Raw genomic sequence first — 115,343 nt, forward strand, 5'->3', positions numbered from 1 at the left:
GCGATATTGGGAGCTTTTTGGCAGCGATGTGCTTCACCCTGCCAGTTTATTACTTCTTTAAGCGCAAAACACCAAATGGGTTACCAAGCTTAAAGAACCGGCTATTAGGTTTCACAACTGGGATTTTATTGATGATCGTCTTCATGTCATTGGCCAATGTCTTTGTGTTATTACCAATGTACCTGAAATTCTCCGGTTTCCAAATTAATGGAACGGTTTTGAAAATGGTCTTCACCATGATCGTGCCCTTTAACTTGATCAAAGGGATTCTCGTCAGTATTGTGTTCTCGATTGCTTACGCGAAGTTACTGCCATGGTTATCGCGCAAGGTACTCCCTAAGCAAACCAAGCACGTTTATTAATTAAAAACAAATCGTTAGCCGTCGCAATGCCCAGTGCATGCGGCGGTTTTTATCTGATTTGATGTCATAAAAACATGACACGAAAGTGAAACCGCGGTAAGATAGTCGCAGTTGTTTGACTTTTTTGGCGTCGAAATGAGGGGTATTTTGCATTCACTTACAACCGGGAGTCCAATTAAACGGGTGGTTTTGTTTACCATCCCGTTATTGATTGGTAATCTTTTTCAGCAACTTTATAGTTTCATGGATGCTTTGATCGTTGGCCGAACCATTGGTAAGAATGCGTTGGCAGCTGTTGGGGCAACGGGGAGTATTAATTTCTTGATTATTGGATTTGCGCAAGGAATTACCACAGGCTTATCTGTTTTAACGGCACAGGCATATGGTGCACGAGATGAACGTGGGGTGCGTAAAAGTTTTGGGACCAGTGTCTGGATCAGTTTAGGCCTAACCGTGGTTTTAACAGTGGTTTCTGTTGCCATGACGCGACCGTTATTAACGTTGATGCAAACACCACCAGCAATCATTGATCAGTCTGTGGCATTTGTTCGTGTGATTTTTATTGGGGTTGCTGCTGCAATGGCTTTTAATTTGTTAAGCAATATGATGCGGGCCTTGGGGGATTCGCGCACGCCTTTATTCTTTTTGATCATTGCAACGATTTTAAATATTATTTTGGAATTGATTTTTATTCTTGTTTTTCATTGGGGCGTTGCCGGCGCTGGTTGGGCGACTGTAACCGCACAATTTTGTTCGGCCATTTTATGTTGGCTTTATATTAAGCGGCATATTCCGATGCTGGTCTTACGCCGGCAGGATATGGGTCTGGATTGGGCGGCGATTCGGCGCCATATCAATGTTGGGCTGCCAATGGGGTTTTCAATGTCGATTATTGCTATTGGTGCTGTGATTTTACAGGTGATGTTAAATACACTAGGCACCAATGCAGTGGCGGCCTATACAGCGGCTGGGCGCATTGATCAGTTGGCCACCTTGCCGGCCAGTTCATTTGGATTAGCCATGGCCACCTTTGCCGCGCAAAATTTGGGTGCACGCCAGTTTGGCCGGATTCGTAAAGGTGTCCATCAAACGTTAGTCTTAAATGTGACTGTTTCAGCAATACTTGGCCTTTTGATTATTACGTTTGGCCAACCGTTGGTGAACTTATTTTTAGGGCCTAAACAACCTGCGGTAACGGCCTTGGCACAAACCTATTTTCATTTTAATGCCAGTATGTACTGGCTATTAGCGATTCTGTTTACCATGCGAAACCTGTTGCAAGGATTAGGTAAAACCATGGTGCCAACGGTGGCGGGCTTGTTTGAACTGTTGATGCGGGCCTTTGCAGGCTTAGTCTTAGTGACGCATTTTGGGTTTGCAGGTGCCTCGATGGCGAACCCATTAGCCTGGCTGGGCTCGGTTTTTGTTTTGATCAACGTGTATTTTCATACGATGAAACAGATTCGTCAGCGTGAAGCTGCGCAGCAACAGCGGTCCGATTGATTAAAAAAGGGGTACTGCTGGGCCAATAGGCTACTGAAAAATAAAATAATCGCATTTTAAAGCAGGATAGCAACTGTAAAATAACCATCAAAGTGGGCTTATTTCACCACTTTGATGGTTATTTTTTGTGACTTATTGGAAATTGTTGCTAAGTTTGTCCGCAATTCATGCCGTGATGCCAATCAATGCCCTTTTTTGCAGTTTAAAATGGTTGTAATGCTTGGGCCAATTGTTGGATTTCTGTAGCGGTGGTCGTCGCACCTAACGAAATTCGAATGAAATGTTGTGCTTGGGCTTTGGTAAAGCCTAGGGCCAATAAACTGGGATCCACCTCACCTTGACTATTGCAGGCTGAGGTGGTGGCAATACAAATCGCTTGTGCCGCTAAAGCTGCTAATACAGTTGTCCCAAGTGCATGCGGGGCTAACAGGCCGATAATACCAGGATAGGTCGTGTTGGTCACTGCTGGTTGCCAGTGCGGTAGTGCTTGTTGTAATTGTTGTTTCAGGTTTTCAAATTGTGACCATTGTACCGTTTGGTGCGCTAGGCTGGCGAGGGCCGCTGTGGTAAAGCTAGCAATCCCTGGCACATCAACGGTTCCTGGACGGAAACCATGTTCCTGGCTAACGTGGGGTAATAAGGGGGTAAAAGGAACGGTTGGCGCCAAATATAAAAGACCACAGCTTTTAGGCCCGCCTAATTTATGGCCAGCACAACTCCAACTGGTGACCTGTTGGGGGAGCGGGACCTTGCCGAAGCTTTGTACACAGTCACAATGAAAATAGCTACCATTTGCGCGGGCCAACTGGGCTAGTGGCGTAATGGGTTGAATGAGTCCAGTAATCGAATGGACTTGCTGAATAATGACGAGACCTGTGGCAGGTGTTAAGGCGCGGGCTAAAATGGCTGGCGTTACTTGGCCGTGATTCAGTGGCAAGGTTTTGATAGTCAGTTCTGGGTAGGTTGCTAGCTCGTGGGCAAAGCTACTATGTTCTAAAGGGCTAATCAGCACGTCACGGCGGTTTGGCGGCAGTTGGCGAACCGTTAATGCAATTGCCAAATGGTTCGCTTCAGTGCCGCCAGAGGTGAAAATCAGGCTTTCGGCAGGCACTGCTAATTGTGTGGCTAATTGTTGACGGCAATGAGCTAATAAGGCAGCCGCTTTCTCACCGATTGGATGTGGGCTGTTAGGATTCCCAAAAAATTGTTGGGCGGTTTGTAAGTATGTTTTAAGGGCTGCCGGCGTCATCGGTGTCGTTGCAGCAAAGTCAAAATAGGGCATTTGTTTTTCTCCTGGATATGTCTTGACACCTATGCTAAAATAAGGACACTTATATGTCAAGACACTAGACTACTTGTAGAGAAAAGAGTTTTCAACATGAAAAAAGTTATTATCATCGGTGCCGGCCTTGCTGGCAGTCAGGCCGCGTACTACTTACAACAGGCGTGTCAGGTGGTGATCTACACAAAGCGAAAACGTGAGAATTGTAATTCGATGCTGGCTCAAGGCGGTATTGCGGCAGCCATTGATCCTGGCGATACTTGGCAATCTCATTACGATGACACTTTGAAAGCCGGGGTCCAGCATAATGATCCAACCGCTACTAAAGTATTGGTTCAGGATGGTATCACGGATATGCAGGCCCTGATTCAAAACGGGATGCAATTTGATCGGGATGCGGCCGGTCATTTTGAGTATGGCTTGGAAGGGGCCCATGCACGGCCACGAATTCTGCACTGTCATGGGGATCAAACTGGGAAATATGTGACACTTTTTATGCACCAACAATTACAACAAGTGACTTGGCGAGAGGATTGTATGGTAACAGCGCTCCTAAAGACGGCATCCGGGTGTGTCGGTATTCAGTACCTCGACCCACAAGGTCACTTACAAACGGATACGGCAGATGCGGTGGTGTTGGCAGCTGGTGGCTTAGGTCGTATTTACCCGTTAACAACGAATGATATTACGGTAACTGGTGATGGGATGGCATTGGCCCGACGCGCTGGCGTTGCCTTAGCAGATATGGAGTTTGTGCAATTTCATCCCACATTGCTGACGATTAAGGGGAAATGCTATGGCTTGATTTCTGAGGCAGTCCGCGGTGCCGGTGGGTATTTGATTGACGAAAATCGGCACCGGTTAATGGCGGCCTATCCGCAACAAGATCTTTCACCACGGGATGTGGTAGCACGTGTGTTAACACAAGCTTATCAAGCAGGACACCAAGTCTTTTTATCAATTGAAAAAATCCCGAATTTTGAAACACGTTTTCCACAGATCACTGCGAACTTAGATGCACATCAAGTGCCATTTCGTGAAAACCAATTGATTCCGGTGCGGCCTGGGGCCCATTTTATGATGGGGGGCGTTAAAACGGATACTAACGGTGCAACATCGATGCCGCATTTATATGCCGTTGGCGAAACCGCCTGCACAGGGGTGCATGGTGCGAATCGGTTGGCTAGCAATTCGCTGTTAGAATGCTTGGTTTATGGGAAGCGGGTCGCCGCTGCTATTTTAGCAGCCCCAACGACACCGCCTACACCAGTACCCACGCCGCCGGAAACAACGACATTTAAGCTACCAGAACGCACGCAGCTGCAAGAAAAGGCTTGGGCATTACTGGGCATTCAACGCAGTGGTGCGGGGTTAACGGATTTTCTAGCGTGGTTACAGCATTATCAGTATTGGCAATTGCCTGCTGACTATACAGCTGAGGCGGTGGAGCAGGCTAATTTATGTCTTGCAGCCGAAGCCATCGCTCAGGCGGCACTAAAACGGCCTAAAAGTTTAGGGGCGCATGCGAGAAAGGATGCTTAAGGATGATCAATCAAATGCAAGCGAAAGCCGATTTACAACGTTTTTTAAATGAAGATATTGGCCGGGGAGATGCCAGTAGCGATAGCATTTTTGACGCAACCGTTTGTAGCGGCGGCACTTTCTTATTAAAGGCTGATGGGGTGGTGTGTGGTTTATGGATCGCGCCACTGGTGTATCAGTTGTTAGGCGGTGAGGTCACATTTACACCGTTGGTCACTGAAGGCAGTTATCAAGTTGCAGGTACACATTTAGCCAAGGTGACCGGTCCGATTCGGACGCTATTAACAGGGGAACGGCTGATCTTAAATTTATGGCAACGCATGGGTGGCATTGCCACCGCCACTTATCAGGCGGTTCAAACGCTGGCAGATCCAACGATTCGGATTTGTGATACGCGCAAAACAGCGCCAGGATTACGGCTGTTTGATAAATACGCCGTGACCCAAGGCGGCGGCTTTAATCATCGCATGGGGTTGGATGACGGCATCATGTTGAAAGATAATCATATCGCTTTTGCAGGTGGGATTACGGCTGCCATTAAAACAGCACGCCAACATAATGGCCATATGATCAAAATTGAAGTTGAAATTGAATCTTTGGCTCAGTTTAAGGAAGCCGTCGCTGCGCAGCCTGATGTGATTATGTTAGATAACTTAGCACCTGATCAGATTCAGACTTACCTACCTTACAATCAAGGGATTCTAACCGAAGCTTCCGGCGGGATTTCGCCGGCTAATTTAGCGACGTTTAAAGGTTGTGGCGTGGACTATATTTCACTCGGCTATTTAACGCATTCAGTACAAGCGCTGGATATTAGCTTTAATAGCATTAAAGGAGACAAGGCATGACACTTTTATCTGAATTTCAACAAACGCAATTGCCAGCAAGCTATGCAAATCTTGATCCGGCAACTTTAACACAGCATATTCAAGCTGCCAAAGCACAACTCGGTTCAAAATTATTATTATTAGCCCATCATTATCAAAAAGATGAGATCGTTGCCCAGGCCGATTTTGTGGGGGACTCATTACAGCTGGCCCAATTAGCGGCTAAAAACCATCAGGCAGATTACATCGTCTTTTGCGGTGTTCATTTTATGGCTGAAACAGCAGACATGTTAACGGCGGCCGATCAACAGGTGATCTTACCCGATTTAAATGCCGGTTGTTCAATGGCTGACATGGCGAATATGTATCAGGTAACAGCTGCTTGGCAAGCGATTCAAGCACGTTATCCTGATGAAGTGATGCCAGTGACCTACGTTAATTCAAGTGCAGCGGTTAAAGCTTTTGTTGGGGAACACGGTGGTGTGATCGTCACCTCTGGGAATGCGGAAAAGGTATTGCAATGGGCGTTCACCCAAAAACAACGGCTCTTCTTTTTGCCAGATCAGCACTTAGGCCGTAATACAGCCTATCAATTAGGCGTTCCTCTTGAACAAATGGTGCTATGGGATCCGACCCAAGGCCAGTTTAAAGGGCAAGCAGACCAAGCCACACGGATTATTTTGTGGGAGGGTTGGTGTGCGGTTCATCAGCAGTTTAACGTTGCGCAAATTAAAGCATTACGCGTGCAGGACCCAGCCATTAAAATTATTGTGCATCCGGAATGTGCTTATGAGGTGGTTCAAGCCGCAGATGTGGTTGGCTCCACACATAAGATCATGACGACGGTCCAACAATCACCACAAGCGACGCATTGGGCTGTAGGCACGGATCACAATTTAGTTCAGCGTATGCAAGCCACACTGCCACAAAAAATTGATTTTATTAATCCAATCGCCTGTGCCTGTATGACGATGAATCGCATCAAACTGCCACATTTAGCATGGTGCCTCGATCAATTAGTGGCAGGACAAGTGCCGAATCAGATCAAAGTCGATCCGGAAACCACTGAAAAGTCACTGTCGGCGTTACAACGGATGTTAATGTTAAGCTAGGCCTAAAAAGATGTCGGTTGACATCTTTTTTTGTGAGGCGGTAGTTGTCTTTGAAATGGCATTCAATTAGAATAAGACTATTATCTGTTGGAGGATTTTGACATTTTGAAAATTAAGAAAAAGGCAATTATTGCGAGTGTGTTATTGTTGCTACTGCCGATGGTTTTAACGGCCTGTGCGCCTAAAAAACAGGCGTCAGACAAAATACTGAAGCAGCCTTATACCAAAAGTGAGTTTATTTTAGGCACGATTTGTACACTGACAATTTACAATCGAGGGAAAAAGGCTGCGCTTGCGAAAGGTTTTGCGCGCATTCATCGTTCAGATAATGAGGCGAGCACGACCAAGGCCAAGTCGGAATTAAATCGGGTCAATCGTTACGCCGGCATTCGCCCCGTGAAGGTTAGCGCAGATATGTGGCCAATGATGGAAAAGGCGCTGTATTACAGTCAAGACTCAGACGCCGCATTTGATATGGCGATTGGTGCCATCACCAATTTATGGAAAATCGGTTTACCTGGTGCACGTGTTCCAGCGCAGTCTGAAATTGATCAGGCGTTACCGTTAGTCAATTATCAGGATGTTGTCTTAAATGCGCAGAATCGAACCGTTTTCCTGAAGAAAAAAGGGATGCGGTTGGACTTTGGGGGAATTGCAAAAGGCTATATTGCAGATCAAGTGCGAACTGTCTTTCGACAAAACGGGGTTAAAAATGCCATTATTAATTTAGGCGGTAATATTATTGTAATGGGGCATTCACCATTAGGCAAAACTCGACCATGGACAGTGGGCATTCAGGATCCTGTGAAATCACGTGGGAAAACCTTAGGTTCGATTCCAGCAGTTGATCAGTCGATTGTAACAGCTGGTATTTACGAGCAGTATTTGAAGAAGAATGGGCACACGTATATTTACTTAATGAACCATAAAACAGGGTACCCTTATGACAATAATTTAGCAGGGGTCACCATTGTCTCACCAAATTCAGTAGACGGGGATGCGTTGTCAAACGCTGCCTTTAACAAAGGGGTGAAGGCCGGCTTGGCGTATATTAATGCCAAACACGACCAAAAAATCCAGGCCATCTTTGTCACGAAGGATAAAAAGATTTATTTAAGCAATGGCTTAAAGCATAAATTTAAATTGAATCAAAAAACAAACTATCAGTTAGGAGATCCCAGCAAATTAACCGCAACTGAATAGTATGTGCTAAAAAAGAGGCAACCTATCGCTTTGATAGGCTGTTTTTTTGTGCCAAGTTGCAGCTTGTACCTGCCGTGGGTAATTTCAGAATATAAAGAAGCATCGAAATTGTTGTTGACATAAATTAAATTATGTAAATCAAAAGAATGTATATTATGCATTTTTAAAAATGCATAATATACAAAAAAGCACCCATTATGAAATGAGTGCGCCTTCATGCAAGGTTAAAGGTGGTGTTGCAGCGTTGCCAAACTGGCTGCTAATTCAGTTGGCAAAGAATCAGTTGATTGTGTTTGATAATCGGTAAGCCAATCTAAGCGAAACTGTAAATGCTGCTGAAGTTGTTGTTTTGCCTGGGCCGACAGTGTATGCAGTGGAAATTCAGGGAGTTGCGCCCAACTTAACTGGGCTTGTGAATCAATGGGTTGCCAGGTGATTTGCCGTTGAACGATTTGTTCCAGACCAGCAAGTGTCACTTCTTTCGGGATATCTTGACCTTGAAATTGACCGGTATTTAAAATGTAGCAGGCCACTTGCTGTTGCTCAAATAGCTGTTTGAAATCTGCATAGTCTTCGGATAGTGGGTAAACTCGAAACGGATTGGCAAACGGTTCAATGACCAAAGCAGTTCGATCAACATTGCCAACCAAATTTTCAGCGGAGGAGCGTTTGGTCGCCAAGGTTGCCCCAAAGGCAGCTGCCAGGGTCGGGTCATTGACTTTGACAATTGGGGGTAAGGCGTCATCTTTCATGATCCAGCAAATGGCATTGATCTTACTAGGCTCTTCATCGACACGGTTGGTAGAGGCAAAGCGTGATTTAACCGTGCGGCCATTGCCATTACGCAGGTCTTCTGTAACCAGCACTTTTTGTTGTTGCTGATTGACCGTGACCCCCACATTCATGAGTGTCATGAAATATTTGGTTTCAGGCGTTCCACTTGGGTAGTCGTTTGTTTTATCGAAATAGGCCGGTTCGAGTGCCACAGAATGACCATCAGTTTTGGAAATAACAAAGGCGTCATCGTGTAAAACGGTAATATCAAAGTGGCCTTGGTGTTTGGCATGGGTTAAGGTTGATTTGCCGGAGCCTGATAGCCCAAACATAGCAAAGACTTGATCAGATCGGTTTTTAAAATGAAAGGCTTTTTCACCACCATGACAAGCAACAAAACCGTTGCGGTGTGCTAAAGCCCAAGCCAATGTTAACGTTGCTTTTTTTAATTCACCGAAGTAGCGCAACCCTAGGATGGCAGCGCAATTGTGGACTGGATCAAATAAGGTTAAGCCGTTCGGATAGTCTGGATGGTGAAAATTGGGATCCGCATAGAGATACAGATCACCTTCTGGATAAGCCTGTGAGGTGGCGTATTGGATAGCATAATCGGTTGTGAACACTTGGAAATTTAAAAGGTACGAAAGCAAGTTTGCTTCAAAGCCTTTTGGCAGGGCAAGGTGGGCCTTTACCATAAAGCTTGGCGCAAGCCCGACCACGACCTCAGTTTGATAAAAGGCTTGTGAATGGCCTTGATAAATTGCTTCACGTAATAGCTTTACGAAAGGGGCATTAACGTCATTCGGTGCCGTTAAAATATGACGTGCAGCAGCTGTTCGACCGACAACAGCACCATGATTGTCGACTAGCATTTTGGCGTCAGCCGGTAATCCTAATTTAGCGGCTTGATAAATTGGTAAATCAGTGACAATGGTATTGGGTGCGTGCGCGGCAAGTTGATAGGCCGTTGTCAGATCTTGCACAGCAGTCATATTATTTTGGTAAAAAGCAGTTTCAATGGTCGTTCGGGTTGCTGAAAATAGTGGATTATGACGTCGAATTTGAGCTTCTGAGAAAAATTGTTGTGTGGTCATAGGCGATTCCTCCTGATAGGCAGTTTTTGAGAATGGATGTAGGTGCTGGTTTATGGCGATTTTTTATTTAAGAATTCGCTTACATTAATTTTAACATGATTTTAAACAACTAGCCGGTTTAACAGCTGACGGTTAAGGCTGATTTAAGCTAAAATCGTTAAACTATTATCCGGTAATCGCGACGACTAAGACTGGTTGCACTGGCATGAATATGGCATAATAAGATTATTCAGTAATTTTAGTGAAAGAGGTGGGCCTGTGGCTCAAGTTGAGACTTGGCATCTATTTTTTGATGCAACTAAATTTAGCCAAACCGATGTGGCGGCCTTTACAAAAGGAATTTTGGCAGATGGTGATTTTGGTGGTTATCCCATTCAACGATTAGATTTTGATCATGCAACATCTGAGTTGTTGTTTTTAACCTTTGTCTTTACCGCACCTGCGCCACCTAAACGTGCGTTGCGGGAACAAATGGCCAAATACTTGTATGCGCGGATGCTACATCCAGAAAAGTTGGATACCAAACAATATTATGATGTACTTAATCAGTCGATCGAAGACCTAGGAATTGAATTTTATGAGTATCCAGATGATACACTAGACATTATGTATTGGGGTCAAGCAACTCATGGCAACTAGTCAAACGGCGCTGAAACAATTTTTAGCACGCGATACCGTAACAGTTGCCCGTGATTTATTAGGCTGTCAGTTGCGTTACCAAACGGCACAAGGTGTGTTAGCAGGCTATATTGTGGAAACTGAAGCCTATTTAGGCCAACAGGACCAAGCAGCGCATGCTTATGCCGGTCGGCGAACAAAATCAAATCAGGCCCTTTATGCAGCAGCGGGGACGATTTACATTTATTCGATATATGGTCAGTTTTTATTAAACGTGATCACGCAAGCTGTCAATGTGCCACAGGGTGTTTTGATTCGTGGGTTAGAGCCGTGTTTCGGACAAAACATCATGGCAGCGCATCGTGGTCTAACTGCAACAACACCGCAGCTGACCAATGGACCGGGCAAACTGATGCAGGCACTAGGCATTCAAGACTTGACGTTAAATGAGACCTTGTATAATACCGGAACGTTAAGTTTGGATTGTCAACAACGACGTTGGCCCCAACGGATTGCAACTTCTGGTCGCATCGGTGTGCCACATAAGGCCAAATGGACGACAGCGCCGCTACGCTTTTATGTGGCAGGCAATGCCTATGTGTCAAAAATAGCAAAACGCGATTGTCAATCAAATCAAGGTTGGCGTCAGGATGATATGAAGAATGAGGGACAGTATGGAATGGACTGAAATTAAGGTGGCCACCACTAATGAAGCTAGCGAGGCGGTCACAAATATTTTAATGGAAGCTGGTGCCAGTGGTGTGGCATTAGATGCAACGGATGCAGGCAAAATCACTGCTTACTATCCAGAAACAATTTTTGTACCAGAATTATTACCACAAATTCAGCAACGGATTCAAGCTTTACCACAATATGGACTTGCGATTGGGGCGGCAACAGTAACCACCGCAGCAGTCGATAATCACAGCTGGGCAACTGCTTGGCAAAAATATTATCACCCTGTTCGGCTGACCCGTTATTTAACGGTGGCGCCTAGTTGGGAAGCCTATCAGCCGCAACAGGCGCAGGAGCAGGTGATTCGGCTCGATCCGGGTCAGGCCTTTGGAACGGGCACTCATCCGACGACCAAACTGGCCTTGGCGGCTTTGGAAATGCAGGTGCGTGGCGGTGAAACCATGTTAGATGTGGGGACTGGCTCAGGGGTACTCAGTATTGCAGCCAAACAATTTGGGGTCGGTCCTGTTTATGCCTATGATGTCGATGAGGTTGCAGTTGCATCTGCGCAAACCAACTTTGCATTAAATCCAATTGCCCAAGCGATTTCAGTTCAGGCCAATGATTTGTTGGCGGGTATTCAACAACCGGCTGATTTGATTGTTGCTAATATTTTGGCAGAGCTTATTGTGCCATTGATTCCACAGGCAGTGCCATTGTTAAAGCCGAATGGCCATTTGATCTTATCCGGCATTATTGCGGATAAGGTCGATTTGATTAAGGCGACTTTAGCGAAGCACCAGTTAAAGGTCGTGACAACTTTAAATACAGGTGATTGGTTTGCCTTAATTGCCACTCAGGAGGAAAATTAAATGCAGCGGTATTTTATTGATACAGCCATGACCGCTGCGCCAGGCACCACTGTGACGTTAACGGGGGAGATCGCGCATCATATTGTGCGTGTGATGCGGATGGCACCAAAGGACAAAGTAGAATTGGTTTTTCCACACCAACAAGCCTATGTCGCTGAATTAACGCAAACCACACCAACTGTTGCAGCGCGGTTGATCGCACAGCTTTCGTTTAACAGTGAGCTACCAGTTGCGGTTACCATCGCCTGCGGCTTGTCCAAAAAAGACAAAGCGGATTGGATCGTTCAGAAAGGCACAGAACTAGGGGCACAAGCCTTTGTGTTCTTTGCAAGCACGTATGCCATTGCCAAATGGGACCCGAAAAAACAGGTTAAAAAATTAGAACGTCTTCAAAAAATTGCCCGTGATGCGGCCCGACAATCACATCGATTAGTGGTGCCCGAAGTCAGGTATCAAAAGAATGTGACGGCCTTGTGCCAGTTGCCAAAGGATCAGGGTGTGGTAGCCTATGAAGAAGCTGCCAAGGCTGGTGAAACGGCCCAACTGGTGCAAGTGACCCAGCAATTAAAGCCGGGGCAGCGTGTGATTGGGGTTTTTGGTCCCGAAGGTGGTTTTGCACCACAGGAAGTCACGCAGTTAAATGCTGCTGGCTTTACAACCGTTGGACTAGGCCCGCGTATCTTACGAGCCGAAACAGCACCAATGTACTATTTAAGTGCGCTGTCAACCATTTTGGAATTACAAACACCCGTGGTACAATCAGCATATTCAGAATAAAGAAATAAATTTGTGAGGCGTCGGTCTTTGAAAAAATTACGATACTTTTTAGCGCGACCCAGCGTCAAATACGGTTTGATCAGTCTTTTATTAGCGTTTATTTTACCTTATTTATCACGTACGATTGGCATTAGTCATGTGGTGCGGATTATCTGGTTATTTATTGTGATCAATATGATTACTGCCGTGACGATTGGCTATTTAGTTGCACGAAAGCGTCAACCAGTTTGGTTGATTTTGATTTTTCCAGTGCTCTTTACACTAGGCGTATACGTCTTTTACGGTCACTATGCTTACTGGTTCGCACCGATTTACCTGTGTCTCAGCTATTTAAGCTACGGTTTGCGCAAGCCAGCACCGGTTGCAAAATAGCGTGGGTTCAGTATAATTTTAAGTAGATTAGAAACAAGCACGTTTACGTTTGTGACGTTATCGTGCTATTTTTATAAAGTCAGAATTGTGGGTGAATGCCTACATTAATTGATTAAAGGGTGTGGGGAAATGCCTGACGATAAAATTTATTCGGCAGTTGATATTATGGAATTGGTGCAGACGTACATGAATCAAGAACATGTTGCGTTTGTTAAACGTGCACTGGATTTTGCAACCTACGTGCATCGTAATCAATTCCGCCAATCGGGTGAGCCTTACATTATTCATCCGATTCAGGTGGCAGCGATTTTAGCAGAGTTGAAAATGGATCCTGAGACGGTGGCCTCAGGCTTTTTGCATGATGTGGTAGAAGATACCAATATTACGTTAGGCGACTTAAATGAGCTGTTTGGGAAAGATGTTGCGGTGATCGTGGATGGCGTGACTAAATTAAGCAAGATCCAGTACGTCGCACACAAAGACGAACTGGCTGAAAACCATCGGAAGATGATTTTAGCCATGGCAAAGGATTTGCGTGTGGTGATGGTTAAGTTAGCCGATCGGTTGCACAATATGCGTACGCTGAAACACCTACGGCCTGAAAAGCAACGGCGGATCGCAAACGAAACTTTGGAGATTTACGCCCCGTTGGCGGATCGATTAGGGATCAGTCAATTTAAATGGGAACTTGAAGATATTGCGTTACGTTATTTAAACCCACAACAATATTATCGGATCGTTCATTTAATGAACTCGAAACGGACCCAACGGCAAGCGTACATTAATGAAGCAATCGATAAAATTGAAGTGGCACTTAAGGAATTTCATATTAAATATGAGATCTATGGTCGCCCAAAGCATATTTACTCTATTTATAAAAAAATGCGTGATAAGCATAAGCAATTTGAAGAAATTTATGACTTGCTTGCCATTCGTGTGATCGTAGATTCAATTAAGGATTGTTACGCCGTTTTAGGGGCGATCCATACCAAATGGAAGCCAATGCCAGGCCGGTTTAAAGACTATATTGCGATGCCTAAAGCCAATATGTACCAATCGTTGCATACCACTGTGATTGGACCCCAAGGGCGGCCGTTGGAAATTCAGATTCGAACGGAAGAAATGCATCAAGTGGCTGAATATGGGGTTGCCGCACATTGGGCCTACAAAGAAGGCAAACGGGATGAAGTGAAGTATGACTCGAATGGACATAAAATCGACATGTTCCGAGAAATTTTGGAATTAGGGGATGAAACGTCTAACGCAGCCGACTTTATGGAAGGCGTTAAAGGCGACATTTTTTCAGACCGGGTTTATGTGTTCACCCCTAAAGGCGATGTTTACGAGTTATCCAAAGGTTCTGGACCACTTGATTTTGCCTATACCATTCATACAGAGGTCGGTAATAAAACGGTGGGTGCCAAGGTCAATGGCAAAATTGTGCCTTTAAATTATCAGCTTAAAAATGGTGATATTGTTGATATTTTAACGTCACCGAATTCAACCCCTAGCCGTGATTGGATCAATTTAGTAAATACCAGCAAAGCGCGTAATAAGATCAAACGCTTCTTTAAACAGGCGGATCGCGAACAAAATATTGAAAAAGGCCGCGATATGTTAGAGCGTCAGTTAACGGACATGGGCTTTTTACCAAAAGACTTTTTAAGTCGCAATGTGTTACAAAAATCTTTAAATCGTTTTAATTTTAATACTGAAGAAGAGCTGTTAGCGGCGGTGGGCTATGGTGAATTGTCACCACTGATTGTCAGCAATCGGTTGACTGAAAAGGCGCGTAAAGAACGTGAAAAAGCGGCACAAGCGCAACAGGCCAAAGAAGTGCTGGTTGAAAAAACCACCACGCCTGTTAAAGCCAAGAATCACCCTAAGGAAGCTCCTGCACCGTTAAAAATCAAACATGAAGGCGGCGTGGTGATTCAGGGTGTTGATAATTTACTGGTCCATTTAAGCAAATGTTGTAATCCAGTACCTGGTGATAAAATTGTCGGTTATGTGACCAAAGGTCGTGGGGTATCCATTCATCGTGCTGATTGTCCGAATGTGTTAGGCGCCAGTGATACTGTGAACCGGCTCATTGATGTGGCTTGGGAAGATACCGCTAATCGTGGAACAAGTTATGATACTGACTTAGAAATTTACGGTTATAATCGTTCGAGCCTCTTGACAGACGTGTTACAGACGTTAAATGCACAAACAAAAAATTTAACGTCTGTTAGTGGTAAAGTGGATCACGATAATATGGCGACTATTCACGTTACCGTTGCGATTTTAAACTTAAGCCACTTAACCCGCTTGATCGATAGTATTAAAAATATTCCAGATGTTTATAGTGTTAAACGGGCTGGGGAATAAGGGAGTCTTTTAAATGCGAGTGGTATTACAACGTGTTGCTGCTGCCCAAGTCGCAATTGACCATCAAATCGTCGGTCAAATTAAAAAAGGGTATTTGTTGCTGGTGGCATTTGCGGATCAGGATACTGAAGCTGATTTAGATTTTTATGTTCATAAAATCGCTAATTTGCGGGTATTTGAAGATGAAAATGGCAAAATGAACTTAAACATTCAACAAGTATCCGGTGCCATCTTATCGGTATCACAGTTTACGCTGTATGCGGATACACAACACGGTAATCGCCCTGGTTTTAGCCAAGCAGGGGCGCCTGCTTTTGCAGAACAATGTTACCAAAGCTTTAATCAAAAACTTGCTGCCACTGGATTACCGGTTGCAACTGGTCATTTTGGTGCTGATATGCAAGTTAGTCTGGTCAATGATGGACCTGTGACGATTATTTTTGATTCTGCACAACGTTAGAAAATGATTTACAGAGTTTTCAAAAAACGGTATGCTTAAAAGTGCGCAGTGTCGCAATGAATTATGTTTTTGAAAAGGAAGTGGCAAGTACGTGTATTTAGGTGTGGTCTGGGATTTTGATGGAACGTTGTATGATACTTATACGGCCATTATGAAAGCTTTAACGCAAACATTACAAGAGATCAATGTCACCTTTGATCGACAAGAACTTTATCGAACAATCAAAGAAGGGTCAGTGCATGGTGTATTGGAAAAATACGCTGCACAGCAACAACTTGCTGCACCAGCATTAGTTGCACATTATCACGACATAGAGCAACAATATCAAAGCGCACCACAACCATTACCCAGTGCGCTTGAGGCATGTCAAGCTGTTGTGGCAGCTGGCGGCCAAAATTTCTTGCTGACCCATCGCGACCGGTCAGCGCTTGCTTATTTAAAAAATGATGGCTTATTGGATTTATTTACGGACTTTGTAACGAGTGATCAGGCGTTTAAACGTAAACCGGATCCAGAATCATTAAATTATTTAGTCGATAAGTATGATTTGCCTCGCGCCCAAACGCTAATGGTTGGGGATCGTTTGCTTGATGTACAAGCAGGCATTAATGCCGGGGTCAAAACCTGTTTTTATGATATTGATGGGTTCCATAATGTGTCACAGGCAACCATTACAATTCAGCAGCTTTCTGATTTAATTCCTTATTTTCAGAATACAAAATAAGATTACGAAACAATCAATAAGATATGTTATAATCACAAGGGTTTTGTTTGCTAATATCTGGAGGCATTCTTTTGGAAAAAGAAAATAAGGCTTGGCTTGATGTCTTGAAAATTGCGATGCCGCTGTGTTTAAGCTATATTCCGATTGGGTTAGCTTGTGGGATTTTATTGCATACATCTGGCTTTAATATTTTATTAACGGGACTTGTTTCGATTTTAGTCTTTTCTGGTGGGGCACAATTTTTGCTAGCGTCAATGCTAGCAATTCACGCACCAATGTTACAGGTGCTGATTATGTTGTTATTCCTGGAATTGCGGTATGCGCTTTTATCGGCGAGTTTATCACCATACCTACGTAAAGAACCGTTAGGATTTTTAATTTATTTTGCAAGTTCAATGAATGACGAAAACTATGCGATCAATTATTTAAAATTTGCAACTGATAAAAAGTGGAATGGCCATAAAGCCGTTATGGTGAACCATTATTCGCTGTTGTTTTGGACGGTTAGTAATATGGTGGGGTCAACGATCGGTAACTTGATTCATTTTAATGTCAGTATCGTCAACTTTACGCTTGCTGCGTTGTTTGGCTACATGTTGGTCATGCAGATCAAAAACTGGTTATCTGTACTGGTATCATTGGGATCCGGTATTTTAGCTGTTATTTTGATGTTGCTGTTAAAGAGCACCATGGGCTTAGTCATTGCAACCTTGGTTGCGTCATTTGCCGGCTTTTTGGTTGAACACGCCTTAGAGGGGAAAAAGAAGCCATTCTTACTCACGAGTATTCGACTGCGACGTCGGGGACAAATGAAGGGAATGGCGAAGGAGGATGATCAGGATTAATGTCGACCACTAAGGATTATATCATTCTGATTATCCTCGCGGCGCTGGTTGCCTTTACACCGCGTGTGATTCCATTACTTTATTTCTCAAAGCGTCAGATTCCAAAATGGTTTGATGAATGGATGAAGTATATTCCAGCGGCACTATTTACCGCTTTGATTGCGAAAGATGTTTTTATTACATCAAAAAGCACTTACAATTTTGACAATCAGCCAGAAATCATTTCAACAATTATTGTATTTTTCGTTGCGGCGAAAACAAAATCAATGGGGGTTACGGTGGTTGCTGGGTTAATTTCAATTTTAACACTGGCCTATTTATTTTAGGCATTCCAGAAGGACAGCAGATTGCTAGTCCTTTTTTTGGTGGCCGCAAAAAAAACGCCTTGATGATCAGGCGTTTCAGAAAGCTTATTTGAAATAGCTTGCTAAGCCGGTGTAAACCGCATTTGCTACTTTGGTACGATAGGCTTGACTCTTAATATAGTGATAATCTTGATTATCGTTAATGTAGCCTAATTCTAGTAAAACAGCTGGCCGCTTGTTGGTACGAATGACTTGGAAGTTGCCAAATTCAACGCCACGGCGCTTGATCGGTAATGATTTTAAAGCGCGGTTGATATTTTTAGCCAGTTTCAAATCGCGACTCTTATGGTAGTAATAGGTGGTGACGCCACTTGCCTCATTGTCTTGATTGCTTGAATCAAAATGAAGACTAATAAAAGCGTCAGCCTTGACTTTTTGTGCTAATTTCGGTCGTGCTTTTAAGCTGACGTAGCGGTCACGAGAACGGGTTAGAATGACCCGCGCCCCAGCTTTGCGTAACCGCTTCGCAATGGCATTGGCCATTTTTAAAGTGTATGTTTTTTCATAGGTCTTTTTATTGGAAATGGCGCCAGAATCATTACCACCATGCCCAGGATCGAGGACAATTGTGGCTTCAGCAATGCTGGTGATCTTTTTTTGTTGTGCCGTTTGGTTTGTGAGGTCAACGACCCAATTGGCAATGTAACCCGTGGTACCGTTTTGAGATTTTACTTTATACCAATTACCGTGGGTCGCCAGGTAGGTAAGCTTTGCCCCATTTTTAAGCTTTTCAGCAATTGTACCGCTGACAGAAGGGGTATCACGTAAATTAGCTTTTTCGGAAGCCACGGTCATTTCTTTGATGGTTGAATCAACCACATCTTGGGTATTCGCCACGGTTTGATCAATTGTAATGGTGTTACTTGGGACCCAAGCTACCGTTTTTTTAAACAAGACCTGCGACCAGCCGCCTTGCTGGTAAACAATGGTGACAGCGTCACCAGCCGTTAAGGTTCCCAGTGTTTGGCTATTACGACGTGGATTGAGGTAGGCATAGATGGTTTCATGCATCGTGCCTTTTTGATTGGTGGATGTTCCAATTTCAGTATTGTGTAATAACCAGCTGGCCACCCAACCGATTTTGTCATTGTCTAAGCGAACTTGATACCAGTCATTTTTACTGGTGATCACGTGAATCTTTTCGCCACGTTTTAATTGTGCCATCGTATCGTAAGAAAGGCCAGGACCCATCCGGACATTGACCACATTGGATTCGATCGTAATTGTTTTAGTGGATGTTGCAGCTTGTGCTGAGGGGCTGACCAAGATCAAACTGATCAAAAGAAGCCCGATAAGGATTAATTGAGATTGCCATTGGCTGTATTTTTGCGCCACGTTTGTCACTCCATCTGTTCTAGGTAAATTCATTATAGCAAATTCACGCTTTGAATGGGTGGAATCCTTGTGAAGAGACTTGACTTTCAATATAATTTTCGGTAACGTTAAAACCGAACTCAATAGGAACTGTAGGGAAGTATTTGATCAACGAGAATTGCAAAGAGAGGCAGGCTGCTGAAAACTGCTCAAGGACGTTGATCAAGCGACACTTCTTTAGGTTAGGCATTTGCCTCGCAATCCAGCGTTAGCGGTTGAGTTATATATTAAGGTGGTACCGTGCAATTTGCGCCCTTGTCGTTTGACAGGGGCTTTTTTTCTTGACCACTGAAGGGAGATTGAAAGATGGCTTACCAACGGCCAAAAGGAACTGCAGATATTTTACCAGGAGAATCTGAAAAGTGGCAGTATGTTGAAGCAACAGCTCGTAACGTTTTTAAGAGCTATCACTTTAGCGAAGTCCGCACACCAATGTTTGAAAACTTTGATGTTTTTTCACGTTCTGTTGGCGATACGTCTGATATTGTCACAAAAGAAATGTATGATTTTCACGATAAAGGGGATCGCCACATTGTGTTGCGTCCTGAAGGAACGGCAGGTGTCGTTCGTGCTTACGTGGAAAATAAACTGTATGGTCCAGAACATCCAAAACCAGTTAAAGTCTACTATATGGGCCCAATGTTCCGGTATGAACGGCCACAATCAGGCCGCATGCGTGAATTCCATCAAATTGGGGTTGAGGTCTTTGGTAGTGAACAGGCTGCGGTTGATGTTGAAACAATTGCCATGGCCATGGACTTCTTAAAGCACTGTGGGTTACAAGATTTAAAATTAGTCATTAATAGTTTGGGGAATATTGCCAGTCGGCAAGCTTACCGGCAAGCGTTGATTGATTTCTTGGAACCACATTTTGCTGAATTAAGTCACGATTCACAAGAACGTCTGCACAAAAATCCATTACGGGTTTTGGACAGTAAAGACGAAAAAGATCAAGCCATTGTTGCAGATGCACCTTCGATTTTGGATTATCTAGATGAAGAATCAACGGCACATTTTACAGCTGTGAAACAATTGTTAGGCGATTTAGACATTCCTTATGAAATTGATGCCAACATGGTACGTGGCTTAGATTACTATAATCATACGATTTTTGAGATCATGTCAAACTCGAAGGCCTTTGGCGGCCAATACATGACTGTTTGTGGCGGCGGACGTTACAACGGCTTGGCCAGCGAATTAGGCGGCCCTGAAACACCAGGCTTTGGTTTTGCCATGGGGGTTGAGCGGTTACTGTTGATTATGGACGCTGACAAAGTGGCCATGCCAATTGATCATGCCTTAGACGTTTACTTGGTCAGCATTGGTGATGCTGCGCAACGGGCAAACCTTAAGCTGATCCAGGCAATTCGGCAGGCTGGTTTTACAGCCGAGCGGGATTATTTAGATCGCAAGGCGAAAGGGCAGTTTAAAACGGCAAATCGGTTAAACGCCAAGGTCGTCTTGACCTTAGGGGATAGCGAAGTAGAAAGTGCCACGGCACATCTGAAAAACATGGCCACTGGGGCAGAAATCTCAGTGCCATTTGCGCAGATCACAACAGACTTTAAAGCAGTTTATGAAACGGTATTAGCTGCAGAATAGAGGAGTAGACAAATGGAAATACGGACAACATATGCTGGCTTAGTTGACGAAAAATACGTCGGCCAAGAAGTCACTTTAATGGGCTGGGTTCAAAAACGCCGGAATTTAGGCAATTTGATTTTTATCGACCTCCGCGATCGTGAAGGCATTGTTCAATTGGTCTTCAGTCAAGAATTTGGTCATGATGCGTGGGCAGTTGCGGATTCCATGCGGTCTGAATATGTGATTCAGGCGAAAGGGAAAGTTGCTTTACGGGATGCTGATGCAATCAACCCTAAAATGGCAACTGGTAAAATCGAAGTTGAAATTCACGATGCCGTTATCTTAAATAAGGCGAAAACACCACCATTTTATATTGAAGATGACATTAATGTATCGGCTGACCTACGGATGAAGTATCGTTATTTAGACTTGCGTCGGCCAGAAATGTTAAATGGCTTGCTGATCCGGAATAAGATCACCCAAGCGGCCCATCGTTATTTAGATGAAAATGGTTTTATTGACGTTGAAACGCCGGATTTAACAGCGTCAACGCCTGAAGGTGCACGCGATTACTTAGTACCTTCTCGTGTTTATCCAGGCCATTTTTACGCGTTACCACAATCCCCACAATTGTTTAAGCAGTTGTTAATGGGGGCGGGCTTAGATCGTTATTATCAAATTGCCCGTTGCTTCCGTGATGAAGATTTACGTGGTGATCGCCAACCTGAATTTACCCAAATTGATTTGGAAACCAGCTTCTTATCGGCTGAAGAAATCCAAACGTTAACCGAAGGCTTGTTGAAAGCTGTTATGAAGCAAGCGAAAGGTGTTGACATTACCACACCAATTCCGCGTATTTCTTGGCAAGAAGCACAGGATCGTTTTGGTTCTGATAAGCCAGATATTCGTTTCGGGATGGAATTAACCGACTTATCCGACTTAATGAAGGAGACTGAATTTAAAGTCTTCAGCAAGGCCATTGCGGATGGCGGTCAAGTCAAAGGAATTTGTGTGCCTGGTGCGGCTGAGAAGTATTCGCGTAAGGATATTGATAAGATCCAAGATTATGTCACGCGTTTTGGCGCTAAAGGCTTAGCTTGGTTGAAGATGACGGATGACGGTTATACCGGTCCAATTGCCAAGTTCTTCAAAGGTCAAGAAGACGTCCTAAATGAACGTTTAGGCGCTAAAAGTGGCGATCTGTTGTTATTCGCAGCTGACCGGCGTAAAGTCGTTGCGGATACCTTAGGTTACTTACGTAAGTTCTTTGCGAAAGAATTAGACCTGATCGATCAATCTAAATTTGCCTTTATTTGGGTCGTTGATTGGCCATTATTTGAATACGATGAAGGGATTCATCGCTGGACTGCGGCGCATCATCCATTTACCATGCCAAACGAAGAAGATGTCCATTACTTAGACGAAGGCGAAGATCCACACCAAGCCCATGCGCAAAGCTATGACATCGTCTTAAATGGCTATGAATTAGGTGGCGGTTCGATTCGGATTCATAATCGTGATACCCAAGAAAAGATGTTACGTGCGTTGAACATTACACCAGAGCAGGCAAAACAACGTTTTGGTTGGTTATTAGATGCCTTAGACTTCGGTTTCCCACCACATGGTGGTTTGGCCTTAGGGTTAGATCGCTTTGCCATGTTATTAGCAGGGCGTGATAATATTCGTGATGTCATTGCCTTCCCTAAGAATTCCAAGGCAGGCGATCCATTAACGGATGCCCCAACACGGGTTTCTAACAAACAATTATTAGACCTTGATTTAACAGTTTACAACCCAGATCAAGCATAGTTTGTGCGAAAAAGTCACCTTTAACAGGTGGCTTTTTCGTTCGCACAACAAAAAAGATGCAATTTCACCAAATTATCGTAAAATGAAGCTATCACTGAAATAAGGGGGAATTTAATCATGGAAACAGCAATTTTTGCAGGCGGCTGTTTTTGGTGTATGGTGAAGCCGTTTGATACACAACCAGGAATTGAAAAGGTGGTTTCAGGTTATACCGGTGGCCATGTGCCTAACCCAACCTATGAACAAGTTTGCAGCCATACTACTGGTCATACCGAAGCCGTTCAAATCACGTTTGATCCCGTGATAATGCCTTATGAAAAATTAGTCAGTATTTATTGGCAAGTGGCCGATCCAACGGATGCCATGGGCCAATTTCAAGATCGCGGTGATAACTACCGACCGGTGATTTTTGTGAAAGATGAACAGCAACGGAAAATTGCGGAAGCTTCCAAAAAGGCATTAATTGCCAGTGGTCGTTTTGATAAACCAATTGTGACGCAAATTGAGGCGGTAAAGCCATTTTATCCAGCTGAAGCAGCCCATCAAGATTTCTACAAAAAGCAGCCCGAACGCTTTGCAATGGAAGAAGCGGCTGGTCGAGCAGCGTTTATTAAAAAACACTGGGATGAATAAGGATTTACTTAAAGTCACTTTCAGAAAGCGAGTCTGTGCTATGATAAAAGGACTATTAATGAAAGAGGCTAACAATCATGGATGAATTCCAGCAAATTGCGCGACGACATCAACTGGCCACCCGGGCTTCCACAGCCTTTTTGTATTCAATTTGTGTGTCAGTGGCAATGAACTTTTTCTGGGAACCAGGTAAGATCTATGCATCTGGTATTACTGGTTTTGCGCAGTTACTTGCGACGATCACCAAGCGCTTTTTACCGTTTACGCTGTCAACGCCAATTCTGTTGTTCCTGTTAAATTTGCCACTTTTTGTGTTAGCGTGGCGCCAAATTGGCAAACGATTTACTTTTTTTACGTTTTTAGCCGTTATTTTCTCAAGTATCATGATGAAAGTGATGCCAATCACTGAGTTAACCTTTGACCCGATTATTTGTGCCATCTTTGGTGGTGTGGTCAATGGTTTTGGGACTGGTTTTGCGCTTAAAAATGGCATCTCGACTGGTGGCTTGGACATCATTGGGTTAGTGTTACGCAAAAAAACAGGGCGGAGTATTGGGACGATCAATATCACGTTTAACGTCTTTATTGTCCTGGCAGCCGGCTTTGTTTTTGGTTGGCCGCATGCGTTTTATAGTGCGTTGAGTATCTTTGTAAATGGCAAGGTCATGGATATGGTTTATACGCGGCAACAAAAAATGCAGGTGATGATTGTCACTGACCAACCACGAAATGTGATCGATCACATTCAAAATCGAATGCGCCGCGGTATTACCATTGTGCACGATGCCGAAGGTGCTTACCAACATGATGCTAAGACCATTTTATTTACGGTGATCTCACGTTATGAAATGCATGACTTACAGGTGGCGATGCAAGAATCGGACCCACGCGCGTTTGTTAGCATTTCAGATACGATCAAAATTTTAGGCCATTTTTATGAGCCAACAGTTTAAAGAAATACAAGGAAGTGATGAGATGCTCATTGGGTCACACGTGGGGATGAAAGCACCTAAAATGTTTTTAGGATCGGCGGAAGAAGCTGCTAGCTATGGTGAAAATGTATTTAGCATTTATACTGGCGCCCCTCAAAATACCCGCCGCAAGCCCATTGAAGCTTTAATGATTGCTGCGGGACAAGCCTACATGGCGGAACACGGGTTACAGGCTTTGGTGATCCATGCCCCGTATATCATTAATTTAGGCAATACCAAACGGCCAGATCATTTTGAGTTTGCCGTTGAATTTTTGAAAAAAGAAGTGCTGCGTGCTGAGGCGTTAGGCGCTAAACAGATCGTCTTGCATCCTGGTGCCCATGTTGGCGCCGGTGCAGATGCGGCCATTGCGAATATTGCCAAAGGTTTAAATCAAGTCTTGCGACCGGACCAAACGGTTCAGATCGCTTTGGAAACCATGGCCGGCAAAGGCACTGAAGTCGGGCGCACCTTTGAAGAACTGGCCGCGATTCGGGCACAAGTGGACCTTGTGGATAAACTCAGTGTTTGTTTTGACACTTGCCATGTCAGTGATGCAGGGTATGCAGTGAAGGATGATTTTCAAGGCGTCTTAGCGGAATTTGATCAGACAATTGGCCTGGAACATTTAAAAGTCGTGCACCTCAATGACTCCAAAAATCCGCAAGGAAGTCATAAGGATCGTCACGCTATTTTAGGCCTTGGAACGCTAGGCTTTGATTGTTTAAATGCGGTGGCACATGATAAACAGCTAGCGACAATTCCCAAAATCATGGAAACGCCCTGGTTGACTGCTGATTCAGGTGAAAAATATCCCGTTTATGGAGAAGAAATTAAAATGCTCCAGGCACAACAATTTATGCCAGACTTGTTACAAGCCGTTCGAGAACGTTAAAAAAAGGCCGCCAAATCAATGTGTGATTTGGCGGCCTTTTTGAACGCTAGGCTTTACTATAATTGTCCAGTCCTAAATGTTCCAGGATCAAAGTGGCGGTTTCTTCAATTGAACGATGCGCGGTGTTGATTACATAACAGCCTAATTTAGCATACAAATCATTGGCAAAGCTTAATTCAGCTGTGATCTGTTGTGTATCAGAGTAGGCAGTATCGGGATTTAGGCCATAAGCAATCATGCGTTCACGGCGGAAGTTGTTCAAGACGGAAACGTCAGTGGTCAGCCCAATAATTTTTTGTGGGTCAACTTGCCATAATTGTTCTGGGATATGTGCTGCAGGCACCAAAGGTAAGTTTGCAACTTTTAAATTACGATTGGCCAAGAATAATGACAACGGTGTTTTAGAAGTACGAGAAACACCTAAAAGGACGATGTCAGCTTCTAAGAAGCCTTTTGGGTCTTTCCCATCATCATACATCACCGCAAACTCCATCGCTGAAATACGGTCGAAATAACGGTCATTTAAGCGATGAATGGCACCGGCCTCACCACGGGGCTTTTCTTGTGTTCGTTTTGTAATTTCATCCATAATTGGATTTAACAAGTCGAAACAAGTTAAGTTGTTATCGCTGGCGAATTGGTTGATCTTTTTGGAAAGATCTCCTGTGACCAGGGTATGAATCAAAATCGGTTGTTCGGTCAAGGCTTGTTTCAGCACACTTTCCAGACGTTGATCTGTATTGGTAAAAGGAAAACGATAATAGATTGGATCAACATTCGCATATTGGGCCAAAGCGGCCTTGGTTAAGTTCAATGCAGTTTCGCCAACGGAATCCGAAATAATAAAGAATTTGATTTCTTGTTTAACAGGCATAAGACTCATCCTCTCAGAAGCAATTTTACTTATCATAGCAGAATATCAATAGAAATCCTTGAAAAAAATATTTTTTAATAAGAATATTCAAAATCGATATTGACGCTAGGGAAATGGTTTTGTATAATAAACCTCGAATTGTTTTTGTGTGGAGAAATCTTGCAAAGCGGTTCCATTTTTGAGCTCGGAAGGAGGGATATCATATGGCAAAGACAGTCGTTCGCAAAAACGAGTCTCTTGATGATGCTCTTCGGCGCTTCCGACGCACTGTGTCCAGAAGTGGTACATTGCAAGAATACCGTAAACGTGAATTTTACGAAAAACCAAGCGTCAAACGTAAGTTGAAATCTGAAGCAGCACGGAAACGTAAAAAGTTCTAATTCTGCTAAAAGGATCTGAAAATCAACATGAGTCTGCTTGAAACCTTAAATACTGATTTAAAGACGGCTATGAAAAATCGTGATAAGGCAACTTTAGCAACCGTTCGGATGTTAAAGGCTGCTGTTACCAATGAGCGCATTAAACTTGGCCATGACTTATCAGAACAGGATGAGCTTGCGGTATTAGCCACTGAATTGAAGCAACGTAAAGAATCATTAGTTGAGTTTGAAAAAGCTGATCGTGAGGATTTAGTTGCTGATTTGCAGGGCGAGATTGCAATTGTCCAACATTACTTACCACAACCGTTGAGTGAAGCTGAAGTTCAGGACTTGGTCAACCAAGTCGTTGCTGATACTGGGGCACAATCAACAAAAGATTTTGGTAAAGTGATGAAGGCGCTCATGCCACAGGTTAAGGGTCGCGCTGATGGTTCCTTAGTGAACCGATTAGTAAAAGCTGCTTTAACGAAGTAAAAATAGTGTTGTCTGATTCATTCAGACAACACTATTTTTATGCGCTTGATTGTGACCAGCACCCTGCATAAATTTTAAGGCTGGCTAAGCCGAAAGCTGTTTTTTTGTGAGGGTTGTGCTATTATTTTTAAGTAGTGACTGACATGATCGTCAGCAGAAAACGGTAAAGGGGTCTCATATTTGACTGAAGGACAAGTAACGAAAGAATTTCGCGTCAGTAATCCTGATGAAGCAATTAATTTAATGGGGAACCAAGACAGCTTTCTTACGCTGCTAGAAGACGGGTTCCATGTCACGTTAAACGCATTTGGTGACGTGATCAAAATTACGGGTTTGTCAGAAGCGGCGAGCCAAGTTTACGCGATTTTACAAAATTTATTACAACTTGATCATCAAGGCATTAAAATTAGCCAAGCAGATGTTGTGAGTGCCATTAAAATGGCACAACGCGGCACATTAGAGTATTACCAAGAACTGTATCGTACGGAATTGATCAAAGACCGTAAAGGCCGACCAATTCGGGTCAAAAATTTTGGCCAACGGCAATATGTAACGCAAGTGCGTCAAAACGACATTACATTTGGCATTGGCCCAGCTGGTACTGGGAAAACCTTCTTAGCAGTTGTGATGGCGGTTGCGGCCTTAAAACAAGGCAGTGTTGAAAAAATAATTTTAACGCGGCCAGCGGTTGAGGCGGGGGAAAGCTTAGGCTTTTTACCAGGGGATCTTAAAGAAAAGGTTGATCCCTATTTACGGCCGATCTATGATGCGCTGTATGCAGTGTTAGGTGCAGAACATACCACTCGATTAATGGAACGCGAGGTTATTGAAATTGCCCCATTAGCGTATATGCGTGGTCGGACTTTGGAGAACGCTTTTGTGATTCTAGATGAAGCACAAAATACCACACCGGCACAAATGAAAATGTTTTTGACGCGGTTAGGTTTTGGGTCAAAAATGATCGTTAACGGTGACATTACACAAATTGATTTACCACGCCATGCGAATAGTGGGTTGGTGCAGGCCAAACGTATTTTGACGAATGTGAAGCAAGTTGCGTTTGTGGAGTTCTCAGCAAATGATGTGGTTCGACATCCAGTGGTTGCCCGGATCATCGCGGCCTATGAAGATGCAGAAGTTCAGCCTAAGGCTTAAATTTGGAGGAAAAATTTGGATTTAGAAATTATCGATGAAACGCAAACGGTTTCAGAAGCACACTTAGAATTGGTTCGAAAGATCATTGATTTTTGTGGGGAATATTTAAAATTGGCCCCTAACACCGAAATGTCAGTGACGTTTATGCATAACGATGAGATCCAAAAAATCAATCGTGACTACCGCCAAACAGATCGGCCAACTGATGTGATCAGTTTTGCCATTGAAGAAGACCCAGAGGATCAAGATGTGATCATTTTACCAGACGATGCTGATATTCCACGCAATATTGGTGACTTAATGGTCTCTGTGGATAAAGTTGCGGAGCAAGCAGACGAATACGGCCATTCTTTTGAACGTGAATTAGGCTATACCATGGTCCATGGCTTTTTGCATTTAAATGGGTATGATCACATGCGTTCTGCTGCTGCTGAGAAAGAAATGTTTGATTTGCAGCGCAAAATTTTAGATGAATATGGGCTTAAACGGTAAACAAACGCAAAAAAATCGCCATTTTGGTCAAAGCTTACGGCATGCGGTGCAAGGCTTGCGGGCTGTTTTACAGGCTGAGCGTAATTTTCGTTTTCATCTATTGGCGAGCCTATTGGTGATTGCTGCAGGTATTTGGGTCACCCTCAGTCGCTGGGAATGGCTGGCGTTGTGCATTGCGATTTTTGGGGTGTTGCAAAGTGAGCTGTTAAATACAGTGGTTGAGTCGTTAGTGGACTTGTTAACGGTGAAGCATTATATGGTGGCGGCTAAGTATGCGAAAGATGTGGCAGCTGGTGCTGTTTTAGTGGCTGCAGTGTTTGCTTTAGTGGTAGGGCTATTGATTTTTGGCCCACATTTTATAGACTGGATAAAGAGGTAAATTATGGATCAACTTCAACAAAAAGATTTTCACTCCGGCTTTGTGGCCATTGTTGGGCGGCCTAACGTTGGAAAATCAACATTTTTAAACCGAATCATTGGTGAGAAAGTGGCAATTATGTCCAATAAGGCGCAAACCACTCGGAATAAGATTCAAGGGATCTACACAACAACACAAGCACAGATCGTGTTTATTGATACACCTGGGATTCATAAACCAGCTAATAAGTTGGATGAATTCATGCTGAACGCAGCGACTTCTTCTTTAAAAGAAGTGGATGCCGTGCTCTTTATGGTCAGTGCCAATGATAAAAAGGGACCTGGTGATCAATTTATTTTAGAGCAATTACGGGCGGTTAAACAACCCGTTTACTTGGTCGTTAACAAAATTGATACGGTGCATCCAAATGATCTGGAACCATTTGTCGCTGGCTATCAGCAGGAAATGGATTTTGCTGGGGTTTACCCGATTTCAGCCTTACAAGGCAACAATGTAGATCAATTGCTGCAGACCCTTGAAAAACAACTCCCCCAAGGCCCACAGTATTACCCAGCTGACCAAATGACCGATCATCCGGAATACTTTGTGGTAGCGGAATTAATTCGAGAAAAGATTTTACAGTTAACGCGGGATGAAGTCCCGCATTCTGTGGCTGTGATGGTGGAACGCATGCGTCCCGATAACAAAGGCCTATTGAGAATTGAAGCGACGATTATTGTTGAACGCGCAGGGCAAAAAGGCATTATCATCGGTAAGGGCGGTAAAATGCTCAAAGAAATCGGGACCCGTGCGCGGCATGATATTGAAAACTTACTAGGTGATCAGGTTTTCTTGCAGTTATGGGTGAAAATCGATAAAGGTTGGCGTGACAACCAACGTTATTTAGATGAATTAGGTTATCGGAAGAAAGATTATTAAACTTGAGTGAGTTGATCAAAAATGGCGCGTGAAATTGCGACGTTTGATGGCCTGGTGTTAATGCGCAAAGACTATCGCGAACGGGATATGTTGGTAAAGCTCTTAACGGATACGTATGGTAAGCATATGTTTTTTATTCGTGGTGCGCGTAAGCGTGGGTTTCGTTTAGCTGCGGCTATTTTGCCATTTACCAGTGGTCGTTATACTGGTTCGATTTCGGAGGAAGGCCTGTCGTTTATTAACAGTGCCCAGGAATACCGACAGTTTCAAAGTATTAGTCAGGATATTCAGCTAAATGCATATGCGACTTACATTTTGAATTTGATCGATGTGGCCTTTCCAGACGGACAGGCCATTCCCAAATGGTACCAGCAAGCGCAGTGGGCGCTGAAATTAATTGATGATGGGTTTGACCCAGAAATTATTACAAACATCAATGAAATTCAACTGTTAACCGTGTTTGGTGTGGCCCCTTATTGGGAAAGCTGTGTCGTCTGTCAGCGCACGGATCTACCATTTGATTACTCTGAAAAATATGGGGGGTTACTGTGCCAGCAACACTGGCAACTTGACCCCTATCGGTTTCATGCCAGTCAACGGGCGATTTATTTTTTGCGGCAGTTTTCAATTGTCGACTTGCCTAAATTACATTCGATTCAATTGAAGCCTGCTACTAAAAAAGAATTGCGGCGCATCATTGATCAGATTTACCGGGATACAGTCGGTGTGTCTTTAAAAAGTAAAAAATTTATCGATCACATGGCAGATTGGGACCAAATTCTTAAACCGGATTGACAATTTTATGAAAAGTCAGTAGAATGACAACGTATTTAGCAATGATGAGACAGAAGTTTTGAGGGACTGTTAACAGCGACTCTAGATCAGTGTAAGCTAGAGAACAGACACAAAGCAGGGCATTCTCGGAGCGTTAATGAAATAAAAAAGTGTCAGTGAAAACTGGAACTAGGGTGGAACCGCGAATAATTCGTCCCTATGTAGATCATATTTGATTTACATAGGGATTTTTAATTGCCGTGAAAACCTAGCCAAGCACGCAGAAAGGGGATCCAAAATGGATCATAAGTTGAATGTTCAAGAAATGATTTTGACGTTACAGCGCTTTTGGGGCGAACAAGGTTGTATGTTAATGCAAGCCTACGATACAGAAAAAGGGGCCGGGACCATGAGTCCGTATACGTTTTTACGGGCGATTGGGCCAGAACCTTGGAATGCGGCTTACGTTGAGCCTTCACGCCGACCTGCAGACGGGCGTTACGGGGACAACCCGAATCGGTTATACCAACATCATCAGTTCCAAGTTGTGATGAAACCTTCACCAGATGATATTCAAGAACGCTATTTAAACAGTTTACGGGCTTTAGGGATTGAACCGTTGGAACATGATATTCGTTTCGTTGAAGACAACTGGGAAAACCCATCGATGGGCTGCGCCGGTGTGGGTTGGGAAGTTTGGTTAGACGGTATGGAAGTCAGCCAGTTTACTTACTTCCAAGTCGTTGGTGGTTTAAATGTAAAGCCTGTTACTTCTGAAATCACGTATGGGATCGAACGCTTAGCGTCTTACATCCAAGATGTGAACAGTGTCTTTGACCTTGAATGGGGCGATGGCGTTAAATACGGCGAAATTTTCAAAGAACCTGAATATGAAAATTCAAAATATTCTTTTGAAGAAAGCAATCAAGACATGTTGTTACAATTGTTTGACATGTATGAAAAAGAAGCAAAGAAACAAATTAAAAACGGTTTGGTGCATCCAGCCTATGATTACATTTTAAAATGTAGCCATACGTTTAACTTATTAGATGCACGCGGTGCCGTCAGTGTTACGGAACGGGCAGGTTACCTGTCACGGATCCGGAATATGGCGCGTTCAGTGGCCCGGGCGTTTGTCAGTGAACGGGAAGAACTGGGTTTCCCATTGTTAAAAGACAAACCGGCTCAGGCATAAATCGTAAAGGGGGATAAAATTGTGGCACATACATTTTTAATGGAAATTGGATTAGAAGAAATGCCTGCTCACGTGGTAACGCCTAGCCGGTTACAATTGGTGAAACGCACGCAGGAATTTTTAAAAGAAAATCGCTTGGATTATACCGATATTGTTTCATACGCAACACCACGGCGTTTAACCGTGCAGGTCAACGGCGTTGCCGATCAACAAACCGATGTTAAAAAAGAAGTGCGCGGACCAGCGAAGCGGATTGCCCAAAATGATGCTGGTGAATGGACCAAGGCCGCACAAGGGTTTGTTCGTGGCCAAGGCATGACCACGGATGACATTACCTTTAAAGAACAAAAAGGAGAGGAATATGTTTTCTTAAACAAATTTATTCCAGGGCAACCTGCCGCAGATGTGTTAACGGGGATGAAAGACGTTGTCATAGCGATGACGTTCCCAACGAATATGCATTGGGGTGCCAATGATTTTGAATATATTCGGCCGATTCATTGGCTAGTGGCGTTACTTGATGATCAAGTGGTACCATTTAAGATCTTAAAAATCGCAACAGGTCGGGAAACACAAGGCCATCGTTTCTTAGGACAACCTGTGACATTAGCACAAGCCACTGATTATGTGCAGGCTTTAGCCGCGCAATTTGTGATTGTGGAACCAGCCGTTCGCCAGGCTAAAATTGAAGCACAGATCAAAGCGATTGCAACCGCACATGATTGGCAAGTGGACTTGGATCCAGATTTGTTGGAGGAAGTTGTCAATTTAGTCGAATATCCAACTGCTTTTAGTGGTCAATTCGATCCAAAATATTTGGAAATGCCAGATGAAGTCTTGATCACCTCCATGAAGGACCATCAACGTTATTTCTATGCCCGGAATCAAGCAGGTCAGTTATTACCAATTTTTATTTCTGTTCGTAATGGGAATGACCAATACTTGGAAAATGTCATTGCTGGGAATGAAAAAGTCTTGACCGCACGGTTAGAAGATGCAGCGTTTTTCTACCATGAAGATCAAAAACAAACCATTGCAGATGATGTTGAACGGTTGAAGTCGGTGACGTTCCATGACAAGATCGGCTCCGTTTATGAAAAGATGCAGCGGGTCCAACTGATTGCCCAAGCATTTGGGAAACAAGTTCATTTAACGGACACTGAATTAGCTGATTTACAACGGGCAAGTGAAATCTATAAATTTGATCTCGTTACCGGAATGGTCGGGGAATTCTCTGAATTACAAGGGATCATGGGTGAAAAGTACGCCTTATTACAAGGTGAGACACCAGCCGTTGCCACGGCAATTCGCGAACATTACATGCCGATTTCTGCTGATGGCGCTTTACCAGCGACCAAAGTAGGCGCTGTGTTGGCGATTGCAGATAAATTTGACAGCATGATGAGCTTCTTTGCAGTTGGTATGATCCCAACGGGTTCAAACGACCCTTATGCGTTGCGGCGTCAAGCTTTTGGTATTGTACGTATCTTGCACGAACGTAAATGGCATTTTGCGACTGGGAAGTTCCAACAAGAAATGAAGCAAGTTTTAACCGAACATCAAGCCACTTTTAATTTAGACTTCAGCAAAACGGCCGATGAATTACGTCAATTCGTTGCAGACCGTGTTCGGCAGTGGTTTGGCAATCATCAGATGCGTTATGATATTGTGGATACCGTTTTGGCGAACCGCGATGGCGACATTGAAAAAATGTTTGAGGCTGCCCAAGCAATCGATCAACATAAAGATGATGCCAACTTCAAAGAAAATATTGAAGCATTGACGCGGGTGATGCGTTTGGCCACGAAAGCCGACTTTACAGCGGATGAAGTGGTTGCCGTTAATCCTGATTTATTTGAAAATGACGCCGAACAACAATTGTATGATGCCGTCAATGCCGTTGCTGCGGAGGCAGATAATCGCAGTATTGCTGAAAACTTTACGGCGTTGCGTAACTTGGAACCAGCAATTGATGCTTATTTTGAAGCAACGATGGTAATGGTTGATGACACCGCTGTGCGGCAAAATCGGTTGGCACAATTAACACAATTAGCCCGTTTGATTTTCCAAGTGGGTGATCTAAAGCAGTTGATCGTGAAGTAAGCTTTCTTTTAAATCGGGATTATGCTAAACTAGGACTACTGTTTGACGAAAAATTATATAATAGGTTTATTCTAAGCAAAATTATTGTACCAAGCTTTATTTTATGTTAAAGTAGAATAGTATTTTTGCGTATGATAATCTAGCAAAGGTCGCACTTTTTAACGAGGGTGCGGTTTTTAACGCTTGGGGCTGTTTTTTGAAAGCCCAGGGATGATGTTTGGGCGGAGGTGAAACGTTTGGCGACTCGAATTCCAGAGGCAGTTATTGATCAAATTCGTGACTCGGTGAATATTACCGATATTGTCGGCCAATATGTAACACTTAAAAAATCTGGCAAAAACCTTTTTGGGCTATGTCCTTTTCAAGAGGAAAAGACACCTTCTTTCTCAGTGGCGGAGGATAAGCAGATTTTTAATTGTTTTAGTTGTCACCGTGGCGGCAATGTGTTTCGATTTATCATGGAAATTGAACAAATTGATTTTCCGGCGGCTGTTTTAAAGGTTGCGGAATTGGGTCAAGTTGACGTTGACCTTAGCGCTTTTCAAGAAACACGCCCACAGCCTAAAGCAGATCCAATTAAAACGGAATTATTGCAGCTTTACCAAGCTGCCGCAACACTCTTTCAACATGTGTTGTTAAATACAGAAGCCGGTGAGGAAGCGCTGGCCTACGCACAGCAACGTCAGTTAGACGAGACGCAATTAAAAACGTTTCAAGTCGGCTATGCGCCTGATCAGGATAATTTGTTGCTTCGCTTCTTTCAAGAGAAAAAAGTTGACTTTCAACTCTTAAGACAATCTGGTTTATTTTCAGAGCGTGAGGACGGGTCTTTATTTGATCGTTTTCGGGATCGATTAATGTTTCCGATTCGGGATGCCAGAGGCCAGGTGATTGCTTTTTCGGGGCGCTTGCTACATCCAATTGCGCAGTTGCCGAAGTATTTAAATAGTCCGGAAACCAAATTATTTAATAAACGGGATGTCCTTTTTAACTTAGACCTTGCCCGTCCTGAAATCAGGCGGCATAAGCAAGTCGTGCTATTTGAAGGATTTATGGATGTGATTGCGGCTTATCGGGCCGGTATTCAGTATGGTGTGGCGTCTATGGGCACCAGTTTGACGAATGAACAGTTACACCAACTGCAGCGTTTAACGGGCCATTTGATTGTCTGTTATGATGGCGATCTACCAGGACTGACGGCCACTAACCGGGTGATCACACTACTACGGCAAGATCAGCGTTTTCAGCTGAGTATTGTCACCTTACCAGAACAGTTGGACCCAGATGAGTACATTCAAAAATATCAAGCGGAAAGCTTTCGTAAAAAAATCGAAGAAAGTCAGTTAACTGCAACTGCTTTTCGGTTGAATTATTTGCGTCAAGGCAAGAAGTTAGATCATGAACAAGATAAAATTGCTTATACGGAAGCGGCATTGCAGGAGTTGCTAACGGTTCATTCAACAATCGAGCGTGATGTTTATCTTCATCAGTTAAGTCAAACGTTGAATTTATCGTATGACGTGTTGGTGGGACAATTACAGCGCTTATTGGCCAATGCCACCCGTCAGCGTGATCAAACATTACAAACGCAATTAACGACGGTACCCACCGTGCAGCAACCAACACAGGTTCATTTAAATCGTGTTGAACGAGCAGAACGCGATTTGCTACATCTATTTTGGTATGACCGTCAGGCACGTGACAAATTAATGCAACAAACTGATTTTGTCATGGTACATGACCCGTATCAAATGTTGTATACGCTCAGCCAAACTTATTTTGTAACAAACGAAACGTTTAACGCTGCCGCTTTTTCGGATTATGCGAAGTCAGATGACTTGCAAAGTTTAGCGGCCGAGATTGATCAAATGCCCTTTGATGAAACCACTGGTTTAGCGCAATTAGCGGATGATCTGATGACCATTCAGCGCTTTAAGTTGGAAACCAAGCTAAAACAGGCGCAGCAACAAGCGCATGAGGCAAATCAAATGGGTGACGATGAACAGGCACTGCGACTTTTTCAACAACTATTGACTTTGAAAAAGCAGATCGAGGCGTTATCGGCCTAAGGGTGTATAGGGAGGATAATGAAATGACTAAAAAAACAACAACGACTAAATATGATGATGCCGTTAAAAAAGTTATCAAAGACTATAAGACTGACAAACAGATCACCGAAAAGGATTTGATGGACAAGATTGTGACACCATTTGCTTTAGATGCTTCTGGAATTGATAAATTATTCCAAAAAGTTGAAGATCAGGGCATCAGTGTTGTTGATGAAAAAGGTGAACCTTCTGAACGGAGCTTGAAAAAGGAAAAGGCCGTTAAGAAAAAGGAGCTTCAAAACTTATCCGCACCTTCAGGTATTAAGATCAATGACCCTGTTCGGATGTATTTAAAAGAAATTGGGCGGGTATCGCTGTTAACAGCGGATCAAGAAGTTGCTTTGGCCTTGAAAATCGAACAAGGTGATGAAGTTGCCAAACAACGGTTAGCAGAAGCTAACTTACGGTTAGTGGTTTCAATTGCCAAACGTTATGTTGGGCGTGGTATGCAGTTTTTAGATTTGATTCAAGAAGGTAACATGGGTCTGATGAAGGCTGTTGAAAAGTTTGATTACCGCAAAGGGTTTAAGTTTTCAACTTACGCCACTTGGTGGATTCGTCAGGCCATTACCCGTGCCATTGCCGATCAGGCACGGACGATTCGGATTCCGGTGCATATGGTCGAAACCATTAACAAGTTGATTCGAATCCAACGGCAGTTATTACAAGACCTTGGCCGGGAACCAACTCCTGAAGAAATTGGGGCTGAAATGGATATGCCAACCGAAAAAGTTCGGGAGATCTTGAAAATTGCGCAAGAACCTGTTTCATTGGAAACACCAATTGGTGAAGAGGATGATTCTCATTTAGGCGACTTTATTGAAGACCAAGATGCCACCAGCCCTGCTGATCATGCGGCTTACGAATTGTTAAAAGAACAATTGGAAAGCGTTTTGGATACTTTAACAGATCGCGAAGAAAATGTATTACGGTTACGCTTTGGATTAGATGATGGGCGTACTCGGACCTTGGAAGAAGTTGGGAAAGTTTTCGGTGTGACCCGTGAACGGATTCGTCAGATCGAAGCCAAAGCATTACGGAAATTACGTCACCCAAGTCGTTCGAAGCAGTTAAAAGATTTCTTAGAATAACGCGATTTTTAAAACACCGTCTCGGCACTTGGCCAGGCGGTGTTTTTTAATGGGATTCCTTTGTTAAATCAGGCGCTTATTTGATACAATAAAGACAAAATGTAAAGTTAGGTTAAGGTGACAAATTTGCAACCAGTTCATTTAACAAAAAGATTAACAGCAATTGCACAACAAGTGCCACAGGGCAGTCGCTTGGCAGATATTGGTTCCGATCACGCATTGGTGCCGGTTCATTTAGTGCAAACCGGTCAAATTCAATTTGCGATTGCCGGTGAGGTAATTCCGGGACCGTTAAGCCGAGCGAAACAGGCGATTGAGGCTGCCGGTTTGACTCAGCAGATCCAACCACGGTTGGCAAACGGTTTAGCTGCAATTCGGCCTGCAGACCAGGTGGATACAGTGGTGATTGCAGGAATGGGCGGGCAGTTGATCTGTGATATTTTAACAGCCGGTCAACCGCATGAAACTGGCATTCAACGCTTGATTTTGGAACCGAATATCCAAGAAGATCTGGTCCGTCAGTGGCTAGGCGCGCATCGGTACCAGATTAAAGCTGAAACAATCGTGGCTGAAGAGCAACACGTTTATGAAATCATTGTGGCAGAATTGGCTGAACAGGCCATTCAGTATTCGCCACAGGCCTTAAAATTTGGGCCTTATTTAATGCAAGAAAAAAGTCCAGTTTTCCGTGCTAAGTGGCGTCATCGCTATGATACAAACGAAAAAATTATGGCGAATTTACGGCACAATGCGCGCGGCGATCAATCCCAAAAATTAGCGGCACTAACAGTAGAAAATAAAATGATTCAGGGGGTTTGGCAATGACACCAACAGTGGCACAGTTTATTCAACGATTTGAACAGTTTGCACCTCAATGGCTCGCGATGAAAGGCGATCCAGTTGGCATGCAGTTAGGCTCCACACAACAGTCGATCCATCGGGTTTTAGTGACATTAGATGTGCGCCCGGAAGTGGTAGAAGAGGCGATTGCGAAACAAGTGGACTTTATTTTTGCCCATCATCCGGCCGTTTTTCGGCCTGCACGTAATTTGGTGACAGACAACCCACAAAATGCCATGTATGCTAAATTGTTAGCGAATCACATTGCTGTTTATGCGGCGCACACTAATTTAGATATGGCTGCAGGAGGCATGAATGACTGGTTAGCCGATCAATTACAGCTACGTGATGTTACTTTGTTACAGCCCCAACATTTTCAAACCAAATTTAAGTTAGTCATTTTTGTGCCGACCACACATGAAGAAGCGGTTCGCCAAGCGTTGACACAAGCCAAAATTGGTCAAATTGGTGCCTATCAAGGGACTAGCTTTGGGATAAATGGCACCGGATATTTCACACCGGAAGTCACGGCCAATCCATATTTAGGTCAGCCTGGTCAGGCAGAGGCAGCTGCTGAAACGCGATTAGAAGTGATTTTAGATCAAACACAAATTGATCAAGCACTGGATTTGATTCATAAAGTCCATCCTTATGAAGAACCGGTTTATGACTTATACCCATTGGCGCGTGAAACGGGACCAGCTTATGGCATTGGTCGTATTGGTCGACCACATACGGAAATGACGGTGCAAGATTATGCGCATTTTGTCCGGCAAGCATTTCAAATTGATGGCTTACGCCTTGTGACACAAAACCCAACAGAACTGGTGAAACGGGTGGCCGTTATCGGTGGTGATGGCGGTAAATTCTATCCGGCTGTTTTGGCACAAGGTGCGAATGTATTTGTAACGGGTGATGTGTACTACCATACGGCACATGATATGTTGGCCAGTGGGCTATCTGTCATGGATCCTGGGCATCATGTGGAACAAATTGTCAAGGCCCGTTTAGTCCCGTTATTTGAAAATTGGGCGCAAGCTGAGGATTGGCAAGGGGTTCAATTTATTCCGTCACAATTATCGACAGATCCATTTTCGTTTGTGACTGATTAATCAGAAGAAAGAAGCGATGACAATGGCTTATGAAACACTAATTCCACGGTTTTTGCGCTATGTAAAGGTTAATACACGTTCTGATCCAAATGCGACAACGATCCCGTCAACACCACAATTAGCAGCATTTGCGCAACAATTAGGGGATGAAATGCGCACGATTGGGTTACAAGACGTGCATTATTTAGCTAAAAATGGGTATGTGGTTGGGACACTGCCTAGTAATCTCGACCAAAAGGTGCCGACGATTGGGTTTATTGCACATCTTGATACTGCGGATTTTAATGCAGAAGGTGTCAATCCGCAAATTGTGGCCCATTACGATGGTCATAGCACGATTCCGCTGGATCCAGACGGTCAGTACACGTTAAATACCAAGGATTTTCCGTTTTTAAAAGCGTATCAAGGGCACACTTTGATCACCACTGACGGTCGCACATTACTAGGTGGTGACGATAAAGCAGGGGTTGCCGAAATTATGACGGCGATGGCTTATTTAGGGCAACATCCTGAGATCAAACATGGTACGATTCGCGTTGCTTTCGGACCAGATGAGGAAATTGGAACTGGTGCCGATCACTTTGATGTGGCGGATTTTAATGCGGCATTTGCGTATACCGTTGATGGTGGTACAGAGGGACAGTTGGAGTATGAGACGTTTAACGCAGCAGCGCTGACCGTTGAAATTCAAGGTAAAAATGTCCACACTGCAACTGCAAAGGATACAATGGTGAATGCTTTACAGTTAGCTGTTGATTTTCAAAATGCACTGCCTGCTGCTGAAGTCCCTGAAAAAACGGCTGGTCGGCAAGGCTTTTTCCATTTAGACCAGTTAACGGGAACGGTTGAATCCGCTAAAATGTCCTATATCATTCGTGATTTTGAACGGGATGGTTTGGCACAACGGAAAGCGCTAGCGCAGGCAATCGCAGCGCGTTTAAATGCCCGTTATGACACGCCACGGGTGACAATCACGCTATGGGATCAGTATGCCAACATGCGCGAAATTTTGGAACAAGATATGCGCCCGGTTGAATTAGCACGGCAAGCGATGGAAAACTTACACATTACGCCTTTAACCGAAGCGGTGCGCGGCGGTACAGATGGTTCGAAACTTTCTTTTATGGGCTTGCCAACGCCGAATTTATTTGCAGGGCCTGAAAACATGCATGGTCGTTATGAATTTGTGTCACAGCAGGTCATGGCGCACGCAGTGGATGTGATTATTGAAATTAGTCGGCTAAATGGCACAAATCCGGCTTAAGTTGGATGCAAATTTCATGCATGCTAGGTAAATTAAAGTTACACTGAAATCGACAAGTGATTGTCGATTTTTTAGATGATGAGAAAGGATGATAACTATGGATCCAGAGAAAATGACTCAGGCGGTACAAGACGCCCTTGCTGAGGCCCAACAAATCGCGGAACATCGCCATCAGCAAGCCATTGCAATCCCACACTTGTTTAAATTTTTGATTCAACCGGGACAATTGGCACGTCAGATTTATGAACAAGCAGGCGTTGCCATTGACGCGTTTGAGCAGGCTGTTGATCAGCAGTTGGCGGCCTTACCAACCGTTGAAGGCAGTCAAGTGCAGTATGGACAAACCATGAGCCAAGATCTTTATCAACTTTTTCAAGCGGCTGAAAAAATCAGCGCAGATTTCAAGGATGATTATGTTGCCACTGAAAGTATTGTGCTGGCGCTGATGACCTTATCACAACAGCCGTTAACACAATATTTACAGCAACAACAAGTGACAACTGCTAAATTACAAAAAATAATAAACGATATGCGAGCAGGTGAACGCGTGACCTCTAAAAATCAGGAAGCACAATATCAAGCATTAGAAAAATATGGTACAGATTTGGTACAAGCCGTCCGAAAAGGCGATCAAGACCCGATTATCGGTCGGGATGACGAAATTTTAGATGTGATTCGGATCTTATCCCGTAAAACGAAAAATAATCCGGTATTGATCGGTGAGCCTGGTGTTGGGAAAACTGCGATTGTGGAAGGCTTGGCCCAACGAATCGTCAAAAAAGATGTGCCAGATAACTTAAAAAATAAAACCATCTTTAGTTTGGATATGGGTGCCTTAATTGCTGGGGCAAAATATCGCGGTGAATTTGAAGAACGGCTAAAAGGCGTTTTAAAAGCCGTCAAAAAAAGTGAAGGTCAAATTATTTTATTTATTGACGAAATTCATAATATTGTCGGCGCTGGTAAAACCGAAGGTAGTATGGATGCCGGCAACTTATTAAAGCCGATGTTGGCCCGTGGTGAGTTGCATTTGATTGGTGCGACGACACTGGATGAATACCGGCAGTACATGGAAAAAGATAAAGCACTTGAACGGCGGTTTCAGCGTGTGTTGGTAAAAGAACCTTCTGTTGCAGATACCATTAGTATTTTGCGTGGTTTAAAAGAGCGATTTGAGATCTACCATGGTGTCCGGATTCATGATAATGCGCTGGTAGCAGCTGCAACGTTGTCAGATCGGTATATTACGGATCGTTTTTTACCTGATAAAGCGATTGATTTAGTGGATGAAGCCAGTGCGAACATCAATGTGGAAATGAATTCAATGCCCACCGAGTTGGATCAAGTGACCCGACGGTTAATGCAATTGGAAATTGAAGAAGCTGCGTTAAAAAAGGAAACCGATGCGCTTTCCCAAGAACGGTTAACAAAATTACAAACCCAATTAGCTGATTTGCGTGAAGAAGCCAATCAAATGAAATTACGCTGGCAATCGGAAAAAAAGGATATTGCGGCATTAAACGATAAAAAAAGCCAATTGGACCAAGCAAAACGTGAACTGCAAGATGCACAAAATAATTATGACTTGGAAAAAGCCGCGCGCTTACAGCATGGGACGATTCCAGAACTTGAAAAAGCACTCCAAGATTCTGAAGCCGAAGAACGGCCGGATGATTGGTTAGTGCAAGAGTCGGTGACGGAAGATGAAATTGCTGGGGTCGTCAGTCGTGAAACTGGGATTCCTGTGACGAAGTTAGTACAAGGCGAACGAGAAAAGCTACTGCATTTGGCAGATCACTTACATGAACGGGTGGTCGGTCAAGATGAGGCGGTGACGGCCGTTACCAATGCTGTTTTACGGTCACGTGCAGGGTTACAAGATCCAGCACGGCCACTGGGGTCTTTCTTATTCTTAGGGCCTACCGGGGTCGGAAAAACGGAATTAGCCAAGGCGCTGGCCGAAGATTTATTTGATGCAGAAGACCATATGGTGCGTATTGATATGAGCGAATATATGGAAAAGTATGCTGTTTCACGGTTGGTTGGTGCAGCACCAGGCTATGTGGGCTATGAAGAAGGCGGACAGTTAACAGAAGCTGTGCGGCGGAACCCTTATTCGATCGTTTTGCTAGATGAAATCGAAAAAGCGCATCCCGATGTGTTTAACTTGTTATTACAAGTCTTAGATGACGGGCGGTTGACGGATAGTCAAGGCCGGACAGTGGATTTTAAAAATACACTGATCATTATGACATCTAATTTAGGTTCCGAAATTTTGTTAGACGGTGTCGATCAAGACGGGCGAATTACGCCAGCGGCCCATCAGCAAGTCCAACAATTGATCCAAACCAAATTTAAACCAGAATTTTTAAACCGCATTGATGATGTCATCACCTTTACCCCTTTAAGCTTAGTCGATGTGCAAGCAATTGTGGTGAAAATGTTGGCACAATTATCGAATCGACTGGCCGATCAGGCGATTACGTTAACGATTTCTAATTCTGCTAAAAAATGGATTGCCGAAAAAGGGTATGATCCTGCTTTTGGCGCACGCCCATTACGGCGCTTTATTACCCGTGAAGTGGAGACACCATTAGCCAAAGAAATCATTGCCGGGCGAGTCGCACCCCACACAACGGTTCGAATCAATTTATTACAGGACCATTTAATTTTTGAAAACCAAGCCTAACAGCATGCAAAAACGCCCTACCAAATTTGGTAGGGCGTTTTAGTTACGGCTTATTTTTGGTCAGTTGACATTGCCTTTGGTACGAGCCAAAGAATAACGGCAAAGACAACGGAGATCATTGCAGCCATCGCGGCACTGTATGGCCGCCCAACAACGGCAGAGCCAATATAGCCCACGAGCTGACCGTAGATCAATGCCCAAATAAGAGTAAATACTTGTTTCACGATGACACCTCTTTTCGCTATTTATTTATTTTAGCATAGCTGATTTAAAAACAAAAGTCTGCTTCGCAACAGTGCTGGTTTGAAATTTGGTATAATTGAAGGAACAGAATAACCGAAAGGGGATGCGGCGATGACATTTGTTCAGCTACAGACGATCAGTGCCAATAGTCTGTTAAAAAGTCCGTTAACCGTGACACAATACGTACAAGCCGCTAAAGAACGCGGTTATCAGGCAATTGCTTTAACAGATGAGCAAGTGACTTCTGGCTGGCTAAGTTTCTACCAGGCTTGTCAAACGGCGCAGTTACAGGCAATTTTCGGCTTGACGATTGCCACCCAAGGGCTTGTGTTAACGGATCAAGCGTGGCCACTGTTGTGCTTTGCCAAAAATGAACAGGGGTACCGCAACCTACTGAAATTATCCAGTCATTTAATGACGCATGACACACCACCGACGCTGGCGACGCTGCAAGCTTATCTCGATGATGTTGCGGTTGTTGTACCTGCAGAAGCCAGTGAATTAACGCTATTATTGGAACAGGATCCCAGTCAGGCACAACATTATGTGACAATGCTACAGCAACAGTGTGCGTCATTATTTGGATTAGGGGTGACGCTACAACCAGCTGGACAGGCGAATCGGACGGCTTTACAAGCATTAAGCCATGCTTGCCAAGTGCCATTAATTGCTTTAGAAGTTGTGCGTTATTTAAATACGACGGATGCGTTTAGCGCCACTGTATTACAGCATATTGGCACAGGAACGCCTTTGTCAAATGAGGCCAAACAGCAAGTCAATCAAGCCGGATTGCATTATTTAGCACCGGCCGCTGAAGTGACCGAACGCTACCAACAAGCTGATTTAGCCGCTGCTGTTGCAGCAACAGAACAATTGGCGCAGGTCTGTCAAGTGACGTTGACCTTGCATCAAGATCTATTGCCACGCTTTCCAGTGCCAGGTGAAAACACCAGTGAAGCGTATCTGAAACAGGTCGCGCAACAAGGCTTAGCACGGCGTTTTCCGGATCAGACTATACCGTCTACTTATCAGCAACGATTGGATTATGAATTACAAGTCATCACAAAAATGGGTTTTGCAGACTATTTTTTGATTATTTGGGACGTCATGCACCACGCCCATCAGGTGGGAATTATTACGGGACCTGGTCGTGGTTCAGCTGCAGGCTCACTGGTGGCGTATGCACTGACGATTACAGAAGTGGACCCATTGGCCTATCAACTACTATTTGAGCGTTTCTTAAACCCAGAACGTCGCAATTTGCCTGATATTGATTTGGATATTCCAGATAATCGGCGGGAAGAGTTGTTGCATTATGTGTATAACAAATATGGTCAAACCCATATGGCCCAAATTATGACGTATGGCACACTGGCCGCAAAACAGGCGCTCCGCGATGTTGGCCGGGTGTTAGGTTTGTCGCAGGTGGCATTGAATCGTTGGTCTAAAGCAGTACCCAATACCTTGCACATTGATTTGAAAACGGCCTATGATACGTCATTGAAGTTGCGTAATTTGGTGAGTGACAGCGAGCACAATCAGTTGTTATTCAAGATCGCACAACAATTAGAAGGCTTGCCGCGGCACTATTCTACTCACGCAGCAGGCATTATTTTAAGCAATCACAATCTCACAGATTATTTAGCGCTTCAGTCAGGCAGTAACGGCATTGAATTGACGCAGTTTGCTATGGGCGATGTGGCCACCATTGGTTTGGTGAAAATGGACTTTTTAGGCCTGCGTAATTTAAGCATTTTAGCCAATACACTGGCACTGGTGACGCAACAGTTAGGACGGTCTTTTGACGTTACTGAGATCCCACTAAATGATCCGGAAACACTGACACTTTTTCAAAAAGGAGATACCAATGGTGTCTTTCAATTTGAGTCAGCAGGCATTAAACGGGTGCTGCAAACACTGAAACCGACTGATTTTGAAGATATTGTGGCGGTGAATGCCTTGTATCGACCGGGACCGATGGCCAATATTCCAATTTTTATTAAGCGAAAACATGCCCAGCAACATGGGCATTATCCCGATGCCAAAATCGAGGCTATTTTGGCGCCAACTTATGGTATCTTGGTTTATCAAGAACAAGTCATGCAAGTTGCCGCACAAATGGGTGGCTTTACGTTAGGGGAAGCCGACAGTTTGCGGCGTGCCATGAGTAAGAAGCAAAAAAGCGTGATTGACGCGCAGCAAACAGCGTTTCTAAAAGGCGCCCAGCAACGTGGCTATGATGCGACTGACGCTCAGAAAATGTATCAGTATATTGAGCGTTTTGCCAATTATGGGTTTAATCGCTCTCACGCCGTGGCATACAGCATGATTGCCTTTCAACTCGCCTATTTAAAGGCCCATTATCCAGCGGCTTTTTTTGCGGCTTTGTTAAATGCAACCGGTAATCAAGGCCAGAAGACCAAGCGCTATTTGTTGGAAGCACGTCAGCGTCACCTTAAGATCTTGGCACCTAACGTGAATCAAAGTGAATTGGATTTTACGGTGCAGCAACAAACCATCCAGTTTGGGTTAAATAGCATTCATGGGTTGCGAAAAGATTATGTTCAAGCGATTTTGCAAGCACGTGCAACTGGCGGAAAATTCCATTCTTTAGCCGATTATTTACGCCGTTTAGGTGATAAATGGTTAAAAATAGCTGATTTAGAACCTTTGATCTACACCAATGCACTACGCGATTTTAATCCCAATCGTAAGGCATTATTGAATCAAGCACCTGAATTGATTGCGGCTTTGAAACTGAGCGGTACCAACCAGGAACTGTTAAGTGAATTAGCGCCAAAGCCCAAGCAAATGTTTGATTTTAGTTTAAAAGAAAAACTTAATTTTGAAGCACAATATTTAGGTGCGTATCTGTCAGGGCATCCAGTTGAAAAATATGCTGCCTTAAGTCAACATGAGACGTTTACCAATGTTCCTGATCTTGTTCCGGATCAAACAGTACAAATGCTCGTTTTGATCAAACGGGTGAAGGTGATCCGTACAAAACGAGGGCAGGAAATGGCTTTTGTTACCGGTGAGGATGCAACGGCAGAGTTAGACATCACGTGTTTCCCAGAGGTGTATCGCCAAACGGTGGACCTACTAGTGGTGGATCAAGTATTGTGGGTGACAGGCAAAGTAACAGCAGATCGCGGTCAAATTCAATTGATTGCCCGTCGTTTTCAGTCAGCAGATGACTTGTTGCAAGCAGCGCAAACCAGGCTGTTTTTAAAGATTCCCGCTACATCGCCGTTGCGACAAACCATTCCCGATTTGCTCAAGCGGTCACCTGGACGCAGTGGGGTTGTGATTTTTGAACCGGATACTGGGCAAAAGATTCTGCTTCATCGCCATTTTGATGTTCATTTAACCGAATCATTTGTGCAGCAATTGAAAGAAATACTTGGAAAAGACAATGTTGCTTTGCAAAGAAAAGCTAAATAATATGATTAAACCGCTTTTTTCCTGAAAATAGTTAATTTCAAGAGACATATTTTCAGAAAAGTGTTAAAATGATTTCTGGGTTCGAGGATAAGACAGATAATTGGTTTGACACGCGTTTGTCTAACCTCTAACAAATAAGATAAATGCCTGAGGTGAAAAAATGAAACGCATTGGGATTTTAACCAGTGGTGGTGACGCACCTGGCATGAATGCTGCCATTCGTGCTGTAACGCGTAAAGCAATCCATGAAGGATTGGAAGTATACGGAATTAATTATGGTTTCGCAGGACTTGTTGCCGGTGACATCTTTAAGATGGACGAATCATCAGTTGGTGACAAGATTCAACGTGGCGGGACATTCTTATATTCTGCGCGTTACCCTGAATTTGCTCAAGAAGAAGGGCAATTAAAAGGGATCGAACAACTTAACAAATTTGGAATTGAAGCGTTAGTTGTTATCGGTGGTGACGGTTCATATCATGGTGCCTTGAAGTTAACCGAACATGGTTATAATGCAATTGGTTTACCAGGGACAATTGATAATGATATTCCTTACACTGACTTTACGATCGGATTTGACACTTCTGTTAATACCGTTCTTGAGTCAGTGGACCGGATTCGTGACACAGCGACTTCACATGAACGGACTTTCGTCATTGAAGTTATGGGTCGTGGCGCTGGTGACATTGCCCTTTGGTCTGGTGTTGCCGGTGGTGCCGAAGCCATTGTGATTCCTGAAAAAGATTTTGACATGAGTAAAATTGCGGATAAAATTCGTGTCGGTCGTAACCGGGGTAAGAAACACTCATTAATTATTTTAGCCGAAGGCGTTATGCATGCGGACGAGTTTGCGGAAGAATTAAACAAATATGGTGATTTCCAAACTCGTGTAACCGTCTTAGGTCACGTTCAACGTGGTGGTTCACCGACTGCCCGTGATCGTGTTATGGCTTCACAAATGGGTTCTAGAGCCGTTGAATTATTGCTTGAAGGCAAGGGCGGCTTAGCCATTGGGATTGAAAATAACAAGATCGTCTCACATGATATCTTGGACTTATTCAACGCTAAGCATCATGCTGAATTATCATTATATGATTTAAATAGTGATATTTCGTTCTAACTCGTTTTAGTCGTAACGTTACTTTTATACAAACATTAAGGGAGAGATTCTACTTATGAAGAAAACCAAGATCGTAAGTACACTTGGTCCAGCTAGCTCAGATGAAGCAACGATTCAAAAATTAATTGAATCTGGTGCAAATGTTTTTCGTTTCAACTTTTCACATGGTGACCATCCAGAACATGCTGATCGGATGGCAAAGGCCTTAGCAGCTGTTAAAGCAACCGGCAAAATGGTTGCCTTCATGCTTGATACTAAAGGTGCTGAGATCCGGACAACAGTTGAAAAAGAAGGCAAAATTGCATTTACAACTGGCGATGTAACGCGTATTTCAATGGACGCTTCAATCGAAGGAACCAAAGAAAAAATCGCCGTTACTTACCCAGGCTTATATGATGATGTTCATGTTGGCGGCCATGTACTTTTCGACGATGGCTTGATTGATATGAAGATCACTGAAAAGGACGATGCGAACAAGGAACTTGTTGTTGAAGTTCAAAATGATGGCCTTTTAGGTTCACGTAAGGGTGTTAACGCACCTGGTGTTGCGATTAACTTGCCAGGGATCACTGAAAAAGATGCAAGTGATATTCGTTTTGGTTTAGACCATGACATTGATTATATTGCTGCAAGTTTTGTCCGTAAGGCACAAGACGTTTTAGATATCCGTGAATTGTTAGAAGAAAAGCACATGGAACATGTTCAAATCTTCCCTAAGATCGAATCTCAAGAAGGTATTGATAACATTGATGAAATCCTAAAAGTCTGCGACGGCTTGATGGTTGCACGTGGTGACATGGGTGTCGAGATCCCAGTTGAAAACGTGCCAATTATTCAAAAACGTTTGATCAAGAAGTGTAACGCTTTAGGTATGCCTGTTATCACTGCAACACAAATGTTAGACTCAATGCAAGAAAACCCACGTCCTACACGTGCTGAAGCAACTGACGTTGCCAACGCTATTTTTGACGGAACTGATGCAACAATGCTTTCAGGTGAAAGTGCCAATGGTAAATACCCTGTTGAATCTGTTGCAACAATGGCTAAAATTGCAGAACGCGCTGAAAAAGCAATGATCGACCAAGATTCGTTTGCTTTGAAAGAATTCAGCAAAACAGACGTTACAGAATCAATCGGCCAATCAGTTGCCCACACTGCCCGTAATTTAGGCATCCGGACAATTGTTGCAGCTACTGAGTCTGGTTTTACAGCTCGGATGATCTCCAAGTATCGTCCAAAGGCTGACATTTTAGCAATTACATTTGATGAACGCACACGTCGCGGTTTAGCCGTTAACTGGGGTGTTTATCCAATCGTTGCTGAAAAGCCAAGCTCAACAGATGAAATGTTTAACTTAGCCGCTGAAAAAGCACAAAGCTTAGGCTTCGCTAAGGAAGGCGACTTGATTATCATCACTGCTGGTGTACCAGTTGGCGAACGTGGCACAACGAACGTTATGAAGATCCAATTAATTGGGTCTAAGTTAGTTGCAGGCCAAGGTGTTGGCGACCAAACTGTTATTGGGAAAGCTGTTATCGCAACAAGCGCTGAAGAAGCTAACCAAAAAGCAGTTGAAGGTGGCATCTTAGTTGTGAAGACAACTGATAAAGATTATTTACCAGCCATTGAAAAATCAAGTGCCTTAGTTGTCGAAGCTGGTGGCTTAACCAGTCATGCAGCTGTTGTTGGTATCGCAATGGGGATTCCTGTCGTTGTTGGTGCTGAAAACGCAACTGAAAAGATTGCTGACGAAGAAGTTGTTACGGTTGACTCACGTCGTGGGATTATCTACCGTGGTGCTTCTAACGCTATGTAAGCTTTATCCGCTTAAACTTTTAAAGTCACTGCGTGAGCAGTGGCTTTTTTTGTTGGGAATATGGTAAGCTTAGTAAGCTGAATAAACGGACGGAGGTTTTTATTTTGGAAAGTTGGTTGTTTCTGCTGATTATTTTAGCAGTCTCATATTTCGGGAAAAATCAATCATTGTTAATTGCCACAGGTGTCGTACTGGCCTTAAAGCTCATTCCGAACACCGCTAAATTATTAAACACGATTCAGGCTAAGGGGATTAATTGGGGGGTGACGGTGATTTCCGTTGCGATCCTAGTGCCGATTGCAACGGGCCAAATTGGCTTCCGCGACTTATTAAATGCGTTTAAGTCACCTGTGGGCTATGTTGCAGTGACTTGTGGCGTGCTCGTTGCAGTGTTATCAGCTAAAGGGGTTGGATTGTTATCTCAAAGTCCTGAAATTACAGTTGCATTGGTATTTGGCACCATTATGGGTGTTGTATTATTACGCGGTATTGCAGCTGGCCCAGTGATTGCATCAGGGATGACGTATGTGATTTTACAATTGCTCCAGCCGATATTAAAGTGAGGTAAAAAATTTGGATAAAGTAGATTATTTAGGTAAAAAAGTCACCATGACGATGACAGATGAAAATGACCGTTATTATTTTGGTCAGTTAGAAGACGGCTTGACGTTTCGCGTTGCGAAATCAGAATTCGATCAGCCCCATGTGGTAACGGATGCCATTACAGGGTTTGCTTATGAAAATACGGAACATGTCTTGTCATTAACCACTAAAATGCCAACGGTGCGTTTAAATCAATTCGGTTGGGCCACAGTGGTTAGTAGCCGCCGTGATCTAGGTGTTTTTGTCTCGATCGGGTTGCCCGATAAGGATATTGTGGTGTCGCTGGATGAATTACCAACGATCCATCACTTATGGCCTGAAAAAGGCGATCAGTTATTCGTGAAGCTAGCGGTTGATGTAAAGGGTCGGATGTGGGGCCATTTAGCCGATATGCCGGAATTTGAGGCCCGTTCACGCCGCGCTTTACCGACGATGAAAAACCATGATATTACGGGTACGATCTATCGCTTGAAATTAGTAGGCAGCTACTTGTTTACTGACGAACGTAATATTGGTTTCATTCATCCAAGTGAACGTGACGGTGAACCCCGTTTAGGGCAACGCATCAAGGCTCGGGTGATCGGTGTTCGGCCAGATGGAACCATGAATTTATCGATGCGACCACGCGCTTACCAGGCCATCTCTGCAGATGCTGAGATGATCTTAGCGGTATTACAACATCAGCCGGGTGGGGTAATGGCCTATACTGATAAAAGTGAACCTGAGGCGATCAAAACCTTCTTTGGCATTAGTAAAGGTCAATTTAAACGAGCTTTAGGGCATTTAATGAAGGCCGATCTGATTGAACAACGTGAGGGAAAGACCTACCTTAAGCAGAAGAACTAGGCGGTCCATTGCAATTCTCTCCCGCTAGGATTATGATAGTAGCAAGATTGGTTTCGCTATCAATGGGAGGCTTTAAAATGGACGAACAGTACTTAAAGAGCATTCAGCAGCAATTACATCAAGCTGGTTTTAAGCTAACACCACAACGTGAGGCCACTGTTTGTTCATTAATTGAAAATGAAGAAGGCCACCTGAGTGCCGAAGAAGTTTACATGCGTGTTAAGGAAAAGTCACCAGATATTGGTTTGGCGACTGTTTACCGCACACTTGAAATTTTAAGTGAATTGAAGATCTTAGACAAAGTTAGTTTTACAGATGGTTTGATTCGCTATGATCTACGGCGTGAAGGTAGTCAGCATCATTTTCATCATCATTTACTCTGCACGCAATGTGGCAAAATACAAGAAGTTCATGAGGATCTTTTATTAGATGTTGAGCGTGTGGTGGAACAGCAGTTTCATTTTCAAGTCACGGATCATAAACTGACGTTTCAGGGGATTTGCATGGATTGTCAGCGTAAAAATCGAGAGCAGCAACAAAAACAATAAAAATAAGGATGACTTATCGTAGGATGGGTGATCCTTATTTTTGTGGCAGTAGGGCTTGGACAGGCAGGGTGGCTTTTTCTAGCAAAATAGCTTATAATAAATAAAGTTATGTTAATTAGAACAAATATCAACATTAACCACTAACCAATTAAAAAAACAACTTCAACAATAACCACGTACACATCAGGAGGACAAACATGGAAAAATTAGAGACGATCGTTGCGGATTTTCGTCACTATTTAATTGTTGAAAAAGGGCTATCTGAGAATACCGTTGAAAACTATACCCGTGATATTCGTCGGTACACAGCCTTTTTGAAAGCACAGCAAGCCAGTACATTTGCGCAAGACCGTTTTATGGTGCTTAATTTTTTAGCTGATCTCAAAACAGCTGGGTTGGCAGCAAATAGTGTGATTCGGATTGTTTCAAGCTTACGTAAGTTTTACCGCTTTTTATGGGAGAATCAGTTGATCAAAATTGATCCAATGCAACAAATCGATTCACCTAAGCGTGAGCAGCATTTACCGCAAGTGTTATCTCAAAGTGAGGTCAGTCGTTTGTTAGCTACACCTGATACTACAACGCCATTAGGATTGCGTGATCGTACGATTTTAGAAGTGATGTATGCCACCGGATTACGTGTCAGTGAGTTAACGCATTTAAAATTAGATGAGCTGCATCTGAGTTTAGGGTTGATCCAAACCATTGGGAAAGGGGACAAAGAACGCTTGATTCCCATTGGTGATGTTGCGATTAAATGGATCAAACGTTATTTAGCAGATGTACGTCCAACTTTTATTCGGCCAGGGCAACATCCAAACGAACTGTTTTTAAACCATTATGGGCGGCCGTTTACACGCCAAGGAATTTGGAAGAATCTCAAACAAGTGGTTCGTGATGCAGGAATTGATAAAGATGTGACCCCGCACACACTTCGGCATTCATTTGCCACACACTTGTTAGAAAATGGTGCAGACTTACGAGTGGTGCAGGAGTTATTAGGGCATTCTGATATTTCAACGACACAGATCTATACCCATGTGAGTCAAAAGCATTTACGACAGGTTTATGACCGTTATCACCCGCGCGCCTAGTTGTATTTGTTGTGTGATTATGGTATTTTTAAACTGATTAAGATTCAATGGCTAGGGGGCTATCATGCTTTTTAAGTATAAAACGAATTACGAAAAAATTGCGATGGGGTTATTGTCCTTTGTACCTGACTTAGAGGATGTGGCACATTTGCAAGATGAATTGGCATGGTATCAGGCTGACGACCAACATGTACTTTATTTATGGAAGAATACCACTGGTGATTTTGCAGGCGTGATTGGTATTGAGATCACAACAGACTATGTGATCGTCCGACACATTGCATTAAGCCCATCTGATCGCAATCAAGGTAACGCTTTTAAGATGCTGACAGAATTGACCCAGTTATTCCCAGAGCAAAAATTAATGGGTACCTTATCAACAACGGCAATCGTTGCAGATTGGGAACAACAGCATTAGAGGTGAGCGTGTGGTATTAACGGTTAAGTTACCAGAATTTGAAGGCCCGCTGGATTTGTTGCTGCATCTCATTCAGGCTGCAAAAATGAATATTTACGATATTCCAATCGTCGCGATTACTTCGCAGTATTTAGCGTATCTGCAACAGATGCAGACTAATCAACTGGAAGTGGCCGGCGATTATTTTGTGATGGCGGCTACTTTGATGCGCATTAAAAGTCAGATGCTATTACCAAAAGCACCGGTCCAAGCGCCTGAACAAGATGACATGACAGAACAGGATCCGCGGGCAGAACTTGTGGGACAGTTGATCAGCTATCAATTGTATAAACAGGCTGCTAAGCAGTTGCAAACACGTGAATTAGCACGTAAAGATAGCTTTAGTAAAGCGCCCAATTTTGCACCACAAATGGAACGGATCCCGATGCCTGAGCCGCCAGTGCAATTGACGATTTTGACCCAAGCGCTGACACAGTTGTTACAGCAGGCGGAACCACCACAAAAAACGGCTGTGGTTGGTGAGAAAGTGACCATTACCAAAATGATCCAGCAAATCAAGGATCAATTGCAACAAAATAAACCACAAGAATTTAGTCATTTATTACCGCGACATGCGACGACTGAGGTCACTGTGACAACCTTTTTAGCCGTCCTTGAACTCATGCGGGCTGGTGATGTGGTTTGTCAGCAAGCAGATGATTTGGCGCCTTTATTATTAAAGCGCCAGGCACAGCCAGTGAAGGAGGCCTAATCTAGGTGTGAATTTAAATGCAACAATCGAAGGGCTATTGTTTGTGGCCGGTGATGAAGGACTCAGCTTAGATCAATTGGATGAACTGTTACCAGAAAATCCAGCGACGATCAGTCATGCTTTAACGCGCTTAAAACAAGACTTACAAGCAGATCACCAACGTGGTTTAGTGTTGCTCCAATTTGGTGAGCATTTTAAATTGGCGACTAAAAAAGAGCTTGCACCAGTGATCAAACAGTATTTTTCAGCACCACTTTCAACCAATCTCGGACAAGCAACCTTAGAGACCTTGGCGATTATTGCCTATCAGCAGCCCGTCACACGGGTAGATATTGATGAAATTAGAGGGGTTCAAAGTAGTGGTGCCATTCAAAAGCTGGTGTTGCGGCAATTAGTTGAGGCTAAAGGGCGCAAAGAGGCGCCTGGCCGGCCTATTTTATATGGTACAAGTGACTTTTTCTTAGATTATTTTGAACTGAAAGACCTGACGCAGCTACCACCATTACCTGAACCAGAGGAATTAGCAGCACCTGAAACGAATGATTTATTTGCAACCTTTCAGGCACAATTAAATCAGGATGAAACAAAAAAAGACGAGGATTGATAAAACGATGGCAGAACGATTACAAAAAGTCATTGCAGCTGCAGGTGTGGCGTCACGCCGCAAAGCAGAAGCACTGATTCAAGCGGGCCGTGTGACGGTCAACCAACAAACCGTGACGACTTTAGGCACCAAAGTAGAACCTAGTGACCATGTCGAAGTGAATGGCGTGCCGTTGACGAAAGAAAAAAAACAGTATTTCTTATTGGACAAACCACGTGGTGTCGTTACAACGGCGCATGATGATAAGGGGCGTAAAACGGTTGTCGACTTCTTTCCTGAAGTTCATGAACGTTTATTTCCAGTTGGTCGATTAGACTACGCAACGTCTGGTTTGTTGATCATGACCAATGATGGTGAATTAACGAATTTATTGACTCACCCTAAATATCAAGTTGAAAAAGTCTATTTAGCCAAAGTCAAGGGCATTCCAACCGTTGATGCTTTGAAGCAATTACGTGCCGGTGTCCGTTTGGAAAAACGCAAAACAGCACCTGCTAAAGCGAAACTTGTTTCCAGTGACCAAAAGCAGCAAACCGCTTTGGTCAGTTTAACCATTCATGAAGGGATGAATCACGAAGTGCGGGATATGTTGGCCCATGTGGGTTATCCGGTGATCAAATTAAGCCGTCAACAATATGCCTTTTTAACCACAGATCGGTTAGTTCCAGGCCAATCACGGCCTTTACAACACGAAGAAGTGGCACAGCTAAAGCGACTGGCTCGAACAGGGAAACGTTTCTAAATAAAAATGCTTGAAACCGTTCAGGCTTCAAGCATTTTTATTCGTATTGCAAATCTGAAAAGGGCCCTTTTGATGTTGAATGGCATGGGTGGGGCATTGTTGATAGGCCGCTTTAAAAGCAGTACGTTCACTGTCAGGAATTGGCGTTACACTTTGATTATGATCGGGCTTAAAGTAAGCAATGCCTTCAGCGTCATAATCAAATAAATGAGGTGCTTTGAGCTGGCACAGCCCGCAAGCAATACAATTTTCTTGTTGTACACGACTATAATCCAAAAAATCACTCCTTAGAAGGAAGCATGACAATGCCAAATATTGCACCAGAATATTTATTATTATTATTCTCACAACAGCAATGGCGTCGACCGTTAGCAATTTATTACATTTTGCAGGGAAAACGGACGGTGTCGAATTTATATGCAGGTTTGGCGTATCAGTTACTTTCATTATATCAGTTTTTACCACAACTTCAGCTGGCAGATTACCAACGGCAATTAAAAGTGCTTGTTCAGCGAGGCTGGTTAGTGGCACAAGATAAAAAAATGAAAAAAACGGTTCAAGGCCAGCAGCACGAACAAGAATGGCGCCAGCAGCAGTTGCTGCCAACCGGCATTGATAGTTTGCATTTTCCTAAGGCGAACCATTATACAGCCCGTTTGTTTTTAGCGACTCAAGTGATCTCTGAGCTAGGTTATCAAAATCGCCAGTATTATCCCTTAATGGTACCTGAGCGTGATCGGATTGCTGTGAAACAATGGTTATTTGGACAAAACAAAGCGACCTTGGTGGCCACCTTTGCACAAGATTGGCAGCATTTTTTGACACAATTAGCGCCACAAGATGCAACCTTTATGAGCTTTTTTCTCAGTGGTCACGCGGTTGATCGGCTCACCATTGAACAAGTCGCTATCCGGCAACAAACCACTTCATTTGCTATTTTCTTACGGCAGCAGGCTTTGATTTATCGGCTTTTAAGGCAGGCCGCGCAACTACCAATGTTTGCGTCACTGTGGCAGCCGATGGCACCTACTTCAATTTTAAGTCATAGTGCCGCCCAAACGTATCAAGCTGTTTTACAAGGCACGTCGCTTCAAGCCCTACAGCAACGCCGGCATTTAAAGGCCAGTACGTTAACTGAGCATTTATTAGAAGCGGCGATTTTAATGCCTGATTTTCCATTTGATGCTTTTTTTAGTGTCGATCAGCAGCAAGTATTAGCCGATCAGTTTCAGAATTGTCCGATTGATCAATGGCAATTTCAGCAATTGGGACAGTCATTACCGTTTTTTCAGTTTCGATTGTATCAGATCCAGCAAAGAAGGCGACAGCATGGATAAATTGACGCAGACATTGCAACAGCATTTTGGCTACTCGGATTTTCGACCAGGCCAGCGAAAGATCATCGAGGCTGTTGTCGCACAAAAAGATGTTCTCGCCGTTTTACCAACCGGAACTGGCAAGTCGTTGTGTTATCAATTACCAGGTTATTTGCTGCCAGGCACAGTGCTGATTATTTCACCTTTGATTTCACTGATTCAAGACCAAGTGGCTTCTTTAAATTACTTAGGTGAAAAAAGTGTGTTGGCGTTGACTTCTGGCTTGGCGCCAGCTGAAAAGGCCAGCCTATTACAGCATCTGGATCAATACCATTTTATTTTTATGGCACCTGAAATGGCGATGCAACCTGCAGTACAACAGCGATTAGCAGCAATGCAAATTGCACTTCTCGTGGTCGATGAGGCGCATTGTATTTCACAGTGGGGACTTGATTTTCGTCCAGACTATTTAGCGCTAGGCCAGTTACGTCAGTTGATTCAACCGCGCAGTACCTTAGCACTGACAGCAACGGCCACGCAAAAAGTACGGCAGGATATTTTGGACAAGCTGGATTTGATACCAGCACAAACGACGCAGTTGGTGTATTCGGTTGATCGGCCAAATATCTATTTAGATGTGCAACGCTTTCAAAATGATGCTGAAAAGGACACTGCGCTGTTACAGGCGTGCACGACATTAACAGGACCAGGGATTATTTACTTTTCAAGTAAACAAAAGGCTGAAGCAATGGCTACTCAGATCCAGCAAAAAACACAGATTGCCACAGGCTTTTATCATGGCGATCTCAATCGTGAAGATCGGTTTACGATCCAACAGCAATTTATGACAGGTACCCTGCAAATCATTTGTGCCACGACGGCGTTTGGAATGGGGATCAATAAGGCCAATATTCGGTTTGTGATCCATTATCATCTGGCAGCTGATCTTGGCAGCTATTTACAGGAAATTGGACGCGCTGGCCGGGACGGTCAGCAAAGTATTGCCATTTTGTACTATCAGCCTGGTGATTTTCAATTGCAGGCGAGTTTGGTGACGAAAAGCATTCCGGCTGCGGCGTTGATCAGGCAGTATTATGCAGCACCGGCTCACTTTGATCAATATGATTTCCCGGAAGTCCAATTGCTACGTTATTATCATCAGCAACAGTATTCGGAAGCCGAGGTCAGCAGTCTTTTCGTGAAACGTCAGGCTGAAAAACTAGCCGCTTTGCGCACCATGTTGCAGTATATTGAGACAGAAAGCTGCAAACGCGCGTTTATTTTAAATGATTTTGAAGAGCCGGCAGGTGATCATGATAAACAGTGTTGTTGTTGGCAGCAATCAGCTGACTACTTGACGCAGTTAGCGCTTGATCATGGTTCGCCGCAAATGCAACCTTTATTAAACTGGCAGGAAAAATTAACGCGGCTTTTTCCAACAGTCGATAGAGATTAGGAAATTAACGGAAATATACAGAATTTAAAAAAAGAGTATGTTACAATGTTTTTGAGTGAAGTAAAAGTGCGGCGACGTCGCATTAAGCGAATCATCGCTTAATTCATAAGGAGGGCAAACCTTCATGAGTGGAAAAAGTAATAACCATGGTGAGAAGCCATGGAATGCACAATTCGATAGTGAGCGAAATGCAAAGGGTGAAGTATCACGTTCTGCAACGCGTAAAAAAGAAAAGGGCAATGCCGCATTTGTCACCTTTTTAACCATTGCATTGTTAGTCTTAGCTGCATTACCAGTTGGGGCTTGGTCGATCGTGCAGAGTCAAATGAACAAACCGGTGACCTCACAACAAGCAACAACTAGCAAAAAGAAAACCAAAAAGGTCGCAACGGCTACAAAACATAAAGCAAAAGCAAGTTCAAAAAAAGCAACGAAAAAGGCCAGCAGTTCAAAAGCTAGTCACTCAGAAGCTAGCAGTTCATCGAGCGTTGCTAGTAGCGTCAGCAGTAGTTCTGTGGCAGCTAGCAGCAGTAGCAGTGTGGCCAGTAGCCAATCAACTGCTAGCTCAAGTAGTGCCAGTAGCAGTAGTAGTGCTGGTAAAAAATATGTAACTGTCGGTGCTGGTCAAGGGCTATACCGCGTTGCTGTTAATAATGGGTTAACAGTTTCTGAATTACTCCAAATGAATGGGTTGTCCAGTGCTTCTAAATTAAGCCCAGGGCAGCAGTTAAGAGTCAAATAGTTTTAAGCTTAATGCAGTTAAGTTAGAGCCGTTTGTTGACCATAACTTGACTGTATTTTTGACGGCATAATCTCTTGAAAAGAAGGATTGTTGATTAATGAGTAAAGGTTTACAGATTGCAATTGATGGGCCTGCTTCGGCAGGTAAAAGTACGGTAGCAAAATTAGTTGCTAAAAAGTTACATTATGTGTATTGTGATACCGGTGCAATGTACCGTGCAGTGACTTGGCAGGCCATGCAATTAGGCTTGGATCTAACCGATGAACCGCAAATTTTAAACGTGGTTGAAACCTATCCAATTCGTTTTGTGGCGGCTGACCCTGTGCAACAAGTTTTCATTGGTGAACACGATATCACAACAGCGATTCGTCAGCCCAATGTTACCAACAACGTCTCAACTGTTGCGGCATTAGGGACGGTACGGGCTGCACTAGTCAAACAGCAACGCGCTATTGCGGCTCAAGGCGGTATTGTAATGGATGGCCGCGATATTGGGACCACTGTTTTACCACATGCCCAAGTTAAAATTTTCTTAGTTGCAAGTGTTGCGGAACGTGCGCGTCGGCGTTATGCAGAAAACTTAACAAAAGGGATCGATACGCCACTGGCGACTTTGGAACATGAAATCGAAGTGCGGGATCATAAAGATTCAACGCGTCGAGTTTCACCATTGACGCAGGCAAAAGATGCGACCCGGTTAGATACAACGCCACTTTCAATTGATGAAGTGGTGGCTAAAATATATGAAACTGCTAAGAAAAAAGAGAAAGATGAGAATTAATATAACGTTTTTCTAGCATTTCAAGGTGTTTTACTATAAAATAGGACTTGTAGTTTCAAGCTGTTGAAGGAGGATTTTTGGCATGAACGAAGATAACATCACAAATGAGAACCAAAATGCCATGGAAGACGCTTTAAATAGCGTCCACGACGTCAAAGTCGGTGACATTGTAAAAGGGGAGGTTCTAGCAATTGATGACGACAAACAATTAATTGTCGGCATTCAAGGAACTGGCGTCGAAGGCGTTGTTCCAATGAAAGAACTTTCAAGTCAGCATATTGATGATATTAATGATGCTGCCAAGATTGGCGATGTACTTGACCTTGTGGTTATTTCAACCATTGGTAAGGATAAAGAAAACGGGAGTTATTTATTATCCAAGCGGCGTTTAGAAGCACGCAAAGTTTGGACTGAAATTCAAGAAAAATTTGAAGCAGGCGAATCAATCGACGCCCCTGTTACAGAAGTGGTTAAGGGTGGTTTAGTCGTTGATGCCGGTGTACGTGGCTTCATTCCCGCTTCAATGATTGAGGATCATTTCGTTGATGACTTATCTCAGTATAAGGGTCAAACCCTCAAACTTAAAATCATTGAAATCGAACCTAGCGAAAATCGTTTAATCTTATCACATCGTGCAATTGCTGAAGCTGAAAAAGCTGAACAAAAAGAAAAAATCTTGGCAACGCTTAAAGCAGGCGACGTTGTTGAAGGTACTGTTGCACGTTTAACCAACTTTGGTGCTTTTGTTGACCTTGGTGGTATTGATGGGTTAGTTCACGTATCTGAAATCTCTTATGACCGTGTTGACAAGCCATCTGATGTCTTAAAGGTTGGCGAAACGGTTAAGGTTGCTGTTTTATCAGTTGATACTGATAAAGAACGGATCTCGTTATCCATTAAAGCAACTTTGCCAGAACCATGGACGGATATTGAAGACAAAGCACCAGTTGGCAGTGTCCTTGAAGGAACTGTTAAACGTTTAACCACGTTTGGTGCCTTTGTTGAAGTCTTCCCTGGCGTTGAAGGCTTAGTTCACATTTCACAAATTTCACATGAACACATTGCAACACCTAATGATGTGCTTTCTGAAGGTGAAACTGTGAAAGTGAAAGTCTTAGACGTTAAGCCAGATGCACACCGTTTAGCCCTTTCAATTAAGGCTTTAGCACCAAAACCAAATGGTGAGACTGAAAAGCCCGTTGCAACGCCTGTTGATACCAGCAAGTACCAAAGCGACGATGATGAAGGCGGCTTTACCTTAGGCGACATCATTGGTAAAGACTTAAAAGGTTAATTTAAATTGTCTATGAAAAGAGATTGGCAATGACCAATCTCTTTTTTGATGTAATACAGAAGGAGGGATTGTCAATGGCAAATCCAGTTGTTGCAATCGTTGGACGCCCAAACGTTGGGAAGTCAACGGTTTTTAACCGAATTGCCGGTGAACGGATCTCAATTGTTGACGATATGCCAGGGGTTACCCGTGATCGGATCTATGCCCATGCGGAATGGACTGGCCGTCAATTTAATTTGATTGATACAGGTGGAATCGACCTTGGTGATGAGCCATTTTTAAAGCAGATTACTGAACAGGCCGAAATCGCAATGGACGAAGCGGATGTGATCGTATTTGTCACCAGTATTCGTGAAGGGATGACAGACGCTGATGAACGTGTGGCGCGGATGTTGTATCAAACGGATAAACCGGTTATTTTAGCGGTTAACAAAGTTGACAACCAAGAATTACGGCAAGATATTTATGATTATTATTCATTAGGCTTAGGCGATCCAATCGCAATTTCCGGGGTTCATGGGATTGGCACCGGGGATCTGTTAGATGCAATCGTGTCTCATTTTCCGGCTCAAACGGAAGAAGAAGACGATCAGCGAATCAAATTTAGCTTGATTGGTCGGCCAAATGTCGGAAAATCATCTTTGGTGAATGCTATTTTAGGTGAAAATCGAGTGATTGTTTCGAATATTGCTGGAACGACTCGAGACGCAATCGATACCCAGTTTGTCACTGAAGCAGGTGATGAGTTTGCCATGATCGATACAGCAGGGCTACGGAAACGTGGCAAGGCTTATGAAAATGCTGAAAGATACAGTGTGTTGCGGGCGATGTCCGCTATTGACCGAAGCGACGTGGTCTTGGTGGTCCTAAATGCTGAAGAAGGCATTCGTGAGCAAGATAAGCGAATCGCTGGTTATGCGCATGAAGCTGGCCGTGGTATCATCATTGTGGTCAACAAGTGGGATACTTTGAAAAAAGATAATCACACGTTAACGGACTTCGAAAATGCGATTCGCAGTAATTTTGCCTACTTGGATTACGCGTCGATTATTTTCGTATCTGCGAAAACCCATCAACGGTTGCCGCAGTTGCCAGCCATGATCAAACAAGTTCATGAAAACCAGCAACGACGTGTACAATCGTCTGTTTTAAACGATGTTTTAATGGATGCGATTGCCACAAACCCAACCCCATCGATGAATGGGAAGAAGTTGCGAGTATACTATGCAACACAGGTTGCGGTTGCACCACCAACATTTATTATTTTCGTCAATGACCCAGATCTGATGCATTTTTCATATGAACGCTTTTTAGAAAATCAAATTCGTCATGCCTTTGATTTTTCTGGAACACCGGTGCATTTAATTATCCGCCGCCGGAAATAGCGCAAAGCCTGATTTGATGCAAATTCTAACCAAAAATTAAGGAAATGTCATAATTTGGCCGATTTGAGCATAAAAAGTGACGAATTATCAAAAAAACCTTGCTATCAAGGCGTTCCTATGATATTTTTAGTTCAGAAATAATGATTTGGCTCATTGTTTCGCCAGTGTTCGTAACTGGAGCAACTCCATTAGACACTCGTCTAACTTTTAGATGGGGAGGTGAATTTATTATGGCAAACAAAGCTGAATTGATCGAAAACGTAGCAAGTCAAACAGACTTGACGAAAAAGCAAGCAACAGCTGCTGTTGATGCTGTCTTTGGTTCAATCCAAGACACATTAGCAAAAGGTGAAAAGGTTCAATTAATTGGCTTCGGTAACTTTGAAGTTCGTGATCGTGCTGCTCGTAAAGGGCGTAACCCACAAACTGGTGCTGAAATTCAAATTCCAGCCAGCAAAGTACCAGCTTTTAAACCTGGTAAAGCATTGAAGGATGCGGTTAAATAACCAATTTAGAGGGACTAGCAATTTTGCTAGTCCTTTTAAATTGGCGATTAAACAATTGTCTAGTTTGAATAAGAAAGGTGCAGTGTGATGAGTTATTCAGAAAATATGCTGGCTGCATTAGCAGATGGCAATCTCAAACAAGCAAAAAAAGACTTTCAACGTGCATTACAGCAAGATAGTGATGATTTGTTGTATAGTCTGGCTGAAAACTTGTATGCCTTAGGTTTTTTGCCGGAAGCACGAAAAGTTTATTTAAAATTACTGGCCAAATACCCAGACGAAGATGAGTTACGAACAACTTTAGCTGATATTGCCATCAGTGATGGTAAAACCGAACAGGCCTTGGATTACTTGCAAGCCATTCAGCCGGATTCACCTGCTTATGCAGAAAGTCTATTGGTGTCGGCGGACCTTTACCAACAACAAGGACTTTATGAAGTCAGTGAACAGAAACTACTGGAAGCACGTCGCCTTTATCCTGATGAAACCGTAATCGCCTTTGCGTTGGCTGAATTTTATTTTGACAGTGGCGAATTTCAAAAGGCCATTGTCTACTATGAAGAATTAATTGCAGCTGGTGAAGTTGAAATTTCTAAGGTTAACTTGTATCAGCGTTTAGGCGTCGCTTATGCCAATAGCGGTGCGTTTGAAAAGGCTGCCGAGTACTTGGATTTGATTCCAACTGCTGAAATGAGCGCTGAAACGGCCTTTCAGGCGGGTTTTATTCAATTGCAGCTGAAAGACTACCAGGCAGCCGAAAAACTGTTATCTGAGCTACGGGAGCAAGATTCGCAATTTAGTTCGTTATACCCTTATTTAGCGACAGCCCAAGAAAAGCAAGCTAAATTGACGGATGCATTACGGACCTTGCAAGAAGGCATGGCTGTGGACGCTTATAATGAAGTGCTCTATCAACGTGCTGCGGATCTAGCCTTTCGCTTAGATGATGAAGCCTTAGGCGAAAAATATTTGCAACACTGGCTGGCATTAGTGCCAGATGATATGACGGCCATTGTACAGCTGAGTAATCTTTATGTGAAGCAAGGACGACATGATGAGAATATCGCATTACTCACACCAGTGGCTGATCGTGGTGATGCGGATCCACAAGCTTATTGGAATTTAGCGGTTTCTGCAGATGCGCAAGATGAGACCAAAGTAGCCCGCGAAAATTATTTGTTGGCTTATCCAACCTTTAAAAATCAACCTGATTTTTTGCATCAATTGATTTTATTCTTCCAGAGTGTCGGTCAGCGCACCGAAATGTTAACGGCCTTAAAACGATACGTTAAATTAGTGCCAACGGATGATGAAATGGCTTGGTTATTGGAATCTACTGAAGAGGACAACTAATGGAACAAGCGCTTAAAGTAGCATTGATTGAGTCTTTTTTAGCACAACAACAATTGCCTGTGCGTGAGGCAGAGTGGTTTTTACGCTATTTATTAGGCCAACCACAAGCTTTGTCTAACTTGCACGTGGTGGAACATGCCTTAGCAGCTGATCGCGGTATTTTAATTCAGACCACGGCCGGTGACACAGCTTTTGCCATGAAGCGCGCTGACCTGTTATTAACGATTCCAGATCAAATTTTTCATGAAGTAAACGCACATCAAGATCAGGCCTACTTTTTAGAATTAGATTTTCCACAACGCCAACTTGATCTCGATTATTTAACGGTTTTAGAAGATAATCCGTATTATCGTTGGGCGGATCATCCTGATCCAGAAGTGTCAGAACGTTTAGCCACTTATTGGACGATGCGTCAGCAACAGGCCTTAATCGCGGCGATTGATCAGGCATTAGCCCAAGATGATCAAATTAGTTTTCAGCGGTTGAGTCAGCAGTACCAGGAACTGAAAAAACAACGGCAAGCCAAGCATTAATTGCAGGGCCTGCCGTTGTTTTATTTTTTGCCAAAAATGGAACGTACTTTACGTTGATAGGAGAAGCCTTCACCAATCACCTCATGCACATTGAGAATGGAGACAAAGGCATGGGGATCGTGATGCTGAATAATGCGTTTTAAGGTGACCAGTTCGTTAGGCGCCACCACGCAGTAAATCATCTCTTTAGTCTCCCGTTGGTGGCCACCTTTAGCTGGCAAGTAACTCACGCCACGGTCTAGATCAGTCATAATTTGTTGCGCGATATTGGTGAATTCAGGACTGATGATCAACACCCCTTTAGCGGCGTAAGCACCGGCTTGGGTAAAATCAACGACCTGGGTGAAAATAAAGGATGCCAGTAACGTGTACATCATATGTCGAATGTCCAAATAGGACAACGAAATGGTTAAGACTAACACGTCAAATAACAGCAAAGTGCGGCCCATGGAAATACCTTTTTCTTTTTCAATGATCCGGGCAATGACATCGCTGCCGCCAGTGGTGCCACCAGCACGATAGATCAGGCCACTGCCAAAACCACCAGCTAAACCGGCCAGCACCCCAGCAATAAAGAGATCATGGTGTAGATTGATCTGCAAAGGAATCCGTTGCCAGCACCATAAGGAGAGCGACAACATAGCCGTTCCGAAAATAGTTAACAAAAGGGTTTGTTTGCCAAGGTATTTGTAGCCAAAGATCACTAACGGAATATTGAGCAAAAGTGTGGTATATGCGGGGTCGATCTGAAACCAATAACGCAGTAACAAGGTGATCCCAGTAATACCGCCTTCTGCTAAATGATTTTGAATGTTGATACTGGCTAACCCTAAACCATAAAGCATACAACCAGCCGTGATCAACGCGAGATCTTGCCATTTGATCCGATTTTCTGTCATCCAATCAGCTCCTTCAAATTATTTACAAGTTACCAACTTGGCCCTTTAAAGCTATCGTATCGGATTTTAAGTTGAACTGCCATTACTTCTGAGATAATTGCCATTTTTTGTTTAGCAAATTCTTAGCTGATAATGTATTTTAAGCTGCGATTTTGGTAAGATAGAAGTATCTTACACGAAAAGAAGGTTGATCGGTTTGACAAAGATTATTGTGGCTGGTTTTAAAGGCCGGATGGGTGCCACGGCCGTTGACATGGTTTTAAATCATGACGGTTTCGAATTAGTAGGTGTTTACGATCCAGTTGCCACGGAGAAAAACTTAAATGAGGTTGCCGGTTATGCGGACCAAAATGTACCGGTTTTAACATTAGAACAAGTGCCAGATGTCACACCAGATGTTTGGATCGATTTTACGATTCCAAAGGCGGCTGTTGCGAATACAAAGTTTGCGCTGGAACATCATATTTCACCTGTCATTGGCACCACTGGTTTTAAGGCAGAAGAGGTTGCTGCTTTGAAACAATTATCGAAAGAACAAGGCGTTGGCGGCTTAATTGCACCTAACTTTGGGTTGACTGCTGTTTTAATGATGCAATTTGCGAAGCAAGCGGCGAAGTATTTCCCAGATGTTGAAATTATTGAAATGCACCATGACAACAAATTAGATGCGCCAAGCGGTACAGCAATTAAAACGGCCGAAATGATGGCTGAAGTACGGGCTCAAAAAGAACAAGGCAATCCGAATGAAAAGGAAACTTTAAAGGGTGCCCGTGGTGCTAATTATGATGGTATGCACATCCATAGTGTGCGCTTGCCAGGTTTAATTGCCCATCAACAAGTTCAATTTGGTGGTGTGGGCGAAGGCCTAACGATTCGCCAAGATACTTATGATCGGGTTTCCTTTATGACAGGGGTTGCGTTAGCCTGCGAAAAAGTCACGGCTGCCCATGAACTTTTTGAAGGTTTGGAAAACTTCCTATGAGATTAACAACCATTCCCACTGAGTTTTTGCAGGCCGTTCCAGTGATTGCTAAAATCGAGCAAGCAGGGTTTGAAGCGTATTTTGTGGGCGGTAGTGTCCGAGATGCCTTATTAGGCCATAAAAAGATCCATGATGTGGACATTGCCACCAGTGCTTATCCAGCTGAGATCAAGCAAATCTTTCGCCGCACAGTGGATACTGGTATTCAACACGGGACTGTAACAGTTTTACAAGGTGACTTATCTTACGAAGTGACGACTTTTCGAACCGAATCTGGTTATCAAGATTTTCGGCGGCCAGATCATGTGACCTTTGTGCGTTCTTTAGCAGAAGATTTAAAGCGCCGGGATTTTACGATCAATGCGTTGGCACTGCAACATGATGGCACGGTGATTGATTTATTTGATGGCTTAACTGACTTAAATCGGCGGGTGATTCGCGCGGTTGGAACGCCTGAAACGCGATTTCACGAAGATGCCCTGCGCATGATGCGTGCGATTCGTTTCCAAAGTCAATTAGATTTCACTATTGAACCGGCCACGTTGGCTGCCATTCAGACAGAACACCATTTGTTAGCCAAAATTGCGGTTGAGCGGATTCATGACGAATTTACCAAGTTATTATTGGGACAACGTCGGCAAAATGCATTGCAAAATTTTGTGACCACCCGGTTATTTGAAGATTGCCCAGGCATGGCAACTTCAGAACAGGCGCTTTTGCAACTTAGTCGATTGCCTGATCAACCGTTGCACTCAGCGGCCAGTGCCTGGACATTGGTAGCTGCTGGGCTAGGTTGGACCGCACAGCAAGCCATTAAGCAATTAAAACGTTGGAAATCGCCGAATCAGTTGATTGCAACGGTGAGCACGAATTTAGAGTTGATCCCACATTTTATTGCGAATGATTTTACCAATTGGGACCTTTATCAAGCCGGTTGGCATTGTTTGATGATCACCAATGAAGTGATGGCATTGTATCAAAAAGCCATCCCTGAGGCGCAGTTGCAGCAACAGTATCAGCAGCTGCCAATCAAGACTAAAAATGAATTGGCCATTAATGGTCGTGATTTGTTGCAACGAACGACAATCAAACCTGGACCGCAAATGGGTCAGCTGTTAAAGCAGCTTGAACAGGCCGTTGTGGCGGGAACATTGCCCAATGACGCGGCGGTTTTATTGCAGCAAGCAGAACAAATGATGGCTTAACCAGTTGAATATTGCTAGAATAGATAAAGTGAGGTGCATTGTGGCCTCGCTTTATTTAATGCTTAAAAAAGGAAGATTGCAGGATGCAAACACTGACGGCAACAGGATTAACAAAAATTTACGGTGAGAAAAAGTTATTTGAACAAATTGATTTTATGATTCAAGCCGGCGATCGGATTGGGTTGATTGGAACAAATGGTGCTGGTAAAACGACCCTTTTAAATACCTTAACCGGATTGGATAGTTTAGATGCAGGCACCATTGAAACGCCAAAACAATACCGCATCAGTTACTTGCAGCAAATTCCAGTTTTGGACGATCAATTAACCATTATGGCAGCTGTTTTTGCAGGGGATAACCCGATTTTTAAAACGATTCAAGATTATGAGGCTGCCTTATTGGCGTTAAGCGAAAATGGAACAGATCCTAAAGTTCAGACACGCTACGAACAGGCTGAACAGGCGATGAATCGGGATGATGCTTGGACAGCTGATACACAAATTAAAACGATTTTATCGCAATTACACATTACAGATCTCAATCAAACGATTGGCGAATTGTCTGGTGGTCAAAAGAAACGGGTTGGGTTAGCGCAAGTTTTAATTGAAGCGCCGGATTTGTTGATTTTAGACGAACCAACCAACCACTTGGACTTTTCATCAATTGCCTGGCTAGAAGACTATTTAGCCAGTTATAAAGGGGCCTTATTGGTTGTCACCCATGATCGGTATTTCTTGGATCAGGTCACCAATCGGATCTTTGAATTAAGTTTTGGCCAACTTGAACGTTATGACGGAAATTATGCCACTTATTTAAAGGAAAAAGCGGTGCGTACTGAGAATCAGTTGGAACATGCGGCCAAGCAGGAAAAGCTGTATAAAAAAGAATTGGATTGGATGCGGGCTGGCGCTAAGGCACGTTCCACGAAGCAACAGGCACGGATTAATCGTTTCAATGAACTTAAAACGGAAGTGCAACAAGGCGTTGCGCAACAAGATGACGTGGATATTAATTTAAGCCAACAACGCTTAGGCAAAAAAGTGATCGTCCTGAAGCAAGGTGGCTTGGCGTTTCATGAACAACAAATTTTTAAACAGTTGGATCTGTTAGTACAAGGGCATGATCGTATTGGGATTACAGGGGAAAACGGTGCTGGTAAAACCACTTTCTTAAACGTGTTAGCTGGCAAAATTCCATTAACCAGTGGGACACTAACCTTAGGTGAAACTGTGCGCTTAGGTTATTATACCCAGATCACGGAGCCATTGGATCCAGATGAACGGATGATCAACTACTTGCAAAAAGTCGGTGAAAAGGTAACTACTAAATCCGGTGAAACCATTAGCGTGACACAACTGTTAGAGCAGTTTCTCTTTCCGCGCTTTATGCATGGTACCTTGATTCGTAAATTATCGGGTGGTGAAAAACGCCGGTTGTATTTGTTGAAAATTTTAATGCAACAACCAAATGTTTTATTGTTAGATGAACCCACCAATGACTTGGATATTGGGACCTTAACCGTTTTAGAAAACTATTTAAACCAGTTTAACGGGGCCGTGATCACGGTATCTCATGATCGTTATTTCTTAGATCAAGTCGCTGATGAGCTGCTAATTTTCAAGGGTGCAGGGCAAATTCAACGCTTTAGTGGACAATTAACGGACTACTTAGCGCAAGAAAATCAACCTGCAGTTAAGGCCGCACCAGCAAAAAAGCAACCGGCACCGGTTGCTGAAAAAAAAGCACCAGCAAAAAAGGTCAAACTGACATACAACGAGCAAAAAGAATGGGAAACATTGGAACCAGCAATTGATCAACTGGAACAACAAGTTGAACAGTTACAAGCAGATATGGCGGCAAATGGTGCAGATTATGGTAAACTGGCGGAGCAGCAACGCCAATTAGACCAGGCAAATGCAGAAATTGAACAAAAAATGGCGCGTTGGGAAGAATTAAGCCAATACGTCGACTAAGAGGTGATAGTCATGTTGGAAGATGCGTATTTAACACTGGCACGACAAATTTTAGAAACGGGTCATTTTAAAGGTGATCGCACGCATACTGGGACTTATAGCTTGTTTGGTTATCAAATGCGCTTTGATTTAAGTCAGGGCTTTCCGTTATTAACCACTAAAAAAGTGCCATTTGGTTTGATTAAAAGTGAATTATTATGGTTTATTCACGGTGATAGTAATATTCGTTATTTATTACAACATCATAATCACATTTGGGATGAATGGGCCTTTCAACGCTATGTAGCAAGTGCAGCGTACCAAGGTCCTGATATGACCGATTTTGGTCACCGCCACTTAACCGATCCCGACTTTAATCAGCAATATCAGGCCCAAATGAAACAGTTTACGGAGCGGATTGTTGCTGACGCTGATTTTGCAGCCAAATTTGGTGATCTCGGCAATATTTACGGCAAACAGTGGCGAGCTTGGCGTACCAGTACGGGCGCGACGATTGATCAGCTACAGCAAGTCATCGCGCAGATCAAAACCAATCCTGATTCACGCCGCTTGATCGTCTCGGCTTGGAATCCAGAGGATGTCCCAAGTATGGCGTTGCCACCTTGTCACACCATGTTTCAGTTTTATGTAAATGATGGCAAATTAAGCTGTCAGCTTTATCAGCGGAGTGGTGATGTGTTCTTAGGTGTTCCGTTTAACATTGCGAGCTATGCTTTGTTAACAGCCTTAATTGCCCATGAAACTGGGCTACAAGTTGGTGAGTTTATTCACACCTTAGGGGATGCACACATTTACCAAAATCACGTGGAACAAGTGAAACGCCAACTAAGTCGCACGCCAGGACCTGCCCCAAAACTGGTTTTAAATCAAGACAAACATTCTATTTTTGATTTTGACAGTACAGATATTCAGCTGGAAGGTTATCAGCCCCAACCAGCTATCAAAGCACCGGTGGCGGTTTAAGATGGCTTTAAAGCAACTGGCCTATATTTGGGCAGAAGATCAAGCACATACCATTGGTTTGAATGGGCAACTACCTTGGCACTTACCGGCTGATATGCATTATTTTAAAACAACGACCCAAGATAATCTGGTTATTATGGGACGACGCACATTTGCATCTTTTGGTGGTCGTCCGTTGCCGCAGCGGGTGAATATTGTGCTCACCCATCAAATGGACTTTAAAGCACCTGAAAATGTCATCGTCTGTCACACTAAGGCTGACGTGCTGCAGACTGCAGCCCAATATCCAGATCAAATTCCATTTATCATTGGTGGGGCAACTTTGTATGAATTGTTTAAACAGGACGTCCAATTGCTTTATGTTACTCGCATTCAAACGCGAGTAACCGGTGACACAAAGATGCCGGCGTTAGATTGGACTGCCTTTCAATTGCAACAACAGCAGACATATTTGGCTGATGATAAGAATCGGTATGCTTATACATTTGAGTGTTACCAACGCAAATAAGCTTAAAAATACGTGTCTATATGACGCGTATTTTTTATTATGATACACAATTAACTGATTATGATGCCTAATTAAAAAAATATTTCAATTTGAAAATATCAATGTAAGCCCTTTAATGATGCTGAGTAGCGCTTTGCGTACGCTGATTACCCTTAAAAAGCCCCTTGCATTTATTTAAGACGTCATATATAATTTGTGACGTAATAAAGAAAGGGGCTTTTAGCATGAAACAAATTTATTTCTTCAATGAAGGTAATCGCGATATGCGTACCTTATTAGGTGGTAAAGGGGCCAACTTGGCTGAAATGACACAATTAGGATTACCTGTACCATCAGGCTTTACGATTACAACGGAAGTTTGTCATGCTTTCCAAGCCAACCATGGCGAATTACCAGCCGGATTGATGACTGAATTAAAGGCGTCATTAATCGAATTAGAAAAGCGCGCAGATAAAAAATTTAATGACCCAGAAAACCCATTGTTGGTTTCTGTTCGGAGCGGCGCACCCATTTCAATGCCTGGGATGATGGATACGATCTTAAACCTTGGTTTAAATGATCAAACCGTTCAAGGCCTTGCTAAATTAACAAATAACGAGCGTTTTGCTTGGGATTGTTACCGTCGTTTGATTCAAATGTTTGGTAACGTGGTTTTCCAAATTCCTGAACAACGTTTTGAAAAAGAATTAAGTGCTGTTAAAGCAGATCGTCATGCAACTAGCGATTTAGACTTAACCACTGATGATTTAAAAGAAATTGTGAAACGTTATCACAATGTTTACTTAGAAGAAATCAACCGGCCATTCCCACAAAGTGCCACAGAACAATTAACAGAAGCAATCAGCGCCGTCTTCACATCTTGGAATAACGACCGTGCAATCGTTTACCGTGAATTGCATCATATCTCTGAAACCTTAGGAACTGCCGTTAACGTTCAAATGATGGCCTTTGGTAACAGTGGTGACGATAGTGGGACAGGGGTTGCCTTTTCACGGAGCCCTGTTACTGGTGAAAACCGCTTGTTCGGTGAATTCTTAAAGAACGCCCAAGGTGAAGATGTGGTTTCTGGTGTTCGGACACCAAAACCGATTCAAGAGTTAGCCGATGAAGAACCTGAAATTTACGAACAATTCCGTGCGATCACAGAACAATTGGAACAACATTACCATGATATGCAAGATGTCGAATTTACCATTGAACATGGCAAATTATTCTTACTTCAAACCCGAGATGGGAAACGGACCCCTAAGGCAGCCGTTAAAGTTGCCGTTGACCAAGTCAAAGAAGGTTTGATCAACAAGGAACAGGCCTTACTCCGTATTGACCCAGAACAAATCAGCCAATTATTGCATCCCGAATTTACAGCTGAACAATTAAAAACAAAAGATGTTTTAGCAACTGGTTTACCAGCGAGTCCTGGTGCTGCCAGTGGTGAAATTCAAATCACGGCTGCTGCTGCCAAAGCTGCTAATGATGCTGGCCATAAAGTGGTCTTGGTTCGTCAAGATACGTCTCCTGAAGATATTAGTGGGATGATCGCCAGCTCTGCCATTGTGACCAGTCGTGGTGGGATGACGTCTCACGCTGCCGTTGTTGCACGTGGCATGGGGACCTGTGGTGTTGTTGGTTGCGCGGCCTTAAACGTCTCTGAAGAGGATCAATGTGTTTACGTTGGTGACCAAAAATTACCTGTTGGCACTGTTATTTCCGTCGATGGGACCACTGGTAACTTATACGTTGGTGAAATCGAAGCGGATAGTGCGGCACATGATGAAAACTTACAGCAAATCTTAGACTGGGCCAAAGAAGCCGGTGAAGTTGCTGTCTACGCCAATGCGGATACACCAGCCGACTTTGAACAAGCTTTACGTTTTGAAGCTGCTGGAATCGGTTTAACGCGGACAGAGCATATGTTCTTTGCCCCAGAACGCTTGATTGAAATGCGTCGGTTGATCGTTGCTAAAACGGCCGAAGATCGCAAGCCAGCCTTAGCTGCTTTGAAAGAAATGCAAACGGAAGACTTCAAGGCCTTGTATCGTTTAGCTGAAGGCAAGACGGTTACCGTTCGTTTATTGGATCCACCTTTACATGAATTCTTACCACATGACGAAAAAGAATTAAATGAAACTGCGGCTGACTTGCAAGTGCCAGTTGAAGATTTACGTAAACGGGTGGTTGCATTAAAGGAAGTCAACCCAATGTTAGGCTTACGTGGTTCACGTTTAGCAGTTACCATGCCAGACGTTTATGCGATGCAAGTTGATGCTATTATTTCAGCTGCCTTTGCCTTACAGGATGAACATATTTTGGTTAAACCACATATTATGTTGCCATTGATCGCTTCTAAGATTGAAATGGAAGTTCTGCGCAACCGGATCAGTGATCAAATTGATGCCGCTTGTGAAGAAGTTGGTCGTGAATTACATTATCAAGTTGGGACAATGATCGAATTACCACGGGCCTGCATCGAAGCGGATGGTATTGCTGAAAATGCTGATTTCTTCAGCTTCGGAACCAACGATTTAACCCAGTTAACTTTCGGTTACTCACGTGATGATATTGGCCAATTCTTACCAGCATACCTTGAAAAAGGCCTGTTACCAGCTGATCCGTTTAACACATTGGATCAAACCGGTGTTGGTGAATTAATGGAAATGGCAGTCACACGCGGTCGTGAAGAAAAGCATTCCTTGCCAATCGGCGTTTGTGGTGAAGTCGGTGGTGATCCATCGTCCATGCAATTCTTTGATCGCATTGGGATCGACTACGTTTCTTGCTCACCATTCCGGGTGCCTGTTGCCTTGTTAGCAAGCGCTCAGGCTGCTTTGAAACATCAATATCGTTATCGCGAACAAAAAGAACAGAAGTAAAGACTTGTTGTTTTTGGAATAACTCTTTATACTTAGAGAGGATATTCTAGTTGGAAATGGGGACTGGTTTTTGGAATTAACACAACGTCAGCGAGAGATTATCACAATTGTTAAAGCGGAACAACCGATTAGTGGTGATAAAATCGCACAACATTTAAAATTAACCAGACCGACATTGCGTAACGATCTTTCGATTTTAACGATGACCGGTATTTTAGATGCGAAGCCGAAGGTAGGTTATTTCTACTCAGGCCAACATCTGAATCCGCTGACGTTTGAAACGATTTACGAAGTACCAGTCGAAACGCTGATGTTAACGCCGATTTTAATTAAACCAACCACAACAGTTCAAGATGCGATCACCTCACTGTTTATGAATGATGTTGGCTCACTTTATGTGGCAGATGACGATCAACATTTAGTTGGTGTCATTTCACGTAAAGATTTACTACGGGCTAGCTTGATTAAACAAGATTTAACCACAATTGTTGCAGCGGTGATTATGACTAGAATGCCAAATATTGTGACGATTACTGCCACAACGCGTTTGCTAGATGCTGGTTATTTACTCTTAAAGCATCAAGTCGATACACTGCCTGTATTGGATAAGGCAGGCGTCGTTGTCGGGAAAGTGACAAAAACGAAACTGCTTGATTATTTCATCAATGCTGGTGCAAAAGTTGATCAAGAGAAATATCATTAAGTGAGGAATTTTGGTGAATGATGACTCAAATGAATTTGTATCTTATTTCTGATGCAGTTGGTGAGACGGCGCATCAGGTCACTGCAGCGACGCTGTTACAGTTTCCAAATGTAACACCACATGTCCGAACATTTCCGTTTGTAAATGATTTAAAAGAGTTAAAGCAGATCATGTTAGAGGCAAAAGCCCAGCAAGCCATTGTTGTATTAACTTTGGTCACACCTGAATTGGTGCAGTGGGCGCAGGATTTTGCGGCGGAACAAAAAATTCCGTTAATTGATTATCTGTCGCCTTTAACCAAGGCCGTTGAACAACTGACACATCAGACGCCTTTACGCAAGCCGGGGATGCGTCATGCGATTAATCAAGATTACTTCGATCAAATGGCAGCGGTTGATTTTGCGGTGGCACACGATGATGGCCAAAATATTCAAACGTTTGGTGCAGCTGATATCGTTGTGCTAGGTGTTTCGAGAACCTCTAAAACACCAATTAGTATGTATTTAGCAAATCAGCGCCTTAAAGTTGCTAATTTACCATTGATTCCAGGAACACCTGTCCCTGATTCCATTTATCAGTTAAAAGATGTCCATTTTGTTGGGTTAACGATTCAGCCAGAACGCCTGGCTGCTGTTCGCAAAACACGGATGGCTGCGATTGGCTTACCGAGCCCGAATCATTATACTGACTTAAGTGCCATTGATACTGAGTTAGTGCAAGCAAGACAGGTCTTCCACAAATTGAATATTCAACCAATTGATATGACAAACCGTTCTGTTGAGGAAGCCGCTGCTTTGATTATGGAACAGATTGCCGATTAGTTGGTCCCAAAAAACCCGTTAAGCTTTTACGCCTAACGGATTTTTTACGTTAAATATAAAACAGAATCGAAAAGTACATGAAGGCCGTGCCCAACATCACGAAAACGTGCCAGATCACATGAATAAACTTGATTTGTTGGAAACTATAAATCACGGCGCCAACAGTAAACGCAACACCACCGGCAACCAGGAGTGTAAAGCCGATAGGGCCTAAGCTTTGGTATAAAGGCCGCATGGCGATCAAGCAGCCCCAGCCCATTAAGACGTACAGTACGGTGGAAGCTTTGCTACTACCAGGGCCACGGCTGACGGCTTTTTGAACCACGCCTAAAATGGCCAGTAACCAGATGATGCCACACAGCCAGTAGCCTAACGTGCTGTGAATGGCAAGGAGACAGTACGGCGTGTAGCTGCCAGCAATTAATAGGAAGATACTACTGTGATCAAAAATTTGAAAGATATGTTTTGCTCGCGTAAAGATCAAGCTGTGAAACAGGGTTGAACTTAAGTATAAAATCAGCAAGGAGCTACCATAAATCGCGTAGGCAGTGGTGGTAAAAGCATTGCTTTGCTCACTGTGTACTTTCAACATGAGAAAAACAAATCCTGCGACACTTAAGAAAAAACCAACGCCATGGGTAACAGCATTTAACACTTCATAGACGATTAAATAGGTTCGCGACAAAAAAGGTTTTTGTATGGTTCCGCGCATGAACTCACCTCAGGTCATTAATTGGCAGTGTAAATCCGGCATGAATCTGCTATACTAAGTAGGTGCTACCAGGATTTACTCAGCATTCATATTGTAGCATGAATTTAAAATTATTTGGAAGAAAGTGTGGCTGATCCAGTCATGGCAACAATCAAAATCGTTACAGATTCGTCAGTGCAATTGACGCCAGATGAAATCAAAAAATATCAAATCACCGTGATTCCTTTATCCGTGATGATCGATGATACCGTTTATGTAGATGGGGAGACCTTGACACGGCCACAATTTGTCACATTGATGAACGAGGCAAAAGCATTACCCAAAACCAGTCAACCGCCAATTGGGCATTTTATCGAGTTATTTGATCAATTAGGTGAAGATGGCAGTAGTGTCATTGCATTGCATATGACCGATGCCATTAGCGGCACTGTGGATACAGCGCGTCAGGCTGCTTCTATTAGCAAGTCTGATGTGACTGTCATTGATACGCGTGAAACAGATCGTGGCATGGCATTTCAAGTCTTAACAGCTGCGAAAATGGCACAAGCCGGCGCAACGAAGGCTGATGTATTGGCTGCAATTGACCGGGTCCGTGATAGCACGAAATTATACATGGCAGTCATGTCTTTAGATAATATCGTCAAGGGTGGCCGTGTTAGTCGTGTTACCGGTTTAATTTCAAATATCCTGAATATGAAAGTTATTTTTGAAATGGTTGATGGTGAACTACAAGTTCGGACAAAAGGGCGTGGCGTGAAAACTGTCAATAAATTTATGCGTGAGATCATCAATAATCTCAGTCAACTTCCCCATGTTAAAGGGATTGGCATTTCTCATGTGGCAGCTGACAAAGTGGTCAATGAATTCAAAGCACAGCTTCAAGCGGCTTTACCAAATGTACCTGTTTTAGTACGTGAAACCAGTCCAATTATTGCAACATACGCTGGTATGGGTGCTTTTGCATTAATGTATTATACTGAAGACTAAATCAAATAGGCGGGACGCTGGCGCGAGCTGCGGCCGGCCTTTTTTTAATTTTAAATGGAGGGATTGTTTGAAAACGTCAAAGAAGCGACGGCTGTGGCCTTGGCTACTGGTGATTTTAGTGGTACTTGCAGGCGCAGGCTATGGTGGGTGGTACTTTTACCAGCAACAGCAGGCGCAACCTGCTACGCAAAAGACGGTTAAGGTTAGTCAGCCAAAACCCAAAAAGAAACAACACATCAAGCTGGTTGCATTAGGGGACTCGTTAACCCAAGGCGTAGGTGATAAGACGGATAATGGTGGCTACGTGGGGATTATCAAAAAAAATCTAACCCAACATCAGTCACTAAAAGTGGCAACACAAAATTACGGTGTTGCCGGCGATACCAGTACTCAAATTAACACACGACTTGAAAAGCAAACGAAGATCCAAACGAATTTGGCCCATGCCGACGTCATTGTGATGACGGTTGGTGGCAACGATTTAATGGGTGTGTTAAAACAAAACGGCCTTTCGGTGAATGAAAAGAATATCCAAGCTGCTCGTAAAGTTTATCAGCGCCACTTGACAACATTATTAAAAGATGTGCGTCATTATAACACGACGGCCCCAATTTTTATGTTTAGTATTTACAATCCGTTTTACGTTTATTTTCCGAAAATGACTGAAATGCAGGCTGCGGTGGTGGATTGGAATCGAACCTCCCAAACGGTTTTACAGCAACAAGGCAATGGTTATTTTGTGAATATTTGTAATTTAATGTCAAAAGGAGGCAACTTAACCCAACAGTCAAAATCGAAAAAAAGTAAAAATCAATTAATTTTTACAGGGGATAATTTTCATCCCAATTATATCGGGTATACTAAGATGACGCAGAAACTTTATACCAGTATGATGGCGCATCAAAAAGGATGGTTAATCAAATCATGACAACAAAACAGCAGCGACAACGCAAGCCGGTTAACGTTTGGAAGTGGCTCTTTATCGGCTTAGTTGTGATTCTTTTGGCGATCGGCGTTTATTACGTGCCCAAACTCACTACGACGGCTGAACCACAAAATGCACCGCAAGAAAAATTGATCAAACGTGACCCGACCTTTGGGATTTCGCTTAAGAAGCAACAGGTCAATGCCATTGTCGGATATTACTTAGAACACTACCTTAAAAATAGTAAAGTGAAGTATCAATTTTCACTAGGCAATCAAGCGGTTTTAAAAGGAAAATTCAAATTACTAGGTTATCCAGTGCCATTTAGTCTTTATTTAGCACCTTATGTCCGTTCGAATGGGGATGTGGCCCTAAAAGCCCGGCGGCTAGCCATTGGCACCTTGAAAGTGCCGATTAAAGTCGTGATGAATTATATTGGCCACACGTATAAGTTTCCCAAGTGGATCAGTTTAAATAGTAAAGATCAAACGATTTTAGTGAAGTTAAATCAATTTAAGATGAAAAACGGGATGCAGATCAAGGCCAAACGAATCGACTTACCGCACAACGACATCGACTTAAACGTCTATATCCCACAAGTTAATCAAGCCAATTAAAGGGGGCCGTTTTAATCGTGAGCAAAAGCTTTTATACGTATCTCATGACGCAGCGTAATCCGATGAGCCATGATGAAATTGCACAATTTGCAGACAACGCCTTTCTGGATCAGACCTTTCCGAAACAAGCGACTGATTATGATGATTTGTCCCGCTACTTAGAAGAAAATGCAGGCTATTTACCGAATATGAGTATTTTTGATGAGACGTATCAACAGTATCAGGAAACGAATTAAAATGTGGAAGTGAGATTATTTTGAAAAACAAGCAAACCCCAAAACGTAAAGTCAGTTTATTGGTTTATATTTGTTCGATTATCTTAGCGCTTGCGTTAGGGATTTTCGGGACATTAATCGGCGTCACGATTTGGCAAAGCCAACAGATCAACACGGCCAACACACCAGCTAGTTTTCAAAAGTTGACCAATGTGTATCAATCGATCCAACAAAATTATTATCGTAAAGTCAGCTCTGAAAAACTGGTCAATGGCGCCATTCACGGCATGCTAAATAGTCTGGATGATCCTTATTCAGAGTATTTAACGGGTAACGATGCAGGAGATCTTAACAATACGATCTCTGGTAATTTTGAAGGTATCGGGGCACAGGTCCAGAAATCGGCTGGCCGCATTGAAATTATCGCCCCGATTGCCGGTAGTCCGGCTAAGAAAGCGGGGTTAAAGGCCAACGACATCATTATGTCGATCAACGGTCATTCCACAGCAGGTCTTTCAGTGGATCAAGCCGTTAGCAAGATTCGTGGCAAGAAAGGCACGTCAGTGAAGTTGGTCATTAAACGTGGCAGTGATACCTTTACGGTAAACCTGAAACGGGATGTCATTCCAGTGACCACAGTGAATACCAAATACATTAAAGCTAATAAAATTGGTTATATCCAAGTCACCACATTCTCTGAACGCACCAGTAAAGAATTTAAGGCTGCTGTTAAAAAGCTACGCAAACAAGGCGCAAAATCCTTTATTGTCGATGTACGTGAAAATCCTGGTGGTTTAATGGATCAAGCTTTGAAGATGTCTAGTATGTTCTTAAAGAATGGCCAAACGATTATGCAAGTTAAAGCACGAACCGGTGCTGCTAAGGTTTATAAGGCTGGCAAAGACTACGATAAAGGCTTTAAGATCACAGAACCAACCAAGGTTCTGATTGATGATGGCAGTGCCTCAGCTGCCGAGATTTTCTCTGCTGCGTTAAATCAGTCGGCCAAGATCCAATTAATTGGGAGCCAATCCTTCGGGAAAGGCACCGTCCAAAATGTCAGTGACTTTAACGACAACAGTGAATTTAAGATTACCGTGGCCAAATGGCTGACACCAGATGGCACTTGGATCAACAAAAAGGGCCTGACACCGAATGTCAAAGTGAAATACCCAAGTTACGCCTACTTGCCAGTGGTTTCGACGACGAAAACCTACCAGCAAGGCGATGTAGCGAAGAACATTAAAACCATGCAACAAGCATTGAAAGGCTTAGGTTACACAGTCGATACCACGAATGGTTACTTTAGTGCTGTAACACAACAAGCCGTACGTAAGTTCCAAACTGCGCAACATTTAACCGTTTCTGGTAAGCTGGATAAAGCAACGATGCAAAAGATTCAAACTGAATTAGCCACTAAGATCAGTCAAAACGATCCGGTTTATGATAAAGCCGTTGATGCGTTGAAATAGGTGCGATTTTCGCAACAAAAAAGCCCTCAAAACGAGGACTTTTTTGTTGCGAAAATAATGCGATTAAATCTTTTTGATCAGATGACTGTTTTTAGTTAGACTGTTCGTTTGATAATGGCTCAAAATAATTGTCTGGATAGCATGACTCATTAATTGATTGATTAGCGGGCTGCTAAATTGCCAAACAAAACTAAGTAACCCGCAAAGTCGCCGAAACGTTTCCGGTTTTGTTCAGGCGTACCAAGCAGGGGAAGCCAATCTACTTGCCATTGTCGATTGCAGTAGCGTCCTAAGGCCACCACGGTTGCCATATAGCTGTTGTGATCTAGTGTTCGGCGGTGATCAAAAGCCGCTTTTTCCGTCGTTGTCATTAATTGCCACTGATTACGGTCGGCAACATAAGTGACAGCACTACGCACCACGTCTTGCCAAAGTTCATTAAAGTCAGCGTCGTTTTCAGCTTCAGGAATATGAATCTGATTGTAAAGGGCTAAGGCTTGTTCAAAGGTCAATGCGTCAGGCAGTGTTTGGTAAGTTGAATAGTTGAACATTTTATCAGCTCCTGAATTGTTTTTCATTTCAGTATAGCGTATTGCAACGGATTAAAGAAGTACCCCTGGCTGAGATTAGAGGGTTTATCGCTTAATTTGGTGCTTGAGTGTGATTATATCATCATCGGTGGGTAACACTACCAAACACAACGCGTTACAGGATTCTTTCGTCAGAAGCTTTAAATTACAATTGATGCGTTTGTTGCGCTAAGCATTGATGCTTAAGATAAATAAAGTTATGTTAATTAAACTACGTACCAACCGAACGGCTTTTAAACACTAAGCAACAGCAAAAAGTCTACAGAAGGGTTTCACGCGCCCCTAGAAGCCAGCATAAAAAACTTGACTGCTTATAAACCTACTGGTTAGGGCCAAAACGAAACAGTCCAAGTCAACGCTTGAACTGTGGTAAAATAGATATGCTTATTTTTGTTTCAGAAACAGATACAAAAATAGAGAGTGCTTGATAAGCGATATCAGATCAGGCCATCTTTTAGTTAAATAAACGTCGCAGTACGAAAGGAATTCATTTATTATGGCAACAATTCAATGGTATCCCGGCCACATGGCCAAAGCCAAGCGGGAAGTGCAGGAACGGTTAAAGTTAGTCGACATTGTGTTTGAAATTGTTGACGCGCGCTTGCCTTGGTCGTCACGCAATCCTGTTTTAGATCAATTGATTCAAGACAAACCACGCCTATTGATTTTAAATAAAGCAGATTTAGCAGATCCTAATCAAACCCAACAATGGTTAAACTATGCCCGGACTACCTTAAACATCCCAGCGCTAGCCATTGATTCACAGCATCAGCAAAATGCAAAACAAATTGAGCAACTGGCACAACAGGTTTTAGCTGATAAAATTGCCCGGCAACGGGAAAAAGGGATTCAAAATAAAGCCATTAAGGCAATTTGTATTGGGATTCCTAATTCAGGGAAATCAACTATTTTAAACCGCTTGGTTAAGCGTAATGTGGCGATTACAGGCAATCACCCTGGGGTCACCAAAAAGCAACAGTGGCTAAAAGCTGGGCAACAGCTGGCTTTGTTAGATACACCTGGGATTTTGTGGCCTAAATTTGAGGACCCGATCATTGGTAAAAAATTGGCTTTAACAGGTGCGATTAAGGACTCCCTGTATCATGCGGATGATGTGGCCTTGTATGCCTTAGCATTTTTCAAACAGTATTTTCCAGACCGTTTGGTACAACGCTATCATGTGACCACTGCTGATTTAGCACAACCCTTACCAGATTTATTATTGCAGATCACCCAAAAGTTAGGTTTTCGTGATGACTATGATCGCGCCAGTGAGCGGATCATTATTGATTGCCGTAAAGGTAAGTTAGGTCGGTTCACTTTGGACCATGTGCAGGAGGTCGCTGATGACACGCTTGACGATTAAGGCGTTACGCGAACAATTAGCCCAAGCACCAACGCCTGCATTTTTGGCCACGTTAGCGGCTGATCCCCGTAAAGGGGCACAACAGCTGTGGCAACATTATCAACGCGAACAGGAACAACTCGCAGCTAAAAAGGCTGCCTTTCATCAGCGTGAACGTTATGAGCGCCAGTTGTGGCCGCAATATCCCAATATTGCAGGGATCGATGAGGTGGGTCGCGGACCGTTAGCGGGACCTGTGGTAACAGCGGCCGTGATTTTACCCCATGATTTTGCCTTACTTGATGTCAATGATTCGAAACAGCTACGGCCAGCCTTACGGTTAAAGTTGTACCATCAAATTTTGGAACAAGCAGTGGCAATTGGTGTTGGGGTCAGCGACGTGGCAGTAATTGATCAAATCAACATTTTGGAAGCAACGAAACGTGCGATGCTACAGGCAGTGGCAAATTTACCGGTGCACCCCGATTATTTATTGATCGATGCGGTGAAGTTAAACACGCCGATTCCGCGAGAAAGCATGTTTAAAGGGGATGCCAACAGCGTCAGCATCGGGGCTGCCAGTATTGTGGCCAAGGTGATCAGGGACCAATTGATGGTAGCCTATGATCGAGCTTACCCTGGTTATGATTTTGCCAAAAACGCTGGTTACGGCACGGCAAAACATTTAGCAGGTTTGGCTAAATATGGCGTTTCCCCAGCTCATCGCCAAAGTTTTGCACCAGTGCGACAATATTTATAAAAATTTTAAGAGTGATGACGGGTGTTTTGTCATGGCTCTTTTTTTATTTTTTAAAAGTTTTGGCCCTTTTTAACGGAGTTTATAGTGAAAGAAGGGATCATGATGACAAAAAATGAACTTTTATTAAAACTTCATCTGGCAGCTGGAATCGGGTTAAAAGGTGAGCTTCGTTTAGCGGCGTTGCTGGCCCAATTGCCTGATAACTTTGATCTGGCCCATTTATCGGTGGAACGTTTAGCCAATTTTGCGCATTTAAAAGGGGCCGCGCGCCACCGCTTTTGCGTTGATTTTACCGGTGATACATTGCAGCAACAAGTACAACGGCATCAGCACGAAGCGCAATGGGTTACCATTTTAGATGCCGTTTACCCTGTACAACTGAAAGAAATTTATCAACCGCCAAGTGTTTTATTTTATCAAGGCAACTTACAGTGTTTACAACGGCCACTGGTGACGTTTGTTGGTGCCCGTCAAGCCACTGATTATTCGCGTCGGATCATCAATGCACTGGTACCTGAATTGTGTAAACGTGAGTTTGGCGTGGTCAGCGGGTTAGCCGCCGGTGCGGATAGTATGGCCCATTTAGCAGCTTTACACGCGCAAGGCAGTACGATTGCGGTGATCGGTACTGGGTTAGATCAAGTGTATCCACGTCAGCATCAAAGTTTACAAATGCGGATTGGTCAGGTAGGGTTAGTCTTATCAGAGTTTCCGCTGGGAACGCCGCCTAACCGGTACAATTTTCCGCAACGCAATCGGATTTTAGCAGGTCTTTGCCAGGCGCTTTGTGTCACTGAGGCCCGTCACCGCAGCGGTAGTTTGATCACCGCCAACCAGGCCTTAAACGAAAATCGAAATGTGCTGGCTGTGCCTGGTCCTGTTGATGCCCCGTTATCCGTCGGGTGTAATGAATTGATCCAAGCAGGCGCTAAACCACTACTCACAGTGGCGGATTTATTAACCGAAATACAAGATTTCACGTTATAATATAGTAGGAAAAATTAAGTTTAGTTGACAAACCGCTTACCTATGGCATATGATGTTTAGCGACTTACATCATCGCCTTTCTGGGATGATGTTCATCAGGAATCCGCTTTATGCGGCATTGCTGTAACTCAAGTTAAAGGAGTCTGACTATGGCTTATAAGAATTTAGTCATTGTTGAATCGCCATCTAAAGCGAAAACAATTGAAAAATATTTAGGACGTAATTACAAAGTCGTCGCGAGCTTAGGACATATTCGCGACTTACCAAAAAGTAAAATGGGCATTGATTTTGACCACGATTATGAACCGCATTATATTTCCATTCGTGGGAAAGGTGCCGTTATTAAAGATTTAAAAAAATATGCTAAAAAAGCAGAAAAAGTTTATCTTGCTTCTGATCCGGATCGTGAAGGAGAAGCGATTGCTTGGCATGTCTCTCATATTTTAGGCTTAGATCCTAAAGGTAAAAATCGCGTGACCTTTAACGAAATCACCAAAGATGCCGTTAAAAATGCCTTTAAAACCCCACGTAGTATTGATATGGACTTGGTAGATGCTCAGCAAGCACGGCGGATCATGGATCGTTTAGTAGGGTATTCAATTTCACCGCTGCTATGGAAAAAGGTAAAAAAAGGGCTCAGTGCTGGTCGGGTGCAGTCGATTGCGTTGAAGATCATTATTGACCGAGAAAATGAGATCAAAGCCTTTAAACCAGAAGAGTATTGGACCATTGATTCTCAGTTTAAAAAGGGCACTAAGAAATTTAATGCCAGTTTTTATGGAATCGACGGCAAAAAATTAGCCTTGAAGAATCAGACGGAAACCGAAAGTGTATTAGCAAAACTTGCGCCTAAAGACCCGTTTGACATCACTAAAGTGACCAAACGTGAACGGAAACGATTCCCACAAGCACCGTTTACCACCAGTTCCTTGCAGCAAGAGGCCGTTCGACGCTTAAACTTCCGAACGCGAAAAACCATGATGGTGGCGCAACAGCTGTATGAAGGCATTAACTTAGGTGGCCGTCAAGGGAGCGTTGGGCTGATCACCTATATGCGGACGGACTCCACGCGGATCTCGCAAATTGCCAAGCACGAAGCAAGTGAGTTTATTCATGAAGCTTACGGCGAAGAATATGCGGCATTAAAGATTCGTAAAACCAAAAACCCCGAAGGCGCACAGGATGCCCACGAAGCAATTCGGCCGTCCTCTGTCAAACGGACCCCTGCTAGCTTAGCCAAAGTTTTAGACAAAGACCAAATGAAGCTGTATAAACTGATTTGGTCCCGTTTTGTGGCCAGCCAAATGACCCCTGCTGTGTTGGACACCATGGCGGTGACGATTGAACAAAATGGTGTGGTTTATCGAGCAAATGGGGCAAAAATGAAGTTCCCTGGGTTTACCAAAGTTTACGATTCAACCAGCAACGATAAAAAAAGCAATCAATTACCAGATCTGGCCGTTGGTGATGCAGTAAAATTGGTTAAAAATGAACCGAATCAACATTTCACTCAGCCACCAGCACGTTATTCTGAAGCCACGTTGATCAAAACGTTGGAAGAAAATGGTGTGGGTCGGCCATCAACATATGCGCCAACCATCGAAACCATTCAACGCCGTTACTATGTCAAATTAGTGGCCAAACATTTTGAACCCACAGAGTTAGGGGAAATCGTCAATAAGATCATCGTTGAATTCTTCCCAGACATTGTCAATATTGACTTTACAGCGGGCTTGGAAAACGATTTAGATGCCATTGAAGCCGGGAAGCAACAGTGGATCAAGGTGGTCGATGAATTTTACCAGCCTTTTGCCAAGGAAGTTAGTTCGGCTGAAACTAAAATCGAAAAAGTTCAAATCAAAGACGAACCGGCCGGTTTTGACTGTGATATTTGTGGCGCCCCAATGGTGATCAAGCTCGGTCGTTATGGTAAGTTTTATGCTTGTAGCCGTTTCCCGGATTGTCGTAATACTAAGCCGATCGTGAAGGAAATTGGGATTACGTGTCCAGTTTGTGGCAAAGGCCAAGTCGTTGAACGTAAGTCTAAGAAGAACCGAATCTTCTACGGTTGTAATCGTTACCCTGATTGTGACTTCGTTTCTTGGGACAAGCCAGTTGGCCGGAGTTGTCCTAAATGTGACCATTATTTGGTTGAAAAGAAGGTCAAAGGCGGCAAGCAAGTACTTTGCCCAAATGGCGATTATCACGAAGACATTCAAAAATAATGAGAAATGAGGCATTGGCATGACACAACCGCAACATGTAACGGTGATTGGCGCCGGCTTAGCCGGAAGTGAAGCCACTTGGCAATTGGCCAAGCGCGGCATCACAGTCGATCTCTATGAAATGCGTCCAGTTAAATCAACCCCAGCACACCATACGGATCAATTTGCTGAATTAGTGTGTACCAACTCATTACGCGCCAATCAGCTCACCAATGCAGTGGGCTTGATCAAAGAAGAAATGCGGCAGCTAGATTCATTGATCTTAGCGGCTGCGGATCATAATGCTGTACCGGCAGGTGGCGCATTAGCGGTTGATCGCGAGCCTTTTTCGGCTGAGATCACAGCTCAGATCCAAGCATTGCCTAACGTCACGATTCATCATGAAGAGATCACAGCATTGCCAACTGGTCCGACGGTGGTGGCAACTGGGCCACTTACTTCTGACAGTTTGGCGACTGCGATTCAGAACTTCACCCAAAGTGAAGGGTTTTATTTCTACGACGCCGCTGCCCCAATTTTAAGTAAAGACTCGATCAATTTTGATAAAGTCTATTTAAAGTCGCGTTATGATCGTGGCGAAGCAGCTTACCTGAACTGCCCCATGAACAAAGACGAATTTGAGGCGTTTTATAAGGCTTTGGTAACGGCAGAAACAGCTGAGACCCATGGCTTTGAAAAGGAACAGTTTTTCGAAGGGTGTATGCCTATTGAAGTGATGGCCAAACGTGGCTTGAAAACCATGTTATTTGGGCCATTAAAGCCGGTTGGGTTAGAAGACCCACATACAGGGAAGCAGCCTTATGCAGTGGTACAATTACGGCAGGATAATGCAGCCGGGAGCCTTTACAATATTGTGGGCTTTCAGACCCATTTAAAATGGGGTGCACAAAAGCGGGTCTTCCAAATGATTCCTGGTTTAGAGCATGCGGAGTTTGTGCGGTATGGCGTGATGCATCGGAACTCATTTATGAATTCACCGAAGTTGTTGGCGCCGACTTATCAAACGCAGCAACGGCCTGATTTATTTTTCGCCGGTCAAATGACTGGGGTTGAAGGCTATGTCGAAAGTGCCGCCAGCGGGTTAGTAGCTGGGATTAACGCCGCACGTTTGGCCAGTGGTCAGGAACCTGTCGTTTTCCCAACCGAAACGGCGTTAGGTGCCATGGCGCATTACATTACCCACACCAATGCGCGGCATTTTCAGCCGATGAACGCAAATTTTGGTTTGTTTAAGGGGTTAGACAAACGCATTCGCGATAAGCAAGCACGGAACCAAGCGTTGGCTGACCGTTCTTTAGCAACCTTGACTGAATTTTTAGAAAAAATTCAATAAGTCGGCCGTTTCATTCCTTCCAACCATGTGCTACGCTTATTATCGTAGGTATGATTTGGAGGGATTTTTTTGCTAGAAAATGATTGGATCGACCTCTTTATCCAGTATTTAAGCGTTGAACGTCGGTACAGTGATCAAACAGTTAAAGCGTATCACAGCGATATTTTAGCGTTTGTGACCTTTTTAAAACAAAATGGCGGGATCACATCCTTCAAAAAAGTTGAATTGTTGGACGTCAAAACTTATTTAAGCGCTTTATACGAAGCCCGCTACCAACGCACCACAGTTTCAAGAAAAATTTCCAGTTTACGCTCGTTTTATAACTATCTGGTTAAAAATGAGTTTGTGGCCGTTAATCCTTTTGCAACGATTCAATTACGCAATGCCAAGAAGCATTTGCCGGACTTCTTTTATGGCAAAGAATTGGCAACGCTATTTGAAGCGACGCAAGGTGATGCACCACTGACCTTGCGCAATGCTGCGATTTTAGAGATTTTATTTGATACTGGGATTCGGGTCAGCGAGCTGACCAATCTGACCATGCCGGCCATTGACTTCGGCCTGGATATGATGCTGATCCACGGGAAAGGTAATAAGGATCGTTATGTGCCTTTTGGTCAGTACGCCACTGAAGCCTTGCAACGTTACTTTGTCGGGTGTCGGACGCCGTTAATGACAAAGTATGCGCAAACCCACGATTATGTGTTTGTGAATCAGCGTGGACATCAATTGACCACCACTGGTGTCGAATATATTTTGAATCAGTTGATCAAAAAAAGCAGTTTAACCAGTAAGATCCATCCCCATAAATTGCGCCACAGTTTTGCCACCGCTTTATTAAACAACGGAGCGGACCTACGTAGCGTACAAGAACTCCTTGGGCATAGTAGTTTATCAACGACTCAGATCTATACCCATGTGACAACACAACATTTGCAGGCCGATTACCGCAAGTATTTCCCGCGGGCGACCACTGAAAAAAGTGAGGTTAATGATAAATGACAGCACCAAAATTTGAAGCAACAACTATTTGTGCCGTAAAACACCAGGGCCATTTAGCCATGGCTGGCGACGGCCAGGTCACCATGGGTGAATCTGTGATCATGAAGGGCACGGCACGTAAAGTGCGGCGCATTTACCACGATGAAGTCGTGGTCGGGTTTGCCGGTAGTGTGGCGGACGCCTTTAATTTGGAAGACCGCTTTGAAAAGAAATTAAATGAGTTTAGTGGTAATTTAACCCGGGCAGCCGTTGAATTAGCGCAGGAATGGCGTTCTGATCAAGCATTACAAAAATTAGAAGCGTTATTGATCGTCATGAATAAAGACCAACTATTAATGGTATCCGGTAGCGGTGAAGTCATTGAACCGGATGATAATATTTTAGCCATCGGTTCAGGCGGTAATTATGCGTTAGCCGCTGCCAAAGCATTAACCCAACATACCACTGACATGACGGCAAAAGACATTGCACAAGCAGCCATTGGCATAGCAGGCGATATTGATATTTTCACCAATCACCATATTATTGTGGAAGAATTATAAAGTGAGGTTAGACTGAATGGGACAATCTGAAAAAACACCGAAACAAATCGTTGCGGCCTTAGATGAATATGTGATCGGCCAAGAAAAAGCTAAAAAAGCGATTGCGGTCGCATTGCGGAATCGGTACCGGCGGATGCAACTTTCTGAGGATATGCAAGATGAGATCACGCCTAAAAACATGCTGATGATCGGCCCAACTGGGGTTGGTAAAACTGAAATTGCCCGTCGGTTAGCTAAAATCGTACAGGCACCGTTTATTAAAGTTGAAGCCACTAAATTTACTGAAGTGGGTTACGTAGGCCGGGATGTGGAATCCATGGTGCGCGACCTATTAGACGTCGCCATTGAAATGGAACGGAAAACGGAATACCAAAAAGTGCGTAGCGAGGCGAGCCGTGCTGCTGATAAACGCTTAGTGAAGTTACTGGTGCCAGGCGTGAAAAAACAGAAGCAACAAAACGGGAATCAATTCCAAAACTTGATGAACATGGTCAACGCCATGCAAGCAGGTCAAGATCCAACTCAGCCTGATGAACAAGAAGAAGTGACGGATCAGGTCCGGGATCAACGGTTGTCTGTTAAAGAACAGTTAGATCGTGGTTTATTAGAAAGCCAAGATGTCACTATTGAAATGGATGATCCCCAACAAAATATGGCCATGAATAACAATATGATGGGCCAAATGGGAATCGACTTATCGGCCACTTTAGGCGCCTTAACGCCTAAAAAGAAGATTCAACGTACCGTCACGGTGAAAGAAGCCCGCGAAGTCTTTATTCGTGAAGAGTCTGAAAAGTTGGTCAATGCAGCAGATCTCTATCATGATGCCATTAAACGCGCTGAAGATACCGGCATTATTTTCATTGATGAAATTGATAAAATTGCCTCAACGGCACAAAAAAATAGTGGTGAAGTCTCACGTGAAGGTGTACAACGGGATATTTTACCAATCGTTGAAGGTTCTGCCATTTCAACCAAGTACGGTGTGATCAACACCGACCATATTTTGTTCATTGCTTCTGGTGCCTTTGCGGAAAGCAAACCCAGTGATCTCATTGCTGAATTGCAAGGTCGGTTGCCGATTCGGGTCGAATTAGATGACTTGACCCAAGCAGATTTTGTGCGGATCTTAACGGAACCCAACAATGCTTTAGTGAAGCAATATATGGCCTTGATTGCAACGGACAATATTCACACCACCTTTACCAAAGAAGCTATTGAGAAGATCGCAAGTATTGCTTATGACGTAAACCATAATACCGAAAATATTGGCGCACGGCGGTTGCACACCATTCTTGAGAAGCTTTTGGAAGATATTCTTTACGAAGGCCCAGATATGGCAATGGGTGATATTACGATTACCGAGCAATATGTGATGGATAAAATCGGTAATATTAGTGCGGATAAAGATTTAAGCCGCTACATTTTGTAAGACCATACAAAATCGCAGAAGGAAGTTGACAAGATGACAGTAACAATCGAAAATCAATTTTTAACAGCCGAATTTTTGGAAAAAGGTGCCGAGCTATGTCACTTGGTGTCCAAAGATTCGGGGTTTGACTATATTTGGCAGGCAGACCCACAATATTGGGGGCGACATGCACCAGTATTATTCCCATTTGTCGGGCGTCTAAAAGATGATCAGTACCAATATGAAGGTAAAACGTATCAAATGGGCCAGCATGGTTTTGCGCGGGATTGCGACTTTACGGTAACCGCCCAAACCACCAATGCTGTGACGTTTAATTTAAAAGACAGTCCGATCACACGGGTCAATTATCCCTTTGCCTTTAGTTTAGACATTACCTATACGCTAAAGGATAGCCAACTAACAGTGGCTTACCACGTGGCTAATCCGGCTGTCAAACCCCTTTATTTTTCGATTGGCGGCCATCCAGGGTTTAATGTTCCCATGAGTGCTGAGCTGTCGTTTGAAGACTATTATTTAAGCTATGAGCCTAAAAAGACGCGGGTCCAAGTGCCATTAGCAGGGCCTTATTCCGATCTGGCGCATAAAACCTTAGCACCAACGGATACAGATCTTGATTTAACCCATGAATTGTTTAAAAATGATGCGATGATCTACGAATTGCATCATCAAAATCGGTTTACTTTAAAATCAGAAAAAAATTATCGTGCGATTTCATTGATCGTTGAAGATGCACCTTATGTGGGCATTTGGTCTGCTTATCCCAAACAGGCACCTTATGTGTGCATCGAGCCTTGGTGGGGCATTGCGGATAGTGTGGATAGTACTGGCGAGCTGACACAAAAAACGGGGATCAACCGTTTAAATGCGGGGGAAACCTTCGATCGTCACTATATGATCCAAGTTCATCAACGGCGCGCATTCTAAAAAAAATAAACCTGGCGCTTGCCAGGTTTATTTTTTCGCATGCCAGCCAAAAGGCACTTTGCTTTCAGTACCAGCTTTAACACGTTTTAAATTGTCGCGGTGGAGATAAATGATAAATACCATGAGAATAAAGGCCACAATGGACAAAACTGCATCGTGGAATAGAAACGATAACAAGAAAACAATGACCATCCCTAAAGTACTGGCCACGCTGACCATGCGGGTGAAGTAAACCAAGCTTCCAAACACCAACCAGCAAATTAAAAAGAAGATTGGGCTGTAGCCCAGCACCATGCCGGCACTGGTGGCGACAGCTTTGCCGCCGTGAAAGCCATCAAAAATTGAAAAGCTATGCCCAGCAACAGCAGCTAAGCCAACGATCAACGGGTTGATCAAAGGATGTTGAAAGCTTTGGAAAAAGTAAGGTAAGCAAGCCGCCAGCGTACCTTTAAACATATCCATAAACAAAACCACAATGCCGGCTTTACGCCCTAAAACACGAAACGTATTGGTGGTGCCGATATTTCCACTGCCTAATTGGCGAATGTCTTTGTGATAAAAGGCACGACCAATCCAAAGGCCTGATGGAATAGAACCTAATAAATAAGCGCAAATAAACATGATTACAATTTTCAATGGCAGGGACTCCCTTGTGACTGAATTAAACAGTTTGTATTTTAGCATGGTTTTGAAGGTTGCGGCAAATCTGATTTAAATTTATGGTATAATAAAGAACATACGAACGTATATTCGTGTATTCTTTAAACGCAAGTCAGGTTAATTTTCCAATTGACTTTGACTTTTTGCAATAAATCACATAAGGTATGATAGTGTGTCCGAAATGATCCAGCAGCAGTCTGGGTCATTTTGTGCTTGCAATGGCTACCAGTTAGCCGTTGAAAAGAACGGATTGGAATGGAAAATCCTCCAACAGTTTTTTGAAAATCTTGAATATACAAGGGGGAAACTGTGTGCGTAAACAAAAAACAAACTATGATGATAGCGCCATCCAAGTTTTAGAAGGGTTAGAAGCGGTTCGTAAGCGGCCTGGGATGTATATTGGCTCAACTGACGGTCGCGGCTTACATCATTTGGTGTATGAAATTGTCGATAATGCCGTGGATGAAGCTTTAGCTGGTTTTGGCCAAGAAATTGATATTACTATTCATGCAGATAACAGCGTGACCGTACGGGATTTTGGTCGGGGCATGCCAACTGGGATGCATGCGTCAGGCTTGCCAACTATTGAAGTCATTCTCACCGTCTTGCATGCTGGTGGGAAGTTTGGTCAAGGCGGCTATAAAACGTCTGGTGGTTTGCACGGTGTTGGTTCTAGTGTGGTCAATGCGTTGTCTTCTGAAATGATCGCCACTGTGGTGCGTGATGGCCAAAAATTTCAAGAAACCTTCCGTAATGGCGGTCAACCAGTGGGGACTTTAAAGAAGTTAGGTAAAACCAAGGAACAGAATGGGACTACCATTACCTTTAAGCCCGATGCCAGTATTTTTACCACCACTGTTTTTAATTTCAATACGTTGGCAGAACGATTGCGGGAGTCTGCCTTTTTATTACGTGGCGTGAAATTTGTTTTTACAGATGAACGTGGTGAAGGCAAACAAGAAATCTATCATTATGAAGATGGCATTCAAGAATTTGTTAGTTACTTAAATGAAGATAAAGATGTTTTAAGTCCAATTATGTACTTCTCTGGTGAAAAAGATGGGATTCAAGTAGAATTTTCAGGTCAGTACAATGACGGTTATTCCGAAAATATTCTGTCTTTTGTCAACAATGTCCGTACCAATGATGGCGGGAGTCATGAAGCCGGAATGAAAACGGCCATGACCCGTTCTTTTAATGATTATGCCCGTAAAATGAATTTATTAAAAGAAAAAGACAAAAATTTAGAAGGCTCGGATGTTCGAGAAGGGTTAGCTGGGGTGCTTTCCATTCGGGTACCAGAAGAAGTGCTTCAGTTTGAAGGCCAAACCAAAGGAAAATTAGGCACGCCACAAGCACGAACTGCCGTTGATAGTGTCATTGGGGAACAATTAAGCTATTACTTAATGGAAAATGGCGAGTTTGCCCAAATGATGGTCAAAAAGGCCTTAAAGGCTCGGGATGCGCGTCAAGCCGCGCGGAAGGCCCGGGACGACAGCCGGAATGGCAAGCGTAAAAAGAAGACGGAACGGCTATTGTCCGGGAAGCTAACCCCAGCACAATCACGGAACAGTAAGAAAAATGAATTGTATTTAGTCGAAGGAGACTCCGCCGGCGGTTCTGCCAAACAAGGCCGTGACCGGAAATTCCAAGCGATTTTACCATTGCGTGGGAAAGTTATTAATACGCAAAAAGCTAAAATGGATGATATTTTAAAGAACGAAGAAATCAGTACCATGATCTATACCATTGGTGCCGGCGTAGGTCCTGAATTTAAGGTGTCTGATAGCAATTATGATAAAGTGATCATCATGACCGATGCGGATACCGATGGCGCCCATATTCAAATCTTATTGCTGACTTTCTTCTATCGTTATATGAAACCGCTAATTGAAGCTGGCAAAGTTTATATTGCCTTACCACCTTTGTACAAGTTACAAAAAGGCACTGGTAAACAGGCTAAGATTCGTTATGCGTGGACAGATGATGAGCTGGCCAAGGAAGAAAAAAGTTTTGGCAAGCAGTTTAACTTGCAACGGTTTAAAGGGCTCGGTGAAATGAACGCCGATCAGCTTTGGGAAACCACCATGGACCCAGCAACTCGAACGCTGATTCGCGTTCGAATCGATGATGCTGCTTTAGCAGAACGGCGTGTGACGACCTTAATGGGCGATAAAGTGGCGCCGCGTCGTAAGTGGATCGAGGAAAACGTTTCCTTTACCATGGCTGAAGAAGGTAGTATTTTGGAAACCAAAGTGGATCAATTAGACCAAGCAACGCAGGAAATGGATCTTTTTAACAATGAGCAGTAAAGCAGGTGAGCAAAGCAATGAGTGAACAAAAAATTCAAGAATTGACCCTAGAAGAAGTGATGGGCGATCGTTTTGGGCGTTACTCAAAATACATTATTCAAGAACGGGCGTTGCCTGATATTCGGGATGGCTTAAAGCCGGTGCAACGGCGGATCTTATTCGCCATGAACCAAGATGGTAATACTTATGACAAGGGCTTTCGGAAGTCTGCTAAGTCCGTTGGGAATGTGATGGGTAATTTTCACCCGCATGGTGACTCTAGTATTTACGAAGCCATGGTGCGCTTAAGTCAAAACTGGAAGTTACGGGCACCGTTGATCGACATGCACGGGAACAATGGGTCAATGGATGGCGACCCGCCTGCTGCAATGCGTTATACGGAAGCACGGTTAAGCAAAATTGCCGGTGAAATGTTGCAAGATATTGATAAAGAAACCGTTGATTTTGTGCCGAATTTTGATGATACCGAAGAAGAACCTACGGTGTTACCAGCGCGTTTCCCCAATTTATTGGTCAACGGTGCCACAGGGATCTCAGCCGGTTATGCCACTGAAATTCCGCCGCACAATTTAGGCGAAGTGGTCGAAGCGTTGATTTATCTCTTAGCGCACCCAAATGCAACGTTGGAACAGCTGATGCAGTTTGTTAAAGGGCCTGATTTTCCCACTGGTGGAGTTGTCCAAGGCCTAGCTGGAATCAAACAGGCTTATAAAACAGGGCGTGGCAAGATCGTTGTCCGCTCGCGGACAGCAATCACTGAATTACGTGGTGGGCGTCAACAAATCGTGGTCACCGAGTTACCTTATGAAGTCAATAAGGCGCAGGTGGTGAAAAAAATTGATGAGTTACGTGTGCTGAAAAAAGTCGACGGAATCGCAGAGGTGCGGGATGAAAGTGATCGTCGTGGTTTATCGATCGTGATCGAATTGAAAAAGGCCGCTGACGCACAAGGGATTCTGAACTATTTGTTGAAAAATACGGACCTTCGCATTAGCTATAACTTTAATATGGTGGCTATTTACCAGCAACGGCCGGTTCAAGTAGGGCTAAAGACGATTTTAACCGCCTATTTGGAACATCAACAAGATGTGATTACGAAACGGACACGTTTTAATTTAAACAAGGCACAAGCACGGCAGCACATTGTCTTAGGCTTGATCAAGGCCTTGTCGATTTTAGACCAAGTGATTCAAACCATTCGGAGTAGTCAAAATAAAAAAGACGCGAAACAAAATTTAGTTAAGGCATATGCGTTTAGTGAAGCCCAGGCTGAAGCGATTGTTTCGTTACAACTTTATCGGTTAACCAATACCGATATTACGGCGTTACAAAAGGAACAGGCGGCGTTGGCGCAACAGATTGAAACTTATCAACAGATCTTAGCCGACCCGAAAGCGCTGGCTAAAGTGTTGCGTCAAGAACTACGCCGCGTGGCCAAAGCATACGAGTCACCACGGCGCTCTGAAATTCAAACCAATATTGAGACTTTGCAAGTTTCGACGAAAGTATTAGTGGCTGAAGAAGACGTGATGGTTGCGGTGAGTCATGCTGGTTATTTAAAGCGCAGTAGTTTACGGTCTTACCATGCAACAGAAAATGACGATGGTCTGAAAGACGAAGATTTCCCAATTTTCCAGCAACAGTTAAGTACGTTGGATCATCTGCTGATGTTTACCAGTCACGGTCATGTAATTTATCGGCCTATTTATGAGATCACCGATAGTCGTTGGAAAGATCCGGGTGAGCATATCTCTCAAACCATTGGTTTAGCTGAAAATGAAGTGATCTTGAAGGCATTTGCGTTTCCAGATTTAAAGCAAACAGGCCATTTTGTTTTTGTGACCAGTGATGGTTTGATCAAGCAATCGGCTTTTGATCAATTTTTACCAGGACGAACTTACAAAACACGGGTCGCACAAGCAATTAAATTAAAGGATAGCGCAGCACAGGTGGTTGATGTGTTGTATGTTCCTGTTGATCAAATCGACCAACGCGATGTCTTTTTGGCCACCCACCGTGGATATGGGTTGCGTTATGCGTTAAGCGAGGTACCTGAAAGCGGTAGTAAAGCGGCCGGGGCCAAGGCGATTAATTTAACCGCTGAAGATCAGGTGGTTGGATTTGTGTTAGTGGACCCAGCTGGTACGGAACCAGTGGCAGTGTTAACCCAACGTGGTGCCTTGAAATGTATGGCCGCGCAAGAAGTCACTAAAACCACTCGCGGCCGTAAAGGCATGTTGATTTTACGTGAATTAAAACGGCAACCACATCGTATTCAAGTATTGGCGGCTGTTGCTGCAACACCGACGTTATTGGTCCAAACAGATCAGAATCAGTTGATCACCCTTGATTTAACCGCACATCCACTGGCAGACCGCTATTCAAACGGGTCATTTGTGATGGCTGTTGAACAAGTGGGCCAACCAGAATTAGCTTATCCGGTGATCGAGGTTACGCCTGAAGCTTAAACTTATCCAATTTTGTTTTGTTGAACCGCTTTCTTAAACGAGAAAGTGGTTCTTTTTTTAGCTTTTAAGTTGAAAAGGTGGTGCGATGTTGTAAAACTGTTATATTAATAATGTAATCTGTTTTAATAAAAATATAACAGTTCAGTGAACTGAACTAGTTTTATAAATCGTTCAGTTAAAGTGCTTGCATTTTGTGATGACAATAAAAGATAACTTTTCTTAAATGCCGTTTTAACGGCAAAGAAAGGGCTTGCACCAGATATACGCTGTGTTATACTAATTCATGAAAACAGTTACATGTTTTTGAAACCGTACGTCACAAGGAGGCTATCCAATATGAAACAAGTTGAAACAGCTGCAAAGGAAAATTACTGGCAAGGATTTGTTGGCGGTGACTGGCAAGATGAAATTGATGTCCGCGACTTTATCCAACGTAATTTAACACAATATGATGGCGATGAAAGCTTCTTAGAGGGTCCCACTGAAGCCACGACCATTTTAAATGATAAAGTAATGGCTTTGAAACAGGCAGAACGCGATGCTGGTGGTGTATTAGATGCAGATACAGATGTTCCTGCGACTTTAACATCCCATGCGGCAGGCTATATTGATCAAGATCTGGAAAAAATTGTGGGCTTACAAACCGATAAACCGTTAAAACGGGCCTTTATGCCATTTGGTGGCATTCGAATGGCCGATGATGCCTTAGAAGCTTACGGGTATACACCAGATCAGAAGATGGACCAAGTTTTCACAGAATGGCGTAAAACACATAATCAAGGCGTGTTTGACGTTTACACACCCGATATGCGTAAAGCACGGCATTATAAGATCGTAACAGGGTTACCAGATGCTTATGGTCGTGGCCGGATCATCCCTGATTTACCGCGGATCGCCCTTTATGGGATCGATCGGTTAATGGCAGATAAGGTCAAAGACTTTAACAATACTGGTGATGGTGAAATGACTGACGCGGTATTACGTTTACGGGAACAAATCTCTGAACAGTATCGCGCCTTAGGTAATATGAAAAAAATGGCCGCTTTGTACGGCTACGATATTTCTAAGCCAGCTAAAACAGCCCAAGAAGCCGTTCAATGGTTATACTTTGGTTACTTAGCAGCCATTAAAACCCAAAATGGGGCGGCAATGTCAGTTGGGCGTATTGATGCCTTTATGGATATTTATATTCAACGTGACTTAGATCAAGGCTTGATCACTGAAAAAGATGCTCAAGAGTTAATCGATCAATTTGTGATGAAACTACGGCTGGTGCGCTTTATTCGGACTACGGATTATAACGATCTTTTCTCAGGTGATCCGATTTGGGCAACCTTATCAATGGCTGGTGTCGGCATGGACGGGCGGCATCACGTGAATAAAACCTCTTTCCGTGTTTTGAAGACTCTGGATAATATGGGGGCGGCACCTGAACCAAATATTACGTTATTGTGGGATAAACGGTTACCGGATGGCTTTAAACGTTACGCAACTGCAGTTTCTATTGATAGTTCAACAATTCAATATGAAAACGACGAGTTGATGCGTAACCAATGGGGAACCGATTACTATGGCATTGCTTGCTGTGTATCAGCACAACCGATCGCCGACGGGGTCCAATTCTTCGGTGCACGGGCTAATATGGCGAAAGCCGTGTTATATGCGATTAATGGCGGTGTTGATGAAATCGGCAAGAAACAAGTTGGGCCATCGACTGGGGCGATTGCCAGTGAATACATTGACTACGACGAATTCATGGACAAGTTTGACAAACAATTGGACTGGTTGGCCGACGTTTACGTCAACTCTTTAAATGCGATTCACTATATGCATGATAAGTATGACTATGAAGCAGAAGAATTGGCTTTAAAGAACTCACGCTTAGATTATACGTTTGCAACAGGGATCTCTGGTTTGTCTCACGCCACCGATTCTGTTTCAGCCATTAAATACGGTCATGTCAAAGTGATCCGCGACGCCGATGGCATTGCCGTTGATTTCAAAACGGACCAAGACTTCCCACGTTATGGTAATAATGACGACCGTGCTGATGATATTTGCAAGATGTTAGTGAAGAAGCTTTATAACAAGATGAACACCCATCATCTCTATCATGATGCGAAGTTATCGACTTCTGTGTTGACCATTACCTCAAATGTGGTTTATGGCAAGAACACAGGAACAACGCCAAATGGGCGTCAAGCCGGTGAACCTTTCTCACCAGGGGCAAATCCAGCTTATGGGGCAGAACAAAACGGCGCGTTGGCTTCCTTACTATCAACGGCTAAGATTCCTTATAAGTACGCCACAGACGGTATTTCAAATACGTTTGGCGTTACACCGCGGACCTTAGGTAACGATGTGGACAGTCAAAAAGACAGTCTTGTTAATATGATCGACGGTTATATGGAAAATAATGGGATGCACTTAAACATCAATGTCTTTAATAAAGACACATTACGTGATGCGCAAGCCCATCCTGAAAAGTACCCAACTTTAACCGTTCGGGTTTCCGGTTACTGTGTTTACTTTGCAGACTTAACCAAGGAACAGCAAGACGATGTGATCTCCCGGACCTTCTTTGAATCAATGTAACCAGCACAGGTGGCGCAGCAGCCACTTGTTCGTAAAGCGCACAAATTCGTTTGTGTGTTTTACGAACAAGTTCTCAGAAAATGAGGTGTAACTTGATGGAAATTTATAAGCAAACCAATCCGGCAACTGCCGTTTTAGATAAAACAACCCCGCCAATTGGCTATGTTCACTCGATTGAGACCTTTGGTTCCGTTGATGGACCTGGTATTCGTTACGTGCTCTTTTTGCAAGGCTGTCGGATGCGGTGTCAATTCTGCCATAACCCAGATACTTGGAACACAGGTGTGGGGGATGAAATGACGGCTGATCAGATTTTGGCCGATGCTGAAAAGTACAAGGCTTTTTGGGGCAAACAAGGCGGCATCACCACTAGCGGTGGCGAAGCGTTATTACAAATTGATTTTTTGATTGATTTATTTAAAAAGGCACATGCGAAGGGCATTCGCACTTGTCTAGATACTTGTGGTCAGCCCTTTACACGGCAACAACCTTGGTTTGATAAGTTTGAAGAATTAATGCGCTATACTGATATTTCATTAGTCGATATTAAACAGATCAATCCGCGGGAGCATAAGCGCTTAACGGGTTGGTCCAATGAAAATATTTTTGATATGCTGCAGTACATGCTTGATCACAACAAACACGTTTGGATTCGTCACGTTTTAGTGCCACAACGCACAGACTATGACAATCAACTGATTCAAATCGGCAATTACATCAAAACCATTGCACCAATTGTTGATAAAGTAGAGGTCCTGCCTTATCACACCATGGGCGTCAATAAATATGAAGGCCTAGGGTTGAAATATCCTTTGGAAGGCATCGAGCCCCCAACTGCCGCACGGGTGAAAAATGCAGAACACTTATTGCATACCGCTGATTATCAGCGGTATCGCGACTATCCGAATTATAAGTAGTGATGACAAAAGGACGATCAGCGTTGATCGTCCTTTTGTGTGCAGTCGGTTAATCGGGATGAATACTGTTTTTATTCTAATAAATTTGATATTGTGATTTTTTAAGATGTATATTGCTTTATTATTGGTTAGAATCTGGGTATAATTAGCATCAGCGAAAACTTATCGCGGCCATTCAGTCTGTAATATAAAAGTGATGTCATATAAGGGGGCACTTGACTTGAGTTCTAAAACTGAAAAAACAAATCAGGAAAACATTTTTTCTTCTAAAACGTTGACCTATTTCTTGCAATTAGCTGAAACGATGAACTACACACAAACAGCACAGTTGTTGGGAATCACCCAGCCGGCTTTAACCCAGCAAATTAAAAAATTGGAACATACCGTTGAAGCACCATTATTTTATTCGGTCGGAAAAAAATTGCATTTAACTGAAGCCGGTCAAATTATGTTACGGACAACCAAGGATATTTATGAATTATTAAACCAGGCCACCGATGAAATTCAACAAAACTCAAGTGCTACCCAAGGCAAAATCAGCATTGGCCTATTAGCGTCGATTGAAGATCGGGTATTAGAACGGTTTGCCATTGAATATTATCAGACGAACCCAGAGATTGAAATTAGTTTTCATATGCTAACGCGTAAAGAAATTTGGGAGCGCTTAGAAAATAATCAAATCGATTTAGCGGTCATGTATTTACCCGATGATAGCATTAAAAATTGGAAACCCTATCGCTCCAAGAAAATTTTTGATGAAGATTTATTATTCCTTGATCCAGATCCTAAGCGGGCGAATCGGAAGCGTATTCGTTATGCGGACACCATTAGCCAGCCTTGGGTCATGTACCCTGAAAAGTACTATTTAAATGTCTTCTTAAAAGAAGCTTACCGGAATCAACTGGTCGACCCACCCCATATTGCTGCTGAATTTACCACGCCTAAACAGATTTTAGACTTTGCCCAAGCCACTAAGCTTTATACCGCCTTGCCAAATTCATTTGTTCAGGCCCATGAATTAGATAAAACGTTCAATCCATTACCATTTGAACCGGCATTGCGCTTTGAATTGGCCTTTGTTTATCGTCGGGACAAAGAAGAAATTCCGCGAATCGCAAAATTCTTCGAGGAGTTCGGCAAATACATGGAAAATCTTGATTATATTTCAAGATTAAAATCAAATACCCCACAAAATGAAGTATAATAGTGCTACAGGTCCTTTGATTTGTTTGAGCAAATCAGCATTATATCTTTTGAGGAGCGCCATGTTTCCGACGTGACGGGTTTCGTCCGGCAGAATGGACAACGACGGTAATCCTCGATTTGCGGTAGCAAATCAACATTATATCTTTTGAGGAGCGCCATGTTTCCGACGTGGCGGGTTTCGCCCGACGGAATGGACAACGACGGTAATCCTCGATTTGCGGTAGCAAATCAACATTATATCTTTTGAGGAGTGGATGATTCATGAGTAAAGAATTAGTTTTTGGACATCAAAGTCCAGATACTGATGCGATTGTTGCAGCCATTGCGTTTGCAGATTTTGAAAAACAATTAGGGAAGGAATTTGAGCCCGTTGCCTTAGGTGAACCAAATGATGAAACCAAGTTTGTGTTTGATCATTTTGGTGCCAGTGTCCCACGCGTGATCAAAACCGCTGCGAATGAAGTTGAAGCGGTTGCCTTAGTTGATCATAACGAAGCACAACAAAGTGTCAGCGACATTGCAGATGTGAAAGTGACACATGTGGTCGACCATCACCGAATCGCAAACTTCCAAACGTCTAATCCTTTGTTCTATCGTGCTGAACCAGTTGGCTGCACAAGCACGATCATAACCAAACTTTATCATGAATACGAATTAGAAATTCCAAAGCAAATTGCTGGCTTAATGTTATCAGCCATTATTTCAGATACGTTGTTGTTGAAGTCACCAACAACAACGGCTGACGATGAAGCGGCCGTTAAAGAATTAGCCACAATTGCTGGCGAAGATTACGCAGCATACGGTAAGGAAATGTTACGTGCTGGTACCAACGTTGACAGTAAAACGGCAGCCGCTTTGATCGATGCAGACGCCAAATCATTTACCATGGGCGGCAAATCAGTACGCGTTGCGCAAGTGAATACCGTTGATGTTAACGACGTGTTTAAGCGTCAAGATGAATTTGAAACAGCGATTAAAGCTGAAAATAAGGCCGAAGGTTATGACTTATTTGTTTTAATGGTGACAAATATCTTAGACAGCGACTCTGAAGGTTTGATTATCGGTGACCCAACGACACCGGTTGAAACGGCCTTTGCTGGCAAATTAGCGAACAACCGGATTGCCTTACCAGGTGTTGTTTCACGTAAAAAACAAGTTGTGCCACCATTAACAGATGCATTTAATGCTTAATGTTTGGCGCGAATAGTTATAAAAAAAGAGTGAAATCATTTGATTTCACTCTTTTTTATTGTCTAAAGCTGACATTTTATGTCATGTTTTAATTATTTTTTAATGATGTAACAGACTGAATAATTGTTGATATATCAGCGTTGTAAGCCGATATATTAGGGAAAACGCTAACTAACATTAAAGGATTTTTAGTTGACAATAATGAGAATAAAATTAAAAATAGAATTAAAGAAAACTAATAAACGGAGTTGAATCGCATGACTGAAACAAAAGAACTTGTGGTTGATCAGAAAAAATATCAATACTGGGCAATAACGGATTGGTTGGCTGAACATCAACAGGACATTCAACAATATCCCTATACAATTCGTGTTTTATTAGAAATGGCACTACGCCATAATACGTTAAAACCTAATGAACCATTAGATTTAAAACCATTTTTAAATTGGAATGACCATCATGATCAAGACGTTGCTTTTAAGCCAGAACGCGTCATCTTACAAGATTTTACTGGGGTACCAGCCTTAGTTGACTTAGCCGCAATGCGGGATAAGGTCGCAGACTTAAAGGGAGATCCGGCTGTTGTCAATCCTGAAGTCCCCGTTCATCTGGTAATCGATCATTCCGTACAGGTCGATCGTTTTGGGACGAATAGCGCTTTGGCGTTTAATCAAAAGAAAGAATTTGAACGCAATCAAGAGCGTTATCAATTCTTAAAATGGGCGCAGGGGGCGTTTGATAATTTAACGGTTATTCCACCAGATACAGGCATCATTCACCAAATTAATTTGGAATTGTTAGCGACGGTGATCGCGACCAAGGAACAAGCTGGAAAAACCTTAGCTTTTCCAGACACGGTGGTTGGGACAGATTCCCATACAACCATGGTCAATGCACTAGGTGTGCTAGGTTGGGGCGTTGGTGGGATTGAAGCCGAAGCCAGTATGCTAGGTGAACAGTCTTATTTCCCAATGCCAAAAGTCGTTGGGGTGAAGTTAACCGGGGCATTACCAGCAGGGACGACGGCAACTGATTTAGCGTTAACCGTTACCAATTTATTACGGCAACACCAAGTGGTTGGTAAATTTGTCGAATTTTACGGCGCTGGTTTAGCCAATTTACCAATTGCAGATCGAGCAACCATTGCCAATATGTCTCCTGAATACGGTGCCACTTGTGGGTTCTTCCCAATTGATGCGCAAACGTTAGCTTATCTGAAGTTAACCAACCGTTCACAGGAACAAATGGACTTGATTCAGGCTTATGCGGCTGCAAATGGCCTATTATATGACGGTGCAAGCGATGATCAACGGCTTTATTCAGAAACGGTTACGTTGGATTTAAACACGATTCAGCCAAGCGTTGCCGGCCCAACACGGCCACAGGATCTCGTTCATTTAGCTGATTTACCAGCACAGTTTACACATTATCAAGGTCAGCCTACGTTAGACGTGAAAGTAGGGACGCAAGACTTTCAATTAAAGCCAGGGGCAGTGGGAATCGCAGCCATTACCAGCTGTACCAACACATCTAATCCAGCGATTTTACTCACAGCCGGTTTGATTGCAAAGCGTGCGGTTGAAAAGGGCTTAACTGTCCCAGCTTATGTGAAAACATCTTTAGCACCTGGTTCAAAGGTTGTTACCGATTATTTAACGGCAACCGATTTACAACCAGCTTTAGACCAATTAGGCTTTAACCTTGTGGGTTATGGCTGTACCACTTGTATTGGGAACTCAGGTGAACTGCAGGCTGACGTTCAAAAAGCGGTTGCGGCCAGCGATTTTCCAATGGCTGCTGTCGAAAGCGGGAATCGTAACTTTGAAGGTCGGGTCAATCCACTGATCAAGGATACTTATCTGGCATCGCCACCATTAGTCGTGGCATATGCCTTGGCAGGGCGCTTAGACATCGATTTAGCCACCCAACCACTTGGCTATGACCAACAGCAACAACCAGTTTATTTAAAGGATTTGTGGCCTTCAGCGACTGAAGTGGCGGCGTTGCAACAAAAAGCCTTGAAACCAGAACGATTTGCTAAGTCCTACACCAACGTACTTGCGCAAAACCAACTTTGGAACGCCTTAAGTGTCCCAACTGGTCAGCAATATACTTGGGATCCCAATTCGACTTACATTGCTGCACCAACGTTCTTTAAGGATTTAACCCAGCGTGAATTAACGACACAACATGATCTGACGATCTTAGCTAAATTTGGCGATACCATTACCACAGATCACATTTCGCCAGCTGGTTTTATTGGACCAGACACCCCAGCCGGTCAATATTTAGCGGCGAAAGGGATCGCACCACGTGATTTCAACTCCTACGGCTCTCGGCGGGGAAATCATCATGTAATGGTTCGGGGGACATTAGCCAACATTCGCATTCAAAATCAGTTAACGCCAGATAAAGTCGGCGGCTTTACGAAGTATTGGCCAACTGATACAACCACAACGATTTATGATGCTGCGCAAGATTATGAAAAGACCAATACACCTTTGATTATTTTGGCAGGCAAGGATTATGGGATGGGTTCCTCACGTGATTGGGCGGCCAAAGGGGTAGCGTTATTAGGCGTTAAGGCTGTTTTAGCAGAAAGTTTTGAACGGATCCATCGTTCAAACTTAGTCATGATGGGGATTTTACCGCTGCAATTTTTACCAGGTGAAAATGCCGCTTCATTAGGCTTAACCGGGCAAGAAAAATTAACGTTAACCTTTGGAGCACAAAACAAGGTGACTGTAACGGCCACCAAACCAGATCAAAGCGCAACAACGTTTAACGCAACGCTACGCTTTGATACACCTGCTGACCAGCGTTATTACCAAGCAGGTGGTATCTTACCATTAGTATTGAAGGATAAATTGGCAGGGGCTTAAAGCCTCAGTTAAATCAGGTCTTAGTTGACCTGAACGAATTTAGGAGGTTAAAAATTATGACTAAAGGTTTAGCAGGAATTGTTGCCGGAGAAACAAAAATCAGTGCAACAACAGGCGGCAGATTAACATTTGCAGGTTATACAATTGAACAATTAAACGCAATGGATCTGTCATTTGAAGCCATCGTTTACTTACTATGGCATTTAAGATTACCATCAGAAAGTGACTTGAACCGTTTTTGTCAAATTTTAAGTGAACAAATGTTTCTGCCGGAACACTATGTGCGTATTTTAACTGAAATGATTCGCCCAGGTGAACAACACCCCATGAGCTTATTACGCTCAGGCATGTCTTTATTAGGCACATTAATGAACGATCAGGCGCAGCATCCAATTGCCATTATGGCCAAAGTCCCATTGGTGATCGGAACGATCATTCGGTTACAAAACGGCTTAGAACCGTTGCAAGCAAAGCCCGAACTGAGTTATCCGGCTAATTTGTATTATTTAAGCACGGGCAAGGTACCAGATGCTGAAACGGAAGAAGTCTTTACCCAAACGTTAATTTTACATGTCGATCACGAGTTCAATGCATCAACCTTTACAGCACGTGTCATTGCATCGACGAATTCGGATTATTTTTCAAGTTTAACAGGTGCCATTGGCGCTTTAAAAGGTCCATTACACGGTGGTGCCAACGAACGGGTTTATCAGATGCTGCAAACCATCGTTGAAAATCAGTTAGACCCAGAAAAGTTTGTTGCCAACGAATTATCTGAAGGTCGTAAAGTGATGGGTTTTGGGCATCGGGTTTACAAAGATGGTGATCCGCGTGAAAAAATTCTTAAAAAGTATGCCAAGTCATTAGCCATTAAAACGCACCAAGAAGTTTGGTTTGATACCGCTGAAACGGTTGAAAAATATATGTGGGCCGAAAAACATATTATTCCAAACGTCGACTTCTATAGTGCAACGATTTATCATTGCATGGGCTTTGCCGGACGTGATTTTACGTTGTTATTTGCAGCAAGTCGCAGTGCTGGTTGGCTAGCACATATTGCGGAACAATACAGCCAACACACGTTGATTCGACCAAACTCCAAATATGTTGGTCCGTATCATGCTGATATTGCTGGTGACGTGGTCAACAGTCAAAACAAAGCACAATAAAAATAAATTTAAAAAGCACTTGTCGACGTTGCTTAATGTTAACGTCGATAAGTGCTTTTTAAATGGGTAAAAGCGGTTAAAAGTACGAAGTTCGCCCTAATGCATGCAATTCAACTGTACTTTTAATAATATATATTATGTTAACTAGAATATCACTCAACAAATATAACTAAAAAATCATTAATTGACCCTCTCTTCAACAACCACTCCCCTGTTAACAACCCGGTTTTTGAGGACAGCTAAAAAGCCTTTCTAAACAGTCCTTAAACCATTTACAAAGACTTTAAAATTATGCTTTAAACTGTTCATCTTTTAACCAACCGATGGCAATGGCTTTTTCGCCTAAATGCGTACCGATCACCGGTCCAAAGTAACTCACGTCAAACTTAACCGCTGGGAAACGTTCTTTTAAATGGGCTTCCCATTCGATTGCTGCAGGTTCATCATTTGCCGCAATCACAAATGCATGAATGGGATAATCTGTTTTCCGCAACGCTTCAGCAAATAAATCTTCAACGCGTAAATAAGCTTTCTTTAATGAACGAATTTTTTCAAATGCCACGATTTTATTGGAATCATCATCAAACGTTAAAATTGGCTTGATCCGTAACATACCGCCTAAAAACGCTGACGCATTGGATAAACGGCCACCTTTAACTAAGTTTTGCAAATCGTTGACAATAAAGTATTCATCAGTGGTGGCACGCAATGCGTCTAAACGTGCTAAGATCTCATCAATAGTTTTACCAGCTTGGGCCATTTGTGCGGCCAACAATACCATTTGACCCATTAAAATAACAGTGATCTGCGAATCATAAGGAATCACACGGGTATTTTTAACCAAAGGCACAATGTTTTTTAAGTTTTCAAAGAAGCCTGAGATCGTACTGGCTAAATGAATGCTGAGCACAATATCAAAGCCTTGGTCACCAAGATTTTCATATAATTCAACCATTTGGCCAATTGCGGGTTGCGCGGTACTTGGAAAATGCTCACTTTGATTTAATTTTGCATAAAAGTCAGCACTGGAAATATCAACGCCTTCATTATAAGTTTGACCATCCAAAACCACTGGGATCGGAACAACGGTAATGTGATACTGGTCGATTAACTGTTGCGGTAAATATGCCGTACTATCAGTAACAACAGCAATTTTCATAGTGGGGACACCTACTTTTTTATCTTTTAATTAATGGGTTAGGTCGCTTAGAATGCTATTTAAAGACACTAGCTTAAATTATAGCACACCCATACCATCGTTGAGTAATTCTTTTGAAACTAACCGCTATCACTGTTTTCAAAAAAACGTTATACTTAATGCAATAACTCTTTTAGAAAGTGAGGACATCAGCTTGTCATTTGATGGTCTTTTTACACATGCAATGGTGCACGAATTAGCACCATTATTAACTGGCGGACGTGTGGCGCGCATTAGTCAGCCGTATCCGAATGAACTGATTCTCACGGTTCGGGCACAACGGCATAACTACCCCTTACTCTTATCCGCTCACCCAAACTATGCGCGGGTACAAGTCACGGAGATTCCGTTTGTCAATCCAGCGACGCCAACCAAATTCACCATGAGTTTACGGAAATATTTAGATGGGGCAATTTTAACGTCCTTGAAACAAGTCGCTAATGATCGTGTGGTTCAACTGGCCTTTCAATCACGTAATGAATTAGGTGACTTACAAGGTTTGACGTTGATTGTTGAACTTATGGGTCGTCGAAGTAATATTATTTTAATTCGTGAAAGTGATCAACGTATTTTGGACACGATCAAACATATTGCCAGTGATCAAAATCGTTACCGGTTGTTACTGCCAGGTGTGACTTATATTGCGCCGCCGCAACAGGACCGCGCAGATCCATTTCAGGCCCAGGATCAGTATTACACCCAATTAGATCAAACCAGCGATTTATTTGTTCCTGCAAAACAGTTGCAAACCCACTATCAAGGGCTCGGTTTTGATAGTGCCTTGGAACTAGCGACGCGCTTAAAAAATAGCCCGGATCAAGTGCAAACTTGGACGACCTTTTTAACGGCCCTATCTGAGCACCCTGAACCAACAATTACAACAGGGACGAAACAGCTTACCTTCTCTCCTCTCCCCTACGGCTCTCAAAAAGGACCGCAAACGCACTATGCCACATTAAGTGAGATGTTGGACCATTTCTACCGTGATAAAAGTCAAAATGATCGGGTGCGCCAACAAGGCAGTCGGTTAATTCATTTTGTGACCTTAGAATTAAAAAAGGATCGCAAAAAGATGAAAAAGTTGCAACAAACCTTGGCTAGTAGCGATAAAGCCGACGACTATCGTGTCAAAGGTGAACTACTAACGACCTATTTATATCAGGTTCAGCGCGGAATGACGACCATTACCTTACCAAACTACTACGATAATGAAAAGCCGGTTAAAATCGCCCTTTCAAATCAATTAACGCCTTCACGTAACGCGCAAAAGTACTTTACCAAGTACCAAAAACTGAAAAATTCAGTGGCCTTTGTCACCGAACAAATGCAACTCACTCAGGCTGAAATTGATTATTTTAGTGGCATTCTTGCCCAAATTGAAATCGCTGATCCAAAAGATTTAGTCGATATTGAAGTTGAGTTGCAACAACAAGGCTATTTAAAAGCACACCATAAGAAACATGCTAAAAATAAGCGGGTTAAACCAAGTCAACCGGAACAGTTTAAAACGGACACAGGGGTTTTGATCGAAGTTGGAAAAAACAACTTGCAAAATGAACGCCTTACCTTGAAAACCGCACAGAAAACGGATACCTGGCTTCATGCTAAGAATATTCCTGGCTCGCATGTCATTATTCACGACAGTGACCCGGATGAAGACACCATTTTAGTAGCTGCGAACTTAGCCGCCTATTTTTCAAAATCACGTTTATCTGCTTCGGTACCTGTTGATTACGTGCAAGTCAAGAAAATTCGTAAGCCAAACGGCACCAAGCCTGGCTTTGTGATTTATGAAGGCCAACATACCTGCTATGTCACACCTGACGAGAAAATCGTCGCTCAGCTACGGGCGAATGCTCAAAAATAGGATCAAAAAAACTTTCCCAAAACGATTAAACTCGTTTGAGAAAGTTTTTTTGATGGCACGCTTATTTTGATAACCAGTGTTCTGGATCTTTACGCCATTCATGTAAAATGGCCTGTTCGTCAGTGGTAATCAGCCCTTCTGTTGCTGCAACATTGACTAACGTGGTGTAATTGGTCAATGTTTTGAAAGGCACATGCGCATCGTCAAAGTTGGTATCTGCAGCTGGTAATTCATAGCTGAAAATACCTACTACGCCCACCACATCGGCGCCTTCCTTTTTAGCTGCTTCAACCGCTTTTAACACACTGCCACCAGTCGAGATCAAGTCGTCAATCACTACGGTTTTACTACCGGGTAACAATTTACCTTCAATTTGACGACCTTGACCGTGATCTTTAGGCTTTGAACGCACATAGATCATGGGTAAGTTTAAGTCGGCCGCTACCCAAGCCGCATGTGGAATACCGGCTGTAGCCGTTCCTGCAATGACGCCAACTTGTGGAAATTCACGTTGAATCAATTCGGCTAACCCTTTGGCAATCGTTTGACGTACCAACGGATAGCCGATGGTTAAACGATTATCCGTGTAAATTGGGCTTTTTAACCCACTGGCCCAGGTAAAAGGTGCTTGGGGTCGTAATGTAACGGCTTTAATGGCTAATAAATCTTTTGCGACTGTTGCTGCAATATCACTCATTATTTTTCTGCCTCCCACAATGCTTTGATTGTTTGATACGCTTTGACTGGATCGGCGGCTTGGGTAATTGGACGTCCAACGACCAATTGGCTACTGCCTAATTCGGCCGCCCGTGCTGGCGTGACCACCCGCTTTTGATCATCTTTTTTGTTTTCTGCTAAACGAATCCCTGGTGTGACACATAAAAAGTCAGACCGCGTCGCCTGCTGAATAGCTGGTGCTTCTAAGGCGGAACAAACCACACCATCTAAACCGGCCTTGTTGGCTAATTGCGCATAATGCACGACACTTTCAGCTAACTTAGCATTCACCAGTTGTTCAGCCTGCATTTGTTGTTCACTAGTTGAAGTTAACTGCGTAATCGCAATTAAGCGCGCAGCACTGCTTTGTGCCCCATCTAATAACCCGTATTTCGCAGCTTCCATCATTTCTTGGCCACCAGCAGCATGGACATCGGTTAAACGCACACCGAGTTTGCCAAGTGCCCGCATGGTACATTCAACCGTGTGCGGAATATCATATAATTTTAAATCAAGAAAGACATCATGGCCTTGGGCAACTAACCACCGCACCATATCTGGCCCTTCACTATAAAATAACTCCATACCGATTTTAACGTACAAGGCTTCATCTTCTGGAAATTTTGCTAAAAACCGCGCCACTTGAACGCGATCTGGAAAATCTAAGGCAATAATTGGCCGTTCTGCCATTACTTCGTTCCCTCCCAATGGATCTCTTTTGTTAAGTTTTCAAAATGGAAATGTGTCATCCGCTTTGGTAAGTCAGCGATAATGTTAGGACAAGCCAAGGGTTCACGGAAATTGGCACTGCCCACAGCAATCGCATCTGCCCCTGCCACTAGCATTTCTAAGGCGTCATCAGCAGTTGACACCCCACCCATGCCGATAATCGGCAGATCCGTGACACTGCGTACTTGTTGGATCAGGCGTAAGGCAACCGGTTTGACAGCCGGCCCAGATAACCCACCTGTGACGTTGGCTAAAATTGGTTGGCGGGTCATTAAGTCAAACCGCTCACCGACCAACGTGTTGATCAAACTCAAGCCAGCAGCCCCGGCACGACTGACTGCCTCAGCAATTGGGCGAATGTCGGTCACATTTGGTGAAAGCTTGACATAAATTGGTAAATCAGTCACAGCGCTACAAGCTTGTGTCAGTTGGGCAGCACTGTCCGGATCTGTTCCGAATTCCATACCACCGTGCGCCACATTGGGACACGAAATATTCAGTTCAATGGCTTTGACATTAGGTGCTGCTTTTAAGGCCGCACAAACGGCAGCGTAGTCGTCAACGTGCGTTCCGGCAACGTTCACAATGATTGGTAACTCCGGATAGTGTTCAGCTAACCAAGGCAACTCCTTTGCCAAAACGTGGTCTACCCCCGGATTCTGTAACCCAATGGCATTGAGCATACCACTTTCGGTTTCAGCAACACGCGGTGTGGGATTCCCTTGCCGTGGTTTTAAAGTGGTGGCCTTGGTGATCAAAGCCCCTAATTGATTTAGATCATAAAATTGACTGTATTCTTGGCCAAAGCCAAAACACCCGCTAGCTGGCATAATAGGATTCTTTAAATCAAGACCTGGTAAATGGACCGTTACATCTGGCATTATAAAACCACCTCCTGAGCTGGGAAAACAGGACCGTCAGAACAGATTTTCTTCAGTTCATGGTCGGTTGTCGGGGTGACACAAGCGTAACAGGCACCGATGCCACAAGCCATCCGACTTTCCAAAGATAAATACGTGGGCATTTGGGCCTGATAGCGATTTTTAACCGCCATCAGTAAACCTTTCGGGCCACAAGCAAAGGCCCGCTCAAAATGACGCTCGGTTAACTGTGCCGCCATTAGCAGTCCGACATGCCCGTGGAAACCTAGGGTGCCATCATCACTGGCAATACAAACCTCGCCTGTTTTCGCAAAACGATCTTGATAAAAGCTTTCCGCTTGAGAGCGATAACCTAAAACAGTGGTAACCTGAGCGCCTTGTTGTTGCAACCGTTGAGCAAGCCCTAACAAGGGTGGAATCCCTGTCCCACCACCGACTAATAAAACAGGGGTCCCTGGTGTCACATCTGCAATAGGAAACCCATGACCTAAGGGCCCTAATACATCTAACGAAGTCCCTACTTGGCAGGCCACCATCGCTTCCGTTCCGGGGCCTTTTACCCGATAAGTAAAACTGATCTGACCCTGTTTGGCGTCACAAGTTGCAATGGCAAACGGCCGCCGTAAAAAATGTTCCGGATGGTCTGGCACTAAAACATCTATAAATTGACCTGGTTGTGCTGTTTGGACTAAGTCAGGTGCTGTTAAAATCATTTCATAAATTTCAGGTGCTACTTGATGTTGCGCCACGATTGGTAATAGTTGCTGTTGCGGCATGTCATCGAACCTCATTTCTTTAAAAAAAGAGAGTGGCGAACCATTCTCTTTTTTTTTGACTTTATAATGGTTGAGTTGTAAAAGCGCGTGATTCTAAAACGCGTAAAATTGCATTGGCTGTATCTAATGAGGTGAACAGTGGCACCCCGTGGGCAATAGCGGCCTGCCGAATTTGGAAACCGTCAGAAGCCACATCACGGTCGGTATCCATGGTATTGATCACAACTTGAACTTTCCCATCATTGATCAAGTCTAAAATATCGTGTTCTGCATCTTCTTTAATTTTGGCAACTGCCTGCGCATTTAACTGTTGTTCGTTAAAGTAAGTGGCCGTACCCTTTGTGGCGATCACACGATACCCAATTTCACGGAAGCGCTTGGCCAAGCCTAACGCTTCTTCTTTATCATGATCCGCAATGGTGAATAAAACAGTCCCAAAGTCTGGTAAATGTAACTTGCTGGCTTCAAAGGCTTTGTATAAAGCTTTCTCCATCGTTGTGTCACTGCCCATGACTTCACCAGTAGACTTCATTTCAGGGCCTAACAAGCTATCCACATTGTTTAATTTAGAAAATGAGAAAACAGGGGCTTTCACATGCACTAACTTGCCAACTGGGTATAAGCCAGGTTGATAGCCAAGCTCACTTAATTTAGCGCCTAAAATGACTTGGGTGGCCACTTGCGCCATTGAGATCCCCGTCACTTTGCTCAGGAATGGTACGGTGCGGCTGGCCCGTGGGTTAACTTCAATCACATAAACTTGTTCATTTTGTACAATAAATTGAATGTTCATCATGCCGATGCAGTTTAAGCTGGTCGCCAAGGCCTGCGCATCCGTTACAATTTGATCAATCACGTGTTGTGAGAAGGTTTGTGGTGGGTAAACTGCCATTGAATCGCCTGAGTGGACCCCAGAACGTTCAATATGTTCCATGATACCAGGTAATAAGACCTGTTCACCATCTGAAATGACATCCACTTCACATTCCTTACCACGTAAGTAGTGGTCAATTAAAACTGGATGTTCGTGAGAAACTTTAACGGCATTTTCGATGTAACTTTCTAATTCTGTCTGGTCTTCAACGATTTCCATAGCTCGGCCACCTAATACATAGCTTGGCCGAATCAAAACGGGATAACCGACTTTGTTGGCGACTGCAATGGCTTCTGCCTGATTGGTAGCTGTATCACCATTGGGTTGCGGAATTTTAAGCGCTTGAATCACTTTTTCAAATTCGTCCCGATCTTCTGCACGGTCTAAATCTGCTACCGTCGTGCCTAGAATCTTGACGCCGGCTTTTTCCAAAGGCGCCGCTAAATTAATCGCTGTTTGACCCCCAAATTGGACGATCACCCCTTCAGGTTGTTCCAGTTCGATTACATTTAACACATCTTCAATGGTTAACGGTTCAAAGTACAATTTATCAGAAATTGAGAAGTCTGTTGACACCGTTTCAGGATTGTTGTTCATAATAATGGCTTCATACCCAGCCTTTTGAATGGCCTTAACGGAATGAACCGTAGCATAATCAAATTCCACCCCTTGACCGATCCGAATCGGACCAGCACCTAAGACTAACACAGAAGGCCGTGGTGTGACCACGCTTTCGTTTTCTTCTTCAAAGGTCCCATAATAATAAGGGGTTTGAGATTCAAATTCAGCCGCACAAGTATCGACCATTTTATAAACTGGCCAAATCTTGGCTTCGCGCCGCATATCACGAATTTGTTTAGCTGGGATGCCCCACAAGGCACTGATTTTATCATCCGTAAACCCGTTTTGCTTGGCCAAACGTAATGTTTCTGATTCGCCTTTATGGGCGGTTAATTGTTGTTCAATTTCAACAATGTGTAAGAATTTATCCAAGAAGAAAATGTCAATTTTGGTTAACTCTGCTAATTCGCTGATCGGATAGCCACGACGAATGGCTTCAGCCACGTAGAATAACCGATCGTCTTGGGGATGAATCAACTTTTCCGTTAAGACTTCATCACTGACTTGCGCTAAAGCAGGTAGTTCCAAGTGAACCGTGCCGATTTCCAATGACCGAACGGCCTTTAAAATCGATTCTTCAAAGTTGCGACCAATTGCCATGACTTCACCAGTGGCCTTCATTTGCGTTCCGAGGCGCCGTTCACCTTTTTCAAATTTATCAAAAGGCCAGCGTGGAATCTTTGTCACAACATAGTCCAGCATCGGCTCAAATTCAGCGTAAGTCGTACCTGTAATTGGATTTTTAATTTCGTCCAAGGTCAGGCCAACCGCAATTTTTGAAGCAATTTTAGCAATGGGATAG

103 protein-coding genes (1 of these 103 only partly in view) are annotated in these 115,343 nt (G+C 43.4%); 87 read left to right on the forward strand and 16 right to left on the reverse strand.

Annotated elements, in window-relative coordinates; translation table 11 throughout:
* A partial coding sequence (locus FC07_RS16225) for an ECF transporter S component (protein ID WP_338047637.1) occupies nucleotides 1-362 on the forward strand: 362 nt, incomplete at its 5' end.
* A gap of 111 nt (nucleotides 363-473) precedes the next feature.
* A complete protein-coding gene (locus FC07_RS11125) occupies nucleotides 474-1,865 on the forward strand; it encodes an MATE family efflux transporter (RefSeq protein ID WP_268888241.1) in 1,392 nt (463 codons plus the stop codon).
* A gap of 202 nt (nucleotides 1,866-2,067) precedes the next feature.
* Here the strand turns inward: FC07_RS11125 and FC07_RS11130 are convergent, their stop codons facing one another.
* A complete protein-coding gene (locus FC07_RS11130) occupies nucleotides 2,068-3,147 on the reverse strand; it encodes a cysteine desulfurase family protein (RefSeq protein WP_057905180.1) in 1,080 nt (359 codons plus the stop codon).
* A 96-nt stretch (nucleotides 3,148-3,243) separates the two neighbouring features.
* Between FC07_RS11130 and nadB the strand changes: the two genes are divergently transcribed.
* The 4 genes from nadB to FC07_RS11150 all read left to right on the forward strand — a co-directional run bounded on the left by nadB (nucleotide 3,244) and on the right by FC07_RS11150 (nucleotide 7,831).
* Complete coding sequence (gene nadB / locus FC07_RS11135; RefSeq protein WP_083483295.1) at nucleotides 3,244-4,689, forward strand: L-aspartate oxidase; 1,446 nt, start codon at nucleotides 3,244-3,246, stop codon at nucleotides 4,687-4,689.
* A 5-nt stretch (nucleotides 4,690-4,694) separates the two neighbouring features.
* A complete protein-coding gene (gene nadC / locus FC07_RS11140) occupies nucleotides 4,695-5,537 on the forward strand; it encodes a carboxylating nicotinate-nucleotide diphosphorylase (RefSeq protein WP_057905293.1) in 843 nt (280 codons plus the stop codon).
* Nucleotides 5,534-6,628, forward strand: coding sequence for a quinolinate synthase NadA (gene nadA, locus FC07_RS11145; protein ID WP_057905181.1), 1,095 nt, complete (start codon nucleotides 5,534-5,536; stop codon nucleotides 6,626-6,628). The genes nadC and nadA overlap by 4 nt, the downstream gene beginning before the upstream one ends.
* A 159-nt stretch (nucleotides 6,629-6,787) precedes the next feature.
* Entirely contained in the window at nucleotides 6,788-7,831 is a 1,044-nt protein-coding gene (locus FC07_RS11150) for an FAD:protein FMN transferase (protein ID WP_057905294.1), read from the forward strand.
* A gap of 224 nt (nucleotides 7,832-8,055) precedes the next feature.
* Here FC07_RS11150 and FC07_RS11155 read toward each other — a convergent pair whose 3' ends face one another.
* Nucleotides 8,056-9,699 carry a phosphoenolpyruvate carboxykinase (ATP) gene (locus FC07_RS11155; RefSeq protein ID WP_057905182.1) on the reverse strand — a complete coding sequence of 548 codons (1,644 nt, stop codon included), beginning with the start codon at nucleotides 9,697-9,699 and terminating at the stop codon, nucleotides 8,056-8,058.
* 258 nt (nucleotides 9,700-9,957) lie between these two features.
* On the opposite strand from FC07_RS11155, the gene FC07_RS11160 reads away from it, so the two are divergent.
* The 10 genes from FC07_RS11160 (at nucleotide 9,958) to FC07_RS11205 (ending at nucleotide 17,738) form a co-directional block, all read left to right on the forward strand.
* Nucleotides 9,958-10,338, forward strand: a complete 381-nt coding sequence (locus FC07_RS11160; protein ID WP_057905183.1) for a hypothetical protein — start codon at nucleotides 9,958-9,960, stop codon at nucleotides 10,336-10,338.
* Complete coding sequence (locus FC07_RS11165; protein WP_057905184.1) at nucleotides 10,328-11,005, forward strand: DNA-3-methyladenine glycosylase; 678 nt, start codon at nucleotides 10,328-10,330, stop codon at nucleotides 11,003-11,005. The genes FC07_RS11160 and FC07_RS11165 overlap by 11 nt, the downstream gene beginning before the upstream one ends.
* Nucleotides 10,992-11,864 (forward strand): 50S ribosomal protein L11 methyltransferase, encoded by an 873-nt coding sequence (gene prmA, locus FC07_RS11170; protein ID WP_057905185.1) that lies wholly within the window; start codon nucleotides 10,992-10,994, stop codon nucleotides 11,862-11,864. The genes FC07_RS11165 and prmA overlap by 14 nt, the downstream gene beginning before the upstream one ends.
* On the forward strand, nucleotides 11,865-12,641 hold the full coding sequence (locus FC07_RS11175) for a 16S rRNA (uracil(1498)-N(3))-methyltransferase (protein WP_057905186.1): 777 nt from the start codon (nucleotides 11,865-11,867) through the stop codon (nucleotides 12,639-12,641). It begins immediately after the preceding gene.
* 27 nt (nucleotides 12,642-12,668) lie between these two features.
* Complete coding sequence (locus FC07_RS11180; RefSeq protein ID WP_057905187.1) at nucleotides 12,669-13,013, forward strand: hypothetical protein; 345 nt, start codon at nucleotides 12,669-12,671, stop codon at nucleotides 13,011-13,013.
* A gap of 129 nt (nucleotides 13,014-13,142) precedes the next feature.
* Nucleotides 13,143-15,383: a RelA/SpoT family protein gene (locus tag FC07_RS11185; RefSeq protein ID WP_057905188.1), complete on the forward strand. Its 2,241-nt coding sequence runs from the start codon at nucleotides 13,143-13,145 to the stop codon at nucleotides 15,381-15,383.
* 13 nt (nucleotides 15,384-15,396) lie between these two features.
* A complete protein-coding gene (gene dtd, locus FC07_RS11190) occupies nucleotides 15,397-15,843 on the forward strand; it encodes a D-aminoacyl-tRNA deacylase (RefSeq protein WP_057905189.1) in 447 nt (148 codons plus the stop codon).
* A gap of 91 nt (nucleotides 15,844-15,934) precedes the next feature.
* Nucleotides 15,935-16,567, forward strand: coding sequence for an HAD-IA family hydrolase (locus tag FC07_RS11195; RefSeq protein ID WP_083483296.1), 633 nt, complete (start codon nucleotides 15,935-15,937; stop codon nucleotides 16,565-16,567).
* A 71-nt stretch (nucleotides 16,568-16,638) separates the two neighbouring features.
* Nucleotides 16,639-17,412, forward strand: coding sequence for an AzlC family ABC transporter permease (locus FC07_RS11200; protein WP_057905190.1), 774 nt, complete (start codon nucleotides 16,639-16,641; stop codon nucleotides 17,410-17,412).
* A complete protein-coding gene (locus tag FC07_RS11205; RefSeq protein WP_057905191.1) occupies nucleotides 17,412-17,738 on the forward strand; it encodes an AzlD domain-containing protein in 327 nt (108 codons plus the stop codon). The genes FC07_RS11200 and FC07_RS11205 overlap by 1 nt, the downstream gene beginning before the upstream one ends.
* An 84-nt stretch (nucleotides 17,739-17,822) precedes the next feature.
* On the opposite strand, the gene FC07_RS11210 is transcribed toward FC07_RS11205, so the two are convergent.
* On the reverse strand, nucleotides 17,823-19,112 hold the full coding sequence (locus FC07_RS11210; RefSeq protein ID WP_057905192.1) for an N-acetylmuramoyl-L-alanine amidase family protein: 1,290 nt from the start codon (nucleotides 19,110-19,112) through the stop codon (nucleotides 17,823-17,825).
* A gap of 345 nt (nucleotides 19,113-19,457) precedes the next feature.
* Here FC07_RS11210 and hisS point away from each other — a divergent pair, with 345 nt between their 5' ends.
* The 5 genes from hisS (at nucleotide 19,458) to FC07_RS11235 (ending at nucleotide 25,043) form a co-directional block, all read left to right on the forward strand.
* Nucleotides 19,458-20,753, forward strand: coding sequence for a histidine--tRNA ligase (gene hisS / locus FC07_RS11215; RefSeq protein WP_057905193.1), 1,296 nt, complete (start codon nucleotides 19,458-19,460; stop codon nucleotides 20,751-20,753).
* Between the two features lie 12 nt (nucleotides 20,754-20,765).
* Nucleotides 20,766-22,544, forward strand: coding sequence for an aspartate--tRNA ligase (aspS, locus tag FC07_RS11220; protein WP_057905194.1), 1,779 nt, complete (start codon nucleotides 20,766-20,768; stop codon nucleotides 22,542-22,544).
* A gap of 117 nt (nucleotides 22,545-22,661) precedes the next feature.
* A complete protein-coding gene (gene msrA / locus FC07_RS11225; RefSeq protein WP_191981093.1) occupies nucleotides 22,662-23,177 on the forward strand; it encodes a peptide-methionine (S)-S-oxide reductase MsrA in 516 nt (171 codons plus the stop codon).
* A gap of 77 nt (nucleotides 23,178-23,254) precedes the next feature.
* Nucleotides 23,255-24,130, forward strand: coding sequence for a YitT family protein (locus tag FC07_RS11230; protein ID WP_057905196.1), 876 nt, complete (start codon nucleotides 23,255-23,257; stop codon nucleotides 24,128-24,130).
* A gap of 22 nt (nucleotides 24,131-24,152) precedes the next feature.
* Complete coding sequence (locus FC07_RS11235; RefSeq protein WP_057905197.1) at nucleotides 24,153-25,043, forward strand: deoxyribonuclease IV; 891 nt, start codon at nucleotides 24,153-24,155, stop codon at nucleotides 25,041-25,043.
* Nucleotides 25,044-25,089: 46 nt separating this feature from the next.
* Here the strand turns inward: FC07_RS11235 and FC07_RS11240 are convergent, their stop codons facing one another.
* A complete protein-coding gene (locus tag FC07_RS11240) occupies nucleotides 25,090-25,917 on the reverse strand; it encodes a pyruvate, water dikinase regulatory protein (protein WP_057905198.1) in 828 nt (275 codons plus the stop codon).
* Nucleotides 25,918-26,120: 203 nt separating this feature from the next.
* Here FC07_RS11240 and rpsU point away from each other — a divergent pair, with 203 nt between their 5' ends.
* From rpsU to clpB, 15 genes are all read left to right on the forward strand, one after another.
* Nucleotides 26,121-26,297, forward strand: coding sequence for a 30S ribosomal protein S21 (gene rpsU / locus FC07_RS11245; protein ID WP_057905199.1), 177 nt, complete (start codon nucleotides 26,121-26,123; stop codon nucleotides 26,295-26,297).
* A gap of 27 nt (nucleotides 26,298-26,324) precedes the next feature.
* Nucleotides 26,325-26,771, forward strand: a complete 447-nt coding sequence (locus FC07_RS11250) for a GatB/YqeY domain-containing protein (protein WP_057905200.1) — start codon at nucleotides 26,325-26,327, stop codon at nucleotides 26,769-26,771.
* A 180-nt stretch (nucleotides 26,772-26,951) separates the two neighbouring features.
* Nucleotides 26,952-27,926, forward strand: a complete 975-nt coding sequence (locus FC07_RS11255; RefSeq protein WP_057905201.1) for a PhoH family protein — start codon at nucleotides 26,952-26,954, stop codon at nucleotides 27,924-27,926.
* Nucleotides 27,927-27,941: 15 nt separating this feature from the next.
* A complete protein-coding gene (ybeY, locus tag FC07_RS11260; RefSeq protein ID WP_057905202.1) occupies nucleotides 27,942-28,418 on the forward strand; it encodes an rRNA maturation RNase YbeY in 477 nt (158 codons plus the stop codon).
* Nucleotides 28,396-28,797, forward strand: coding sequence for a diacylglycerol kinase family protein (locus FC07_RS11265; protein WP_338040275.1), 402 nt, complete (start codon nucleotides 28,396-28,398; stop codon nucleotides 28,795-28,797). The genes ybeY and FC07_RS11265 overlap by 23 nt, the downstream gene beginning before the upstream one ends.
* A 3-nt stretch (nucleotides 28,798-28,800) precedes the next feature.
* Nucleotides 28,801-29,715, forward strand: a complete 915-nt coding sequence (gene era, locus FC07_RS11270; protein ID WP_057905203.1) for a GTPase Era — start codon at nucleotides 28,801-28,803, stop codon at nucleotides 29,713-29,715.
* 21 nt (nucleotides 29,716-29,736) lie between these two features.
* A complete protein-coding gene (gene recO / locus FC07_RS11275; protein WP_057905204.1) occupies nucleotides 29,737-30,510 on the forward strand; it encodes a DNA repair protein RecO in 774 nt (257 codons plus the stop codon).
* Nucleotides 30,511-30,787: 277 nt separating this feature from the next.
* Entirely contained in the window at nucleotides 30,788-31,684 is an 897-nt protein-coding gene (glyQ, locus tag FC07_RS11280) for a glycine--tRNA ligase subunit alpha (RefSeq protein WP_057905205.1), read from the forward strand.
* 21 nt (nucleotides 31,685-31,705) lie between these two features.
* Nucleotides 31,706-33,787, forward strand: a complete 2,082-nt coding sequence (gene glyS, locus FC07_RS11285; RefSeq protein ID WP_057905206.1) for a glycine--tRNA ligase subunit beta — start codon at nucleotides 31,706-31,708, stop codon at nucleotides 33,785-33,787.
* Nucleotides 33,788-34,023: 236 nt separating this feature from the next.
* The gene (gene dnaG, locus FC07_RS11290) at nucleotides 34,024-35,856 is read left to right on the forward strand and encodes a DNA primase (RefSeq protein ID WP_057905207.1); all 1,833 of its coding nucleotides are present in this window, start codon (nucleotides 34,024-34,026) and stop codon (nucleotides 35,854-35,856) included.
* Nucleotides 35,857-35,879: 23 nt separating this feature from the next.
* Nucleotides 35,880-36,986, forward strand: a complete 1,107-nt coding sequence (gene rpoD / locus FC07_RS11295) for an RNA polymerase sigma factor RpoD (protein WP_057905208.1) — start codon at nucleotides 35,880-35,882, stop codon at nucleotides 36,984-36,986.
* Nucleotides 36,987-37,112: 126 nt separating this feature from the next.
* The gene (locus FC07_RS11300) at nucleotides 37,113-37,811 is read left to right on the forward strand and encodes a tRNA (adenine(22)-N(1))-methyltransferase (protein ID WP_057905209.1); all 699 of its coding nucleotides are present in this window, start codon (nucleotides 37,113-37,115) and stop codon (nucleotides 37,809-37,811) included.
* Nucleotides 37,808-38,938 (forward strand): Nif3-like dinuclear metal center hexameric protein, encoded by a 1,131-nt coding sequence (locus FC07_RS11305; protein WP_057905210.1) that lies wholly within the window; start codon nucleotides 37,808-37,810, stop codon nucleotides 38,936-38,938. Before FC07_RS11300 ends, FC07_RS11305 begins: the two co-directional genes overlap by 4 nt.
* A gap of 22 nt (nucleotides 38,939-38,960) precedes the next feature.
* Nucleotides 38,961-40,202, forward strand: coding sequence for a peptidase T (gene pepT / locus FC07_RS11310; RefSeq protein WP_057905211.1), 1,242 nt, complete (start codon nucleotides 38,961-38,963; stop codon nucleotides 40,200-40,202).
* A 97-nt stretch (nucleotides 40,203-40,299) separates the two neighbouring features.
* On the forward strand, nucleotides 40,300-42,891 hold the full coding sequence (gene clpB, locus FC07_RS11315) for an ATP-dependent chaperone ClpB (protein ID WP_057905212.1): 2,592 nt from the start codon (nucleotides 40,300-40,302) through the stop codon (nucleotides 42,889-42,891).
* A gap of 50 nt (nucleotides 42,892-42,941) precedes the next feature.
* Here clpB and FC07_RS15675 read toward each other — a convergent pair whose 3' ends face one another.
* A complete protein-coding gene (locus tag FC07_RS15675) occupies nucleotides 42,942-43,115 on the reverse strand; it encodes a DUF2929 family protein (protein ID WP_162255878.1) in 174 nt (57 codons plus the stop codon).
* A gap of 130 nt (nucleotides 43,116-43,245) precedes the next feature.
* On the opposite strand from FC07_RS15675, the gene dnaE reads away from it, so the two are divergent.
* The 11 genes from dnaE to FC07_RS11370 all read left to right on the forward strand — a co-directional run bounded on the left by dnaE (nucleotide 43,246) and on the right by FC07_RS11370 (nucleotide 55,120).
* Nucleotides 43,246-46,578 carry a DNA polymerase III subunit alpha gene (gene dnaE / locus FC07_RS11320; protein WP_057905213.1) on the forward strand — a complete coding sequence of 1,111 codons (3,333 nt, stop codon included), beginning with the start codon at nucleotides 43,246-43,248 and terminating at the stop codon, nucleotides 46,576-46,578.
* 160 nt (nucleotides 46,579-46,738) lie between these two features.
* Nucleotides 46,739-47,698 carry a 6-phosphofructokinase gene (pfkA, locus tag FC07_RS11325; RefSeq protein ID WP_057905214.1) on the forward strand — a complete coding sequence of 320 codons (960 nt, stop codon included), beginning with the start codon at nucleotides 46,739-46,741 and terminating at the stop codon, nucleotides 47,696-47,698.
* 55 nt (nucleotides 47,699-47,753) lie between these two features.
* Nucleotides 47,754-49,514 carry a pyruvate kinase gene (gene pyk / locus FC07_RS11330; protein ID WP_057905215.1) on the forward strand — a complete coding sequence of 587 codons (1,761 nt, stop codon included), beginning with the start codon at nucleotides 47,754-47,756 and terminating at the stop codon, nucleotides 49,512-49,514.
* 104 nt (nucleotides 49,515-49,618) lie between these two features.
* On the forward strand, nucleotides 49,619-50,077 hold the full coding sequence (locus FC07_RS11335) for a DUF441 domain-containing protein (protein ID WP_057905297.1): 459 nt from the start codon (nucleotides 49,619-49,621) through the stop codon (nucleotides 50,075-50,077).
* A gap of 10 nt (nucleotides 50,078-50,087) precedes the next feature.
* Complete coding sequence (locus FC07_RS11340; RefSeq protein ID WP_083483299.1) at nucleotides 50,088-50,963, forward strand: CvfB family protein; 876 nt, start codon at nucleotides 50,088-50,090, stop codon at nucleotides 50,961-50,963.
* 77 nt (nucleotides 50,964-51,040) lie between these two features.
* Nucleotides 51,041-51,511, forward strand: a complete 471-nt coding sequence (fur, locus tag FC07_RS11345) for a ferric iron uptake transcriptional regulator (RefSeq protein WP_057905216.1) — start codon at nucleotides 51,041-51,043, stop codon at nucleotides 51,509-51,511.
* A gap of 197 nt (nucleotides 51,512-51,708) precedes the next feature.
* The gene (gene xerD / locus FC07_RS11350) at nucleotides 51,709-52,605 is read left to right on the forward strand and encodes a site-specific tyrosine recombinase XerD (protein ID WP_057905217.1); all 897 of its coding nucleotides are present in this window, start codon (nucleotides 51,709-51,711) and stop codon (nucleotides 52,603-52,605) included.
* 64 nt (nucleotides 52,606-52,669) lie between these two features.
* On the forward strand, nucleotides 52,670-53,023 hold the full coding sequence (locus FC07_RS11355) for a GNAT family N-acetyltransferase (protein WP_057905218.1): 354 nt from the start codon (nucleotides 52,670-52,672) through the stop codon (nucleotides 53,021-53,023).
* 10 nt (nucleotides 53,024-53,033) lie between these two features.
* Nucleotides 53,034-53,774 (forward strand): segregation and condensation protein A, encoded by a 741-nt coding sequence (locus FC07_RS11360; protein ID WP_057905219.1) that lies wholly within the window; start codon nucleotides 53,034-53,036, stop codon nucleotides 53,772-53,774.
* Nucleotides 53,775-53,781: 7 nt separating this feature from the next.
* Entirely contained in the window at nucleotides 53,782-54,378 is a 597-nt protein-coding gene (gene scpB / locus FC07_RS11365) for an SMC-Scp complex subunit ScpB (protein ID WP_057905220.1), read from the forward strand.
* Between the two features lie 7 nt (nucleotides 54,379-54,385).
* The gene (locus FC07_RS11370) at nucleotides 54,386-55,120 is read left to right on the forward strand and encodes a pseudouridine synthase (protein WP_057905221.1); all 735 of its coding nucleotides are present in this window, start codon (nucleotides 54,386-54,388) and stop codon (nucleotides 55,118-55,120) included.
* 27 nt (nucleotides 55,121-55,147) lie between these two features.
* On the opposite strand, the gene FC07_RS16230 is transcribed toward FC07_RS11370, so the two are convergent.
* Nucleotides 55,148-55,396, reverse strand: a complete 249-nt coding sequence (locus FC07_RS16230) for a ferredoxin (protein ID WP_057905222.1) — start codon at nucleotides 55,394-55,396, stop codon at nucleotides 55,148-55,150.
* A gap of 29 nt (nucleotides 55,397-55,425) precedes the next feature.
* Here FC07_RS16230 and FC07_RS11380 point away from each other — a divergent pair, with 29 nt between their 5' ends.
* The 9 genes from FC07_RS11380 (at nucleotide 55,426) to FC07_RS11420 (ending at nucleotide 64,486) form a co-directional block, all read left to right on the forward strand.
* A complete protein-coding gene (locus FC07_RS11380; RefSeq protein ID WP_057905223.1) occupies nucleotides 55,426-56,457 on the forward strand; it encodes a helix-turn-helix domain-containing protein in 1,032 nt (343 codons plus the stop codon).
* Nucleotides 56,450-57,892 carry a RecQ family ATP-dependent DNA helicase gene (locus FC07_RS11385; protein WP_057905224.1) on the forward strand — a complete coding sequence of 481 codons (1,443 nt, stop codon included), beginning with the start codon at nucleotides 56,450-56,452 and terminating at the stop codon, nucleotides 57,890-57,892. Before FC07_RS11380 ends, FC07_RS11385 begins: the two co-directional genes overlap by 8 nt.
* Nucleotides 57,893-58,016: 124 nt before the next feature.
* Nucleotides 58,017-58,634: a LysM peptidoglycan-binding domain-containing protein gene (locus tag FC07_RS11390; RefSeq protein WP_057905225.1), complete on the forward strand. Its 618-nt coding sequence runs from the start codon at nucleotides 58,017-58,019 to the stop codon at nucleotides 58,632-58,634.
* A 97-nt stretch (nucleotides 58,635-58,731) separates the two neighbouring features.
* Nucleotides 58,732-59,415 (forward strand): (d)CMP kinase, encoded by a 684-nt coding sequence (gene cmk / locus FC07_RS11395; protein WP_057905226.1) that lies wholly within the window; start codon nucleotides 58,732-58,734, stop codon nucleotides 59,413-59,415.
* Nucleotides 59,416-59,497: 82 nt separating this feature from the next.
* Nucleotides 59,498-60,709 (forward strand): 30S ribosomal protein S1, encoded by a 1,212-nt coding sequence (gene rpsA, locus FC07_RS11400; RefSeq protein ID WP_057905227.1) that lies wholly within the window; start codon nucleotides 59,498-59,500, stop codon nucleotides 60,707-60,709.
* A 74-nt stretch (nucleotides 60,710-60,783) separates the two neighbouring features.
* The gene (gene der / locus FC07_RS11405; protein WP_057905228.1) at nucleotides 60,784-62,094 is read left to right on the forward strand and encodes a ribosome biogenesis GTPase Der; all 1,311 of its coding nucleotides are present in this window, start codon (nucleotides 60,784-60,786) and stop codon (nucleotides 62,092-62,094) included.
* 230 nt (nucleotides 62,095-62,324) lie between these two features.
* On the forward strand, nucleotides 62,325-62,600 hold the full coding sequence (locus FC07_RS11410) for an HU family DNA-binding protein (protein ID WP_057905229.1): 276 nt from the start codon (nucleotides 62,325-62,327) through the stop codon (nucleotides 62,598-62,600).
* An 87-nt stretch (nucleotides 62,601-62,687) separates the two neighbouring features.
* Nucleotides 62,688-63,953, forward strand: a complete 1,266-nt coding sequence (locus tag FC07_RS11415) for a tetratricopeptide repeat protein (RefSeq protein WP_057905230.1) — start codon at nucleotides 62,688-62,690, stop codon at nucleotides 63,951-63,953.
* On the forward strand, nucleotides 63,953-64,486 hold the full coding sequence (locus FC07_RS11420) for a YpiB family protein (RefSeq protein ID WP_057905231.1): 534 nt from the start codon (nucleotides 63,953-63,955) through the stop codon (nucleotides 64,484-64,486). The genes FC07_RS11415 and FC07_RS11420 overlap by 1 nt, the downstream gene beginning before the upstream one ends.
* A gap of 20 nt (nucleotides 64,487-64,506) precedes the next feature.
* Here the strand turns inward: FC07_RS11420 and FC07_RS11425 are convergent, their stop codons facing one another.
* Nucleotides 64,507-65,385, reverse strand: a complete 879-nt coding sequence (locus FC07_RS11425) for a YitT family protein (protein WP_057905232.1) — start codon at nucleotides 65,383-65,385, stop codon at nucleotides 64,507-64,509.
* Between the two features lie 196 nt (nucleotides 65,386-65,581).
* Between FC07_RS11425 and dapB the strand changes: the two genes are divergently transcribed.
* From dapB to FC07_RS11465, 8 genes are all read left to right on the forward strand, one after another.
* Complete coding sequence (dapB, locus tag FC07_RS11430) at nucleotides 65,582-66,367, forward strand: 4-hydroxy-tetrahydrodipicolinate reductase (protein WP_057905233.1); 786 nt, start codon at nucleotides 65,582-65,584, stop codon at nucleotides 66,365-66,367.
* Nucleotides 66,364-67,572, forward strand: a complete 1,209-nt coding sequence (locus FC07_RS11435; RefSeq protein WP_057905234.1) for a CCA tRNA nucleotidyltransferase — start codon at nucleotides 66,364-66,366, stop codon at nucleotides 67,570-67,572. The genes dapB and FC07_RS11435 overlap by 4 nt, the downstream gene beginning before the upstream one ends.
* A gap of 83 nt (nucleotides 67,573-67,655) precedes the next feature.
* Nucleotides 67,656-69,545 (forward strand): ABC-F family ATP-binding cassette domain-containing protein, encoded by a 1,890-nt coding sequence (locus FC07_RS11440; protein ID WP_057905235.1) that lies wholly within the window; start codon nucleotides 67,656-67,658, stop codon nucleotides 69,543-69,545.
* Nucleotides 69,546-69,557: 12 nt separating this feature from the next.
* Nucleotides 69,558-70,508, forward strand: coding sequence for a thymidylate synthase (locus tag FC07_RS11445; protein ID WP_057905236.1), 951 nt, complete (start codon nucleotides 69,558-69,560; stop codon nucleotides 70,506-70,508).
* A gap of 1 nt (nucleotide 70,509) precedes the next feature.
* A complete protein-coding gene (locus FC07_RS11450; protein ID WP_057905237.1) occupies nucleotides 70,510-71,016 on the forward strand; it encodes a dihydrofolate reductase in 507 nt (168 codons plus the stop codon).
* A 224-nt stretch (nucleotides 71,017-71,240) separates the two neighbouring features.
* Entirely contained in the window at nucleotides 71,241-73,886 is a 2,646-nt protein-coding gene (gene ppdK, locus FC07_RS11455) for a pyruvate, phosphate dikinase (RefSeq protein ID WP_057905238.1), read from the forward strand.
* Between the two features lie 70 nt (nucleotides 73,887-73,956).
* A complete protein-coding gene (locus FC07_RS11460; protein ID WP_057905239.1) occupies nucleotides 73,957-74,589 on the forward strand; it encodes a helix-turn-helix transcriptional regulator in 633 nt (210 codons plus the stop codon).
* Nucleotides 74,590-74,606: 17 nt separating this feature from the next.
* Nucleotides 74,607-75,410, forward strand: a complete 804-nt coding sequence (locus FC07_RS11465) for a pyruvate, water dikinase regulatory protein (RefSeq protein WP_057905240.1) — start codon at nucleotides 74,607-74,609, stop codon at nucleotides 75,408-75,410.
* 49 nt (nucleotides 75,411-75,459) lie between these two features.
* Here the strand turns inward: FC07_RS11465 and trhA are convergent, their stop codons facing one another.
* Nucleotides 75,460-76,122, reverse strand: coding sequence for a PAQR family membrane homeostasis protein TrhA (gene trhA / locus FC07_RS11470; RefSeq protein ID WP_057905241.1), 663 nt, complete (start codon nucleotides 76,120-76,122; stop codon nucleotides 75,460-75,462).
* A gap of 141 nt (nucleotides 76,123-76,263) precedes the next feature.
* On the opposite strand from trhA, the gene FC07_RS11475 reads away from it, so the two are divergent.
* The 5 genes from FC07_RS11475 (at nucleotide 76,264) to FC07_RS11495 (ending at nucleotide 80,338) form a co-directional block, all read left to right on the forward strand.
* The gene (locus tag FC07_RS11475; RefSeq protein WP_057905299.1) at nucleotides 76,264-77,109 is read left to right on the forward strand and encodes a DegV family protein; all 846 of its coding nucleotides are present in this window, start codon (nucleotides 76,264-76,266) and stop codon (nucleotides 77,107-77,109) included.
* Between the two features lie 67 nt (nucleotides 77,110-77,176).
* Entirely contained in the window at nucleotides 77,177-78,037 is an 861-nt protein-coding gene (locus FC07_RS11480; protein ID WP_235807504.1) for a DUF459 domain-containing protein, read from the forward strand.
* On the forward strand, nucleotides 78,034-78,651 hold the full coding sequence (locus FC07_RS11485) for a YpmS family protein (RefSeq protein ID WP_057905301.1): 618 nt from the start codon (nucleotides 78,034-78,036) through the stop codon (nucleotides 78,649-78,651). The genes FC07_RS11480 and FC07_RS11485 overlap by 4 nt, the downstream gene beginning before the upstream one ends.
* Nucleotides 78,652-78,668: 17 nt before the next feature.
* A complete protein-coding gene (locus FC07_RS11490; RefSeq protein ID WP_057905242.1) occupies nucleotides 78,669-78,887 on the forward strand; it encodes a YozE family protein in 219 nt (72 codons plus the stop codon).
* A 17-nt stretch (nucleotides 78,888-78,904) separates the two neighbouring features.
* Nucleotides 78,905-80,338, forward strand: a complete 1,434-nt coding sequence (locus tag FC07_RS11495; RefSeq protein ID WP_420814208.1) for a S41 family peptidase — start codon at nucleotides 78,905-78,907, stop codon at nucleotides 80,336-80,338.
* A gap of 161 nt (nucleotides 80,339-80,499) precedes the next feature.
* On the opposite strand, the gene FC07_RS11500 is transcribed toward FC07_RS11495, so the two are convergent.
* Nucleotides 80,500-80,889, reverse strand: coding sequence for a hypothetical protein (locus FC07_RS11500; RefSeq protein ID WP_057905244.1), 390 nt, complete (start codon nucleotides 80,887-80,889; stop codon nucleotides 80,500-80,502).
* 535 nt (nucleotides 80,890-81,424) lie between these two features.
* Between FC07_RS11500 and ylqF the strand changes: the two genes are divergently transcribed.
* The 9 genes from ylqF (at nucleotide 81,425) to FC07_RS11545 (ending at nucleotide 91,478) form a co-directional block, all read left to right on the forward strand.
* A complete protein-coding gene (ylqF, locus tag FC07_RS11505; protein ID WP_057905245.1) occupies nucleotides 81,425-82,294 on the forward strand; it encodes a ribosome biogenesis GTPase YlqF in 870 nt (289 codons plus the stop codon).
* Nucleotides 82,275-83,033: a ribonuclease HII gene (locus FC07_RS11510; RefSeq protein ID WP_057905246.1), complete on the forward strand. Its 759-nt coding sequence runs from the start codon at nucleotides 82,275-82,277 to the stop codon at nucleotides 83,031-83,033. Before ylqF ends, FC07_RS11510 begins: the two co-directional genes overlap by 20 nt.
* 102 nt (nucleotides 83,034-83,135) lie before the next feature.
* On the forward strand, nucleotides 83,136-84,020 hold the full coding sequence (gene dprA, locus FC07_RS11515) for a DNA-processing protein DprA (RefSeq protein WP_057905247.1): 885 nt from the start codon (nucleotides 83,136-83,138) through the stop codon (nucleotides 84,018-84,020).
* Between the two features lie 149 nt (nucleotides 84,021-84,169).
* Entirely contained in the window at nucleotides 84,170-86,245 is a 2,076-nt protein-coding gene (gene topA, locus FC07_RS11520) for a type I DNA topoisomerase (protein ID WP_057905248.1), read from the forward strand.
* A 19-nt stretch (nucleotides 86,246-86,264) separates the two neighbouring features.
* Entirely contained in the window at nucleotides 86,265-87,578 is a 1,314-nt protein-coding gene (gene trmFO / locus FC07_RS11525) for a methylenetetrahydrofolate--tRNA-(uracil(54)-C(5))-methyltransferase (FADH(2)-oxidizing) TrmFO (RefSeq protein WP_057905249.1), read from the forward strand.
* 69 nt (nucleotides 87,579-87,647) lie between these two features.
* On the forward strand, nucleotides 87,648-88,580 hold the full coding sequence (gene xerC / locus FC07_RS11530) for a tyrosine recombinase XerC (protein ID WP_057905250.1): 933 nt from the start codon (nucleotides 87,648-87,650) through the stop codon (nucleotides 88,578-88,580).
* Nucleotides 88,577-89,122: an ATP-dependent protease subunit HslV gene (hslV, locus tag FC07_RS11535; RefSeq protein WP_057905251.1), complete on the forward strand. Its 546-nt coding sequence runs from the start codon at nucleotides 88,577-88,579 to the stop codon at nucleotides 89,120-89,122. The genes xerC and hslV overlap by 4 nt, the downstream gene beginning before the upstream one ends.
* Nucleotides 89,123-89,138: 16 nt before the next feature.
* Complete coding sequence (hslU, locus tag FC07_RS11540; protein WP_057905252.1) at nucleotides 89,139-90,554, forward strand: ATP-dependent protease ATPase subunit HslU; 1,416 nt, start codon at nucleotides 89,139-89,141, stop codon at nucleotides 90,552-90,554.
* Nucleotides 90,555-90,587: 33 nt separating this feature from the next.
* Nucleotides 90,588-91,478, forward strand: a complete 891-nt coding sequence (locus FC07_RS11545; protein WP_057905253.1) for an aldose 1-epimerase family protein — start codon at nucleotides 90,588-90,590, stop codon at nucleotides 91,476-91,478.
* 27 nt (nucleotides 91,479-91,505) lie between these two features.
* On the opposite strand, the gene plsY is transcribed toward FC07_RS11545, so the two are convergent.
* Nucleotides 91,506-92,120 (reverse strand): glycerol-3-phosphate 1-O-acyltransferase PlsY, encoded by a 615-nt coding sequence (gene plsY / locus FC07_RS11550; protein ID WP_191981095.1) that lies wholly within the window; start codon nucleotides 92,118-92,120, stop codon nucleotides 91,506-91,508.
* A 329-nt stretch (nucleotides 92,121-92,449) separates the two neighbouring features.
* Here plsY and parE point away from each other — a divergent pair, with 329 nt between their 5' ends.
* The 8 genes from parE to FC07_RS11590 all read left to right on the forward strand — a co-directional run bounded on the left by parE (nucleotide 92,450) and on the right by FC07_RS11590 (nucleotide 106,878).
* Nucleotides 92,450-94,450: a DNA topoisomerase IV subunit B gene (gene parE / locus FC07_RS11555; protein ID WP_057905255.1), complete on the forward strand. Its 2,001-nt coding sequence runs from the start codon at nucleotides 92,450-92,452 to the stop codon at nucleotides 94,448-94,450.
* A 17-nt stretch (nucleotides 94,451-94,467) separates the two neighbouring features.
* Nucleotides 94,468-96,918, forward strand: coding sequence for a DNA topoisomerase IV subunit A (parC, locus tag FC07_RS11560; protein ID WP_057905256.1), 2,451 nt, complete (start codon nucleotides 94,468-94,470; stop codon nucleotides 96,916-96,918).
* Between the two features lie 336 nt (nucleotides 96,919-97,254).
* Nucleotides 97,255-99,513: a formate C-acetyltransferase gene (pflB, locus tag FC07_RS11565; RefSeq protein ID WP_057905257.1), complete on the forward strand. Its 2,259-nt coding sequence runs from the start codon at nucleotides 97,255-97,257 to the stop codon at nucleotides 99,511-99,513.
* 95 nt (nucleotides 99,514-99,608) lie between these two features.
* Complete coding sequence (pflA, locus tag FC07_RS11570) at nucleotides 99,609-100,430, forward strand: pyruvate formate-lyase-activating protein (protein ID WP_057905258.1); 822 nt, start codon at nucleotides 99,609-99,611, stop codon at nucleotides 100,428-100,430.
* A gap of 220 nt (nucleotides 100,431-100,650) precedes the next feature.
* Complete coding sequence (locus FC07_RS11575; RefSeq protein ID WP_235807506.1) at nucleotides 100,651-101,634, forward strand: LysR family transcriptional regulator; 984 nt, start codon at nucleotides 100,651-100,653, stop codon at nucleotides 101,632-101,634.
* A 263-nt stretch (nucleotides 101,635-101,897) separates the two neighbouring features.
* Nucleotides 101,898-102,827, forward strand: coding sequence for a manganese-dependent inorganic pyrophosphatase (locus tag FC07_RS11580; RefSeq protein WP_057905260.1), 930 nt, complete (start codon nucleotides 101,898-101,900; stop codon nucleotides 102,825-102,827).
* A gap of 257 nt (nucleotides 102,828-103,084) precedes the next feature.
* A complete protein-coding gene (acnA, locus tag FC07_RS11585; protein ID WP_057905261.1) occupies nucleotides 103,085-105,709 on the forward strand; it encodes an aconitate hydratase AcnA in 2,625 nt (874 codons plus the stop codon).
* A 56-nt stretch (nucleotides 105,710-105,765) separates the two neighbouring features.
* Entirely contained in the window at nucleotides 105,766-106,878 is a 1,113-nt protein-coding gene (locus FC07_RS11590; protein ID WP_057905262.1) for a citrate/2-methylcitrate synthase, read from the forward strand.
* Nucleotides 106,879-107,167: 289 nt separating this feature from the next.
* Here FC07_RS11590 and FC07_RS11595 read toward each other — a convergent pair whose 3' ends face one another.
* Nucleotides 107,168-108,037 (reverse strand): DegV family protein, encoded by an 870-nt coding sequence (locus tag FC07_RS11595; RefSeq protein ID WP_057905263.1) that lies wholly within the window; start codon nucleotides 108,035-108,037, stop codon nucleotides 107,168-107,170.
* A 193-nt stretch (nucleotides 108,038-108,230) separates the two neighbouring features.
* Here FC07_RS11595 and FC07_RS11600 point away from each other — a divergent pair, with 193 nt between their 5' ends.
* Complete coding sequence (locus FC07_RS11600; RefSeq protein ID WP_057905264.1) at nucleotides 108,231-109,943, forward strand: NFACT RNA binding domain-containing protein; 1,713 nt, start codon at nucleotides 108,231-108,233, stop codon at nucleotides 109,941-109,943.
* Between the two features lie 61 nt (nucleotides 109,944-110,004).
* Here the strand turns inward: FC07_RS11600 and pyrE are convergent, their stop codons facing one another.
* The 5 genes from pyrE to carB all read right to left on the reverse strand — a co-directional run.
* Nucleotides 110,005-110,640, reverse strand: coding sequence for an orotate phosphoribosyltransferase (gene pyrE, locus FC07_RS11605; RefSeq protein ID WP_057905265.1), 636 nt, complete (start codon nucleotides 110,638-110,640; stop codon nucleotides 110,005-110,007).
* Nucleotides 110,640-111,350 (reverse strand): orotidine-5'-phosphate decarboxylase, encoded by a 711-nt coding sequence (gene pyrF / locus FC07_RS11610; protein WP_057905266.1) that lies wholly within the window; start codon nucleotides 111,348-111,350, stop codon nucleotides 110,640-110,642. Before pyrF ends, pyrE begins: the two co-directional genes overlap by 1 nt.
* Complete coding sequence (locus tag FC07_RS11615; protein ID WP_057905267.1) at nucleotides 111,350-112,270, reverse strand: dihydroorotate dehydrogenase; 921 nt, start codon at nucleotides 112,268-112,270, stop codon at nucleotides 111,350-111,352. Before FC07_RS11615 ends, pyrF begins: the two co-directional genes overlap by 1 nt.
* On the reverse strand, nucleotides 112,270-113,046 hold the full coding sequence (locus tag FC07_RS11620) for a dihydroorotate dehydrogenase electron transfer subunit (RefSeq protein WP_057905268.1): 777 nt from the start codon (nucleotides 113,044-113,046) through the stop codon (nucleotides 112,270-112,272). The genes FC07_RS11615 and FC07_RS11620 overlap by 1 nt, the downstream gene beginning before the upstream one ends.
* Before the next feature lie 61 nt (nucleotides 113,047-113,107).
* Nucleotides 113,108-115,343, reverse strand: the 3' portion of a protein-coding gene (gene carB, locus FC07_RS11625) for a carbamoyl-phosphate synthase large subunit (protein WP_057905269.1). It continues 944 nt past the right edge of the window; 2,236 of the gene's 3,180 nt are visible here — the last part of the coding sequence; its start codon lies off the right edge, out of view; its stop codon occupies nucleotides 113,108-113,110.

The sequence above is a fragment of the Loigolactobacillus bifermentans DSM 20003 genome (assembly GCF_001434575.1).
Lineage (GTDB): Bacteria > Bacillota > Bacilli > Lactobacillales > Lactobacillaceae > Loigolactobacillus > Loigolactobacillus bifermentans.

Excerpts from the sequence above, each read along its gene's own strand:
- FC07_RS11130 (WP_057905180.1), bottom strand. The coding sequence starts at position 3,147 with ATGCCCTATTTTGACTTTGCTGCAACGACACCGATGACGCCGGCAGCC.
- nadB (WP_083483295.1), top strand. The coding sequence starts at position 3,244 with ATGAAAAAAGTTATTATCATCGGTGCCGGCCTTGCTGGCAGTCAGGCC.
- nadA (WP_057905181.1), top strand. The coding sequence starts at position 5,534 with ATGACACTTTTATCTGAATTTCAACAAACGCAATTGCCAGCAAGCTAT.
- FC07_RS11150 (WP_057905294.1), top strand. The coding sequence starts at position 6,788 with ATGGTTTTAACGGCCTGTGCGCCTAAAAAACAGGCGTCAGACAAAATA.
- FC07_RS11155 (WP_057905182.1), bottom strand. The coding sequence starts at position 9,699 with ATGACCACACAACAATTTTTCTCAGAAGCTCAAATTCGACGTCATAAT.
- FC07_RS11165 (WP_057905184.1), top strand. The coding sequence starts at position 10,328 with ATGGCAACTAGTCAAACGGCGCTGAAACAATTTTTAGCACGCGATACC.
- prmA (WP_057905185.1), top strand. The coding sequence starts at position 10,992 with ATGGAATGGACTGAAATTAAGGTGGCCACCACTAATGAAGCTAGCGAG.
- FC07_RS11175 (WP_057905186.1), top strand. The coding sequence starts at position 11,865 with ATGCAGCGGTATTTTATTGATACAGCCATGACCGCTGCGCCAGGCACC.
- FC07_RS11185 (WP_057905188.1), top strand. The coding sequence starts at position 13,143 with ATGCCTGACGATAAAATTTATTCGGCAGTTGATATTATGGAATTGGTG.
- dtd (WP_057905189.1), top strand. The coding sequence starts at position 15,397 with ATGCGAGTGGTATTACAACGTGTTGCTGCTGCCCAAGTCGCAATTGAC.
- FC07_RS11205 (WP_057905191.1), top strand. The coding sequence starts at position 17,412 with ATGTCGACCACTAAGGATTATATCATTCTGATTATCCTCGCGGCGCTG.
- hisS (WP_057905193.1), top strand. The coding sequence starts at position 19,458 with ATGGCTTACCAACGGCCAAAAGGAACTGCAGATATTTTACCAGGAGAA.
- aspS (WP_057905194.1), top strand. The coding sequence starts at position 20,766 with ATGGAAATACGGACAACATATGCTGGCTTAGTTGACGAAAAATACGTC.
- msrA (WP_191981093.1), top strand. The coding sequence starts at position 22,662 with ATGGAAACAGCAATTTTTGCAGGCGGCTGTTTTTGGTGTATGGTGAAG.
- FC07_RS11230 (WP_057905196.1), top strand. The coding sequence starts at position 23,255 with ATGGATGAATTCCAGCAAATTGCGCGACGACATCAACTGGCCACCCGG.
- FC07_RS11235 (WP_057905197.1), top strand. The coding sequence starts at position 24,153 with ATGCTCATTGGGTCACACGTGGGGATGAAAGCACCTAAAATGTTTTTA.
- FC07_RS11240 (WP_057905198.1), bottom strand. The coding sequence starts at position 25,917 with ATGCCTGTTAAACAAGAAATCAAATTCTTTATTATTTCGGATTCCGTT.
- rpsU (WP_057905199.1), top strand. The coding sequence starts at position 26,121 with ATGGCAAAGACAGTCGTTCGCAAAAACGAGTCTCTTGATGATGCTCTT.
- FC07_RS11250 (WP_057905200.1), top strand. The coding sequence starts at position 26,325 with ATGAGTCTGCTTGAAACCTTAAATACTGATTTAAAGACGGCTATGAAA.
- FC07_RS11265 (WP_338040275.1), top strand. The coding sequence starts at position 28,396 with ATGAATATGGGCTTAAACGGTAAACAAACGCAAAAAAATCGCCATTTT.
- era (WP_057905203.1), top strand. The coding sequence starts at position 28,801 with ATGGATCAACTTCAACAAAAAGATTTTCACTCCGGCTTTGTGGCCATT.
- recO (WP_057905204.1), top strand. The coding sequence starts at position 29,737 with ATGGCGCGTGAAATTGCGACGTTTGATGGCCTGGTGTTAATGCGCAAA.
- glyQ (WP_057905205.1), top strand. The coding sequence starts at position 30,788 with ATGGATCATAAGTTGAATGTTCAAGAAATGATTTTGACGTTACAGCGC.
- rpoD (WP_057905208.1), top strand. The coding sequence starts at position 35,880 with ATGACTAAAAAAACAACAACGACTAAATATGATGATGCCGTTAAAAAA.
- FC07_RS11305 (WP_057905210.1), top strand. The coding sequence starts at position 37,808 with ATGACACCAACAGTGGCACAGTTTATTCAACGATTTGAACAGTTTGCA.
- pepT (WP_057905211.1), top strand. The coding sequence starts at position 38,961 with ATGGCTTATGAAACACTAATTCCACGGTTTTTGCGCTATGTAAAGGTT.
- clpB (WP_057905212.1), top strand. The coding sequence starts at position 40,300 with ATGGATCCAGAGAAAATGACTCAGGCGGTACAAGACGCCCTTGCTGAG.
- dnaE (WP_057905213.1), top strand. The coding sequence starts at position 43,246 with ATGACATTTGTTCAGCTACAGACGATCAGTGCCAATAGTCTGTTAAAA.
- pfkA (WP_057905214.1), top strand. The coding sequence starts at position 46,739 with ATGAAACGCATTGGGATTTTAACCAGTGGTGGTGACGCACCTGGCATG.
- pyk (WP_057905215.1), top strand. The coding sequence starts at position 47,754 with ATGAAGAAAACCAAGATCGTAAGTACACTTGGTCCAGCTAGCTCAGAT.
- fur (WP_057905216.1), top strand. The coding sequence starts at position 51,041 with ATGGACGAACAGTACTTAAAGAGCATTCAGCAGCAATTACATCAAGCT.
- xerD (WP_057905217.1), top strand. The coding sequence starts at position 51,709 with ATGGAAAAATTAGAGACGATCGTTGCGGATTTTCGTCACTATTTAATT.
- FC07_RS11355 (WP_057905218.1), top strand. The coding sequence starts at position 52,670 with ATGCTTTTTAAGTATAAAACGAATTACGAAAAAATTGCGATGGGGTTA.
- FC07_RS11370 (WP_057905221.1), top strand. The coding sequence starts at position 54,386 with ATGGCAGAACGATTACAAAAAGTCATTGCAGCTGCAGGTGTGGCGTCA.
- FC07_RS11380 (WP_057905223.1), top strand. The coding sequence starts at position 55,426 with ATGCCAAATATTGCACCAGAATATTTATTATTATTATTCTCACAACAG.
- FC07_RS11385 (WP_057905224.1), top strand. The coding sequence starts at position 56,450 with ATGGATAAATTGACGCAGACATTGCAACAGCATTTTGGCTACTCGGAT.
- FC07_RS11390 (WP_057905225.1), top strand. The coding sequence starts at position 58,017 with ATGAGTGGAAAAAGTAATAACCATGGTGAGAAGCCATGGAATGCACAA.
- cmk (WP_057905226.1), top strand. The coding sequence starts at position 58,732 with ATGAGTAAAGGTTTACAGATTGCAATTGATGGGCCTGCTTCGGCAGGT.
- rpsA (WP_057905227.1), top strand. The coding sequence starts at position 59,498 with ATGAACGAAGATAACATCACAAATGAGAACCAAAATGCCATGGAAGAC.
- der (WP_057905228.1), top strand. The coding sequence starts at position 60,784 with ATGGCAAATCCAGTTGTTGCAATCGTTGGACGCCCAAACGTTGGGAAG.
- FC07_RS11410 (WP_057905229.1), top strand. The coding sequence starts at position 62,325 with ATGGCAAACAAAGCTGAATTGATCGAAAACGTAGCAAGTCAAACAGAC.
- FC07_RS11415 (WP_057905230.1), top strand. The coding sequence starts at position 62,688 with ATGAGTTATTCAGAAAATATGCTGGCTGCATTAGCAGATGGCAATCTC.
- FC07_RS11420 (WP_057905231.1), top strand. The coding sequence starts at position 63,953 with ATGGAACAAGCGCTTAAAGTAGCATTGATTGAGTCTTTTTTAGCACAA.
- FC07_RS11425 (WP_057905232.1), bottom strand. The coding sequence starts at position 65,385 with ATGACAGAAAATCGGATCAAATGGCAAGATCTCGCGTTGATCACGGCT.
- FC07_RS11435 (WP_057905234.1), top strand. The coding sequence starts at position 66,364 with ATGAGATTAACAACCATTCCCACTGAGTTTTTGCAGGCCGTTCCAGTG.
- FC07_RS11440 (WP_057905235.1), top strand. The coding sequence starts at position 67,656 with ATGCAAACACTGACGGCAACAGGATTAACAAAAATTTACGGTGAGAAA.
- FC07_RS11445 (WP_057905236.1), top strand. The coding sequence starts at position 69,558 with ATGTTGGAAGATGCGTATTTAACACTGGCACGACAAATTTTAGAAACG.
- FC07_RS11450 (WP_057905237.1), top strand. The coding sequence starts at position 70,510 with ATGGCTTTAAAGCAACTGGCCTATATTTGGGCAGAAGATCAAGCACAT.
- ppdK (WP_057905238.1), top strand. The coding sequence starts at position 71,241 with ATGAAACAAATTTATTTCTTCAATGAAGGTAATCGCGATATGCGTACC.
- FC07_RS11465 (WP_057905240.1), top strand. The coding sequence starts at position 74,607 with ATGATGACTCAAATGAATTTGTATCTTATTTCTGATGCAGTTGGTGAG.
- trhA (WP_057905241.1), bottom strand. The coding sequence starts at position 76,122 with ATGCGCGGAACCATACAAAAACCTTTTTTGTCGCGAACCTATTTAATC.
- FC07_RS11475 (WP_057905299.1), top strand. The coding sequence starts at position 76,264 with ATGGCAACAATCAAAATCGTTACAGATTCGTCAGTGCAATTGACGCCA.
- FC07_RS11485 (WP_057905301.1), top strand. The coding sequence starts at position 78,034 with ATGACAACAAAACAGCAGCGACAACGCAAGCCGGTTAACGTTTGGAAG.
- FC07_RS11500 (WP_057905244.1), bottom strand. The coding sequence starts at position 80,889 with ATGTTCAACTATTCAACTTACCAAACACTGCCTGACGCATTGACCTTT.
- ylqF (WP_057905245.1), top strand. The coding sequence starts at position 81,425 with ATGGCAACAATTCAATGGTATCCCGGCCACATGGCCAAAGCCAAGCGG.
- FC07_RS11510 (WP_057905246.1), top strand. The coding sequence starts at position 82,275 with ATGACACGCTTGACGATTAAGGCGTTACGCGAACAATTAGCCCAAGCA.
- dprA (WP_057905247.1), top strand. The coding sequence starts at position 83,136 with ATGACAAAAAATGAACTTTTATTAAAACTTCATCTGGCAGCTGGAATC.
- topA (WP_057905248.1), top strand. The coding sequence starts at position 84,170 with ATGGCTTATAAGAATTTAGTCATTGTTGAATCGCCATCTAAAGCGAAA.
- trmFO (WP_057905249.1), top strand. The coding sequence starts at position 86,265 with ATGACACAACCGCAACATGTAACGGTGATTGGCGCCGGCTTAGCCGGA.
- hslV (WP_057905251.1), top strand. The coding sequence starts at position 88,577 with ATGACAGCACCAAAATTTGAAGCAACAACTATTTGTGCCGTAAAACAC.
- hslU (WP_057905252.1), top strand. The coding sequence starts at position 89,139 with ATGGGACAATCTGAAAAAACACCGAAACAAATCGTTGCGGCCTTAGAT.
- FC07_RS11545 (WP_057905253.1), top strand. The coding sequence starts at position 90,588 with ATGACAGTAACAATCGAAAATCAATTTTTAACAGCCGAATTTTTGGAA.
- parC (WP_057905256.1), top strand. The coding sequence starts at position 94,468 with ATGAGTGAACAAAAAATTCAAGAATTGACCCTAGAAGAAGTGATGGGC.
- pflB (WP_057905257.1), top strand. The coding sequence starts at position 97,255 with ATGAAACAAGTTGAAACAGCTGCAAAGGAAAATTACTGGCAAGGATTT.
- pflA (WP_057905258.1), top strand. The coding sequence starts at position 99,609 with ATGGAAATTTATAAGCAAACCAATCCGGCAACTGCCGTTTTAGATAAA.
- FC07_RS11580 (WP_057905260.1), top strand. The coding sequence starts at position 101,898 with ATGAGTAAAGAATTAGTTTTTGGACATCAAAGTCCAGATACTGATGCG.
- acnA (WP_057905261.1), top strand. The coding sequence starts at position 103,085 with ATGACTGAAACAAAAGAACTTGTGGTTGATCAGAAAAAATATCAATAC.
- FC07_RS11590 (WP_057905262.1), top strand. The coding sequence starts at position 105,766 with ATGACTAAAGGTTTAGCAGGAATTGTTGCCGGAGAAACAAAAATCAGT.
- FC07_RS11595 (WP_057905263.1), bottom strand. The coding sequence starts at position 108,037 with ATGAAAATTGCTGTTGTTACTGATAGTACGGCATATTTACCGCAACAG.
- pyrE (WP_057905265.1), bottom strand. The coding sequence starts at position 110,640 with ATGAGTGATATTGCAGCAACAGTCGCAAAAGATTTATTAGCCATTAAA.
- pyrF (WP_057905266.1), bottom strand. The coding sequence starts at position 111,350 with ATGGCAGAACGGCCAATTATTGCCTTAGATTTTCCAGATCGCGTTCAA.
- FC07_RS11615 (WP_057905267.1), bottom strand. The coding sequence starts at position 112,270 with ATGCCAGATGTAACGGTCCATTTACCAGGTCTTGATTTAAAGAATCCT.
- FC07_RS11620 (WP_057905268.1), bottom strand. The coding sequence starts at position 113,046 with ATGCCGCAACAGCAACTATTACCAATCGTGGCGCAACATCAAGTAGCA.